The organism is Xanthobacter dioxanivorans, assembly GCF_016807805.1.
Lineage (GTDB): Bacteria > Pseudomonadota > Alphaproteobacteria > Rhizobiales > Xanthobacteraceae > Xanthobacter > Xanthobacter dioxanivorans.
This window is the reverse complement of the sequence record NZ_CP063362.1, coordinates 674,774-786,196: the sequence shown is the minus strand read 5'-3', so window position 1 is coordinate 786,196 and position 111,423 is coordinate 674,774. Positions and strand designations below refer to the sequence as shown.

At 69.6% G+C, this 111,423-nt stretch carries 102 protein-coding genes, 2 pseudogenes and 1 riboswitch (2 of these 105 only partly in view); of the genes and pseudogenes, 65 read left to right on the top strand and 39 right to left on the bottom strand.

What is annotated here, in order from left to right; translation table 11 throughout:
• From phnE (EZH22_RS03715) to phnC, 4 genes are all read right to left on the bottom strand, one after another.
• Positions 1 to 375 carry the beginning of a phosphonate ABC transporter, permease protein PhnE gene (gene phnE, locus EZH22_RS03715; protein WP_203194432.1) on the bottom strand. The gene continues 483 nt to the left of window position 1, outside the view, so only the first 375 of its 858 coding nucleotides appear in the window; its start codon is at positions 373 to 375; the stop codon falls past the left edge of the window.
• Positions 372 to 1,256, bottom strand: a complete 885-nt coding sequence (gene phnE / locus EZH22_RS03710) for a phosphonate ABC transporter, permease protein PhnE (RefSeq protein ID WP_203194431.1) — start codon at positions 1,254 to 1,256, stop codon at positions 372 to 374. The genes phnE (EZH22_RS03715) and phnE (EZH22_RS03710) overlap by 4 nt, the downstream gene beginning before the upstream one ends.
• 157 nt (positions 1,257 to 1,413) lie before the next feature.
• Positions 1,414 to 2,322 carry a phosphonate ABC transporter substrate-binding protein gene (gene phnD, locus EZH22_RS03705; RefSeq protein ID WP_203194430.1) on the bottom strand — a complete coding sequence of 303 codons (909 nt, stop codon included), beginning with the start codon at positions 2,320 to 2,322 and terminating at the stop codon, positions 1,414 to 1,416.
• Between the two features lie 85 nt (positions 2,323 to 2,407).
• The gene (gene phnC, locus EZH22_RS03700) at positions 2,408 to 3,220 is read right to left on the bottom strand and encodes a phosphonate ABC transporter ATP-binding protein (RefSeq protein ID WP_203194429.1); all 813 of its coding nucleotides are present in this window, start codon (positions 3,218 to 3,220) and stop codon (positions 2,408 to 2,410) included.
• A gap of 277 nt (positions 3,221 to 3,497) precedes the next feature.
• Between phnC and EZH22_RS03695 the strand changes: the two genes are divergently transcribed.
• Complete coding sequence (locus EZH22_RS03695) at positions 3,498 to 3,761, top strand: hypothetical protein (protein WP_203194428.1); 264 nt, start codon at positions 3,498 to 3,500, stop codon at positions 3,759 to 3,761.
• Positions 3,762 to 3,780: 19 nt separating this feature from the next.
• Here the strand turns inward: EZH22_RS03695 and EZH22_RS03690 are convergent, their stop codons facing one another.
• Both EZH22_RS03690 and EZH22_RS03685 read right to left on the bottom strand, forming a co-directional pair.
• Positions 3,781 to 5,046: an amidase gene (locus EZH22_RS03690; RefSeq protein ID WP_203194427.1), complete on the bottom strand. Its 1,266-nt coding sequence runs from the start codon at positions 5,044 to 5,046 to the stop codon at positions 3,781 to 3,783.
• 85 nt (positions 5,047 to 5,131) lie between these two features.
• Positions 5,132 to 6,205, bottom strand: a complete 1,074-nt coding sequence (locus tag EZH22_RS03685; RefSeq protein WP_203194426.1) for a polysaccharide deacetylase family protein — start codon at positions 6,203 to 6,205, stop codon at positions 5,132 to 5,134.
• Between the two features lie 223 nt (positions 6,206 to 6,428).
• On the opposite strand from EZH22_RS03685, the gene pdxY reads away from it, so the two are divergent.
• From pdxY to EZH22_RS03665, 4 genes are all read left to right on the top strand, one after another.
• On the top strand, positions 6,429 to 7,277 hold the full coding sequence (gene pdxY / locus EZH22_RS03680; RefSeq protein WP_203194425.1) for a pyridoxal kinase PdxY: 849 nt from the start codon (positions 6,429 to 6,431) through the stop codon (positions 7,275 to 7,277).
• A gap of 83 nt (positions 7,278 to 7,360) precedes the next feature.
• The gene (locus tag EZH22_RS03675) at positions 7,361 to 8,269 is read left to right on the top strand and encodes a PhzF family phenazine biosynthesis protein (protein ID WP_203194424.1); all 909 of its coding nucleotides are present in this window, start codon (positions 7,361 to 7,363) and stop codon (positions 8,267 to 8,269) included.
• Between the two features lie 162 nt (positions 8,270 to 8,431).
• Positions 8,432 to 9,532: an alkene reductase gene (locus EZH22_RS03670; RefSeq protein ID WP_203194423.1), complete on the top strand. Its 1,101-nt coding sequence runs from the start codon at positions 8,432 to 8,434 to the stop codon at positions 9,530 to 9,532.
• A complete protein-coding gene (locus EZH22_RS03665; RefSeq protein ID WP_203194422.1) occupies positions 9,529 to 10,293 on the top strand; it encodes an NUDIX hydrolase in 765 nt (254 codons plus the stop codon). Before EZH22_RS03670 ends, EZH22_RS03665 begins: the two co-directional genes overlap by 4 nt.
• A gap of 121 nt (positions 10,294 to 10,414) precedes the next feature.
• Here EZH22_RS03665 and EZH22_RS03660 read toward each other — a convergent pair whose 3' ends face one another.
• A complete protein-coding gene (locus tag EZH22_RS03660; RefSeq protein WP_231711286.1) occupies positions 10,415 to 11,710 on the bottom strand; it encodes an ATP-dependent DNA helicase in 1,296 nt (431 codons plus the stop codon).
• Entirely contained in the window at positions 11,707 to 12,708 is a 1,002-nt protein-coding gene (locus EZH22_RS03655; RefSeq protein ID WP_231711285.1) for an adenosine kinase, read from the bottom strand. The genes EZH22_RS03660 and EZH22_RS03655 overlap by 4 nt, the downstream gene beginning before the upstream one ends.
• Positions 12,709 to 13,096: 388 nt before the next feature.
• On the opposite strand from EZH22_RS03655, the gene glmM reads away from it, so the two are divergent.
• Together glmM and EZH22_RS03645 are read left to right on the top strand one after the other, a co-directional pair.
• Positions 13,097 to 14,440 (top strand): phosphoglucosamine mutase, encoded by a 1,344-nt coding sequence (glmM, locus tag EZH22_RS03650; protein WP_203194420.1) that lies wholly within the window; start codon positions 13,097 to 13,099, stop codon positions 14,438 to 14,440.
• A 203-nt stretch (positions 14,441 to 14,643) separates the two neighbouring features.
• On the top strand, positions 14,644 to 15,297 hold the full coding sequence (locus EZH22_RS03645; protein ID WP_203194419.1) for an outer membrane protein: 654 nt from the start codon (positions 14,644 to 14,646) through the stop codon (positions 15,295 to 15,297).
• A gap of 62 nt (positions 15,298 to 15,359) precedes the next feature.
• On the opposite strand, the gene EZH22_RS03640 is transcribed toward EZH22_RS03645, so the two are convergent.
• Entirely contained in the window at positions 15,360 to 15,761 is a 402-nt protein-coding gene (locus tag EZH22_RS03640; RefSeq protein WP_203194418.1) for a response regulator, read from the bottom strand.
• 139 nt (positions 15,762 to 15,900) lie between these two features.
• A complete protein-coding gene (locus EZH22_RS03635) occupies positions 15,901 to 16,353 on the bottom strand; it encodes a response regulator (protein WP_203194417.1) in 453 nt (150 codons plus the stop codon).
• Between the two features lie 124 nt (positions 16,354 to 16,477).
• Between EZH22_RS03635 and EZH22_RS03630 the strand changes: the two genes are divergently transcribed.
• Complete coding sequence (locus tag EZH22_RS03630) at positions 16,478 to 16,936, top strand: type II 3-dehydroquinate dehydratase (RefSeq protein WP_203194416.1); 459 nt, start codon at positions 16,478 to 16,480, stop codon at positions 16,934 to 16,936.
• Positions 16,933 to 17,892 carry a 2-hydroxyacid dehydrogenase gene (locus tag EZH22_RS03625; protein WP_203194415.1) on the top strand — a complete coding sequence of 320 codons (960 nt, stop codon included), beginning with the start codon at positions 16,933 to 16,935 and terminating at the stop codon, positions 17,890 to 17,892. The genes EZH22_RS03630 and EZH22_RS03625 overlap by 4 nt, the downstream gene beginning before the upstream one ends.
• Positions 17,893 to 17,929: 37 nt before the next feature.
• On the opposite strand, the gene EZH22_RS03620 is transcribed toward EZH22_RS03625, so the two are convergent.
• Together EZH22_RS03620 and EZH22_RS03615 are read right to left on the bottom strand one after the other, a co-directional pair.
• Entirely contained in the window at positions 17,930 to 18,367 is a 438-nt protein-coding gene (locus EZH22_RS03620; protein WP_203194414.1) for a YciI family protein, read from the bottom strand.
• Between the two features lie 122 nt (positions 18,368 to 18,489).
• Complete coding sequence (locus EZH22_RS03615; RefSeq protein WP_203194413.1) at positions 18,490 to 19,428, bottom strand: LysR family transcriptional regulator; 939 nt, start codon at positions 19,426 to 19,428, stop codon at positions 18,490 to 18,492.
• 233 nt (positions 19,429 to 19,661) lie between these two features.
• Here EZH22_RS03615 and EZH22_RS03610 point away from each other — a divergent pair, with 233 nt between their 5' ends.
• From EZH22_RS03610 to EZH22_RS03580, 7 genes are all read left to right on the top strand, one after another.
• Entirely contained in the window at positions 19,662 to 21,116 is a 1,455-nt protein-coding gene (locus EZH22_RS03610) for a 4-hydroxyphenylacetate 3-hydroxylase family protein (protein WP_203194412.1), read from the top strand.
• Positions 21,113 to 21,628: a flavin reductase family protein gene (locus tag EZH22_RS03605; protein ID WP_203194411.1), complete on the top strand. Its 516-nt coding sequence runs from the start codon at positions 21,113 to 21,115 to the stop codon at positions 21,626 to 21,628. Before EZH22_RS03610 ends, EZH22_RS03605 begins: the two co-directional genes overlap by 4 nt.
• Positions 21,629 to 21,638: 10 nt before the next feature.
• A complete protein-coding gene (locus EZH22_RS03600) occupies positions 21,639 to 22,058 on the top strand; it encodes a RidA family protein (RefSeq protein ID WP_203194410.1) in 420 nt (139 codons plus the stop codon).
• Positions 22,059 to 22,426: 368 nt separating this feature from the next.
• Positions 22,427 to 23,470, top strand: a complete 1,044-nt coding sequence (locus EZH22_RS03595) for an ABC transporter substrate-binding protein (protein WP_203194409.1) — start codon at positions 22,427 to 22,429, stop codon at positions 23,468 to 23,470.
• A gap of 301 nt (positions 23,471 to 23,771) precedes the next feature.
• Positions 23,772 to 24,623: an ABC transporter permease gene (locus tag EZH22_RS03590; RefSeq protein WP_203194408.1), complete on the top strand. Its 852-nt coding sequence runs from the start codon at positions 23,772 to 23,774 to the stop codon at positions 24,621 to 24,623.
• Entirely contained in the window at positions 24,623 to 25,456 is an 834-nt protein-coding gene (locus tag EZH22_RS03585; protein ID WP_203194407.1) for an ABC transporter permease, read from the top strand. Before EZH22_RS03590 ends, EZH22_RS03585 begins: the two co-directional genes overlap by 1 nt.
• The gene (locus EZH22_RS03580) at positions 25,446 to 26,594 is read left to right on the top strand and encodes an ABC transporter ATP-binding protein (RefSeq protein WP_231711284.1); all 1,149 of its coding nucleotides are present in this window, start codon (positions 25,446 to 25,448) and stop codon (positions 26,592 to 26,594) included. Before EZH22_RS03585 ends, EZH22_RS03580 begins: the two co-directional genes overlap by 11 nt.
• A 79-nt stretch (positions 26,595 to 26,673) precedes the next feature.
• Here the strand turns inward: EZH22_RS03580 and EZH22_RS03575 are convergent, their stop codons facing one another.
• Positions 26,674 to 27,327, bottom strand: coding sequence for a DUF1028 domain-containing protein (locus tag EZH22_RS03575; protein ID WP_203194406.1), 654 nt, complete (start codon positions 27,325 to 27,327; stop codon positions 26,674 to 26,676).
• Positions 27,328 to 27,365: 38 nt separating this feature from the next.
• Between EZH22_RS03575 and argE the strand changes: the two genes are divergently transcribed.
• The 8 genes from argE (at position 27,366) to leuB (ending at position 34,516) form a co-directional block, all read left to right on the top strand.
• A complete protein-coding gene (argE, locus tag EZH22_RS03570; RefSeq protein WP_203194405.1) occupies positions 27,366 to 28,544 on the top strand; it encodes an acetylornithine deacetylase in 1,179 nt (392 codons plus the stop codon).
• A 10-nt stretch (positions 28,545 to 28,554) separates the two neighbouring features.
• Positions 28,555 to 28,986: a GlcG/HbpS family heme-binding protein gene (locus EZH22_RS03565; RefSeq protein ID WP_203194404.1), complete on the top strand. Its 432-nt coding sequence runs from the start codon at positions 28,555 to 28,557 to the stop codon at positions 28,984 to 28,986.
• A 109-nt stretch (positions 28,987 to 29,095) separates the two neighbouring features.
• Positions 29,096 to 30,337 (top strand): bifunctional glutamate N-acetyltransferase/amino-acid acetyltransferase ArgJ, encoded by a 1,242-nt coding sequence (gene argJ / locus EZH22_RS03560; RefSeq protein ID WP_203194403.1) that lies wholly within the window; start codon positions 29,096 to 29,098, stop codon positions 30,335 to 30,337.
• Between the two features lie 80 nt (positions 30,338 to 30,417).
• Complete coding sequence (locus tag EZH22_RS03555) at positions 30,418 to 31,092, top strand: SIMPL domain-containing protein (protein WP_203194402.1); 675 nt, start codon at positions 30,418 to 30,420, stop codon at positions 31,090 to 31,092.
• Complete coding sequence (locus EZH22_RS03550) at positions 31,089 to 31,508, top strand: (deoxy)nucleoside triphosphate pyrophosphohydrolase (protein ID WP_203194401.1); 420 nt, start codon at positions 31,089 to 31,091, stop codon at positions 31,506 to 31,508. The genes EZH22_RS03555 and EZH22_RS03550 overlap by 4 nt, the downstream gene beginning before the upstream one ends.
• A gap of 10 nt (positions 31,509 to 31,518) precedes the next feature.
• A complete protein-coding gene (yddG, locus tag EZH22_RS03545; protein WP_203194400.1) occupies positions 31,519 to 32,373 on the top strand; it encodes an aromatic amino acid exporter YddG in 855 nt (284 codons plus the stop codon).
• Positions 32,374 to 32,403: 30 nt separating this feature from the next.
• Complete coding sequence (locus EZH22_RS03540) at positions 32,404 to 33,255, top strand: SDR family NAD(P)-dependent oxidoreductase (RefSeq protein ID WP_203194399.1); 852 nt, start codon at positions 32,404 to 32,406, stop codon at positions 33,253 to 33,255.
• Between the two features lie 148 nt (positions 33,256 to 33,403).
• Positions 33,404 to 34,516, top strand: a complete 1,113-nt coding sequence (gene leuB, locus EZH22_RS03535) for a 3-isopropylmalate dehydrogenase (protein ID WP_203194398.1) — start codon at positions 33,404 to 33,406, stop codon at positions 34,514 to 34,516.
• Between the two features lie 171 nt (positions 34,517 to 34,687).
• Here the strand turns inward: leuB and EZH22_RS03530 are convergent, their stop codons facing one another.
• Complete coding sequence (locus EZH22_RS03530) at positions 34,688 to 35,029, bottom strand: rhodanese-like domain-containing protein (RefSeq protein WP_203194397.1); 342 nt, start codon at positions 35,027 to 35,029, stop codon at positions 34,688 to 34,690.
• A 322-nt stretch (positions 35,030 to 35,351) separates the two neighbouring features.
• Between EZH22_RS03530 and EZH22_RS03525 the strand changes: the two genes are divergently transcribed.
• From EZH22_RS03525 to EZH22_RS32790, 3 genes are all read left to right on the top strand, one after another.
• On the top strand, positions 35,352 to 35,672 hold the full coding sequence (locus tag EZH22_RS03525; protein WP_203194396.1) for a glycine zipper domain-containing protein: 321 nt from the start codon (positions 35,352 to 35,354) through the stop codon (positions 35,670 to 35,672).
• 246 nt (positions 35,673 to 35,918) lie between these two features.
• Complete coding sequence (gene meaB / locus EZH22_RS03520; RefSeq protein ID WP_203194395.1) at positions 35,919 to 36,887, top strand: methylmalonyl Co-A mutase-associated GTPase MeaB; 969 nt, start codon at positions 35,919 to 35,921, stop codon at positions 36,885 to 36,887.
• Between the two features lie 248 nt (positions 36,888 to 37,135).
• Positions 37,136 to 38,215 (top strand): cell wall hydrolase, encoded by a 1,080-nt coding sequence (locus tag EZH22_RS32790; RefSeq protein ID WP_408647666.1) that lies wholly within the window; start codon positions 37,136 to 37,138, stop codon positions 38,213 to 38,215.
• 15 nt (positions 38,216 to 38,230) lie between these two features.
• Here the strand turns inward: EZH22_RS32790 and EZH22_RS03510 are convergent, their stop codons facing one another.
• Positions 38,231 to 38,848 (bottom strand): YqgE/AlgH family protein, encoded by a 618-nt coding sequence (locus EZH22_RS03510; RefSeq protein WP_203194393.1) that lies wholly within the window; start codon positions 38,846 to 38,848, stop codon positions 38,231 to 38,233.
• Between the two features lie 158 nt (positions 38,849 to 39,006).
• On the opposite strand from EZH22_RS03510, the gene EZH22_RS03505 reads away from it, so the two are divergent.
• Positions 39,007 to 39,849 carry a protein-disulfide reductase DsbD domain-containing protein gene (locus tag EZH22_RS03505; RefSeq protein WP_203194392.1) on the top strand — a complete coding sequence of 281 codons (843 nt, stop codon included), beginning with the start codon at positions 39,007 to 39,009 and terminating at the stop codon, positions 39,847 to 39,849.
• Positions 39,850 to 39,931: 82 nt separating this feature from the next.
• Positions 39,932 to 40,417 carry a peroxiredoxin gene (locus EZH22_RS03500; RefSeq protein WP_203194391.1) on the top strand — a complete coding sequence of 162 codons (486 nt, stop codon included), beginning with the start codon at positions 39,932 to 39,934 and terminating at the stop codon, positions 40,415 to 40,417.
• A gap of 256 nt (positions 40,418 to 40,673) precedes the next feature.
• Here the strand turns inward: EZH22_RS03500 and EZH22_RS03495 are convergent, their stop codons facing one another.
• A complete protein-coding gene (locus tag EZH22_RS03495; protein ID WP_203194390.1) occupies positions 40,674 to 40,880 on the bottom strand; it encodes a YdcH family protein in 207 nt (68 codons plus the stop codon).
• Positions 40,881 to 41,162: 282 nt separating this feature from the next.
• Between EZH22_RS03495 and EZH22_RS03490 the strand changes: the two genes are divergently transcribed.
• The 4 genes from EZH22_RS03490 to EZH22_RS03475 all read left to right on the top strand — a co-directional run bounded on the left by EZH22_RS03490 (position 41,163) and on the right by EZH22_RS03475 (position 45,299).
• Positions 41,163 to 41,342 carry a YdcH family protein gene (locus tag EZH22_RS03490; RefSeq protein ID WP_203194389.1) on the top strand — a complete coding sequence of 60 codons (180 nt, stop codon included), beginning with the start codon at positions 41,163 to 41,165 and terminating at the stop codon, positions 41,340 to 41,342.
• 205 nt (positions 41,343 to 41,547) lie between these two features.
• Positions 41,548 to 43,380: an ABC-F family ATP-binding cassette domain-containing protein gene (locus tag EZH22_RS03485; RefSeq protein ID WP_203194388.1), complete on the top strand. Its 1,833-nt coding sequence runs from the start codon at positions 41,548 to 41,550 to the stop codon at positions 43,378 to 43,380.
• A gap of 241 nt (positions 43,381 to 43,621) precedes the next feature.
• On the top strand, positions 43,622 to 44,647 hold the full coding sequence (locus tag EZH22_RS03480) for a sulfate ABC transporter substrate-binding protein (protein ID WP_203194387.1): 1,026 nt from the start codon (positions 43,622 to 43,624) through the stop codon (positions 44,645 to 44,647).
• Positions 44,648 to 44,945: 298 nt separating this feature from the next.
• Positions 44,946 to 45,299, top strand: a complete 354-nt coding sequence (locus EZH22_RS03475) for a (2Fe-2S) ferredoxin domain-containing protein (protein WP_203194386.1) — start codon at positions 44,946 to 44,948, stop codon at positions 45,297 to 45,299.
• 33 nt (positions 45,300 to 45,332) lie between these two features.
• Here the strand turns inward: EZH22_RS03475 and EZH22_RS03470 are convergent, their stop codons facing one another.
• From EZH22_RS03470 to EZH22_RS03460, 3 genes are read right to left on the bottom strand one after another with little or no spacing between them, the layout of a single operon-like run.
• A complete protein-coding gene (locus EZH22_RS03470) occupies positions 45,333 to 46,490 on the bottom strand; it encodes a sensor histidine kinase (RefSeq protein WP_203194385.1) in 1,158 nt (385 codons plus the stop codon).
• Positions 46,490 to 46,927 carry a response regulator gene (locus tag EZH22_RS03465; protein WP_203194384.1) on the bottom strand — a complete coding sequence of 146 codons (438 nt, stop codon included), beginning with the start codon at positions 46,925 to 46,927 and terminating at the stop codon, positions 46,490 to 46,492. The genes EZH22_RS03470 and EZH22_RS03465 overlap by 1 nt, the downstream gene beginning before the upstream one ends.
• Positions 46,920 to 48,434, bottom strand: a complete 1,515-nt coding sequence (locus EZH22_RS03460) for a sensor histidine kinase (RefSeq protein ID WP_203194383.1) — start codon at positions 48,432 to 48,434, stop codon at positions 46,920 to 46,922. Before EZH22_RS03460 ends, EZH22_RS03465 begins: the two co-directional genes overlap by 8 nt.
• Before the next feature lie 275 nt (positions 48,435 to 48,709).
• Between EZH22_RS03460 and EZH22_RS03455 the strand changes: the two genes are divergently transcribed.
• From EZH22_RS03455 to EZH22_RS03445, 3 genes are all read left to right on the top strand, one after another.
• Positions 48,710 to 50,110, top strand: coding sequence for a glutamine synthetase family protein (locus EZH22_RS03455; RefSeq protein WP_203194382.1), 1,401 nt, complete (start codon positions 48,710 to 48,712; stop codon positions 50,108 to 50,110).
• A gap of 100 nt (positions 50,111 to 50,210) precedes the next feature.
• Entirely contained in the window at positions 50,211 to 51,317 is a 1,107-nt protein-coding gene (locus EZH22_RS03450) for a polyamine ABC transporter substrate-binding protein (protein WP_203194381.1), read from the top strand.
• 91 nt (positions 51,318 to 51,408) lie between these two features.
• On the top strand, positions 51,409 to 51,993 hold the full coding sequence (locus tag EZH22_RS03445; RefSeq protein WP_203194380.1) for a PH domain-containing protein: 585 nt from the start codon (positions 51,409 to 51,411) through the stop codon (positions 51,991 to 51,993).
• Here EZH22_RS03445 and rnhA read toward each other — a convergent pair.
• The 3 genes from rnhA to ispH all read right to left on the bottom strand — a co-directional run bounded on the left by rnhA (position 51,965) and on the right by ispH (position 54,367).
• Positions 51,965 to 52,360, bottom strand: coding sequence for a ribonuclease HI (gene rnhA / locus EZH22_RS03440; protein ID WP_333473730.1), 396 nt, complete (start codon positions 52,358 to 52,360; stop codon positions 51,965 to 51,967). The two genes, EZH22_RS03445 and rnhA, sit on opposite strands and share 29 nt — an antisense overlap.
• Before the next feature lie 69 nt (positions 52,361 to 52,429).
• Positions 52,430 to 53,395 carry a homoserine kinase gene (locus tag EZH22_RS03435; protein WP_203194379.1) on the bottom strand — a complete coding sequence of 322 codons (966 nt, stop codon included), beginning with the start codon at positions 53,393 to 53,395 and terminating at the stop codon, positions 52,430 to 52,432.
• 3 nt (positions 53,396 to 53,398) lie between these two features.
• Positions 53,399 to 54,367, bottom strand: a complete 969-nt coding sequence (gene ispH / locus EZH22_RS03430) for a 4-hydroxy-3-methylbut-2-enyl diphosphate reductase (protein WP_203194378.1) — start codon at positions 54,365 to 54,367, stop codon at positions 53,399 to 53,401.
• 289 nt (positions 54,368 to 54,656) lie between these two features.
• On the opposite strand from ispH, the gene EZH22_RS03425 reads away from it, so the two are divergent.
• Positions 54,657 to 55,358 (top strand): DUF1013 domain-containing protein, encoded by a 702-nt coding sequence (locus EZH22_RS03425; RefSeq protein ID WP_203194377.1) that lies wholly within the window; start codon positions 54,657 to 54,659, stop codon positions 55,356 to 55,358.
• 113 nt (positions 55,359 to 55,471) lie between these two features.
• Here the strand turns inward: EZH22_RS03425 and EZH22_RS03420 are convergent, their stop codons facing one another.
• Positions 55,472 to 56,302 carry a universal stress protein gene (locus tag EZH22_RS03420; protein ID WP_203194376.1) on the bottom strand — a complete coding sequence of 277 codons (831 nt, stop codon included), beginning with the start codon at positions 56,300 to 56,302 and terminating at the stop codon, positions 55,472 to 55,474.
• 318 nt (positions 56,303 to 56,620) lie between these two features.
• On the opposite strand from EZH22_RS03420, the gene EZH22_RS03415 reads away from it, so the two are divergent.
• Together EZH22_RS03415 and EZH22_RS03410 are read left to right on the top strand one after the other, a co-directional pair.
• Positions 56,621 to 57,664 carry a glycosyltransferase family 2 protein gene (locus EZH22_RS03415; protein ID WP_203194375.1) on the top strand — a complete coding sequence of 348 codons (1,044 nt, stop codon included), beginning with the start codon at positions 56,621 to 56,623 and terminating at the stop codon, positions 57,662 to 57,664.
• Positions 57,661 to 58,509 (top strand): ChbG/HpnK family deacetylase, encoded by an 849-nt coding sequence (locus tag EZH22_RS03410; protein WP_203194374.1) that lies wholly within the window; start codon positions 57,661 to 57,663, stop codon positions 58,507 to 58,509. Before EZH22_RS03415 ends, EZH22_RS03410 begins: the two co-directional genes overlap by 4 nt.
• A 105-nt stretch (positions 58,510 to 58,614) precedes the next feature.
• Here the strand turns inward: EZH22_RS03410 and EZH22_RS03405 are convergent, their stop codons facing one another.
• The 7 genes from EZH22_RS03405 to uvrC form a co-directional block, all read right to left on the bottom strand.
• Positions 58,615 to 59,259 carry a CoA transferase subunit B gene (locus EZH22_RS03405; protein ID WP_203194373.1) on the bottom strand — a complete coding sequence of 215 codons (645 nt, stop codon included), beginning with the start codon at positions 59,257 to 59,259 and terminating at the stop codon, positions 58,615 to 58,617.
• Positions 59,259 to 59,972: a CoA transferase subunit A gene (locus tag EZH22_RS03400; protein WP_203194372.1), complete on the bottom strand. Its 714-nt coding sequence runs from the start codon at positions 59,970 to 59,972 to the stop codon at positions 59,259 to 59,261. Before EZH22_RS03400 ends, EZH22_RS03405 begins: the two co-directional genes overlap by 1 nt.
• Positions 59,973 to 60,074: 102 nt before the next feature.
• The gene (locus tag EZH22_RS03395; protein ID WP_203194371.1) at positions 60,075 to 60,842 is read right to left on the bottom strand and encodes an SDR family NAD(P)-dependent oxidoreductase; all 768 of its coding nucleotides are present in this window, start codon (positions 60,840 to 60,842) and stop codon (positions 60,075 to 60,077) included.
• A gap of 105 nt (positions 60,843 to 60,947) precedes the next feature.
• Positions 60,948 to 61,424 (bottom strand): molybdenum cofactor biosynthesis protein MoaE, encoded by a 477-nt coding sequence (locus EZH22_RS03390; protein ID WP_408647665.1) that lies wholly within the window; start codon positions 61,422 to 61,424, stop codon positions 60,948 to 60,950.
• A 5-nt stretch (positions 61,425 to 61,429) separates the two neighbouring features.
• The gene (gene moaD, locus EZH22_RS03385) at positions 61,430 to 61,681 is read right to left on the bottom strand and encodes a molybdopterin converting factor subunit 1 (RefSeq protein WP_203194370.1); all 252 of its coding nucleotides are present in this window, start codon (positions 61,679 to 61,681) and stop codon (positions 61,430 to 61,432) included.
• Positions 61,678 to 62,319, bottom strand: coding sequence for a CDP-diacylglycerol--glycerol-3-phosphate 3-phosphatidyltransferase (pgsA, locus tag EZH22_RS03380; protein WP_203194369.1), 642 nt, complete (start codon positions 62,317 to 62,319; stop codon positions 61,678 to 61,680). The genes moaD and pgsA overlap by 4 nt, the downstream gene beginning before the upstream one ends.
• A 102-nt stretch (positions 62,320 to 62,421) precedes the next feature.
• The gene (gene uvrC, locus EZH22_RS03375; protein WP_203194368.1) at positions 62,422 to 64,719 is read right to left on the bottom strand and encodes an excinuclease ABC subunit UvrC; all 2,298 of its coding nucleotides are present in this window, start codon (positions 64,717 to 64,719) and stop codon (positions 62,422 to 62,424) included.
• A 284-nt stretch (positions 64,720 to 65,003) separates the two neighbouring features.
• Here uvrC and EZH22_RS03370 point away from each other — a divergent pair, with 284 nt between their 5' ends.
• The 3 genes from EZH22_RS03370 (at position 65,004) to EZH22_RS03360 (ending at position 67,415) form a co-directional block, all read left to right on the top strand.
• On the top strand, positions 65,004 to 65,630 hold the full coding sequence (locus EZH22_RS03370) for an outer membrane protein (protein ID WP_203194367.1): 627 nt from the start codon (positions 65,004 to 65,006) through the stop codon (positions 65,628 to 65,630).
• 248 nt (positions 65,631 to 65,878) lie between these two features.
• Positions 65,879 to 66,577: an outer membrane protein gene (locus tag EZH22_RS03365; protein ID WP_203194366.1), complete on the top strand. Its 699-nt coding sequence runs from the start codon at positions 65,879 to 65,881 to the stop codon at positions 66,575 to 66,577.
• 190 nt (positions 66,578 to 66,767) lie between these two features.
• The gene (locus tag EZH22_RS03360; RefSeq protein ID WP_203194365.1) at positions 66,768 to 67,415 is read left to right on the top strand and encodes an outer membrane protein; all 648 of its coding nucleotides are present in this window, start codon (positions 66,768 to 66,770) and stop codon (positions 67,413 to 67,415) included.
• A 52-nt stretch (positions 67,416 to 67,467) separates the two neighbouring features.
• Here EZH22_RS03360 and panD read toward each other — a convergent pair whose 3' ends face one another.
• Positions 67,468 to 67,929 (bottom strand): aspartate 1-decarboxylase, encoded by a 462-nt coding sequence (panD, locus tag EZH22_RS03355; protein ID WP_203194364.1) that lies wholly within the window; start codon positions 67,927 to 67,929, stop codon positions 67,468 to 67,470.
• A gap of 292 nt (positions 67,930 to 68,221) precedes the next feature.
• Between panD and EZH22_RS03350 the strand changes: the two genes are divergently transcribed.
• The 18 genes and pseudogenes from EZH22_RS03350 to EZH22_RS32550 all read left to right on the top strand — a co-directional run bounded on the left by EZH22_RS03350 (position 68,222) and on the right by EZH22_RS32550 (position 91,614).
• A complete protein-coding gene (locus EZH22_RS03350) occupies positions 68,222 to 69,211 on the top strand; it encodes a Gfo/Idh/MocA family protein (RefSeq protein WP_203194363.1) in 990 nt (329 codons plus the stop codon).
• A 216-nt stretch (positions 69,212 to 69,427) separates the two neighbouring features.
• The gene (locus tag EZH22_RS03345) at positions 69,428 to 70,582 is read left to right on the top strand and encodes a DegT/DnrJ/EryC1/StrS family aminotransferase (protein ID WP_203194362.1); all 1,155 of its coding nucleotides are present in this window, start codon (positions 69,428 to 69,430) and stop codon (positions 70,580 to 70,582) included.
• Between the two features lie 85 nt (positions 70,583 to 70,667).
• The gene (murJ, locus tag EZH22_RS03340) at positions 70,668 to 72,218 is read left to right on the top strand and encodes a murein biosynthesis integral membrane protein MurJ (protein WP_203194361.1); all 1,551 of its coding nucleotides are present in this window, start codon (positions 70,668 to 70,670) and stop codon (positions 72,216 to 72,218) included.
• Positions 72,219 to 72,383: 165 nt separating this feature from the next.
• Positions 72,384 to 73,574 carry an efflux RND transporter periplasmic adaptor subunit gene (locus EZH22_RS03335; protein ID WP_203194360.1) on the top strand — a complete coding sequence of 397 codons (1,191 nt, stop codon included), beginning with the start codon at positions 72,384 to 72,386 and terminating at the stop codon, positions 73,572 to 73,574.
• 10 nt (positions 73,575 to 73,584) lie between these two features.
• Positions 73,585 to 76,764 carry an efflux RND transporter permease subunit gene (locus tag EZH22_RS03330; RefSeq protein WP_203194359.1) on the top strand — a complete coding sequence of 1,060 codons (3,180 nt, stop codon included), beginning with the start codon at positions 73,585 to 73,587 and terminating at the stop codon, positions 76,762 to 76,764.
• Positions 76,765 to 77,057: 293 nt separating this feature from the next.
• A complete protein-coding gene (locus EZH22_RS03325) occupies positions 77,058 to 77,657 on the top strand; it encodes a TetR/AcrR family transcriptional regulator (protein WP_231711283.1) in 600 nt (199 codons plus the stop codon).
• Positions 77,642 to 78,430, top strand: a pseudogene (locus EZH22_RS32785) (HlyD family secretion protein); the annotation flags it as partial. The gene EZH22_RS03325 and the pseudogene EZH22_RS32785, both read left to right, overlap by 16 nt.
• A gap of 178 nt (positions 78,431 to 78,608) precedes the next feature.
• Complete coding sequence (locus EZH22_RS03315; protein WP_408647663.1) at positions 78,609 to 79,613, top strand: ABC transporter ATP-binding protein; 1,005 nt, start codon at positions 78,609 to 78,611, stop codon at positions 79,611 to 79,613.
• The gene (locus EZH22_RS03310) at positions 79,610 to 80,746 is read left to right on the top strand and encodes an ABC transporter permease (protein ID WP_203196362.1); all 1,137 of its coding nucleotides are present in this window, start codon (positions 79,610 to 79,612) and stop codon (positions 80,744 to 80,746) included. The genes EZH22_RS03315 and EZH22_RS03310 overlap by 4 nt, the downstream gene beginning before the upstream one ends.
• 356 nt (positions 80,747 to 81,102) lie before the next feature.
• Complete coding sequence (gene ccoN / locus EZH22_RS03305) at positions 81,103 to 82,725, top strand: cytochrome-c oxidase, cbb3-type subunit I (RefSeq protein WP_203194357.1); 1,623 nt, start codon at positions 81,103 to 81,105, stop codon at positions 82,723 to 82,725.
• 11 nt (positions 82,726 to 82,736) lie between these two features.
• On the top strand, positions 82,737 to 83,486 hold the full coding sequence (gene ccoO / locus EZH22_RS03300; RefSeq protein ID WP_203194356.1) for a cytochrome-c oxidase, cbb3-type subunit II: 750 nt from the start codon (positions 82,737 to 82,739) through the stop codon (positions 83,484 to 83,486).
• A gap of 3 nt (positions 83,487 to 83,489) precedes the next feature.
• The gene (locus tag EZH22_RS03295; protein WP_203194355.1) at positions 83,490 to 83,651 is read left to right on the top strand and encodes a cbb3-type cytochrome c oxidase subunit 3; all 162 of its coding nucleotides are present in this window, start codon (positions 83,490 to 83,492) and stop codon (positions 83,649 to 83,651) included.
• 4 nt (positions 83,652 to 83,655) lie between these two features.
• Positions 83,656 to 84,540: a cytochrome-c oxidase, cbb3-type subunit III gene (gene ccoP / locus EZH22_RS03290; RefSeq protein WP_203194354.1), complete on the top strand. Its 885-nt coding sequence runs from the start codon at positions 83,656 to 83,658 to the stop codon at positions 84,538 to 84,540.
• Positions 84,541 to 84,938: 398 nt separating this feature from the next.
• Positions 84,939 to 86,408, top strand: coding sequence for a cytochrome c oxidase accessory protein CcoG (gene ccoG / locus EZH22_RS03285; protein ID WP_203194353.1), 1,470 nt, complete (start codon positions 84,939 to 84,941; stop codon positions 86,406 to 86,408).
• Between the two features lie 9 nt (positions 86,409 to 86,417).
• Positions 86,418 to 86,951 carry a FixH family protein gene (locus tag EZH22_RS03280; RefSeq protein ID WP_231711281.1) on the top strand — a complete coding sequence of 178 codons (534 nt, stop codon included), beginning with the start codon at positions 86,418 to 86,420 and terminating at the stop codon, positions 86,949 to 86,951.
• A 213-nt stretch (positions 86,952 to 87,164) separates the two neighbouring features.
• Entirely contained in the window at positions 87,165 to 89,408 is a 2,244-nt protein-coding gene (locus tag EZH22_RS03275) for a heavy metal translocating P-type ATPase (protein WP_203194352.1), read from the top strand.
• On the top strand, positions 89,405 to 89,587 hold the full coding sequence (gene ccoS / locus EZH22_RS03270) for a cbb3-type cytochrome oxidase assembly protein CcoS (RefSeq protein ID WP_203194351.1): 183 nt from the start codon (positions 89,405 to 89,407) through the stop codon (positions 89,585 to 89,587). Before EZH22_RS03275 ends, ccoS begins: the two co-directional genes overlap by 4 nt.
• A complete protein-coding gene (locus EZH22_RS32550) occupies positions 89,584 to 91,614 on the top strand; it encodes an SDR family oxidoreductase (protein ID WP_333473674.1) in 2,031 nt (676 codons plus the stop codon). The genes ccoS and EZH22_RS32550 overlap by 4 nt, the downstream gene beginning before the upstream one ends.
• 37 nt (positions 91,615 to 91,651) lie before the next feature.
• On the opposite strand, the gene EZH22_RS03260 is transcribed toward EZH22_RS32550, so the two are convergent.
• The 3 genes from EZH22_RS03260 to EZH22_RS03250 all read right to left on the bottom strand — a co-directional run bounded on the left by EZH22_RS03260 (position 91,652) and on the right by EZH22_RS03250 (position 94,895).
• Positions 91,652 to 93,145: a TrkH family potassium uptake protein gene (locus tag EZH22_RS03260; protein ID WP_203194350.1), complete on the bottom strand. Its 1,494-nt coding sequence runs from the start codon at positions 93,143 to 93,145 to the stop codon at positions 91,652 to 91,654.
• A 23-nt stretch (positions 93,146 to 93,168) separates the two neighbouring features.
• A complete protein-coding gene (gene apaG, locus EZH22_RS03255) occupies positions 93,169 to 93,561 on the bottom strand; it encodes a Co2+/Mg2+ efflux protein ApaG (RefSeq protein WP_203194349.1) in 393 nt (130 codons plus the stop codon).
• 113 nt (positions 93,562 to 93,674) lie between these two features.
• Entirely contained in the window at positions 93,675 to 94,895 is a 1,221-nt protein-coding gene (locus tag EZH22_RS03250) for an O-succinylhomoserine sulfhydrylase (RefSeq protein ID WP_203194348.1), read from the bottom strand.
• 77 nt (positions 94,896 to 94,972) lie between these two features.
• Positions 94,973 to 95,053: riboswitch (SAM riboswitch) on the bottom strand.
• Between the two features lie 70 nt (positions 95,054 to 95,123).
• Here EZH22_RS03250 and EZH22_RS03245 point away from each other — a divergent pair.
• Positions 95,124 to 96,250 (top strand): annotated as a pseudogene (locus EZH22_RS03245) (2'-deoxycytidine 5'-triphosphate deaminase).
• A gap of 46 nt (positions 96,251 to 96,296) precedes the next feature.
• Here EZH22_RS03245 and EZH22_RS03240 read toward each other — a convergent pair.
• On the bottom strand, positions 96,297 to 98,585 hold the full coding sequence (locus EZH22_RS03240; protein ID WP_203194347.1) for an FUSC family protein: 2,289 nt from the start codon (positions 98,583 to 98,585) through the stop codon (positions 96,297 to 96,299).
• Positions 98,586 to 98,729: 144 nt separating this feature from the next.
• Here EZH22_RS03240 and zapE point away from each other — a divergent pair, with 144 nt between their 5' ends.
• On the top strand, positions 98,730 to 99,917 hold the full coding sequence (gene zapE / locus EZH22_RS03235) for a cell division protein ZapE (protein ID WP_203194346.1): 1,188 nt from the start codon (positions 98,730 to 98,732) through the stop codon (positions 99,915 to 99,917).
• A 386-nt stretch (positions 99,918 to 100,303) separates the two neighbouring features.
• Here zapE and EZH22_RS03230 read toward each other — a convergent pair whose 3' ends face one another.
• Positions 100,304 to 101,725, bottom strand: a complete 1,422-nt coding sequence (locus EZH22_RS03230; RefSeq protein ID WP_203194345.1) for a glutamate synthase subunit beta — start codon at positions 101,723 to 101,725, stop codon at positions 100,304 to 100,306.
• A gap of 266 nt (positions 101,726 to 101,991) precedes the next feature.
• Positions 101,992 to 106,695, bottom strand: a complete 4,704-nt coding sequence (gene gltB / locus EZH22_RS03225; RefSeq protein ID WP_203194344.1) for a glutamate synthase large subunit — start codon at positions 106,693 to 106,695, stop codon at positions 101,992 to 101,994.
• A gap of 455 nt (positions 106,696 to 107,150) precedes the next feature.
• On the opposite strand from gltB, the gene EZH22_RS03220 reads away from it, so the two are divergent.
• Positions 107,151 to 108,035 (top strand): hypothetical protein, encoded by an 885-nt coding sequence (locus tag EZH22_RS03220; RefSeq protein ID WP_203194343.1) that lies wholly within the window; start codon positions 107,151 to 107,153, stop codon positions 108,033 to 108,035.
• A 60-nt stretch (positions 108,036 to 108,095) separates the two neighbouring features.
• Here the strand turns inward: EZH22_RS03220 and EZH22_RS03215 are convergent, their stop codons facing one another.
• Positions 108,096 to 108,677 (bottom strand): YqaA family protein, encoded by a 582-nt coding sequence (locus EZH22_RS03215; RefSeq protein WP_203194342.1) that lies wholly within the window; start codon positions 108,675 to 108,677, stop codon positions 108,096 to 108,098.
• Between the two features lie 410 nt (positions 108,678 to 109,087).
• Between EZH22_RS03215 and EZH22_RS32335 the strand changes: the two genes are divergently transcribed.
• The gene (locus tag EZH22_RS32335) at positions 109,088 to 109,216 is read left to right on the top strand and encodes a hypothetical protein (protein ID WP_269902905.1); all 129 of its coding nucleotides are present in this window, start codon (positions 109,088 to 109,090) and stop codon (positions 109,214 to 109,216) included.
• Between the two features lie 165 nt (positions 109,217 to 109,381).
• On the opposite strand, the gene EZH22_RS03210 is transcribed toward EZH22_RS32335, so the two are convergent.
• Positions 109,382 to 110,437 (bottom strand): 2-dehydropantoate 2-reductase, encoded by a 1,056-nt coding sequence (locus EZH22_RS03210; protein ID WP_203194341.1) that lies wholly within the window; start codon positions 110,435 to 110,437, stop codon positions 109,382 to 109,384.
• Between the two features lie 227 nt (positions 110,438 to 110,664).
• Here EZH22_RS03210 and EZH22_RS03205 point away from each other — a divergent pair, with 227 nt between their 5' ends.
• Positions 110,665 to 111,423 carry the 5' portion of an IclR family transcriptional regulator gene (locus tag EZH22_RS03205; protein WP_203194340.1) on the top strand. Its footprint extends 96 nt past the window's final position, so the window shows 759 of its 855 coding nt (coding positions 1–759); it begins with the start codon at positions 110,665 to 110,667; its stop codon lies off the right edge, out of view.

Genomic DNA, 111,423 nt, shown 5'->3' with positions numbered 1-111,423 from the left:
CGCGAAATGGGCGAACACGTTGGGGATCACGTTCTTCGCCGCGAGGAAGCCGAACGGGAACGCCACCAGCGCGCCGCCGAGGGTGCCGAGGAAGGCGATGGCCAGCGTCTCGCCCAGCGCGTGCATGTAGAGCGGCAGCTGGGTGCCCGGGTTCGGCGGCAGCATCAAGGTGACGAAATGAGCGAGCTGGCCGATCCCGGAGCCGATGCGCTCCAGGCTGAAGCCGAGGCGCCAGAAGCCGAAGCCGGCGATGGCCACGAGCACGCCGGCAAAAGCCAGGGCGCCTCGCCGCCGGGTGGGCGCAAGCACCTGCGGATAGGCGGCGCCGAGGCGGTCCCGCGCCTCGGCGGACAGGGTGATGCGCGCCCGGTTCATCGCCGCCCCTCCAGGCCGAGGAGCCGGTGGCGGACCTGCTCGGTGACGAGGTCGATAATCATCACCGTGGCGATGATCAAAAGCAGGATGGCCGAGACGTCGGAATAGTAGAACTTGCGGATCGCCTCCACCAGGTCCTGGCCGATGCCGCCGGCGCCGACGAAGCCCATGATGGAGGCCTCGCGCACGTTGATCTCGAAGCGCAGCAGGCCGTAGGACGCGAAGTTCGAGGCCACCTGCGGCACCACGGCGAAGCGCACCGTCTGCGGCCAGGAGGCGCCGGCGGCGGTGGCGCCCTCCACCGGCTTCATGTCGATGTTCTCCACCACCTCGGCGAACAGCTTGCCGAGCGAGCCCATGGTGTGGATGGCCAGCGCCAGCACCCCCGGCATGGCCCCGAGGCCGAAGGCGACGACGAACAGCAGGGCGAAGACCAGCTCCGGCACCGTGCGGCAGAATTCGAGGAAGCGGCGGGCGCTGAGGCGGATGAAGGGGTTCCTCACCAGGTTGGCGCTGGCGAGGAAGCAGAGGAGGAATGCGCCGATGCCGCCGAGCAGGGTGCCGAGATAGGCGATGAGGAGGGTGTCGAGCAGCAGCTTGAGCCAGCCGTCGAGGTTCCAGTACCATTCGGCAAGGTCGGCGCCGAGGCTGTCCCAGCGCAGGGTCGGGACGATGGCGGAAAAATAGTCGGTGAGGCGGCCGGAATGGGCGATGAGGACCGAGGGCCTCACCTCGCCCATCCACCCCGCCAGCACGATGCAGACCGCCACCACCGCCGCCGCGATGAGGCTGTGCCGGCGCCGCTCGCGCACCGCCGCCGCATACCGGGCGATCATGGGCGCGAGCTGCTCGTCGGGCAGGCGGGTGATGGCGTGGGACAAGGGGGCCTCGGGTGTCGGGTCTCCCCTCTCCCCTTGCGGGAGAGGGGTTGGGGGTGAGGGGGAAGGCTGCCTTCCCCTCGGCAAGCCGAGCAAATGGAGACAACCCCTCACCCCGGCCCTCTGCCGCAAGGGGAGAGGGAGACGTATGGCAGGAAGCTCAGGACTTCTTCTTGCGCAGCTCGTCCACGAACTTATTCAGCTCGATGATGCCGACGTAGGATTCGTTGTCCACCGGCTGCCAGAGCTGGCTCTTGCCTTCGTAGATCTTGTCGAATGCGGTCTTGTCGTTCTTCTCGATGGAGAAGAAGGCATCGCGGATCTTCGCCTTCAGGTCCGCCGGCAGGTCGGCGAGATAGGCGTAGGGCGAGTTCACGATCTGGTCGGACTTGAAGACGATGCGATAGTCGTCGTACTTCGCCATCCCCTTGCGCTCCATGCGCTTCAGGGCGGATTCCTGCGCGTCGTTCCACCAGTTGAAGGCGGCGTCGCAGGTGCCCTGCTGCACGGCGATGACCGCGTTCTCGTGCGATCCGGCATAGACCACCTTGCCGAAGTATTCGTCCGGCTTGATGCCCATCTTGTTCATGGAGAAGCGCGGCACGTTGTTGCCGGAGGTGGAGTTGGGGTCCACCAGGCACAGGTTCTTGCCCTTCAGGTCCTCGATGGACTTGTAGGGGCTGTCGGCCTTCACGTAGAGCACCGAGTGATAGCCCTTGGTGCCGTCGGCGTTCACCTCGATGGCGAAAGCCTCGATCTTGGCGCCGGTCATCAGGGCGCGGGCGAAGGAGGACGGCCCGTAGGAGGCGATGTGGATGTTGCCGGCGCGCTGGCCCTCGATCACCGCCGCGTAGTCGTTGGCGATGCGCAGGGTCACCTTGGTGCCGAGCTGCTTGGAGAGATAGTCCATGAGCGGGGCGAAGCGCTCGGTCACGCCCGAGGCGTTCTCCGCCGGGATGATGGCGAAGGTCAGCTCGGGATATTTCGCCTTCCAGTCCTGCGCGGCGGCGCCGCCGGCAGAGACGGCCAGCGCGGCGGCGGCCGCGATCAGGGTGCGACGGTTCAGCATGTCTTGGGCTCCTGTCGGACGGTTCTTCAAACGCAGACGAACGGGTTCGGCCGGCCGATCGCGGGCCGTGATGCCGCGCGGGCCTTCAGGCCAGCGCCGCGCCCTCGGGGATGGCCGAGCCGAAGGCGGGCTTTGCCGCCGCGGGCATGTCCATCACCTCGCCGGCCTCCAGGCCGTAGAGGTCGTGGGCCACCTGCTCGGTGAGGGCCTGCGGCGCGCCGTCGAACACCACGCGGCCCTGCGCCATGCCGACGAGGCGGTCGCAATAGGTCCGGGCGAGGTCGAGGGAGTGCAGGTTGCACAGCACGGTGATGCCGAAATGCTTGTTGATGCGCAAAAGCGCATCCATGACGATCTTGGTGTTGCGCGGGTCGAGGGAGGCGATGGGTTCGTCGGCGAGGATCAGCGCCGGCTCCTGGGCGAGCGCGCGGGCGATGGCCACGCGCTGCTGCTGGCCGCCGGAGAGGCTGTCGGCGCGCTGGGCGGCGAGCGGGGCGATGTCGAACTGGTCGAGGGCGGAGAGGGCGATGGCCCGGTCCTCCGGGCGCCAGCTCTTGGTCAGCGCGCGCCATGCCGGCACGGTGGCGAGGCGGCCCATGAGCACGTTGGTGAGCACGTCGAGCCGCCCCACCAGGTTGAACTGCTGGAAGATCATGGCCGCCTCGGCGCGCCATTCGCGCAGGGCCCGGCCCTTCAGCGCCGTCACGTCGCGGCCGTTGTAGAGGATGCGCCCGGCGGAGGGATCCTGCAGGCGATTGATCATGCGCAGGAGCGTGGACTTGCCGGCGCCGGATCGGCCGATGACGCCGATGAAGGCGCCCTCGCCGATCTCAAGATCGACATGGGACACCGCCTCCTTGTCGCCGAAGCGACGGGTGAGGCCCTCGATCACCAGCATCGGGTCGCTCCGTTGCGCGTCCCAAACCCCATAAGGGCGGCGCGCAACAGGCGTGTGACGATCGGGCAACCGCCGACGTCCGCTGCCGGGACGGCATGCCGCGCGTATTTGTCATGCGGGCGTCACGCGGTGGCGGGGCGATTGTGACGCCCCGCCTGAAACCGGCGTGGTGTCGACAGGCCTGCCTGAAACGGAGACGCCGGGGAGGAGAACCTCCCCGGCGTCGCGGATCGACCGGGCCACACTTTGTTGTGTTCTTCGGTCCGGCGGGCGGTGAATGCCGGATGCGTCAAACCATGCCGACCAGCACCGCGCCGATGAAGGCAAAAGCGGCACAGGTCTCGATCACGGTGAGCAGATGGCCGAATGTCACCTGTTTCCTCGCACTGTCGATCTCGCAATCAACCTTAGCAAACTCTCAGGATACCGGAAGATGGAAGTTGTGCTGCGCCGCAGAGCCAGTCTGTTGCAGTGCATGACTGGATTTGCTGTGATCACTCTCGGCTCAGGGCGTTACGGCAACGCTGCGACGCACGCCTAATCTTTTGAAATTATGTATTTCAGCGCGAGATGGCGGTTTCCACCAGATTTCCCACCGCCAGCGCCTGCCGGTCGCGGCCGAAACGGCCCACCACCTGCACGCCCACGGGCATGCCGTCGGCCGCGTTGAGGCCGGCGACGTTGATGGCGGGGCAGCCCAGCAGCGTCCACAGCCGGTTGAACATGGCCGATCCGGTGGTGGCAAAGCCCTCCGGTGCCGGGCCGGGGGCGGAGAAGGTGAGGAGGGCGTCCACCTCGCCGAACAGGTCGCCCAGCTTCTGGCGCGCCCGCTTCGCCGTGCGCCGGGCGAGGTCGTAGGTGTCCGGCGGGATGGCCCGGGCCGCGTCGAGATGCGCGGCGAACAGGGGCGAGAGGTGGGCGCGGTCGAAATCGAGCTCGTCGGCGAAGGCCAGCGCCGCCTCGAAATCCTGGATGGTGGGCTGGGCGGCATCCGCCGCCTCCAGCTCCTCCGGCAGGTCCAGGTCGAAGATGCGGGCGCCCATGGCCTCGGCGGCGCGGGCGGCCGTCTCCAGCGCCGCGTGGGCCTCGGGCGAGGCGGCGCCGGCGCGGGCGGTGCGCACGATGGCGAGGCGGGGGCGCTCGGCCAGCGTCGCGCCGATGTCGAGATCGCGCCCGCTGATGGCGGCGGCGGCGAAGGCCGCGTCGCGCACCCGGGCGGCGAACAGGCCGACGGTGTCCAGATGCCAGGAAAAGGTCTTCATGCCCAGCGTCGGCAGCAGGCGGAAGGTGGGCTTGTAGCCGGTCACCCCGCAGAAGGCGGCGGGGCGGATCACCGAGCCGGCGGTCTGGGTGCCCAGCGCCACGGGCAGCATCCCCGCCGCCACCGCCGCCGCCGATCCGGCCGAGGAGCCCCCCGGCGTGTGGGTGAGGCGGCGCGGATTGCGCGTGGCGCTGGGCTGCAGGAAGGCGAACTCGGTGGTCACCGTCTTGCCCGCGACGATGCCGCCGGCCCGGCGCACCATGCCCACGGCCGGGGCGTCGGTGCGCGGGCGGTGGCCGGCATAGATGGGGCTGCCATAGGCGGTGGGAAGGTCCCGCGTGTCCAGGATGTCCTTGATCCCCACCGGCAGGCCGGCGAGGGGGCGGGCGGCGAGCCCCTCCAGTCCGGTCGCCTCGAACGCCGCGTCGAGGTCGAGGGCGGCGAAGGCGTGCACCTCGCCTTCGCGGTCCGCGATGGCGGCGGCGACCTGCTCCATCACGGCGCGGGGCGTGGTGCGCCCGGCCTGGATGTCGGCGGCGAGGTCGCGGGCGAAAAGGAGACTCATTGCGGAACGCTCGGCAAGTTCGGGGCAGGGGGCGCCCACCATGCGCAAGCCGCGGCGCCGGCGCAACGGCGGCGCGCCGCTGCGCCTACTGCACCGGCAGGATGCGCTTGCCGGTGCGCGCCGCCTCGTCATAGACGCGGGTGTCGCCGGGCTTGAGCGAATAGCAGGTGGGCGCGATCACCGGCCGTCCCTCCGCCAGCAGCTGGCCCACGGTGGCGAATCGGTAGCCCTTCGCGCGCAAGGCGGGGACGAGGATCTTCAGCGCCTCCGCCGTATGCTTGCCGCGCCCGTTGGCGTGCATGAGCACGATGGAGCCGGGGCGGATGGAGCGCAGCATGTCGTCGGCCATGCCCCTGGCGCCGATGAAGGCCGGATCACCCGAATCCACGTCCCACTGGATGGCGAGGTGCCCCGTGTCGTTGACGTAGTTCAGGGATTCGGCGCTGCACGAGCCGTAGGGAAAGCGGAACATGGCGCCGGAGGGCGCGGGCTTCGGCACCATGCAGCCCTTGGCCTCCACATCGCGGCGGCGCAGCGCCAGGGCGACGTCGGCGTCGTCCACCTGCCGGCGCATGGCTTCCCCGGTGCGCACGGTGAGGTTGGCGTGGGACCAGGTGTGGTTGCCCATCTCGAACTGCGGGTCGGCGGTGAGCTGGTCACCCCGCTCGGGGTGGCTCATCATCCACTTGCCGCCGGCGAAGAAGGTGGCGGGGATGGCTTCCGCCCGCAGGAAGTCCACGATCGCCCCGTCATAGCCGGAGGTCTCGCCGGAGGCCTCGCACAGGTCGAAGGTGAGGGCCACCAGCTTCACGCCGGCCGGCAGGTCCACCCGCCGGATGGAGCCACGCAGCCCGGCCGGCACCGGCGCGGGCGCGGCGAGGGGGATGTCGGGCAGCTGGGCCGCCCCGCCCGTGCGCGGGCGCACGATCTCCTCGCCGGGCCGCGCCGCGAGGGCGGCCGGGGCATAGCAGGCCGGCCCCGCCGGCCCGGCCACGGCGGCGCCCGGCAAGAAGGTGCCTAGCAAGAAGGCGCCTGGCAGGAGGATGCAAGGCAGGAATGCGAGGAGAAGCACCCGCGCCATGCGGCCGGCCGCCCCGCGTGATGCGGGGCGCATGGAGGGCGCTGCGGCGAAGGCGGCGGGTGATGGGGATGCGGGCACGGGCGGGCTCGGACGATGGACGGGGCCGGCCCGGCATAGGCCGGCGCCCCCGCCTTGGCCAGAGCGCAGGGGCACCGGCTCGGGTCACTTGCTGTTTCTCGCCGAAACATCAGGGCGATGCATGGCCGGGATCAACAGATTCCATTTGAGCAGGGCGCGCCGGCGGAGTAACCGGCGCTTGGCCGCCACCGCACGGCGCCCCCGATCGCAGCGGACCCGTCCCATGAACCTCCTCTCCATCCAGTCCCACGTGGCCTACGGGCATGTGGGCAACGCCTCCGCCGTCTTCCCGCTGCAGCGGCTCGGGGTGGAGGTGTGGCCGATCCACACGGTGCAGTTCTCCAACCACACCGGCTACGGCGCCTGGCGCGGGCAGGTGTTCGAGGCCGGCGCCATCGGCGACCTGGTGGAGGGCATCGCCGAGCGCGGCGTGCTGTCGCGCTGCGACGGGGTGCTCTCCGGCTACATGGGCTCGGCCGACATCGGCGCCGCCATCCTCGACGCGGTGGAGCGGGTGAAGGGCGCGAACGCCAACGCCACCTATTGCTGCGATCCGGTGATCGGCGACGTGGGCCGCGGCATCTTCGTGCGGCCGGGCATCCCCGAATTCATGCGCGAGCGCGCGGTGCCGGCGGCGGACGTGATCACCCCCAACCAGTTCGAGCTGGAGCTGCTCTCCGGGCGCAGCGTCGCGACCCTCGAGGAGGCGGTCGCCGCTTGCGACCTCCTGCACCGGGCGGGACCGGCGGTGATCCTCGTCACCAGCCTGCATGTGCGCGAGACCCCGCCCGACAGCATCGACCTCCTCGCCTCGGGTCCCGACGGGCGCTTCCTGGTGCGCACGCCGCGGCTCGACGTGGCGCTGAACGGGGCGGGCGACGCCATCGCCGCCCTCTTCTTCTTCCACGTGCTGCGCACCGGATCGACGCGCGCGGCGATTTCCGCGGCGGCATCCTCCATTTACGGGGTGCTGGCGCGGACCGAAAAAGCACAGTCTCGGGAATTGCTGCTGGTGGAGGCCCAGGAGGAGTTCGTGACCCCGTCTCGGCTCTTTCCGGCCTCGGTGATCTGAGGCAAAATTGTGGCAGCTTCCATGTAAGGAGCCGTGCGCGGGGGCGCGGGGTCCTCTTTCGTCAAGCGTCGAGACCTGATTGCATGCCGCGCCGGTACGTCACCCTGGACGTGTTCACCTCCCGCCCCTTCGGGGGCAATCCGCTCGCCGTCGTGCTCGATGCCCAGGGCCTCGACGACGCGGCGATGCAGCAGATCACCCGCGAGTTCAACGTCTCCGAGACGGTGTTCGTGCTGCCGCCGAAGAATCCGGCCAACCGCGCGCGCATCCGCATCTTCACCGTGGCCCACGAGATGCCGTTCGCCGGCCATCCCACGGTGGGCGCGGCGGTGCTGCTGGCGCTGGAGGACAAGCTCGCCAAGGGCACCTTGAGGATCGAGGAGACCATCGGCACCATCACCTGCGAGGTGGCGACCCAGCCCGCGGACAAGGGCGCCGGCCCGCGCAAGGGGGCGGCGGTGTTCACCGCGCCGCGCAAGGGCGAGCTGGAGAGCGTGGACATCTCCCGCGCCGCCTGCGCCGAGGCGCTGAGCCTCGACGAGAGCGACATCGGCTTCGACGCCCACCGGCCGCTGGTGGCCAATGCCGGCGTGCCGTTTTTGTTCGTGCCGCTCGCCAACCTCACGGCTTTGGCTCGCGCCCGGCCGGACGAGGCCGCCTTCATCGCCTCCCTGGGCGGTTTCGGCGAGGCCCTCTACCTCTATACCCTGGACGAGGAGGGCGACGCCGACTTCCGCGCCCGCATGTTCTCCCCCGGCCTCGGCACCGAGGAGGACCCCGCCACCGGTGCCGCCGCCGCCGCCTTTCCCTGGGTGCTGCTCGACGCCGAGAACCGGGTGGACGGCCACCACAAGGTGCGCATCGACCAGGGCTTCGAGATGGGCCGGCCGAGCCGCATCGATCTCGGCTTCACGGTGAAGGGCGGGCAGGTGCAGGGCGCCACCATCGGCGGCGGGGCGGTGGTGGTCGCCGAGGGCGTGCTCCACATCTGAGCCGCGTCAATATGTGGAATTGAGAGAACTCAGCGTCGGCGCCGTGGTATCGGGACATTTTGGGCCCGCCGCGGACTTGGCGATGGCGGGATCGTGCCTATGTCCGCTGCATTGCACACTGCCGGGCGGGGTACCGCCGCGGCCTTCCCGAAGGGATCCCCCATGAGCGAGACCTCGCCGTCACTGTTCGACCCGTTCCGCCTCGGCGCCATGACGCTTCCCAACCGCGTCGTCATGGCACCCCTCACCCGCAACCGTGCCGGCGAGGGCTTCGTCCCCAGCCCGCTGGCCGCGAAATATTACGGCCTGCGCGCCGAGGCCGGCCTGCTCATCACCGAGGCCTCGCAGATTTCCCAGCAGGGCCAGGGCTACCAGGACACGCCCGGCATCTATACCGACGCCCAGGTGGAAGGCTGGAAAAAGGTCACCGACGCGGTCCACGCCAAGGGCGGGCACATCGTCATCCAGCTCTGGCACGTGGGCCGTGTCTCCCACGTCTCCCTGCAGCCGAACGGCGGTGCGCCGGTGGCGCCCTCGGCCATCGTGGCCAACACCAAGACCTACGTGAACAACGGCTTCGCCGAGACCTCGCAGCCGCGCGCGCTGGAGCTTTCCGAGATCCCCGGCATCGTCGCCGACTATCGCCGCGCCGCCGCCAACGCCATCAAGGCCGGCTTCGACGGGGTGGAGATCCACGGCGCCAACGGCTACCTCATCGACCAGTTCCTCAAGGACGGCTCCAACACCCGCACCGACCAATATGGCGGCTCCATCGAGAACCGCGCGCGCTTCCTGCTGGAGGTGGTGGACGCCATCACCGCCGAGATCGGAGCCGGCCGCACCGGCCTGCGCCTGTCGCCGGTTTCCCCGGCCAACGGCGTTTCCGACAGCAACCCGCAGGCGCTGTTCAACCATGTGGTGGAAGAGCTGGAGAAGCGGCACCTGCTCTATATCCACGTGGTGGAGGGCGCGACCGGCGGCCCGCGCGACGTGGCGCCGGACTTCTCCTTCGAGGAGCTGCGCAAGCGCTTCTCCGGCCCGTGGATGGTGAACAACGGCTACGACCTCGACCTCGCGCAGAGGGCGGTGGGCGAGGGCAAGGCGGACCTCGTCGCCTTCGGCAAGCCGTTCATCTCCAATCCGGACCTGGTTGAGCGCCTGCGCCGGGGCGCGCCGCTCAACGAGGTCGATCGCGACACGCTCTATGGCGGCGGCGCCAAGGGCTATGTGGACTATCCGACCCTGGCGGACGCCGCGGCGTGACGGATGGCGGCTGGGGTGTCGGCTGGGGCATCTCCTGGCCCGTGGATCGGCGCATCGCGCCGGTCCATCACCTGGATCTCGTTTTCGAGCCGGGCGGATGGCCGGAGATGGCGCCGCGGCGCGCCGAGATCGAAGCCCATTTCGCCCGGCGCGCCGCCGGCAATCCGCATCTGTGGAACGGCCCGGTCCTGCTCCTGCGCGACTACGCATTCCACGGCGGCAGCCTTTCCGGCCGCTTCCGGCAGACGGATTTCGCCGCCTTCACCTTCTGGCGGGACACTGGCTGGCGCGACCAGGGCCTCGTCAACGCCTTCGCCCTGGCCGCCATCGAGGGATCGGACGGCGGCTTCGTGCTGGGCGTGATGGGGCCGCACACGGCTTCCGCCGGGCGCACCTATTTCCCAGGCGGCACGCCGGACCCTTCCGACATCACGCCTGACGGCCGGGTGGACCTGCACGCTTCCATGCTGCGGGAGCTTCTGGAGGAGACCGGCCTCTCGCCCGCCGACATCGCTCGCGACGCCGGCTTCACCGGGATTTTCGAGGGGCCGCGGGTGGCGCTTCCGGGCCGGCTGGTCTTCGACGCGCCGGCCGATGCGCTGGCGGCGCGCATCCGCGCCTTCCTGGCGCGGGAGGAGCGGCCGGAACTCGCCGATGTGGCGGTGGTGCAGTCCGAGGCGGACATCACCGGGCAGATGGCGCCGTTCGCGGTGGACTACATGCGGGCGCGGTGGGCGGGGCGGGACGCCGCCGCCCCTTGAGGCCGCCTGGAGCACGCGGGCCATGGCCGAGGTGTAGGGGCGGAGGTGTCAGGGTCGAGGTCTCGGGCCTGGCGGCCGCCCCGCGTGGGGCGGTCTCCACGCGGAGAGTGACGAACACCCCTTACCCCTGCTCGAACCACTCCATATATCCCGCCACCCGCCGGTCCACCCGCACATCCCGCCCGGTGATCGCCCGCACCAGCGAGAGGCCCTCCAGCGAGCGCGCCCGCGACAGGGCCACGTAGGCCTGTCCCGGGGCGAAGGCGCCGTCGGCGAAGTCGATGCGGACGTCGTCGAGGGTCAGGCCCTGCGCCTTGTGCATGGTCAGCGCCCAGGCGGGGGCCAGAGGCAGCTGGGTGTAGGTGCCCACCACCTGCGCCTCGATGCGGCCGCCCGGCTCGTCCCAGCCGTAGCGGATGCGTTCCCAGGTGAAGGCGTCGATCTCCACCGTGGGGCCGGAATCCAGCCGCACCACGGCGGAATGGGCGCCGAGGCCCACCACCGTGCCCACCGAGCCGTTGACCCAGCGCCGCGCCGGATCGTTGCGCAAGGCCATGACGCGGGCGCCGCGCTTCAGCACCAGGTTCTCGGCCACCGGCAGGCGGTCGCCCTCCAGCCCGAACTCCCCCTTGAGCTGGCCGCCGAACGCGCGCCCCTCGTCCGGCAGGGCGGCGAGGCCCCGGGCGTTGTAGGCGTCGGCGCGGGAATTGGTGGGGGTGAGCAGCACCGGCTGCGCGCCCTCGCGGTGGGGTCGCACGCAGGCGGCGTTGAGCGCCTCCGCCGCCTCGCGCGCGCCGCGTCCGCGCCGCAGCGCGTCCAGCATGGCGATGAAGGCGCGGTCGGTCTGGCGGTGCACGTGGGTGAACGGCACGCCGGTCACCTCGCGCCCCTCCAGCGCCTTGGCGTTGAAGGCGAACGGTCCCTCGTAGCCCATGCGGCCGAGCATCTCCTGCTCGGCAAGGGGCACCACCGGGGGCAGCTGGAGGAAATCCCCCACCAGCACCATCTGCACCCCGCCGAACGGCTCGGAATTGTCGCGGGCGATGCGCAGCGAGATGTCGATGGCGTCCATGAGGTCGGCGCGGACCATGGAGATCTCGTCGATCACCACCCGGTCGAGCTTCTTGAGCAGCCGGCGCACCTGCACCCGCGGCTTCACCTCGTCGGGGTTCATCAGCCGCGGCGGGATGCCGAAGAAGGAATGGATGGTCTGCCCGCCCACCTGCAGCGCCGCGACGCCGGTGGGGGCGAGGAACACCTGTCGCCCCCGCGGCGTCTTGCGCAGCTCGTGCAGAAACGTGGTCTTGCCCGTGCCCGCCCCGCCCAGCACCATCAGCACGGGGGTGCGCGCATCGATGGCGGCGAGGGCCCGTGTGGAGGCCTCCGCCGCCGCGGTTTCGGGAAGACCCGCGCTCACGAGATGAGGCCGGCCTCACGGGCGAGGTCGATGAGCGGCCGCTGCGGCCGCGCCCCCATCTGGCCGATGATCTCGCCCGCCGCCAGCGCGCCGAGGCGCAGGGACGTGGCCGGGTCGAGCCCGCGCGTGTAGCCGGTGAGGAAGCCGGCGGCGAACAGGTCGCCGGCGCCGGTGGTATCCACCACCCGCTCCACCGCATGCGCCGGCACGCTCACCACGGCGCCGGGGGTCACGAAGGAGGCGCCCTTCTCGGAGCGCGTCACCACGGCCTCCTTGGCATCGCGGCGCAGGGCCACGAGGGCGGCGTCGAAGTCGGCGGTCTCATAAAGGGATTTCAGCTCGCCTTCGTTGCAGAACACGAGGTCCACCGTGCCCTCGCGGATGAGGTCGATGAACTCGCCGCGATAGCGGTCCACGCAGAAGGCGTCGGAGAGCGACAGGGCCACCTTGCGCCCGGCGCCGTGGGCGAGGACGGCGGCGGCCAGGAAGGCTTCCTTGGCCGGCGGCGGATCCCACAGATAGCCTTCCAGATAGGTCACGGCGGCGCTTTCCACCAAGGCGGCGTCGATGTCGGCGGGCACAAGGTTCTGCGCCGCGCCGAGATAGGTGTTCATGGTGCGCTCGCCGTCGGGCGTCACCAGGATCAGGCAGCGGGCGGTGGCGGGGCCGTCCTGCGCCGCCGGGGTGGCGTAGGCGACACCGGCGGCGCGGATGTCGTGGCCGAACACGGTGCCGAGGCCATCCGCCTTCACCTTGCCGATGAAACCGGCCTTGCCGCCGAGGGAGGCGACGCCGGCCGCCGTATTGGCGGCCGAGCCGCCGGAGGCCTCGGTGCCCGGGCCCATGGCGGTGTAGACCGCCTCGGCCCGCGCTTCGTCGATGAGGGCCATGCCGCCCTTGGCCATGCCGTTCGCGGCCAGGAAATCCTCCTCCGAGCGGGAGAGGACGTCGACGATGGCATTGCCGATGGCAAGGACGTCAAGGGAAGTGGACGGCACGGGCGAGCTCCTGCGAAACGGGTCGAAAACCGGTACCACCGCCGCGCACCGGCGCGCAATTCCCGCTGGAGCCGCACCAGGCGGGGTCGAGGCGGCCCGGAGGGGGAACCGGCCTGCCATGCCGGAGCGGGTTCCGGCATGGCAGGCCGGATGCCGGCCGCTTTAACCCTGCCGCCGGTAAATCGGTCCGTCGGGCTCCTTCCGGGCTCTTCCGCACTTGCAAGCGGCGTCGCGATTTGAGCTATTCCCTTGTGAGCATGCGCCTGCCGGCTAGGCGCCCGCCCCGTTGGCGTGTCGGCGCCGTCACGCGACGTGATCGCGCGCCCGCCGGCGGGGTGCTAAAGGCCACGGCGGAAGCGGTGTCTTCGACGAGCAGGATTTGAGGATCATGTCGCGCAGATATTTCGGAACGGACGGCGTGCGCGGGCGGGCCAATGCGACGCTCACCGCGGATCTCGCGCTTCGGGTCGGCATGGCGGCGGGGCTGGTGTTCCAGCGGGGCGAGTATCGCCACCGGGTGGTCATCGGCAAGGACACGCGCCTGTCCGGCTACATGATCGAGAACGCGCTGGTGGCCGGCTTCACCTCCGTGGGCATGGACGTGCTGCTGCTCGGCCCCATGCCGACGCCGGCGGTGGGCATGCTGACGCGCTCCATGCGCGCCGACCTCGGGGTGATGATCTCCGCCTCCCACAATCCGTTCGACGACAACGGCATCAAGCTGTTCGGGCCGGACGGCTTCAAGCTCTCCGACGAGGTCGAGCGGGAGATCGAGGACCTGATCGACGAGGACCTCGCCAAGCGCCTCGCCAAGCCGGCCGAGATCGGCCGCGCCCGGCGGCTGGAGGGCGTGCACGCCCGCTACATCGAATATGCCAAGCGCACCCTGCCGCGGAACCAGTCGTTCGAGGGCATCCGCGTGGTGGTGGACTGCGCCCACGGCGCCGGCTACCGCGTGGCGCCGGAGGCCCTGTGGGAGCTGGGGGCCGAGGTCATCGCCATCGGCGTCGAGCCGGACGGCATGAACATCAACCGCGACGTGGGCTCCACCTCGCCCGCCGCCTTATCCGCCAAGGTGCGGGAGGTGCGCGCCGACATCGGCATCGCGCTGGACGGCGACGCCGACCGGGTGATGATCGTGGACGAGAAGGGCCACACGGTGGACGGCGACCAGCTCATGGCCGTGGTGGCCGAGAGCTTCAAGGAGGACGGCCGCCTTGCCCGCGACGGGCTGGTGGCCACCGTCATGTCCAACCTGGGCCTGGAGCGGCATCTGTTGGGGGAGGGCATCACCATGGCCCGCACCGCCGTGGGCGACCGCTATGTGCTCGAGCGCATGCGGGCGGACGGCTACAATGTGGGCGGCGAGCAGTCCGGCCACATCATCCTGTCCGACTATTCCACCACCGGCGACGGCCTTGTGGCGGCGCTCCAGGTGCTGGCGGTGGTGGCACGGCGGGACCGGCCGGTGTCGGAGGTCTGCCACCGCTTCGATCCGCTGCCGCAGATCCTCAAGAACGTGCGCTACCGCGACGGCGCGCCGCTGGAGAACGAGGCGGTGAAGACCGCCATCGCCGACGCCGAGCGGCGGCTGGCGAACCACGGCCGCCTGCTCATCCGCCCCTCGGGGACCGAATCGGTGATCCGGGTGATGGGCGAGGGCGACGACCGCGACCTCGTGGAGGACGTGGTGGACGAGGTGGTCGGCGCGCTCCAGCGGGTCGCGGCCTGAGGCCGCGAGCGGCCAAGCCATTGCAGGGCCTGCGCTTAACCGGTCGTCAGGGTTAATCAGGCCTTAAATCTTCCCGTGCGAGGGTCCGCGTCATGGCGGATCTTGACGCGGGTTATGCGATGTTGCGTTCGATTTCAGGCAGGTGTTCGCGTCGGCTCCGGCAGCTGTTGCCGGCAGGGACCGCTGCGCTGCTATCGATCCAGATGCTGCTCGCGCCTTCCGGCACGGCGCGTGCGGCCGATCCCGACACCGACGAGATGCTGGCCAAGCTCGGCCGGCCGGGCGACTTCTCCCTCGCGCCCCCCGACGTGTCGGACGCGGCGCCCAGCGGATGGTATCTGCGCGCGGATGCGGGTTATGTGGCGGCCACCGGAGCTGCGGTTTCCTATGGTGGCCTGCCCACCGGGCTCAACCTGTCCGGCTCCGGCTGGTCCGCGGGCGCCGGCGTCGGCTACCGGGTCACCAGCTTCCTGCGGGCCGAGGGGAGCATCGACTATCTCGCCCTCGGCTCCGCCCAGCGCGGCCTGGTGCAATTGGGATCCAGCGCCACCGTGGCGCTGGCGAGCCTGTACTGGGATGTGGTGAACCTCTCCGGCTTCACCCCCTATCTCAGCGCCGGGGCCGGCTTCGCCATCGACAGGCTCGACGCGCCGGCGGCCCTGCGCCCGGCCGGCAACGACTGGCAGTTCGCCTGGTCGGTGGGCGCGGGCGTGTCCTATGCGCTCAACTCCGACGTGAGCCTCGACCTCGGCTATCGCTATGTGGATCTCGGCGCGCCGGCCTATGCGGGCGGGCTCGCCGTCGACGACGCCGCGGCCCACCAGGTCCGCTTCGGCGTGCGCTACATGCTGAAATGACCGCTTCTGCCGCGCGCCCCGGCGGGTGAGCGAGGCCGCGGCGGTTCGCGCCGGCGCCGGGGTCAGGTCCGGCGGGCGCGCTGGGCCATCAGCCACTTGATCCGGTCCATCACCTGCTGCGGCTGGTAGGGCTTGTCCACCGCCGGTCCGTCTTCGCACAGGTCGGTGGCATGGGCGGCGGCCATGGCCGGGCTGCCGGCGAGGACCACGTCGATGGCCGGGTAGGCCTCCCGCAGCCAGCGGGCGAGGCCGAAGCCGTCCCGCTCGCCCGTGGCGTCGGCGTCGGCGAGCACCACCTCGACGCGCTCCGCCTCCACCTCCAGGATGATCTGCGCTTCCCGCCCGTTCGTTGCCTCGAGCACCGTGTAGCCGCAGCCGCGCAGGTAGTCGGCGATCACGTGGCGCACGAGGATATCGGCGTCGACGATGAGGATGGCGGCGGGAGGGGCGGAGGTCTCGGACATGGTGTGCGGCTCCGGGCGAGAGGGCTGACGCGCTACGGCACAGGCGGGCCGGATCGCGGGGCGACCGGACCGGCAGAACGATCTCTTCTCGTGTTCAGCGGTGGAACCACTCCGGTGGAACCGCCAGGACGTGTGGACTCTAGGGCCCGCCGTCGGCCGCGAGCTGCGCCTGGATGAGCTGGAGAACCATCTCGATCCGGTACGGCTTGGCGAGGAACGGCGCCACCAGGCCCGCCACCGCGCCGTCCATGTGGCCCGAGGTGATGATCACGGGCAGGCGCGGATGCTCCGACCGCAGGCGACGGGCAAATTCGTAGCCGTCCAGGTCGCCCTCGGTCCGCACGTCGGTGAACACCACGTCCACCGCGAGGCCGGCGACGATGGCCTCGTAGGCTTCCGCCGCCGAGGCGGCCTCGATGACGGTGAGGCCGGCGGCGCGCAGTTCTTCCGCCGTCACCATCCGCACGAGCGCGTCGTCCTCCACCAGGAGAACGCAGCGCGCAGCGTCGTCGGTCCGCTGCACGAGGCCGAAAGGTGACATGATGCCGTCCAACCGCGAGTTGATCTTGCCGCCCCACAACGCCACGATCACGCCATGGTTCCCCGGTCCGCCGACGGGGATCGGAAAAGCCGATGCGCGTGATCCCAACTTTCGATTGGCGGGGCTCCCCCGGCGCGCCGACACTCGGCCGGCCCCCACACAGCGGACAACAACCGTGCCCCTCACGCTCTTCTTTCTGAACGGCCCCAACGCCAACCTCTATGGCCTCGACCCCTCCGGCACCTATGGGCGCGAGAGCTTTCCGGCCATCCGCGAGCGCTGCCTCGCGCATGCCGCCTCGCTCGGGGTGAGCCTCGACTTCCGCCAGTCGAATCACGAAGGCGAGATCGTGGACTGGATCCAGGAGGCGCGGGGGGCGGCGGATGCCGTCGTCATCAACGCGGCGGGGCTGACCTATACCTCCATCGCCATCCTCGACGCGCTCCTCGCCTTCGACGGGCCGATCATCGAGACCCACATGAGCAACATCTACAAGCGCGAGCCGTTCCGGCACCATTCCTACGTGTCCAAGGCGGCCACCGGGATCGTGGCGGGACTGGGCGCGCTCGGCTACGAACTCGCCATCAGCGCGGCGGCCCGGCTCGCCGCCGAGTGGGCGGAGGGCGGAAAGTGAGCGGGCAAGCCACCGGAGCACTGGTGTTCTACAGCGCCGTCGACATCGGCGAGGAATGGAAGGCCGCGCTTGAGGCCGCCCATCCCGGCCTCGACGTGCGCATCGCGCGGCCGGAGGACGGGGCGGTGGAGGGCGATCCGGACGAGGTGCGCTACGCCCTCGTCTGGAAGCCGCCGCACGGCTTCTTCGCCCGCTTCCCCAACCTCGCTCTGGTCATCAATCTCGGCGCCGGGGTGGATGCGCTGGTGGCGCGGGACGACCTGCCGGACGTGCGCATCACCCGCCTGTCGGACCCCCACATGGGGCGGATGATGGCCTCCTTCGTGCTGTTCTGCGTGCTGCGCCACGCCCGCGAGATTCCCACCTTCGAGCGGGCGCAGCGGCAGGGGCGCTGGCATTATGTGCATCCGCGCGTCGCCGACGAGATCAAGGTGGGCGTGCTCGGCCTCGGCGAGCTCGGCGCGGCGGCGGCGGTGGAACTGGCCCACCAGGGCTTCGACGTGCACGGCTGGTCGCGCACGGAAAAGACCCTAGAGGGCGTCACCTGCGTCCACGGCATGGAGGCGTTGCCGGGCTTCCTCTCCGGAACCGAGATCCTGGTGGTGATGCTGCCGCTCACCGGCGAGACGCGGGGCCTGCTGAACGCCGAGCGGCTGGCGCTGCTGCCCAGGGGCGCCAAGTTCATCAATGTGGCGCGCGGGGCGGTGGTGGACGAGGCGGCGCTGATCGCGGCGCTGCGCTCCGGGCAGATTTCCGAGGCCACCCTCGACGTGTTCGAGGTGGAGCCCCTGCCGCCCGAAAGCCCGCTCTGGGGCATGGACAACGTGCTGGTGACGCCGCACCTTGCCTCCATCGCCATCCCCAGGACCGCCGCCCCCCAGATCGCCGAGAACATCCGCCGGCTGGAGGCCGGCGAGCCGGTGCTCAACCGGGTGGATCCGCGGCGCGGCTATTGAAGGGCGGAGGCGGCGGGGGAAGCCGCCTTCGCCTGCCTCACCGTTCCGCCATCCGGGCGCGCGCCAGCCTGGCGCGCGCCCGCTCGTGCGGGGCGAGGGATTCCGGGGTGACCGCGTCGCCGAAGTCGGCCATCTCGTAGAGGGGGCGGATCTCGATCTCGCTCGGGCCGGGCATGGGGTTGGGGCAGCGCTTCACCCAGGCGACGGCTTCCTCCATGTCCTTGACCTCCCACAGCCAGTAGCCGGCGATCAGCTCCTTGGTCTCGGCGAAGGGGCCGTCCATGACGATGCGGCCCGGCCCGTCGAAGGCCACGCGCTTGCCCTGCGCCGACGGCTTGAGGCCGTCGCCGGCCAGAATGATGCCGGCATTGGCCAGCTCTTCGTTGAACCGGCCCATCGCCTCCATGAGGTCCGCCGAGGGCATCAGGCCCGCTTCGCTGTCGGCCGTGGCCTTCACGATCACCATCACGCGCATGGTCGGTCTCCTTCGATCTGCAGGGGCCGCTGCTGCCGCCATGCTCCCAAGGACGGCAGGCTCGTCCGGCCCCGACATTTTCGCGCCGGTTTTTTTTTCGCGGGCGGCGGCGGGGCCCGTTCCTATTCCCTGTCCGGCGCGATGGAACCGGGGGCGAACATGCCGCCGGGGGAGAAGGCATCGGACAGGAAGCGGGCGAATACCTCCACCGCCGGGCGCATGGGCTGGCGGCGCAGCGACAGGCGCATGACCCGCACCGGCGCCAGGCGTTCCTTCAGCGGGCGCACGGCGACCCGGCTGCCGTCATAGGCCATGGTGGTGCGCGGCGAGGCGTTGTGCAGGGTGTAGCCGCGCTTCTGGCCCACGAGGCCCCGGATCAGCTCGTAGGAACGCGAGCGGTAGGCGATGCGCGGAGTGATGCCGCAGGCGTCGAACAGGGAGAAGAAGTAGTCGCGCGTGTGTGGCAGGTCGTAGAGCAGGAAGGGCTCGTCGGCCACGTCCTTCAGCGAGACCTCGCTTTTCCGGGCGAGGGGATGGTCGGCGGCGACCACGAGCAGGGGCGGCAGGTCGATGAGGATCTCGCCCGAAAGCTCCTCCGGCACCGCGTAGCCATAGGAGACGGCAAGCTCCAGCCGGCCGGACAGGATGCCGTCGATGATCTCGCGCTGGTCGCCTTCCTCAAGCTTGATGGTGATGCCGGGCTGCGCCTGCGCGAACCGCGCCAGCAGCGCCGGCATGAAGCGCGGGGCGATGGTGAGGAAGCAGCCCAGCGAGATCTCCCCGCGCAGGCTGTCGCCGAGGCCTTCCGCCGTCTGGGCGAAGTCGCGGGCATGGGCGAGCAGGTGCCGCGCCTCGTTCACGTAGCGCTGCCCGGCCGAGGTCGGCGAGATGCCGCGCGCGTGGTGGCGGATGAACAGCGGCAGGCCGAGATCCGCCTCGGTCTGGGCGATGGCGGCCGAGATGGAGGGCTGGGACACGTTGAGCTGGCGCGCCGCCTCCGTCACGTTGCCGCAATCGGCCGCAGCCACCACGTAGCGCAGCGCGCGCAGCGAGACATTCATCGCGGCCCGGCCTCCGCTAGCGGCAACGCGCTGACCGCGCGGCATTTTTCCAAAGGCGGGGAGGGGGCGGTCTCGACCACGTGGCGGGGCTCCGGTGAGGGGGCAGTGTGGCGCATTGATATGGATCAGAAAAGCCGATCTTTTCGCCAGAGAGAAAATATTTTATCGATCCGAAGCGCGGCCCCACACTCTGCATCAATCCTAGGCATGGCCAATTCGGGAGCAGCCGCGCGATGATCAGGACCGGTGCCGCCTACAAGGAGGGCCTGCGCGACGGGCGCGAGATCTGGATCGACGGCGAGCGGGTGAAGGATGTCACCACCCACGCGGCCTTCAAGCCCATCGTCGACATCAAGGCGCGCATGTACGACCTCCACCATGCGGAGGCCACCGCCGCCGATCTGACCTATGTGGAAGAGAATGCGGTGCATTCCGTCTTCCACCAGCCGCCCACGGAGGAAGCCCACTGGCACGCCAAGCGCAAGGGCGTGGACATCCTGCTGAAGGACGTGGGCGGCGTGGTCACCCGCGTCGGCGACGAGACCATCGGCGAGATGTGGTCGCTGCAGGACGGGCGCGACATGCTCGCCGCCATCGATCCGCGCTTCGCCGCCAACATCGACAACCACATCCGCCGCGTGGTGGAGGAAGACCCCTTCCACGTCTCCGCCAACACCGACCCCAAGGGCGACCGCTCCCGCCACATCTCCGAGCGCGACCCGGACATGATGGTGCACGTCACCCGGGAGACGGACGCCGGCATCATCATCCGCGGCGCCAAGTACGAGACCGCCGCCGCCTATGCGGACCAGGCCTATCTCAAGCCCACCGTGGGTGCCTGGACCGACGAGACGGAGAGCGACTACGCGCTCGGCTGCATCGTGAAGATGGGCGCGCCCGGCGTGAAGCACATCTGCCGCTCGGGCTTCGCCGGCAAGACCAGCCCGGCCGACTATCCCCTCGCCAACCGCTATGACGAGGTGGACACGCTGGTGGTGTTCGACGACGTGCTCATCCCCTGGGAGGACGTCTTCTTCTACCGCTACACCAGGGCGGCCCAGTTCGTGCGCGGCACCCTGCACCGCTACTCGGCCTATCCTTATGTGCTGCGCCTGCTCTACGTGGCCGACATGATGATCGGCGCGGCCCTGTGGAACGCCAAGCAGACCGGCCTCGACAAGCTGCAGTCGGTGCAGGAGAAGCTGGCGGACCTCGCGGTCTACCGCGAGGGCATCAACGCCCACCTCACCGCCTCCATCGCGCTGGCCGAGAAGAGCCCGGCGGGGCTGCTGATGCCCAACCAGTCCATCCTCTATGCCGGGCGGGTGCTCGCCTGCTCGCAGCTTCCGGCCATGATGCACGCCACCCGCGAGCTGATCGGCGGCCAGATCTGCGTCACCCCCAACGTGGCGGCGTTCGAGGCCGAGGGCACATCGGACTGGCTGAAGAAGTTCTACACTCTCAACGACAACTGGGAATCGGAGGACCGGCGCAAGCTGCTCGCCTTCGCCCGCGACCTCGTCTCCTCCGACTACGCCGGCCACCGCCTCGCCTTCGTGCAGTTCGCCCAGGCGCCGCACTTCAACCATCTGGCGGCGGTCTACAAGAGCTTCGACTTCGAGGGGCCGCTGGACTTCGTGCGCAAGACCGCGGGCCTGTCCGACAAGGTCAAGGGGTCGCTGAAATGAGCGGGCCGCACGGTCCTGCCCCGCTTGATGCGGCGGCCTTCCGCAAGGCCATGCGGCGCATGGCGGCCGGCGTGGCGGTGATCACCACCGACGGGCCGGCCGGCCGGGCCGGGATCACTGTCTCCTCCCTCGCCTCTTTGTGCATGGAGCCGCCCTCGGTCATCCTGTGCATCCACGAGAAGAGCGCGGCCTTGGCGGTGATCGAGCGGAACGGCGTGTTCGTGGCCAATGTGCTCGCCCACCACCAGTCCCTCGTGGCGGATGCCTTCGCCGGCCAGGTGCCGCGGTTCCGCGACGACAAGTTCGCATCGGCCGAATGGCACGCGGCGGCCAGCGGCGCGCCCGTGCTCGCCGGCGCGCTCATGAGCTTCGACTGCCGGCTCGCCGCCCACCATGCCTATGGCACCCACCGCATCGTGGTGGGCGAGGTGCACGCCGTCCATGGTGTGGAATCCGACGCCGAGCCGCTCCTCTACGCCAACCGCGCCTACCGGCGCCTGTCCGCCGCATAAGGTGTCCATCGTGACCACACACATCCGCATCCGCGCCTTCAACACCAAGGACGCCTATCCCGAGCAGAAGCTCGACAACGACGTGTGCATGGCGGTCCGCGCCGGCAACACCGTCTACCTGCGCGGCCAGACCGCCATGGACCTTGACGGCAACATCGTCGGCGTGGGCGATGCCGCAGCCCAGGCGGAGAACGCCATGGCCTGCGCCAAGGTGCTGCTGGAGGAGGCCGGAGCCAGGCTCGAGGACGTGGTGAAGATCGTCATCTACATCACCGACCGGGCCTATCGCGAGCCGGTCTACCGGGTCGTCGGCCGGTGGCTGAAGGGGGTCTATCCGGTCTCCACCGGGCTGATCGTCCAGGGCCTCGCCAAGCCGGAATACCTGATGGAGATCGACATCATCGCCGAGATCCCCGCCGACCGGGCGTGAGCGCGGCGGGTGCCTGTGGTGCGCCGGGCCGATCTTTGCGGCACGCCGCATCATGTGCGTGACGCGTTCCGCACGCCGTCATCCCCCGGCGTGACCGGTGGACCCGCTCCGCGGCCGGGTCGCTGCTCCAGGCCAGTCGGGGCATGGCGGCAGTGAAGCCGCAGACTTCTCATCCTCGCGCCGCCATCGGCGCGGGGAGTGGTTGTGCTTAATAGAGTAATAAAAGATAATTTTATTCTAAAATACTTTAAAATCGCAACTTTTCTGTTTCATTGTCGAGCGTCTCTACGTATTCTTACGTAAGATCTCGTGCCGGATGTGGCCAGCATAATCAACCGCCGCAAAGGCGGATCCAGAGGAGAACAGGAATGAAAGGCAAACTGCTTGCGCTCGGAGTAGCGCTGGCCGCCCTCGCGGCGGGTTCCGCGAGTGTCCCTGCGAGCGCCGCGGAGAAGCTGGTGGTGAGCACGTGGGGCGGTAGCTTCCGCGACCTCATCGCCGAGACCATCGCCAAGAAGTTCACCGCCGACACCGGCGTGGAGGTGGAATACATCACCGGCGGCACCATCGACCGGCTGAACAAGGCCAAGCTCGCCAAGGGTTCGCCGGAGAGCGACATCACCTTCACCACGGCGCATGTGGGCTGGCTCTACGCCACGGACGGCCTGTTCGAGGAGCTCGACCTGTCGAAGGTCCCCAACTCCGCCAGGCTGGTGCCGCAGGCCAAGGTGAGCCCCTATCACATCGGCGCCTGGGCCTATGTCTACACCATCGGCTACCGGCCGGACCTGACGCCCAAGACCATCACCTTCTCCTCCTGGGCCGATCTGTGGAACCCGGAGCTGAAGGGCATGCTCGCGGCGCCTGACTTCGACCCGAGCCACATCATCGCGGTGTCGGCGCTGCTGGCGGGCGGCTCGCCGGCGGACTGGCAGAAGGGCGAGCAGAAGCTCCTGGCGCTGAAGCCGAACTTCAAGGCCTTCTACACCAACGATGCCAACTCGCAGCAGCTCATCGCCACCGGCGAGACGCCGGTGCAGATCATGCTGTCCATGAACGCCTACTACATGATCGGCCAGGGCGTCCCGATCAAGCTGGTGATCCCGAAGGAAGGCGGCGTGCTCGGCATCGACACCATGGCGATCATGAAGGGCTCCAAGAAGCAGGAACTGGCGCAGAAATTCATCAACACCGCGCTCGATCCCGAGGTGCAGGGCCAGATCGCCGAGCTGAAGAAGGGCTCGCCTACCGTGCTCGGCGCCAAGGTTTCCGCCGAGACCGCGAAGCTGCCCGGCGTCTTCACCACCGCCGAGCAGTGGGAGAAGGAGACCATCATCATCGACCACAAGCTCCGCGCGGAAAAGACTGCCGAGTGGCGCAAGTGGTTCTCGGAGAACATGATCGCCAAGTGAAGCGCCAAGTGAAGCGTGAGGTGAAGCGGATGCGCCGCGTGCCCCGGCCGACTGAAGCGAAGCGGAAGGAGAGCCGGGGCCCAGCGCGAAAGTCCGCCGAAGGCGCTTCACCCTGCAAAGGCGCGCAGCGCTTTTGCCTGCTGCGCAGGGGTTTTCACTGGGTCCCGGCTCGGCGCTTCGGCTCCGCCGTCGCTGGTCCGGGACGCGCCGGCCCTCCTGTTCCCCTTGTCTCCTGTTTTCTGTCTTCCAGTCTCTGGCTTTCCCGTTTCTTGCCACCCGATGAGCCGGCAGGTCGAGCTGAATGAACAAGCGCCCCTTCCTCGCCCTCTTCGTCGCCCCGGCGACGCTGGCGGCCCTCGCCTCGGCGGCGGCGCTGGCGGCGATCCTGCAATATGCCTTCCGCGCCTACGTGCCGGGCTCCCTCGACCCCGGCGGCTTCACCCTCGCCAATTTCGAGGCGCTGCTGCGCCCGCTCTATGCGCAGGTGTTCGCGCAGACCGTGTGGATCTGCCTGCTCACCGCCCTCATCACCCTCGTGGTGGCCTATCCGCTGGCGTTCGCGCTGGTGCGCACGCGCCATGCCTTCCTGAAGTCCTTTCTCTTGATCACCGCGGTGACGCCGCTGTTCCTCGGCGAGGTGGTGCGCACCTATTCGTGGATCATCGTCTTGGGGAACACCGGGTTCATCAATTCCATCCTCGTCGGCCTCGGCCTGGTGGAGCGGCCGGTGCAGATGATGTTCACCACCTTCGGCGTCGTGGTGGCCCTGGTGCACGTGACGCTGCCGGTGATGGTGATCATGCTCGCCGCCGCCCTCTCCCACATCGACCAGGACTATGAGAAGGCGGCCATCTCGCTGGGCGCCGGCCCGGTGAAGGCGTTCCTCACCGTCACGCTGCCCCTGTCCCTGCCGGGCGTGGTGGCGGGGGTCTCCACCGCGTTTGCCTGGACCTTCTCGGCCTTCGCCACGCCGCAGATGATCGGCGGCGGGCGGGTGAGCATGATCTCGACGCTGGTCTACCAGCTGGGATTTGCCTCCTTCAATTTCCCCTTCGCGGCGTCCCTGTCCATCACCGGGCTTGCCCTCACCTTCGCGGTGCTCGCCATGGCGAAGCAGGCCATCCGCCCGCTGGAAAAGATCGGAGCCCACTGATGCGACGCCGTCTCATCCCCGCGCGCATCGGCGAGCGCCTCCTGAAGGTCGCCGGCTGGAGCGTGGTGTCGCTCATCGTCGCCTTCATCATCCTGCCGGCGGTGGTGGTGGGCATCTCCGCGTTCAACGACCGCGCCATCCTGTCCTTCCCGCCGCAGGCCTGGTCGCTGCGCTGGTTCCAGCGCGCCTTCTCCTACCGGGACTTCTCCGAGGGCTTCCGCAACGGCCTCGTCATCACCGCGTTTGCCTCCACCATCGCCCTGTGCGTGGGCGCCGGCTTCGCCTTCGCCCTCGATCGCTACACGTTTCGCGGCAAGGCGGCGCTGGAGGCCATGCTGACCTCGCCGCTGGTGATCCCGCATTTCACCATCGGCCTCGGCTTCCTCATCCTCGCCGCGCAGATCCACGCCACGCGCACCTTCGCCCTCGTCATCGTCTGCCACGTGGTGCTGGTGCTGCCCTTCGTGATGCGCTCGGTCTATGTCTCCCTGCGCAACCTCGACGCGCGGCTGGAGCTCGCCGCCGCCAGCCTCGGGGCGCGGCCGGGCCGGGCGCTGGTGACGGTGACGCTGCCGCTGCTCTTGCCGGGCCTGTTCTCCGGCTGGCTGTTCGCGGCCATCCTGTCCTTCAACGAGTTCACCGCCTCGCTGTTCGTCACCGCCCAGGCGACGCAGACCCTGCCGGTGGCCATGTACAATTATGTCCGCGAATATGCCGACCCGACGCTCGCGGCGCTCTCCGTCATCTACATAGCGGTGACGGCGGGCCTGCTCATCCTCGCCAACTCCTTCCTCGGCCTCGGAAAGGTGCTGAACGTTGAGCATGCCCGCTGAACGCCGCGACCCGCCGGAGCCCGGCTCCGTGCCCGCCGTGCCCTCGCCCGCCGCCCGCAAGGTGGGCGTGCAGATCGACGGCGTCACCAAGCGCTTCGGCGATCAGACCGCGCTGCACGAGGCGTGGCTGAAGATCGCCGAGGGCGAGTTCATGACCCTGCTCGGCCCCTCCGGCTGCGGCAAGACCACCCTGCTCAACCTCATCGCCGGCTTCCTGGAGACCGACGGCGGCGAGATCTTCATCTCCGGCCGGCTGATGACCGAGACGCCGCCCTATGACCGCGAGATCGGCGTCGTCTTCCAGAACTACGCGCTGTTCCCGCACATGAGCGTGGCGAAGAACGTGGGCTACGGCCTCAGAATGCGCGGCGTGCCCCGGCGCGAGATCGAGGCGCGGGTGGCCGAGGCGCTGGCGCTGGTGAAGCTTTCGGCCTTCGGCGACAGGAAGCCCCGGCAGCTCTCCGGCGGCCAGCAGCAGCGGGTGGCGCTGGCCCGCGCCCTGGTGATCCGGCCCAAGGTGCTGCTGCTGGACGAGCCGTTCTCGGCGCTGGACAAGAATCTGCGCGGCGCCATGCAGGTGGAGCTGAAGGAGATCCAGAGGAAGCTCGGCGTCACCACCATCTTCGTCACCCACGACCAGAGCGAGGCGCTCTCCATGTCCGACCGCATCGCGGTGATGTCGGACGGGCGCATCCGCCAGGTGGGCACGCCCGACGAGATCTACCGCCGGCCGCTGGACCCCTTCGTCGCCTCCTTCGTGGGCGACGTGAACGTGCTGCCGGCGCGCCTGGAGCGCCGGCTGGGCGATGTGGCCACGGTCGCGGTGGCCGACGGGCGGATGCAGGTGGGGGCGCAGACGCTGGACGGCGTGGCGCCCGGCGCCGCGGTCGATCTCTTCGTGCGCCCGGATGCGGTGCGTGTCGCGGAGGGGGAGGGGCTCGTTGCCGGCACGGTGGCGACCCATGTCTATCAGGGCTCGCACGTGGACGTGCTGGTGGATGTTCCCGCCGCCCGCGGAGGCCGGATCACCGTCCGCGTCCCCGGCCACGACGCGCCCGGCCGCTGGCCGGCCGGCACCCGCGTCATTCTCGATTTCGCCGCGGAGGATGCGGTGGCCTTCGCGTCCGATGCGCGGTGAGCGTCCCTGCGCCGGCATCCGGCGCAGGGGCTCGCCGCGGGCGGCCCTGTCGCCTGTCCTTGGAACGGGGCGCCAGCCCTCAGAAGGCGGGCGCCACGGCAGGGGTGCGGGCGCGGCTCTCGAAGGCGGCCTGCTCGGGGGCGTAGCGGTCCCACAGGGCGCGCAAGGCGGCGATGGGCGCCTCGTGCCAGTCCACGCGCAGGTCCACCACCGGCCAGTCATAGAGGCGGGCCACGTGCAGGCCCGCCGCGTGCTCGTCCCCGGTCTCGCCGCCGGCGGCGAGACCGGCCTCCAGGCCGCGCAGCAGGCGTTCCGCCAGCGGCAGTCCGGCATCGGCGAGGAAGGCGTCGCGCATGGCCTCCGGCACCTTTGCGTGGGTGAGCAGGTTGCCCAGCGCGATGCATCCGGGCCCTTCCGCCACGGCGGCGATGGGAAGGGCCTGCTCCCCGGAGTGCCAGGCGACCTGCCCGTAGCGATCGATGACGCTGGCCTGCCGAAAAGCCGGGTCCGGCGTGCCGGCGAGCAGGGTGGCGAGCACCCCGCCGGCGCCGATGCCCTGCCGCAGCAGGGACAGCCCCGCCGGGCCGAGGGCGGGGTCGGTCACGTTCTGCGTGGTGACGAGGCCGAGCGGGCCAACCCAGGCGCAGCGGCTGGCCACGCAGATGCTGGACGAGGTGATGGCGATGCCGAAGGCGCCGGTTTGCGGGCAGCGGGCGGCGATGGAATAGGTCATTCCCAGCTCCTTTTTCTTTATTTCCTAGCGAGCGCAAAATGAACAAGCAAGCCTCGACGGAAGAAATACTTGGAAAACTTGTATCTATTCCATCGATTACGGATAGGGCGAATGAAGATGTGGTGGCCTATATCGCGCATGTCGCCGCGCCCTTCGCCCGCGTCCGCCGGCTGCCGAACGCCGCCGGCGACCGGACGGCGCTCCTGATCTCCGTCGGCCCGGACGAGCGCCCCGGCATCGTGCTGTCCGCCCACACGGACGTGGTGGCGGTGGCGGGCCAGCCCTGGACCAGCGATCCGTTCGCCCTCGACGTGCGCGAAGGGCGGCTTTACGGCCGCGGCACGTCCGACATGAAGGGCTTCGTCGCCTGCGTCCTCGCGGCGCTGCCGGCCTTCGCCGCGGCGCAGCCGCAGACGCCGGTGCACGTGGCCCTGTCCTATGACGAGGAGATCGGCTGCAAGGGCGCGGGCGACCTCGTGGCGGCGGTGGCCGCGCTGCCGGCGCGCCCGCTTGTGTGCATCGTCGGCGAGCCCACCGGCATGAAGGTGAAGCGCGCCCACAAGGGCAAGACCGGCTGGCGGGTGACGGCGCGCGGCCGCACCGGCCATTCCGCCCTGCCGCACCTTGCGGTGAACGCCGTCACCGCGCTCGCCCGCCTCGCCGCCGGCCTGGCTGACCTTGCGGACGACCTGAAGGCGGGCGCGCGGGACCACGCCTTCGACCCGCCTTATGCCACGCTGCACATCGGCTCCATCCATGGCGGCGGCGCGCTCAACGTGGTGCCGGACCGGGCGGTGATGGAATTCGAGCTGCGCTCCATCCCCGGCAGCGACACGCCGGCGGTGCTGCGCAGCATCGATGCGATGCTGGATGGGGCCCGCGCCGCGCTGAAGGCACAGGCACCGGAGGCGGACCTCATGGTCGAGGAACTGTCCGCCTATCCGGCCCTCGCCACCGCCGCCGATGCGCCCGAAGCCGCCATGGTGGCCCGCCTCACCGGCGACAATGCTCCGCCGGGCACCATCGCATTCGGCACCGAGGCAGGACTTTACGCGGAAGCAGGCATACCGACATTGGTGTGCGGCCCCGGCGACATCGCCCGCGCCCACAAGGCCGACGAATGGGTGGGGCGCGACGAGCTCGCCGCCTGCGACGCCATGCTGGCCCGCCTCGCCGACCTTGTCCGGCGCCCCGCCGCCGACTGGATCACCGCCTGAGAGGGAACCCATGACCGACGAAAAAACCGCCCTCACCCGTCCCGCCGCCAAGCTGACCCATGCCGGCGCGCTCATCGCCCTTCAGGCGGCGGTGCGCCGAGCCGAGGCCATGGGGGTGCCGCAGAACATCACCATCGTCGACGAGGGCGGCAACCTGCTCGCCTTCATCCGCATGGACGGGGCCAAGCTGCTGTCGCGCGAGACCTCGCTGTCCAAGGCCATCAGCGCCGCCTCCCACCGCCAACCCACCAGCCGCCTCGATCCGGCGCTGGAGGTGAAGCTCGCCATCGCCTCGGGCGGGCGGCTCACCAATCTGGAGGGCGGCTTCCCCATCATCCTCGACGGGATGTGCGTGGGCGGCATCGGCGTCGGCTCGGGCAAGGGCAGCGAGGACGTGGAGGTGGCGCAGGCGGCGCTGGCCGCGCTGGGCGCGCAGGTTTAGCCGGCGCGGGGCGGGTTGAGGGCATGTGAGCGCGAGAAAGCGGCCATCGCCCTTGCCTTGGCCATGAAGCTGCGGCACACCGGGCGCGCCATCACCTGGGGACCGTGCCATGTCGTCGACCATCTCCCCTCTCGCGCCCAAGATCGTGCCCGACATGCCGCCCGTGCCCGGCGTGGGCTTCACCACCGCCGCCGCCGGCATCCGCTACCAGGGGCGGACCGACGTCCTGGTCATGTCGTTCGTGCCGGGCACCACGGTGGCGGGTGTCACCACAAGGTCCCTGTGCCCCTCGGCGCCGGTGGAGTGGTGCCGCGAGGTCCTGAAGAAGGGCAAGGCGCGCGCGCTGGTGGTCAATTCCGGCAATGCCAACGCCTTCACCGGCAAGACCGGTCGGGAGTCGACCCGGCTCACCGCCCAGATCGCCGCGGCCGCGCTGCTCTGCAAGTCCTCCGAGGTGCTGCTCGCCTCCACCGGCGTCATCGGCGAGCCTTTGGATGCCACCAAGTTCGACGGCGTGCTGACGGAAGCCGCCGGCCGCCTCATCGACTGGGCCTGGATCGACGCCGCCCGCGCCATCATGACGACCGACACCTTCCCCAAGCTCGCCACCGCCCAGGTGCTGCTGGGGGACGTGCCGGTGACCATCAACGGCATCGCCAAGGGCGCCGGCATGATCGCCCCCGACATGGCCACCATGCTCTCCTTCGTCTTCACCGACGCGCCCATCGCCGCCGACGTGCTGCAGAAGCTGCTGTCCAAGGGGGTGAAGAACACCTTCAACGCCGTGACCATCGACGGCGACACCTCCACCTCAGACACGCTCCTGCTGTTCGCCACCGGCGTCGCCAAGAGCCGTGGCGCGCCGGTGATCAAGGATGCCGCCGACCCCCGCCTCACCGCCTTCCGACGGGCGCTGGAGGACTTGCTCGCGGACCTCGCCGAGCAGGTGGCCCGCGACGGCGAGGGCGCGCGCAAGCTGCTGCGCATCCAGGTCAACGGCGCGGTGTCGAAGAAGTCGGCGCGGCGCATCGCCATGTCCATCGCCAACTCGCCGCTGGTGAAGACCGCCGTGGCCGGCGAGGACGCCAATTGGGGCCGGGTGGTGATGGCCGTGGGCAAGGCCGGCGAGCCGGCCGACCGCGACCTCCTCTCCATCTCCTTCGGCGACATCCGCGTCGCCCACGACGGCGCCCGCGACCCGGACTATGACGAGGCCGCCGTCTCCGCCTACATGAAGAACGACGTGGTGGACCTCACCGTCGACCTCGGCCTCGGCCGCGGCTCCGACCGGGTGCTCACCTGCGACCTGACCAAGGAATACGTGACGATCAACGGGGATTATCGCTCGTGAGGCAATTGGCTCTCGGGCTGGCGCTCGCGCTGGCGGGGACTGGCGGGGCGTCGGCCCAGCAGGCCGGGTCCCCGCCGGTCGTGATCGAGGTGACCGGTTCCGCCATCGTCACGGTCGCGCCGGATCAGGCGACGGTTCCGGTCACGGTCGTCAGCACCGAAGAAACCTCCAGTGCTGCCAGCGCGCGCACCGAGCGCGAGGTGGCGCGCCTCGTGGCGTTCATGAAGACTTTGGGGGCGGTGGAGGAGGATATACGGGTGGAGCCCATCCGGGTATTGCCGAAGGGACCCCAGACCTACCCCCTCGTGAGGGACGAGAAGCCGGGTGACGCTACAGCCACGGGGCCGGCGCCGGTAAAAGGCTTCCAGGCGAGCAGCCAGATCCAGGTTCGCTTCACCGATCTCGCCAAGGCGGCGCAATTCGTATCCCAGGCCCGCGACAACGGAGCCAGTGGGGTCAATGTGGTCCGCTATAGCGTCGGAGACCCGGCGAACGGGGCGGGCAGGGCCCGGCAAGCCGCCTTCGATGCCGCGCGGCAAAAGGCCGAGCGCCTCGCCCTGATGGCCGGGCTGAAGCTCGGGCGTGTCATCCGAATCTCCATGCCGAGCCGTGATTTGCTCGCAGCTATGGCCGGGATGAACCGGTCCACGGACAGTCCTCAAACGGACGATGTCATCCGTATCGAGGCTAGTGTGCCGAAGGCGAAATCCGTCGAGGTGCGCGCTTCCCTCGACGTCGCCTGGGCCGCCGAATGAACGCCGCCCCCCTCAAGATCACCCTCGTCGCCGCCTGCGCCCTCGTGGACGGCGACAACCGCGTGCTGGTGGCGCAGCGGCCGGAGGGCAAGGCGCTGGCTGGCCTGTGGGAATTCCCCGGCGGCAAGGTGGAGGCGGGCGAGCGGCCGGAGGCGACGCTGATCCGCGAGCTCGACGAGGAGCTTGGCATCACCGTGAAGGAGGCTTGCCTCGCCCCCCTCACCTTCGCCAGTTACCCCTACGAGACCTTCCACCTGCTGATGCCCCTGTGGATCTGCCGGCGCTGGGAGGGGGGCATCCAGAAGAAAGAGCATCAGGCGCTGCAATGGCTGCGCCCGGCGCGCCTGCGCGACCTTCCCATGCCGCCGGCGGACGAGCCGCTCATTCCCGCCCTCATCGACCTCCTCGGCCCCTGATCCTGTCCCGATGACCCCCGCCGTCGCCACGCGCACCGGCCTTCTCGCCATCCTGCTGTGGGCGACGCTCGCCGTCCTCACCGCGGCGACGGGGCGGGTGCCGCCGTTCCTGCTCACCGCGCTCACCTTCGCCATCGGCGGGATGGTGGGCGTGGCCGCCGCCCTGGCGGGGCCGGGGCTCGGCGTGCTGGCGCAGCGCCCGCTGGCCTACCTGCACGGGGTGGGCGGGCTGTTCGGCTACCACTTCCTCTATTTCGCCGCGCTGAAATGGGCGCCGCCGGCTGAGGCCGGGCTCATCAACTATCTGTGGCCCCTGCTCATCGTGCTGCTCTCGGCCCTGCTGCCCGGCGGCGGGCTGAAGCGCGTCCACGTCATCGGCGCCCTGCTGGGCTTCGCCGGCACGGTGGTGCTGCTGCTCGGCAAGGGGGGCTTTGGCGGCATCGAGGCGCGTTATGCGCCGGGGTATCTGGCCGCCTTCGCCTGCGCCTTCATCTGGTCGTCCTATTCGGTGGCCTCGCGCTTCTTCGCCCATGTGCCCACCCAGGCGGTGGCCGGCTTCTGCCTCGTCACCGCGCTGCTGGCCGGCCTGTGCCATCTGGCCTGGGAACAGACCATCTGGCCCGCCGGCGTCGGGGAATGGGCGGCGGTGGCCGCCCTCGGCCTCGGGCCGGTGGGGCTGGCCTTCTATGCATGGGACGTGGGGATGAAGCGCGGCGACGTGCGCCTGCTGGGCGTCGCCTCCTATGCCGCTCCGGTGCTATCCACCTTGCTTCTGGTGGCGACGGGCTTCGCCGCCCCGTCCTGGTCGCTCGCCGCCGCCTGCGCCCTCATCGTCGGGGGAGCCTTCGTCGCCACCCGGCGGTAAGGCTCCCCGTCCCGTTCAAGGAGAAGAGCCATGAGCCATCCCGCTTTGGCCGCCGGTTCCGTCGCCGTCATCACCGGCGGCGCCTCCGGCATCGGCCTGGCCGCCGCGACCCGCTTTGCCGGACGCGGCATGAAGGTTGTGATCGCCGATTTGCCCGGCGCCAAGCTCGACGCCGCCGCGGCCCACCTCGCCACCCTCGCCACGAACGGGGCGGCGGATGTCCTCGCCGTGCCCGCCGACGTGAGCCGGCCGGAGCAGGTCGAGGCGCTGGAGCAGGCGGTTTCCGCCCGCTTCGGCGGCACGGATGTGCTCATGAACAATGCCGGGGTGCAGCCCGGTAGCGCCCTGTTCGGCCCGCTGGAGACCTGGGAGAAGGTCATCGGCGTGAACCTGTGGGGCATCATCCACGGCTCGCGCGTGTTCGGTCCGAGGATGATCGCCCGCGGCACGCCCGGCCTCATCGTCAATACCGGCTCCAAGCAGGGCATCACCACCCCGCCGGGCGATCCCGCCTACAACGTCTCCAAGGCCGGGGTGAAGGCGTTCACCGAGGCGCTCCAGCACGAGCTGCGCAACACCGAGGGCTGTCGCGTCAGCGCGCATCTGTTCATTCCCGGCTTCGTGTTCACGCCCCTGGCGGCGGGCGGGCGGAGCGAGAAGCCGGCGGGCGCGTGGACGGCGGAGGAGACCGTCGACTTCATGCTGGGCCGCGTCGAGGCCGGCGACTTCTACATCCTCTGCCCGGACAACGACGTGCCCCGGGCGCTGGACGAGAAGCGCATCGCCTGGGCCGCCGGCGACCTCATCGAGAACCGCCCGCCATTGTCGCGCTGGCACCAGGACTATGCGGAAGCCTTCGCCGCCTTCGTGAAAGGGGCCTGAAGGCGCTCCCCGCGCCATCCATCGGCGATCGACCCTTGCCATCGTTCCGGCGAGGCCGTAGCACTCCGCGCCGGAACTGCCGCCTTAAGGGCGGCTCAAGACGGCGCGATGCCGCGGACATTTCAGAACGACCCCAAGGATCCGACCCATGGCCACGCACAAGCTGCTCCTTCTCGCCGGCGACGGCATCGGCCCCGAAGTCATGGCCGAGGTGAAACGGGTGGCCGCATGGCTCGACCAGGCGGGCCTCGCCTCCTTCGCCATCGAGGAGGACCTCGTCGGCGGCTGCGCTTATGACGCGCATGGCGCCGCCATCTCCGAGGCCGCCATGGTCCGCGCCAAGGCGGCGGACGCGGTGCTGCTCGGCGCCGTGGGCGGCCCGAAGTGGGCGAGCGTGCCGTATGAAGGCCGCCCCGAGGCCGGCCTGTTGCGCCTGCGCAAGGACCTGCAGCTGTTCGCCAATTTGCGGCCGGCCATCTGCTATCCGGCCCTGGCGGATGCCTCCTCGCTCAAGCGCGAGGTGGTGGAGGGGCTCGACATCCTCATCGTGCGCGAGCTGACCGGCGGCGTCTATTTCGGCGAGCCGAAGACTATCACCGATCTCGGCAACGGCCAGAAGCGCGCCATCGACACGCAGGTGTACGACACCTACGAGATCGAGCGCATCGCCGCGGTCGCCTTCGAGCTGGCGCGCACCCGCCGCAACAAGGTGACCTCCTCCGAGAAGCACAACGTGATGAAGTCCGGCGTGCTGTGGAAGGAAGTGGTCACCGCTTTGCACGAGCGCGCCTACAAGGACGTGGAGCTGGAGCACAACCTGGCCGATTCGCTGGCCATGCAGCTGGTGCGCTGGCCCAAGCAGTATGACGTGATCGTCACCGACAATCTGTTCGGCGACATCCTCTCCGACATCGCCGCCATGCTCACCGGCTCGCTCGGCATGCTGCCCTCGGCCTCGCTGGGCGCGGTGGACCCGGCCACCGGCAAGCGCGCCGCGCTCTACGAGCCGGTGCACGGCTCGGCCCCCGACATCGCCGGCAAGGGCATCGCCAACCCCATCGCCATGATCGGCTCGCTGGCCATGGCGCTGCGCTATTCCTTCAACCAGGGCGACGTGGCCGACCGTATCGACCAGGCCATCGCGGGCGTGCTCGCCTCGGGCAAGCGCACCGGCGACATCGCCGCGCCGGGCACCGAGACGGTGGGGACGCAGGACATGGGCAAGGCCATCGTGGCGGAGCTCGACGCCGCGACGGCGTGAGGCAAGAGGCTGCGAGGAAACGGGCCGCGAGGAAACGGGCTTCGAGGAAAGAGAACGGGCCGTCCGGGGCATCCGGGCGGCCCGTTCGCATTCGCGGCAGGCGCTTGCGCGCCCGGCTTCCGTCGGCGCAGCCGTCCGCCGCGCCGGGTGAAGGACCCTCGCAGGGCCGGCTCAGCCCCGCTCCACCTCGAAGCCGGCCTCGCGCCAGCCGATGATGCCGCCCTTCATATGCTCCTCGTAGGGTAGCCCCGCCTTCTGGGCGACGGCGGCGGCCTGCTGCGAGCGCTGGCCGGAGCGGCAGGAGAAGACCAGCCGCTTGCCCTGCGGGTCTGGCAGCGCCGCCGGATCGAAGCGGCTCAAGGGCAGGGTCTGGGCGCCGGGGATGCGCTCTGCCTGGATTTCATTGGGCTCGCGCACGTCCACGAGGAGGATGGTGCCGTCGGCGAGGCCCTGATGGACCTCGGCCGGGGAAAGATGCGTGATGGTCCCGCCGAAGGGGTTACGTTCGCTCATGAATGGGTTCCTGCCAGGAAGGCGCCGATCGGGCGGTGGAGCCTGCACCGAACGCCTTCGCGGATGCAAGAGCCGTTCCGGCACAGCAAGAGCCGTTCCGGCCCGGGGCTGCGCCGCTATCGCGCGCCCGCCGCCGTGCGCCATGGCCGCGCCGCAGCGCCGGGGCGCCCTTTACGAGGTCCTCCGGGGGATGCAGAACCAGCCGGCGAAACTGCATGACGCCCGAACGACCCGCTCATCTGGTGTTCATGTTGGCTTTGCTAGATCAACATCCATCGCAGCACGCCACCGGCCATCGTCGGTGGGTGCGGAAAGGGACACCATGACCATCCGTTCCGGCCTTGCCGCTCTCGCTTTCGCCGGCGTTGCCCTTGCCGGCACGCTGGTCCCGGCGCAGGCGCAGAACAATACCGCGGCCGGTGCGCTCATCGGCGGCACGGCGGGCGCGCTCATCGGCGGCGCCGCCACCGGCTCGGCCGGCGGTGTCGCGGCCGGCGCCATCATCGGTGGCACCACCGGCGCCATCATCGGCTCGCAGAACGACCGTCGCCGCGCTTACTATTTCTGGGGCAACAACGGTCGCTGCTTCCTGCGCCAGTCGAACGGCGCCGTGGTGCGGGTCAATCGCGGCAACTGCATGTGATCCCACCGGAAAAGAGCTGTTGATCGGTTCCGTTCCCCCGCACGGTTCCGATCAGTGGAAAGGCGTCGGCGCAAGCCGGCGCCTTTTTCCGTTGCGCGGCAGGCGCGGGGCTTCGCGCCTCCCCCGCCGTCCCGCCGCCGGGAGGGCCGGCGCTGGCCGGATGACGCGGTCTCCATCTTGGAGTTGGACGACGGTTCATCGCGCAAATTGATTCAATTTGCGCGGATCGCGCTCTAGATTGCCATCATGCCCGCCGAAATCCCCGCCGCCGCCCCGCCCGTCGCCCCAGCCGTGCCCGACCTTGCCACCGTGCAAGCCGGGGGAAAACGCGCCGTGGCGCGGGCCCTTGCCCTGGTGGAAACCGCCCGCGGCCGGCCGGAGCTGGTCGCCTTGCTCGATGCGGCGGCGGCGGCGGGCAAGGCCCAGGTGCTGGGCCTCACCGGTCCTCCCGGCGTCGGCAAGTCCACCCTCACCAACGCGCTGGTACGACGCGCCCGCGCCGCTGGCCGCACCGTCGCGGTGCTCGCCGTGGACCCCTCCTCCCGCCGCACCGGCGGGGCGCTCCTCGGCGACCGGGCGCGGATGAAGACCGATCCGGACGACCGCGGCGTGTTCATCCGCTCCATGGCGGCGCGCGACCGGCTGGGCGGCCTCTCGGATGATGCCATCGCCGCCGTGGTGCTGCTGCGCGCCGTCTACGACCTGGTGATCGTCGAGACGGTGGGGGTCGGGCAGTCCGAAGCCGACATCTCCCTTGTCGCCGACACCGTCGTGCTCTGCATCCAGCCGGCCTCCGGCGACAGCCTGCAATTCATGAAGGCGGGGGTGATGGAGCTGCCCGACATCATCGTCGTCACCAAGGCCGACATGAAGGAGGTCGCCCGCCGCGCCGCCTCCGAGGTGGCGGGGGCCCTGTCGCTGTCGGGTGGTGCGGGCGAGGGCTGGCGGGTGCCTGTGATTCGCCTCTCCGCCGCCACCGGGGAGGGGCTCGAGGCGTTCGACGCGGCCCACGACGCCCACCTCGCCTTCCTCGGCACCGACGGCCGGCGCGCCGCCTTGCGGGCGGCGCAGGCGGAGAAATGGGTGGAGGAGGCGATTCGTGTGCGCTTCGGCACCCACGGGCTTGCCCGCGCCCGCCGCATGGCCATTGCCGCAGCGAGCCCGTTCGCCCGCGAGGCGGAGCTCGCTCGGCGATTAACCTTCGAGCAAGGCTGATTGGACAATGCTCTTGCGTGTCGCAGCCGGGCAACGCCCGGAAGCCGCCGGTCCGGAGCGCAGCACGCCGGACGCAGGGCGGTTTCCGGCTACCCGGTCCGGGGACGGATGGCGCGGGCGGGTGGGTTTCACCTGACCGAATCCGCCTCCGAGGCGCCCCATTGGGGACATGAAGGCGCGTCAAGGGCAGGGCCATGGAATTTCGCCGGGATCGAGGGCGTGGGATCGGGCGTCTGGCGTCGCCCTTCTTGCTTGCCGCCGCTTTCGTCGCCGTGCCGCCGGCCGGTGCGGGGGCTGACAATGCGCCCGCGCGGCCGCCGGTCTCGGCCGGGCTCGGCATGCTCGTCGGCCCGGCCCGGGCACTGAAGGTCGCGAGCCTCGACCTGCCCCAGCCCATCGGCACGCAGCTACCCGAGGAAAGCCGGGCGGTCCTTTCGCCGCAGGCGGGCGGCGATGGCGCCGTCATCATTGCGCCGGCGCCGCAGGCGGCGGTGGGCGCCCCCGATCTCGGCCCGTTGCACCCGGCTTCGGGGCGGGCCTATCTCGAACTGGCCCTCGACCTGCTGCTGGAGCTGCCCTTCATCGAGGACCATGCGGCGACGGTGGCAGAAGGCGCCATCTTCGGTCCCGATCTCGGCGCCGTGCCCGAGGACCTGCCGGAGGAGACCGCCGCTGACGCGGGCGCCGGCGGCGGCGACGGCGCCTTCTTCCTTGATCCCGCCATTCTGTTTTCCCTGGACATGCGGCTGTTCCGGCCCGAGGGCTTCCAGCCGACGGGCACTGGCGGACCCGCCGGCACCCTCGCCCTCGCCACGCTTCCCTCCGGCCCGGGTGCCGCCGCCGAGCCGGCGGAAGAGCCGGAGCGCGAAGGGGTGTGGCCCTCGCCGGCCCAGCGCCTCAGCCTCGCCAGCGACCAGCTTGCGCGGGCCCAGAAATGCCTGGCCGAGGCCATCTATTTCGAGAGCCGCGGCGAGACCAAGCGCGGCCAGATCGCGGTGGCGCAGGTCATTGTGAACCGGGTGTTCTCCGGCTACTACCCGCAGGACGTCTGCGGCACGGTGTATCAGAACGCGCACCGGCACCTGGCGTGCCAGTTCACCTTCGCCTGCGACGATGTGCGCGACGTGGTGCGCGAGCCGGACATGTGGGTTCAGGCGAAGGAGATCGCCGCCGACATGCTGGACGGCAAGCTCTGGCTGACCAGTGTCGGCCGCGCCACCCATTATCACGCCTATTGGGTGCATCCGAGCTGGGTGCGCGAGATGCGCAAGCTCGACCGCATCGGCGTTCACACCTTCTATCGTCCGCGCCGCTGGGGCGAGGGCTGAGCGGGGACCCGCGGATCAGGCGTGGCCGGCGTCGCTGGAGAGCATGCCGGGATCAATGCCCAGCTTGCGCAGAGCGTGGTCGTATTTCGTTTCCACGCTGCCACCGAAGATGAGGTCGGTATCGGCCGGGCAATTGAGCCAGCCATTGGCCTGGATCTCGGTCTCCAGCTGCCCCGGCGCCCAGCCCGCATAGCCCAGCGCCAGCACGGCACTGCTCGGTCCGCGCCCGCCGGCGATGGCCTTGAGGATGTCGAGCGTGGCGGTGAGGCAGATGCCGTCGTCGATGGGCAGGGTGGAATTCTCGACGAAATAGTCCGCCGAGTGCAGCACGAAGCCGCGCCCCGTCTCCACCGGCCCGCCGCGCAGCACCTTGACCGTGCCGGCGCTCTTGGGCAGCAGGATGCGTTCGGCGGCGGGGATCACGTCGAGCTGGACCAGGAGGTCGGTGAAGTCGATATGGCTCGCCGGCTGGTTCACCACGATGCCCATCGCCCCTTCGGCGGAGTGGGCGCACATGTAGATGAGGGTCCGGGCGAACTGCTCGTCGCGCATGGTCGGCATGGCGATCAGCATCTGCCCGTCGAGGAAGCTCGACCCGCCGCCTGGGACGTTGGGGTTCTGGCTCGCAATCATGCCAAAAGCGTACCGCGCATCCGTCCGTTTGGGAATGCATTTCGCGGTGCAGCGACGCCTCGGCGGAAGCCGGGCGGGGGCGAGCGGGCGGGGGGCTCACACGCTTGTGCACGCCGCAGGCTTTGCGCTCGGCGCCGGGAGGGGCTACCGGCTGGGGCATGATCAACCCGCTCAACCCGCCAAATCTGCGTGCCGGCGCACTCGTCCTCCTCGCCCTTCTCCCCGCCGCCGCTTTGGCCGGGCCGTCCAGCACGGCCAGCATGCCGGGCGCGGAGGTGCAGCTTCTGGCGGGCGCCGTGGCGGGCGGCGTGCTGGAGGCAGGCATCGAGATCCGCCTCGCGCCCGGCTGGAAGACCTACTGGCGTTATCCCGGCGACAGCGGCGTGCCGCCCACCCTCGCCTGGACGGGATCGCAGAACGTGGCGGGCGTGGAGATGGCGTGGCCGTCGCCCAAGCGCTTCTCCGACGGGGCGGGGGGCTTTTCCATCGGCTACAAGGGCAGCGTGCTGTTTCCGCTGACCGTGCGCCTCGCCGAGCCGGGCCGGCCGGCGCGACTGGTGGTCTCGTTTGATTTCGCGGTGTGCGAAAAGCTGTGCATGCCGGCCAAGGCCGACCTTGCCCTCGACATCGCGCCGGAGGGCGGCGCCGATGGCGCGCGCATCCTCGCCGGCCGCGCCAGCGTGCCGGAGCCGCGGGCCTTCGGCGCCGCGGACAGCCCGTCCGTGCAGAAGGTGGAGATCGACACGGCGGCGACGCCACCGCGCCTCGTCGTCGAGGTGCGGGCGCAGAACCCGAAGGCGGACCTCTTCGCCGAGGGGCCGGACGACCGCTGGGCCCTGCCCCTGCCGCAGAAAACCGCCTTGCCGGACGGCGGCGCCCGCTTCCTCATCCCGCTGGACGGGGTGCCGAGCGGCGTCTCCCCCGCCGGCGCGCGCCTTCTGCTCACGCTCGTGGACGGGCCCAAGGCGGTGGCCACCGAGGTCACCATCCCGGCTCCGTGAGGAGGCCGGCGCGCTTTCCTCCCCGGTAAAAGCCCGTATTGTCGGCGCGGGGGCGCGACAGCCCCAGACTGCGGAGAAAACGATGCCCATCTCGGTCGGCGACAAACTGCCCAACGCCACCTTTCGCGTTCCCACCGAAGACGGACCGGTGCCGAAAACCACGGACGAGATCTTCGCGGGCAGGAAGGTGGTGCTTTTCGCTGTGCCGGGCGCCTTCACGCCCACCTGCCACAAGAACCACCTGCCGGGCTACGTGCACGAGGCCGACGCCATCAAGGCCAAGGGCGTCGACGCCATCGCCGTGGTGTCGGTGAACGATCCCTTCGTCATGGGCGCGTGGGAGAAGGCCTCCGGCGCCGACGGCAAGATCCTGTTCCTCTCTGATCCGGACGCCGCCTTCTCGACCGCCCTCGACCTGACCTTCGACGGCTCGGCCGCCGGCCTCGGCGTGCGCTCCAAGCGCTATTCCATGGTGGTGGAGGACGGTGTCGTGACGGCGCTCAACGTGGAGGACGTGCCTTCCAAGGCCGACGTCTCCGGCGCCGCCGCGCTGCTCGCGCAGCTCTGAGGGCAGCGGCGCCCGGCCAGCCGGCGCGGTCGGCGCAGGACGGCCGGGCCGTCCTGCGCGAAGACCCCCGCCAGGTCGCTCTTGCAAGGCCGCTCAGGCGCGCGCTTGCCAACCGGGGCTTGCCTGCCGGGTGGAGATGGGCGTCCGTCTCCGCCCGCTGCGTCCCCCGCAGGTGCGGGTCGAGGGCCGGATCCAGGGCCTGGACCCGGAGCCCGCGGGCCCCGGCCGCATCCCGGCGGTGCCGGGATGCGCGCCCTCAGGCGATGATGTCGGGAAAGAGCTGGTCCTCCACCTGGCTGATGCGGTCCTTGAGCTGCAGCTTGCGCTTCTTCAGCCGCTGCACCTGCAGCACGTCCGAGCCGGAGACCGCCGTCAGTGCATCGATGGCGGCGTCGAGGTCCCGGTGCTCCTGCTTCAAACGTTCCAGAAGGACCCTGAGATCCCGTTCCTCGTCGCTCGTCATGCCCACATCCGTCACTGGCCGGACGGCACCCCCGAGCCCGCCGCACGTGGCCACGCCGGAAAGCGCGGACCCGTCTGCGGGCAGGGGACCGCATCCCGCTTCCCGTACCCCTGAGGCACGAGGGCAGGGGGCCGCCCGCCATTCCCCCGATCGCTGATGACTATGGCACGGGCTTGCCGCGCTGCAAGATGGGAGCTTGCCGGAGACCTCAGAAAGGCGGTCGACTCTTCGTTGGCTCCATGACAGACTGAATGTCGTGTTGCAGACAGGGAGTGGCTCAGAATGTCCATCCAGTCGCACCTTCAGGAGCTGAAGCGGCGCCACGCGGCCATCGAGCAGGAGCTCAGCCGCGAACTTGCACACCCCGCAGCCGACCCCGTCCGTGTCGCTGAACTGAAGCGCAAGAAACTCGTCCTCAAGGACCAGATCACGAAGCTTCACGGACCCACCACCGTACATTGATGTCGTACGCGCGTTCCCGGCCGGGTGGCGAGGCCATCTGACCGTCGAACCCGTGTCGCCCGCGAACCTGCCGTATCCGGGCGTCCGTGCTTGGTGCCGGCAGGGCTTCGCCGGGAAGGATGTCAGCGAGGCGAAACGCGTGTGGCGGGGGTCGTCCGTGGCGAGTCCCTTTGCGTTCCGGCGCGGGGGGCTTTAATCGGGCGGCATGGCTCCTCCCCTCGTTCTCCTCCAGGATATCCACCTGCGCTTCGGCGCGACCCCGTTGCTCGACGGGGCGGAACTCTCCGTTTCCGCCGGCGAGCGGGTTTGCCTTGTCGGGCGCAATGGCTCCGGCAAGTCCACGCTGCTGAAGGTGGCCGCGGGGTTGATGCAGCCGGATTCCGGCACGCGCTTCTTTCAGCCCGGGACCACCGTGCGCTACCTGCCGCAGGAGCCCGACTTCTCCGGCCATGCCACCACCTTGTCCTATGTGGAGGCGGGGCTGGGGCCGGGGGATGAAACCTATCGCGCCCAGTACCTCCTGGAGGAGCTGGGCCTGACCGGGCACGAGGACCCGGCGCACCTCTCCGGGGGCGAGGCGCGCCGGGCCGCGCTGGCGCGCGTGATCGCGCCGGAGCCGGACGTGCTGCTGCTCGACGAGCCCACCAATCACCTCGACCTGCCGGTGATCGAGTGGCTGGAGAGCGAGCTGAAGGGGCTGCGCTCGGCCATCGTGCTCATCAGCCACGACCGCCGCTTCCTGGAGACGCTGTCGCGCGTCACCGTCTGGCTCGACCGCGGGACGACGCGGCGGCTGGAGCAGGGCTTCTCCGCCTTCGAGGCCTGGCGCGACGAGGTGCTGGAGCAGGAGGAGACCGAGCGTCACAAGCTCGACCGCAAGATCGTCGCCGAGCTGGACTGGCTGCGCTACGGCGTCACCGCCCGCCGCAAGCGCAACGTGCGCCGCCTCGGCCTGCTGCATTCCATGCGCCAGGACCGGCGCGAGGAGCGACGCGCCCAGGGCAACGTGAAGCTCACGGTGAGCGAGGCAGAGACCTCCGGCAAGCTCGTCATCGAGGCGAAGAACATCTCCAAGCGTTACGGCGAGCGGACGGTGGTGCGCGATTTCTCCGCCCGCATCCTGCGCGGCGACCGCATCGGCGTCATCGGTCCCAACGGCGCCGGCAAGACCACGCTCATCAAGCTGCTCACCGGCGAGATCGCGCCCGACAGCGGCACGGTGAAGCTCGGCACCAACCTGGAAATCGCCAGCCTCGACCAGAAGCGGGCGGCGCTGGATCCGACCACCACGCTCAAGGATGCCCTCACCGGCGGCGGATCCGACCAGGTGATGGTGGGGGGCCAGCCCAAGCACGTGATCGGCTATCTCAAGGACTTCCTGTTCACTCCTGACCAGGCCAACGCCCCGCTCGCCGTGCTCTCCGGCGGCGAACGGGGGCGGCTCATGCTGGCGCGGGCGCTGGCCTTGCCCTCCAACATGCTGGTGCTGGACGAGCCCACCAACGATCTCGACCTCGAAACCCTCGATCTGCTGCAGGAGATGGTGACCGATTATCCCGGCACGGTGATCCTGGTGAGCCATGACCGCGATTTCCTCGACCGCACCGTGTCGAGCGTGATCGTGGCCGAGGGCGACGGGGTGTTCCGCGAATATGCCGGCGGCTACTCGGACATGCTGAGCCAGCGTGGGCGCGGCGTGGAGGCCCGGGACCGGAGCGCGCCGGCGGCCAGGGGAAAAGCCACGCCGGCGACGCCCGGCGGAGCGCCGGCCAGGGGCGCGGCCGACCCGCAGAAGGACCGGCGCAAGCTCTCCTTCCATGATCAGCACGCCTTGAAGACCCTGCCGAAGACCATGGATGGCCTGCGGGCGAAGGTGGAGAAACTCGCCGCCCAGCTCGCCGATCCGCAGCTCTACGCCCGTGATCCGGCCGGCTTCCAGAAGACCTCCGCCGCCCTCACCGAGGCGCAGGGCGCCCTCGACGCTGCCGAGGAGGAATGGCTGCGCCTCGAAATCCTGCGCGAGGAACTGGAGGGCTGACGCTCCCATGCCGGGATCAGCCATCCTTTCCGTTTGCCGGTGCGCAGGACTGCCGTCGGCGTGGTCGAGCCGATGAAGGCCGGCGGCTGACGGCGCGCGGCGCGGCAGGCGCCGGCCGGCCCATTTCCCTTACGCCAGGTTTTTCCGTGCAGCGGTTCCCACATCCTATTTCACATGATAAGCATGATGCATGTGAAATATGCATTTCACCACTTGTGTAATGTATAAATGGAGACGCCGCATGATCACCCGCCGTGCTGTCCTCGCACCGGCCCTGGCCCTGGCGCTCGCCGGAGCCGCCGCGCCGTTCTCGGGGGCTTTCGCCCAGCAGGGTCCGAACACGCTGCTGAATGTCTCCTACGACATCTCCCGTGAGCTGTTCACGGCGGTGAACGCCGAGTTCATCCCCTTCTGGAAGCAGAAGACCGGGCAGGAGCTCGCCGTGAACCAGAGCCACGCCGGCTCCTCGCGCCAGGCGCGGGCGATCCTGGAAGGGCTCGAGGCGGACGTGGTGACGTTCAACCAGGTGCTGGACGTGGACGTTCTGGCCAAGGCCGGCTTCGTCGCCAAGGACTGGCAGAAGAAGTTCCCCAACGCCGCCTCGCCCTATTATTCCTTCCCCGCCTTCCTGGTGCGCGCCGGAAATCCGAAGAACATCAAGGATTGGTCGGATCTCGTCCGCAGCGATGTGAAGGTGATTTTCCCCAACCCCAAGACCTCGGGGAACGCCCGCTACACCTATCTTGCCGCCTATGCCTTCGCCCTCGAGCAGAACAAGGGCGACAGCGCCAAGGCGGACGCCTTCGTCAAGGCGCTGCTCGCCAACGTGCCGGTGTTCGACACCGGAGGACGTGCCGCCACCACCACCTTCGTGGAGCGCGAGACCGGCGACGTGCTGGTGACCTTCGAGGCGGAGACGCGCACCATCGAGGGCCTCTATCCCGACCGCAAGCTGCAGACCGTCGTGCCCTCGGTGAGCCTCCTCGCCGAGTTCCCGGTGGCGGTGGTGGACAAGGTGGTGGACAAGCGCGGCTCGCGCGCCTCGGCCACGGCCTATCTCGAGTTCCTGTATTCCCCGGCCGGCCAGACCATTGCCGCCAAGGCTTTCCACCGGGTGGTGGATCCCAAGGTGGCGGAACAGTTCAAGGCCCAGTTCCCGCCGGTGCGCCTGGTGAAGGTGGAGGACGTGTTCGGCGGCTGGGAGAAGCTGCAGGCCGAGCATTTCGCCTCCGGCGCCAAGCTCGACACCCTGTTCGGGGCGCGCTGACCGGCCCGTGAATGGCCGGCGCGGCCCGGCCGTGGGTCCCCGGCTCGCCCGGGGCATCCGCCGTGCCGCCGGTCCCGGCTCGGGACGGTCGCGGCGCGGGCGTCCTCGCCGGCGGCAAGACGCGCGGCGTCCGGAATGTCGCGTTCCCGCCCTGGGTGTCGGCGAGCCGCCCCACGGTGGTGGTCTTCGCGTTCGGCGAGACTGTCATCTATCTGAAAAAACGAGCTTATCCGGACTTTTGCGCTGCGGCACGAATTTTGAATGGTTCCAGGCGACCTCCACCGAGCCCCGAGCCGTCATGTCTGAAGCCGCCGAAATCGAAGTTCTCGACATCCCGCAGGTCTATACGCACCACGTGTTCTGCTGCTTCACCCAGCGGCCGCCGCAGCATCCGCGCGGCTCCTGCGGGGCCAACGGCGCCCAGCCTCTGTGGGACCGGCTCGCCAAGAAGCTGGAGGCGTCCGGCCGCCGCGACATCGCCATGACCTCGTCCGGCTGCCTCAGCTTCTGCCAGGCCGGGCCGATCATGGTCGTCTATCCGCAGGGCATCTGGTACACGCCCAAGACTCCCGAGGATATCGACGAGATCGTCGCCTCCCATCTCATCGGCGGCAAGCCGGTGGAACGGCTGATCATCGTTCCGCGCATCTGAGCGGCGGGCGGCCCGCGGCCGCTCGGCGCCGCCTCAGGGCTTGCGGCGGTCGGCCAGCGGGAAGACGAGCCGCACGCAGGCCCCTTGCGCGCGGGGCTCGAACACCGGCTCCGTCCCCAGCTTCGATGCCATGGCCCGCACGATGCGGGTGCCGAGGCCGGTGGACAGGGCGAAACCCGTCGATTGCGCCGGCTGGGGCGCATCGAAGCCCATGCCGTCATCCTCCACCGAGAACGCCACCTGCTCCCCGAGCCGGGCGAGGCGGACCCGCACCGGCCCCTGCCCGCCGGGATAGGCGTATTTCATGGCGTTGATCACCAGCTCGGTGGCGATGATGCCCACCGCCACGGCGCGGTCGGGGTCGATGTGAACCGGGTCCGCCTCGAACGAGAGGGCGACGCCGCGCTCCCCGCCATGACCGGCGGGGACGCCGCGCGCGGAGACCTGGAGATCATCGAGCAGCGTGCCGAGATACTGATCGAGGGCCACGGTGGCGATCTGGTCGGAGGTGTAGAGCCGGCGGTGCACCTGGGCGACCGCGGACACGCGGTTGCGGGCCGCATCGAGCGCCTCCTTGACCACCGGCTCCTCGGCGGCGCCCGCCTGCACGTTGAGCAGCGACACGATGATCTGGAGGGAGTTGCCGACCCGGTGGTTCATCTCGCGCAGCAGCAGGGCGCGCTCGGCGGCCAGCGCCTCGAACCGGTCGCGGGCGGCGCGGATCTCCGCCACCGCTGCCTCGTGCGCCTGACGCATGCGCACCTGCTCCACCGCCGCGACGAAGGCGGCGCGCAGCAGCTCGATGAAGTCGGCCTGGATCTCCTTCACCACATAGTCGGACGCCCCGGCCTTGAGCGCCGCCACGGCCACGCGCCCTTCCTGGGTGCCGGTGACATAGACGACGGGCGGCGAACACGCGAGGGCGCGGATGGCCCGCAGCGTGTCGAGCCCGTCGCGCCCCGGCATGTAGTGGTCGAGCGCCACCACGTCGAAGTGCTCGGCCATGATCCGTGCCAGCCCCTCCTCTCCCGAGGCGGCGAGCTCCACTTCGAAGCCGAGCCGCCCCAGCTGGCGCTGGACCAGGCGGCCGAGGGCGGGATCGTCGTCCACATAGAGCACCTTCAGCGCGGCGCCCGGATCGCCCGCGGGCTCTCCGACGCTTGCGGGAAGGACGGGCGCCGTGCCGTTCATCAGTCGGTTTCCGGAACCTGGATGACGGAGAAGAACAGGCCCAGCTGGCGGATGGCGTTGGCGAAGTTCTCGTAATTCACCGGCTTGGTCACGTACACGTTGGCGCCGAGATCGTAGCAGCGCTGGATCTCCACCTTGTCGTCGGTGGTGGTCAGCACCACCACGGGCGAGCGCTTCAGATGCTCGTTCTGCTTGATCCGGGCGAGGATCTCGACGCCGGTCATGTCGGGCAGGTTCAGGTCCAGCAGCACGAGCAGGGCGCGGCCCACATGGTCGCGGCCGCTGCCGTCCTCGCCGAACAGGTAGGCGACGGCGCTGGTGCCGTCGACGAAGGGCAGGATCTCGTTGCGCACCCCGGCACGCCGGATGTTCTTCTCGATGAGGCGCGCATGGCCCTCGTCGTCCTCGACCATCACGATGGTGACGTGCTCAGTCATCCTGTTTTCCATTGTCCCTGGGCAGGCGGCGCGGCAGCATGACCCGGAAGGTGCTGCCCTCGCCGAAGGTTGATTCGAGCGAGATCAGGCCGCCCATCCGCCGCACCAGCGCCCGCACATGCGCAAGGCCGATGCCTTCTCCGGGGCGGTCCTGCCGGCCCGAGCGGCGGAACAGCTCGAACACGCGGCCCCTGTCCTTCGCCTCGATGCCGCGGCCGTTGTCCTTCACCATGAAGGTGACGAAGCCGGGTGTTTCCACCGCGCTCACCTCGATCCGGCCGGGCACGCCGTTGCGCAGGTACTTCACCGCATTGTCGAGCAGGTTGGTGAAGATCTGCTCCAGGGCGAGGCGGTCGCTCTCCAGCGTCGGCAGGGCGCCGAAGCGGATCTCGGCGTCGCGCTCATGGAGCTGGTGGGCCATGGAGCCGGCGATGGTGGCGATCAGCTCGCCCACGTCCACACGGCTCGGCGCGAATTCCTTCCGCCCTTCCCGTGACAAGGCGAGGATGGCGTGGATCAGGCGGTCCATGCGGGTGATGGAGGTCTTGATGAAGCCCAGCGCCTCCTCGAAGTCGCTCTGGAGGTCTCCGTCCTCGGCCGGGTCCTCGCCCGCCGCGGAGCGCAACCGCGCGAGGCGCTCGAACAGCTCGGTGCGCATGGTTTCGATCTCGCTGGTGAACCCCATGATGTTCACCAGCGGCGAGCGCAGGTCGTGGCTGACGATGTAGGCGAAGCTCTGGATCTCGTCGTTCGCTTCCTTGAGGTCGGCGGTGCGTTCGGCGACGCGCTGCTCGAGGGTCGCATTGTTGGCCTCGAGATCGGCCCCCGCCGCCTTGAGCGCGGTGATGGCGCGCCGGTTGAGGAGCAAAGCGAGCCCGCCCGTGAGGAGGACGAAGGTGAAGCCGGCGACGCTCACCGCCGTGAGCCAGACCGCGCTTCCGTGCGACGCCGCGGTCCGTCCTTCGAGGAGGCGGGTCTCCTCGGCCTTCATCTCCATCAGCAGGCTGCCGAGGCGGGTCATCGATCCTTCGCTGCGGTCGGCCCGCAGCCCGGCCATGGCGCCCGGCGCATCGCCGGAGCGATACTGCGCGATGGCCCGGTCGAAGACCCCGAGGCGCTCGTCGAGGAGCGGCCGGGCCTCCGCCACGCGCGCCTGCTGGTTGGGATTGTCCGTGGTCAGCGCCGCGATGGTGTCGAGGTTGGGCCGGGCCTGCGCCTTCGATTCCTCGTAGAAGCGCAGGAACCCCTCGCCGCCGGTGATCAGGAAGCCGCGCTCCGCGCTCTCCGCCCGGCGGATCATGATCTGCAGCTGGGAGATGGCATTCACCACCCGCAGGGTGTGGGAGACACTGGCGGCGTCATCCTGAGCGCGGTCGACCAGGGTGATGGAGGTGGCGTTCAAGGCGATCAGCACGGCGAAGCCCGCCGCCAGCAGAGCCGTGGGGCCGGGCAGGCGCAGCTTGCGCCCGGTGTCGTCGTGCCGCTCCTTGGGCACGGCGAGGCTCATCGCGCCCCTCCGAACCCCGCGTGTCGGAGCTGTCCCGACCCTTGTCCCGGTCCTTGTCCCGTCCCGGGCGGCACCAGGATGCCGATGCGGGCAGGAAGCGTGCGGCTCGATGCCGTCATCTGCGTGTCTGCCTCCTTCGGGGCGTTCATTCATGCGGGAGCCGGTGCACCTGGGTGCGCCGGCTCCGCTTGACATGATAATCACCGTTCCGCTTGAAGGTTCCCAAGCTTCGCGCTTGGATGACCGCATCCGCCGCTTTCCATGAACGGAGCATCATGCCGTCCAGTGCTACCGGCCGCCATGCCGAGGATGCCGCGCTTCCGCCGGCCGAAGACGAGGTGGCCGCCTATCTTGCCGCCTTCGGCACGCCCGACGTGGTCGAGGTGCTCCTGCCGGACACGTCGGCCGTGCTCAGGGGGAAATGGATCCCCGGCGCCGCCTTGCGCAAGATCTGGAAGGACGGGGTGGCCATTCCCCTCTCCATCTTCGGCCTCGACATCTGGGGCCGGGAGGTGGATGCCACGGAAATCCATCTGGAGACCGGCGACAAGGACGGCCTGTGCTGGCCCGTGCCGGGCACCCTGAAGCCGGTGCCCTGGGCGCCGCGGCCCACGGCGCAGGTGCTCATCACCATGCACGAGCCGGACGGCTCCGCCCGCGGCGCCCCGTGGAAGCTCGATCCGCGCCAGCAGCTCGCCGCCATCGTCGACCGCTTCGCCGCGCGGGGGCTCGTGCCCTGTGTCGCCTTCGAGCTGGAATTCTACCTGCTGAAGCCCGCCGGGGCGCCTGGCGCGCCGCCCGAGCCGGTGTTCCCGGCGACAGGGGAGGCCCGGCAGAACATGTATGCCATGTCCGACCTCGACGCCTTCGCCCCGCTGCTGCACGACATGCGCGCCGCCTGCATCGCCCAGGGGCTGCCGGCCGACACCGTGATCTCCGAGGCGGCGCCCGGCCAGTTCGAGATCAACCTCTACCATCGCACCGACGCCCTGGCGGCCGCTGACGACGCGATCCTGCTGCGGCGCGTGATCGACGGCGTCGCCCGGCGGCATGGGCTGCGGGCCACTTTCATGGCCAAGCCCCTGGTCGATTTCGCCGGCAGCGGCATGCATGTGCATGTGAGCCTGATGGAGACCTCCGGCGGCAACCTGTTCGCGCGGCCGGAGGGGGCGGGCGACCGGGCGCTGCGCCATGCGGCGGGCGGACTGCTCGCCACCATGGCGGATTCAACGCTGATCTTCGTGCCCAGCTACAACGGCTACCGGCGGCTCGTGCCCGGCAGCTACGCGCCGATCTCGATCTCCTGGGGCTACGACAACCGCTCGGTGGCGGTGCGGGTGCCCAACGGGCCGCCGGCCGCGCGACGGCTCGAGCATCGCATCGCCGGGGCCGAGGCCCATCCCCATCTGGTTCTCGCCGCCATCCTCGCCGGCATGCTGGAGGGGATCGAGGCGCAGATCGAGCCGCCTCCGCCGCTCTCCGGCAACGCCTACGAGCACGAGGCGCCGCGCCTGTCGCCCTCCATGGAGGAGGCGGTGACGCGCTTCGGCGCCTCCCCGTTCATCGCCCGGGCCTTCGGCGAGGATTATCGGCGCATCTACGCGGTGATGAAGCGGGAGGAGATGGCGGCCTTCACCCGCGCCATCCTCCCATTGGAGTACGACGTCTACCTGTGAGATCGCCGGTTTCCTGTTGAGCGGCGTTGCGCGACGCAATAGCCTTCCGGTCATGGGGGCGGGCAGCAGAACCGGCCCTCGCGCAAGAGGAGAACGGCGGATGCGTCGTCATTTCGTAGCGGCACTTCTGTGTGCCACGTTCGGTTTCTCCGGGGCGGCCCTCGCCCAGGACAAGGTCCTGAACGTCTTCAACTGGTCCGATTATATCGACCCCACGGTGCTTGAGGACTTCACCAAGGAGACGGGCATCAAGGTCCGCTACGATGTCTTCGACAGCAACGAGGTGTTGGAGACGAAGCTGCTGGCGGGCAAGACCGGCTACGACGTGGTGGTGCCGTCGGGCTCCTTCCTGCAGCGCCAGATCAAGGCCGGCATCTTCATTCCCCTCGACAAGTCCAAGATCCCCAACCTGCAATATGCCTGGCCGGAGGTCACCAAGCGCCTCGCCGTGTATGATCCCGGCAACGAGCACGCGGTGAACTACATGTGGGGCACCACCGGCATCGGCTTCAACGCCGACAAGGTGAAGGCGCGCCTCGGCGACATCCCCATGAACACGTGGGACATCGTGTTCAAGCCGGAGATCCTGTCCAAGCTGAAGGATTGCGGCGTTTATTTCCTGGATGGCCCGGAGGAGGTCATCCCCTCCGCCATGAAGTATCTGGGGATTGATCCCAACTCCAAGAATCCGGACGACATCGCCAAGGCCGGCGAACTGCTGATGAAGGTCCGGCCCTTCATCAAGAAGTTCGATTCCTCGGGCTACATCAACGCGCTGGCTCGCGGCGACATCTGTCTGGCCGTGGGCTGGTCGGGCGACGTGTTCCAGGCCAAGACCCGCGCCGCCGAGGCCGCGAAGAAGACCAAGAAGCCGCCGGTGAACATCGAGTACGTCATTCCGAAGGAAGGCGCGCTCATGTGGTTCGACAATTTCGCCATCCCCAAGGATGCGAAGAACATCGACAATGCGCTCACCTTCATCAACTACATGATGAAGCCAGAGGTGGCGGCGAAGAACTCAAACTTCATCTCCTACGCCAACGGAAACCTCGAGTCGCAGAAATTCATCGACAAGGAGATCCTGAACAATCCGGCCATCTACCCGGACAAGGAGACGTTCGATCGCCTGTTCATCGTGACCACCAACGAACCGCCGGTGCAGCGGGTGATCACCAAGGTGTGGAACACGTTCAAGCGCGGGAAGTGATGGGGTCCTGATCTCGGTTGGCTGCGGGGCCGGATAGCCGGCCCCGCAGCAGGGTGTTGTTCCGCTATCCGCGGCGGGATGAGGGGGAACAATGCGGATCGATATGGAGCGGCGCCTCGCCGGGAGGCTCCTTCGCGGCGAGCGAGTGCTCTGGGCGGGCCGGCCGAAGCAGGGACTGCTGTTCGCGCCGATAGACTTCGCCCCGGTCCTCGTTTCCCTCGTGGCCGCTGCCGTCCTCGGTTTCGCACTCTACACCTGGCTGGTCGCCGGTGGTCCTGCTCCCGTCGGCCGACGGGGCGGGCCAGTTGTCTTCGCTGTTGGCTGGGCGGCGTTGTACGGCGGACGCCATGTCCTCGATGCCCACATCCGCCGCCACACGACCTATGCGGTCACGGATCGTCGCATCATCATCCTGCAGGACGCTTTTCTGGGCGGGGTGACCATACTCGTGCGCGCCAGGCTCAATGTCATCGATCTGCAGCAATGGCCCAGCGGCCAAACCATTTCGTTCGCGCGGGAGGATGTCGATTTGCGGCAAAATCCTGGAGCGCTCGTGCCATCGCTCGATCCGGTGCCCCGCTTCCTCTGCATCGCCGATGCCGATCAGGTGTTCGGCCTGATCCATCGGACGCAGCCAGAACCCATTCCTATCCTCCCAGCCGCCCCTTCAGCTTGAACGGCGCCATGCCTTCGCGCGCCAGCTCGTCGGCGCGCTCGTTCTCGGGGTGGCCGGCATGGCCTTTCACCCAGTGCCAGCGGATCTGGTGGCGCTTCAGCGCGGCGTCCAGGCGCTCCCACAGGTCCTGGTTCTTCACCGGCTTCCTGTCGGCGGTGCGCCAGCCGTTTCGCTTCCAGCCGTGCATCCACTTGGTGACGCCATCCTTCAGGTAGGCGCTGTCGGTGTGCAGGTCCACCGCGCAGGGCTCCTTCAGGGCCTCCAGCGCCGAGATGGCGCCCATCAGCTCCATGCGGTTGTTGGTGGTCAGCGCCTCGCCGCCGCTGAGCGCCCGTTCGTGCGCCCCGAAGCGCAGCAGCGCCCCCAGCCGCCGGGGCCGGGATTGCCCGAGCAGGCCCCGTCCGTGAAGACCGCCACGTCCTTCATGCCGGCACCCTCATGCGACCAGGCCATAGTCCTGCGCGCTGTCGACGGCGCGGTGGAAGCGCAGCTTGCGCAGATATTCGAGCGGATCCTTGGGCCGCACCAGCGCGCCCTCCGGCACGTTCAGCCAGTCCACGAGGCGGGTGAGCAAAAAGCGCAGGGCGGCGCCGCGGGCAAGGCGGGGCAGCGCCGCCTTTTCGGCCGGGGACAGGGGCCGGAGCGCCTCATAGCCGGCAAGGAGCGCGCGCCCCTTGGTGACGTTGTAGGCGCCGTCCGCCTCGAAGCACCAGGCGTTGAGGCACACCGCCACGTCATAGGCGAGGAAATCGGTGCAGGCGAAATAGAAGTCGATGATCCCCGACAGCCGGTCGTCGAGGAAGAAGGCGTTGTCGGGGAACAGGTCGGCATGGATCACGCCGGACGGCAGGTCCGCCGGCCAGCTCGCCTCAAGGCGGCCGAGCTCCTCGGCGATGGTGGCGGCAAGGCCCGGCGCCACGTCGTCGGCCTGGCTTCCCGCCGCCTCGAACAGGGGCCGCCAGCCGGCGACGGAGAGGGCGTTGGCCCGGCGCATGGGGAAATCCGCCCCGGCGAGGTGCAGCTGTGCAAGGCCGTGGCCGAGCTCGGCGCAATGCTGCGCCGTGGGCCGGCGCACCGAGACGCCGGGCAGGAAGGTGACCATGGCCGCCGGCCGGTCGGCGATCTGCGCCAGCATTGCCCCGGAGCGGGCCGCCACCGGCTGCGGGCAGGAGAGCCCGCGCGCGGCCAGGTGCTGCATGAGGCCGATGAAGAACGGCAGGTCGCCGGTCTTCACCCGCTTCTCGTAGAGGGTGAGGATGTAGCTGCCGGTGGTCGTCTGGACCAGGAAGTTGGAGTTCTCGACCCCCTCGGCGATGCCGTGGAAGGAGGTCAGGGTGCCGATGTCGTAGCCGGACAGGAAGGTTCCGAGCTCCGCCGGCGAGACGTCCGTATAGACCGCCACCGCCTACTCCGCCGCATCCGGCCGCAACGCGCGCGGCAGGGGGAAGAACACGTCCTCCTCGATCGAGGTCACCGTCTCCACGGTGACGTCATAGCGCGCGGCGAAGGCGTCGATGATCTCCTCCACCAGCACCTCGGGGGCGGACGCGCCGGCGGTCACGCCCAGGCTGGAGAGGCCGGAGAACAGCGCCCAGTCGATATCGGCGGCGCGCTGCACCAGGGCGGAGCGGCGGCACCCGGCGCGCTCGGCCGCCTCGCGCAGGCGCTGGGAGTTGGAGGAGTTGGGCGCGCCCACCACCACCATGGCGTCCACCTTCGGCGCGACGATCTTCACCGCCTCCTGGCGGTTGGTGGTGGCGTAGCAGATGTCTTCCTTGTGCGGCTCGCTGAGCCTGGGGAAGCGCGCGCGCAGGATGGCGACGATCTCCGCCGTGTCGTCCAGCGACAGGGTCGTCTGCGTCACGTAAGCGAGGTTTTCCGGATCAGCCGGCGCCACCGTGCGGGCGTCCTCCGCCGTCTCGACGAGGGTGAAGGCGCCCTGCGGCAGCTGGCCGATGGTGCCCACCACCTCCGGATGGCCCTTGTGGCCGATCAGCAGGATGTGCCGGGCGCGCTTGAAGTGCACCTGCGCCTCGCGGTGCACCTTGGTGACCAGGGGGCAGGTGGCGTCGATGGCGAAGAGGTTGCGCCCGGAGGCTTCCTCCGGCACCGACTTCGGCACGCCGTGGGCGGAGAAGATGACCGGCGCGCGCGTATCCGGCACCTCGTCCAGCTCCTCGACGAAGATGGCGCCCTTCCGCTTCAGGTCTTCCACCACATACTTGTTGTGCACGATCTCGTGCCGCACATAGACCGGCGCGCCGTAGATCCGCAGGGCCTGCTCCACGGCGTCGATGGCCCGCACCACGCCGGCGCAGAAGCCGCGCGGCGCGCACAGGAGAATCTGCAGCGGCGGCTTGTCTGCGGCGTCCATGGGCGGTGGATCCAGATCGGGCATCCGGCGAATTGGCGGTTTCGGGCGGCGCGTGTCAAGCCGGCTGCCGGGGCTCTCCGCCGTTTTACCGCCCGCATCATTTGCAACTTTACCCCGGCGCGCTTATGTTGAACGCATCCCGGACATCGCGATGCGTTCCGCGGTCCGCCCCAGGGGAGGGGCGACCATGCGAACCCGCACGTTTCCGGACGCCAGATGCGGGCGCCCCGCGCGTTCCATGCCGGCGTGTCCAAGATCAGAAAAGACTCACAAGACCCAAGAGGCCGCCATGTCGAACGTACCGCTGATGCCCAAGGCCACCGCCGTCTGGCTGGTGGACAATACGGCCCTGTCCTTCGAGCAGATCGGTGACTTCTGCAAGCTGCACCCCCTCGAGGTGAAGGGCATCGCCGACGGCGAAGTGGCGCAGGGGATCAAGGGGCTCGACCCCATCTCCACCGGCCAGTTGTCCCGCGACGAGATCTCCTTCGCCGAGAAGGATCCCAACCGCCGGCTGAAGCTGCTGGAATCCAAGGTGCGCCTGCCGGAGCAGAAGAAGCGCCGCGGCCCGCGCTACACCCCGGTCTCGCGCCGGCACGACCGGCCGAACGCCATCCTCTGGCTGCTGCGCAACCATGCCGAGCTGAAGGACGCGCAGATCATCCGCCTGGTGGGCACCACCAAGGCCACCATCCAGTCCATCCGCGAGCGCACGCACTGGAATTCGGCGCAGCTCTCGCCCATGGACCCGGTGACGCTGGGCCTGTGCAGCCAGATCGACCTCGATCTGGAGGTGCAGCGCGCCGCCAAGGACCGGCCGGCCACCGCCGCGCACGAGGATCGTGGCGCGACGCTGCTGCCCGCCGACGTCACCACCGGGCACGAGCACGACGAGGACGCGCCCAAGGGCCGCGAATCCCTCGATCTTGAGACCGTCTTCGCCAAGCTCGGCGGATCGAAGAAGAACGAGGAAGAAGATTACGAGGACTGAACGCGGGCGTCGCGCCATCGCGGCGCGTCACTCCTGCGTATCCTCGCCACAGCAAAAAGCCCCGGCCGTCGGCCGGGGCTTTTTTATGCCGGCCGCTGCCGGCGCGGGCGTCCTCAGTGGGCCATCAGCACCGGCACCGTCATGGTGGCGAGGATCTCGCGGGTCACGCCGCCCATCACCAGCTCGCGCAGGCGGGAGTGGCCGTAGCCGCCCATCACCACGAAATCGGCGCCCTGGTCGGAGACCTCGTTGAGGATGGCCGCGGCGATGGGCTCGCCCGAGCTCACCGGAAGGCGGCGCACCTTGGCGGCCACGCCATGGCGGGCGAGGTGGCGCGCCACCTCCTGGCCGGCGGTATCTTCGTCTTCCTCGTGGCGGGTGACGCGGAAGATCTCCACGTCCTTGGTGCGATGCAGCAGGGGCAGGGCCTCGGCCAGCGCCCGGGCCGCCGCGCGGCTGCCGTCCCACGCCACCACCGCCCGGTCGGGGGTGAAGGGCTTGGTCTGCACGTAGGGCACGATCAGCACGGCGCGGCCGGATTCGATCAGCACCGTCTCGGCGATCACCTCCTCCGGGCCCGGCCGGTCCGGATCGGGCTGGCCGACGACGGTGATGTCGAACAGCCGCGACATGTCGGCGAAGGTGCTGGCGGCGACGCCCAGCGATGCGGTGAGGGTGCGCACGTCGTGGGTCACGCCCGCGGCGGTGGCGGCGGCGGTGAAGCCCTGGGCGGCCTTGTCCGCCGCGGCCTGGTTCTCCAGCACCTGGGCGTCGATGAAGTCGGTGGGCAGCGCGCCCATGTAAAAGGGCGGCACGTCGATTTCGTAGGCGACCGTCAGCCCGGTGAGGTGGGCGCCGAAGCTCGCGGCGAGACTGGCTGCGAAGTCGCGCGCCACGTCCTTGTCGGTGCCCTGGGCGAGATTGACCAAAATGTCGCGAATCATGTGGGAAGGCCCCCGTTCGGCCGTGTGGACGACGCGACCTTACCCTAAACTCGCCCAAAGTCTCGGGTCTTGATATGCCGCAATGAAGCCTCCGAATGCGCGGGGAACCCGGGTGCGCGGAGGCCCGAAAATGACGACGCGGCCGCCCTGGGGGTAAGGCGGCCGCGCCAATGGCACGATCAATGGGGGGGTGATCGCGCACCCCAGTCAACGCCGGGAAAGGATCGGGGTTCCGCGCCCGCCGGAAAATTTTCGCCCCCGCTGGCGCGAGGGCGGCTACAGCACATCGACACGGCGCACGGGCTCGACAGACGGACCATGACACCAGATCTCAGCATCGTCGTTCCACTCTACAACGAAGCCGGCGGGCTCGCCGGCTTCCACGCCCGGCTCAGTGCCATCGCCGCGTCGGAGGCCCGCACGCGCGGCCTGCGGCTGGAGATCGTCTATGTGGACGACGGCAGCCGCGACAACAGCGCCGCGCTCGCCGCCGGCCTGCCGGTGCTCGGCATCGACGTCCAGGTGGTGGCGCTCTCGCGCAATTTCGGCAAGGAGGCCGCCCTCATGGCCGGCCTCGACCACGCCCGGGGCGACGCCGTGCTGTTCATGGACGGGGACGGGCAGCACCCGCCCGAGATGATCCCCACCTTCCTGCGCCTGTGGAAGGACGAGGGGTGGGACGTGGCCTACGCGGTGAAGGAGGATCGCTCCGACGAGCCAGCCTCGCGCCGCACCTTCGTCCGCATCTTCTACCGCATGTTGAACTTCGGGGCGTCCACGCGCATCCCGGAGGATGCGGCGGACTTCCGCATCCTCTCCCCGCGCGCCGCCGCGGCGTTGCGGCGGATGCCGGAGCGCAACCGCTTCTTCAAGGGCCTGACGAGCTGGATCGGCTTCCGCCAGATCGCGGTGCCGTACCGCCCGGCGCCACGGGCCCACGGCTCCAGCTCCTGGAGCTTCCTGCGGCTGCTTGGCCTGTCCATGGAGGCGCTCACCTCCTTCTCGCCGGCGCCGCTGCGCCTCGCCGCCCTGTTCGGCGCGGCGCTGGCCGGGCTGGCGCTGCTCTATGGCGGATGGATCGTGGTGGAGCGCCTGTTCTGGGGCATTCCCCTGCCGGGCTATCCCTCCATCGTCGTCGGCCTGATGGTGATCGGCGGCACGCAGCTGCTGGTAATGGGCGTGATGGGCGAGTACATCGCCCGCATCCTCTCCGAGATCAAGGCGCGGCCGGTCTATTACGTGGCCGACCACGTGCTCAACCGCGCCGCCGCCGAGGCCGGCGGGCACGCCATGGCGGGGCAGGTGGCGGGCGGGCAGGTGCCGCCCCATCCGGTCGCCCTCGCCTCGAGGGCCGAGCCGTGAAGCACGTGGCGCTCTGCGCCGACGACTACGCCATCGCCCCCGGGGTGTCGCTGGCCATCCGCCAGCTGGTGGCCGGCCGCTGCATCAACGCCACCTCGGTCATGACCGTGTTCGACGGCCTCGCCGAGGAGGCCGCGGCGCTGAAGGCGGCGGCCGAGGGCACGGGGGCGAGCCTCGGCCTGCATGTGACGCTCACCGGAACCTTCGCGCCGCTCACCTCAGGCATGGCGGGGCCGGCGGGCACCTTTCCAGCCCTCTCCCCCCTGCTCCTCGCGGCGATGACGCGCCGGCTCGATCCGAAGGCGGTGGCGGCGGAGGTGGAGGCGCAGTTCCTCGCCTTTGCCGCGGCCTTCGGCCATCCGCCCCACCATGTGGACGGCCACCAGCACGTGCACGTGCTGCCGGTGGTCCGCGCCGCCGTGCTCAAGGCCACGGCGCGCCATGCACCGCAGGCCTGGCTCAGGGACGTGACCCCGGCCAGGGGGGCGCTGCACGGCTTCGATCTCAAGGGCCGGGTCATCGGCACCTTCGCCACGGGATTCGCGCGCGCCGCGGCGCAGCTGGGGCTGAGCACCAATCGCGGCTTCGGCGGCGCCTATGACTTCTCCGCCGACCACGACTTCGCGACGCTCCTCGCCCATTTCCTCAAGGGCGTGCCGGATGGCGGGCTGGTGATGGTCCATCCGGGCCGGGTGGATGATCCCCTGACGGCGCGCGATCCGCTCACCCACCAGCGCGAGGTGGAATACGAGGTGCTGCATGGCCCGCTGCTGCGCGAGATCCTCGACGCCGCCGACGTGAGCCTGACCCTTCCGCCGGCGCTGCGTCCCCGGCCGGCCGCCTGAAACCGAAAGGGCCCCCCCGCGATGCGGAGGAGCCCTGCGGCCGGATCCAGGAAAATTGCCCGCGCGTGATTGCCCGGCCGGGGCCTCGAGGCCCCGGGGCCGGCCTCAGGTGAGGCCGATTTCGAACTTGGCGGCGGTCTTGGCCTTGATCTCGTCGAGGGTCACGCCCGGCGCGAGCTCCTTCAGCACCAGCGTGCCGCCGCGCTTGGTGAACTCGAACACGGCGAGGTCGGTGATGACGAAGTCGGTCACGTGGGTGCCGGTGAGCGGCAGGGTGCACCGCTCCACCAGCTTGGGCGCGCCGGACTTCTCCACGTGCTCCATGAGCACGATGACTTCCTTGGCGCCGGCGACGAGATCCATGGCGCCGCCCATGCCCTTCACCATCTTGCCGGGCACCATCCAGTTGGCGATGTCGCCCACTTCGGACACCTGCATGGAGCCAAGGATGGAAAGGTCCATGTGGCCGCCGCGGATCATGGCGAACGAGTCGGCGCTGGAGAAATAGGAGGTGTCCGGCACCTCGGTCACGGTCTGCTTGCCGGCGTTGATGAGGTCGGGATCCTCCTCGCCCTCATAGGGGAACGGGCCGATGCCGAGCATGCCGTTCTCGCTCTGGAAGGAGACGGTCATGCCCGGCGGCAGGGCATTGGCCACCAGGGTGGGGATGCCGATACCGAGGTTCACGTAGAAGCCGTCGCGGATCTGCTGGGCGGCGCGGGCCGCCATCTGCTCACGGGTCCAGGCCATCACTTCACCTCTTCGCGCTTGCGGGTGGTCACCTTCTCGATCCGCTTCTCGGCGCCCACTTCGACCACGATGCGGTCCACATAGATGCCGGGGGTGTGGATGTTCTCGGGATCGAGCTCGCCGATCTCCACCAGCTCCTCCACCTCGACGATGGTGAGTTTGCCGGCGGTGGCCATCATCGGGTTGAAGTTGCGCGCCGTCTTGCGGTAAACGAGGTTGCCTTCCTTGTCGGCCTTCCACGCCTTGATGATGGACAGGTCGGCGACGAGGCCGGTCTCCAGCACATAGTGCTGGCCGTTGAACTCGCGGGTCGGCTTGCCCTCGGCGATGATCGTGCCGTAGCCGGTCTTGGTGTAGAAGCCGGCGATACCGGCGCCGCCGGCGCGGATGCGCTCGGCCAGGGTCCCCTGCGGGTTGAACTCCAGCTCCAGGTCGCCGGCGAGGTAGAGCTGCTCGAACAGCTTGTTCTCGCCCACGTAGGACGAGATCATCTTCTTGATCTGGCCGTTGGCGAGCAGGATGCCGAGGCCGAAATCGTCCACGCCGCAATTGTTGGACACGACGGTGAGGTGCTTCGGCCCGAGCTCGCGGATGGCCGCGATGAGATTCTCGGGGATGCCGCACAGGCCGAACCCGCCGGCCATGACCAGCATGCCGTCGCTGATCACCCCGTCCAGTGCACTTTTTGCGTCCGGGTACACCTTGTGTCGCATCAGTTCCTCCTCGGCGCTCGCGCCGCGATGAGCTTATGGGGTCGGCCGGCCCAACGGAAGCGGGGCCGGAGGGAAAGCAGTGCCTCGCGCGTCAGGTGCGTGTCAGAGCGAGGAGACGAGGTGGCCGCCATCGACCACCAGCGTCGTCCCGGTCACATAGGCCGAGGCATCGGAACACAGGAACAGCAGCGGCCCCTCGAGGTCGGCGAGGGCGCCGAGCCGGCGATAGGGGATGCGCTTGACGAGGGCCTTGCCGGCCTCGCTCGCGAAGAAGTCGCGGTTGAGGTCGGTCTCCACATAGCCGGGGCACAGGGCATTGGCGCGGATGGCGTAGCGCGCCCATTCCAGGGCCATGGACTTGGTCAGCTGCACCAGGGCGGCCTTGGAGGCCGAATAGGCTGCCACCTGCCCGGCGACCCGCAGCCCGAGGATGGAGGCGACGTTGACGATGCTGCCGCCCCGTTTGCTCTCGGCCATGGCGCGGGCCGCGGCCTGGCCCACGAGGAAGCCGCCCTTGAGGTTGGTGTCGAGGATCGAGTCCCACTCGGCGGCGGTCTCGCTCAGCAGCGGCGTGGTGGCGGTGACGCCGGCATTGTTGACGAGAATGTCGAGGCTCCCGAACGCATCCGTCACCTCGGCGACGGCGCGTGCGGCGGATGCCGGGTCGGTCACGTCGAGCGCCACCGGCAGGGCATCGCCGCCGGCGTCGCGGATGCGCGCGCACAGGGCGGCGCAGGCATCCACGCGCCGGGCCGCGACGGCCACGCGCGCGCCGGCCGCGGCGAGCCGTTCGGCGAAATAGGCACCCAGGCCTCCGGACGCGCCTGTGACCAGCGCGGATCGGCCCTCGAGGCTGACGCGAAATTCCATGGATCGTTTCTCTCACCAGCAGGGGCCGTTGGCCGGCTCTTATATTGAGTCAGGGTTTAATAGACATGGCTCGGGGACCGGCGCAAGGGGCGCCGGCGCAGGCTTTTACCGGCTTTCCCCGGTCGCGGTCCAGCGGTCCGCCGCCACGTCGTCGCTGGCCTTTGCCGCCACCCAGGCGCCGCCGTCGGCGCGCTCCTCCTTCTTCCAGAAGGGGGCGTTGGTCTTCAGCCAGTCCATGAGGAATTCCGCGGCGTGGAACGCCGCCGAGCGGTGCGCCGAGGAGGTGACCACGAGCACGATGGGCTCGCCCGGCGTGATCCGTCCATGCCGGTGCACCACGGTGGCGCCGAGGAGCGGCCAGCGCCGGCGGGCCTCCTCCAGATGCCGCGTGATCTCCTCTTCCGCCATGCCGGGATAATGCTCCAGCGTCAGCGCGGCGAGGGCCGCGCCGTCGGCGCCCGCATCGGCGCGGCACAGGCCGGTGAAGGTGACCACGGCGCCGACGTCGGTGCGGCCGAGGGTGAGGCTGGCGCTCTCCGCCGCGGCGTCGAAGGGGGGCTCCTGGATGCGCACGGTGAACACGCCGCTCAGCCTCCGGTCATGGGGGGGAAGAAGGCGATCTCCCGCGCGCCGCCCAGGGGGGTGTCCGGCTTCACGTGGCGCCGGTCGAGGGCGGCGCGCACGACGGCCGGGTTCTCGAAGGCATGAGCGTGGGCCTCGTCGCGGCCCGCGAGCCAGCGGGCGAGGTCGGCGACGGTCGAGACTTCCGGCGGCGGCGCCACGTCTTCCTCGGCGAGCCCGACCCGCTCGCGCAGCCAGGCGAAATAGAGCACCCTCACGGCTCGTCCTCCACCAGGTGCCGGGCGCCGGCGCTGAAATAATCGTAGCCCGTATAGAGCGTGAGCACGGCGGAGATCCACAGCAGGATGAGGCCGATGAGGTTCACCCCCGGCAGCACCGCCTCGCCCGCCTGTCCGGTGATGAGCACGCCCACGGCGACGAGCTGCATGGTCGTCTTCCATTTGGCCAGGCGCGACACCGGTACCGAGACGCGCAGCTCGGCGAGGAACTCGCGCAGGCCGGAGACCAGGATCTCGCGGCACAGGATGACGATGGCGGCCCACAGGGACCAGCCGCGGATGGTGCCGTCGGAGGCGAGCATCAAAAGGCAGGTGGACACCAGCAGCTTGTCGGCGATGGGGTCCAGCATCCGCCCGATGGCCGATTGCTGCGACCAGACGCGGGCGAGGTAGCCATCGAAGAAGTCGGTGATGGCGGCGGCCACGTAGAGGGCGAGCGCCACCCAGCGCAGCCACAGCCCGCCGGCCAGGATATCCGACCAGAACAGGCAGGCGGCCACCAGCGGCACGGCCACGCAGCGGGCGTAGGTGAGCAGGTTCGGCAAGGAGAGCGCATGGCTGCGCCGGCCCTGGCCGGGGGCCGAAGAAGGGGAAGAACGGGTCGCTGCCTCGGCCATCACCATCACGTCGCCGGTGGGGGAGCCGCCTCATGCGCTCCGTCTGGGATCCTATTTAGGCCGTGGGAGCGGCGGGCGGAAGCCTCCGCAGCTCCGACGGCCTCACGATGTGGGCCGTTCATGGAAGTAATCATACACCGCCTTGGCGGTGCCGGCATTGATGCCGGCCACCTGCTCGAGGTCCGCCAGCGAGGCCCGCTCGATGGCCTTCAGCGTGCCGAAATGGCGCAGCAGAGCCCGCTTGCGGGTGGGTCCGACCCCCACGATCGCCTGCAGCCCGGCTTCCGTGATGTCCTTCTTGCGCCGCGCCCGGTGGGAACCGATGGCGAAGCGGTGGGCCTCGTCGCGCAGGCGCTGGATGAAATAGAGCACCGGATCGCGCGGTTCCATGCGGAAGGGCGCGCGGCCGGGCAGGAAGAACTGCTCGCGCCCGGCCTCGCGATCGAGGCCCTTGGCGATGCCCACCAGCGGCACGTCGGTGATGCAAAGCTCGTCCAGCACCTGCCGCGCCACGTTCAGCTGGCCGAGGCCGCCGTCGATGAGGACGAGGTCGGGCCAGGGGGAGGCCTCGGCGGCGTCGGGGAGGGCCTCGGGTTCGTCCGGGGGATCGGCTTGGCTGCTGTCCCGATCCGCACGGGAGGCGGGGGCGGGGATCTCGTCGCCCGAGAGGAGGCCCTCGGGGAGGCCTTCACCCCTCACCCCGCCCCTCTCCCGCAAGGGGAGAGGGAGAAGCTGTGGCGCCGGCGGTGGGACTTCCTCTCCCCTTGCGGGAGAGGGCTGGGGTGAGGGGGAATCAACCTCTGGCGGGAGCGCCGCCTGCTCCGATGCTGCCTCGGCATCCACGCCGTCCGGCCCGGCCGCCCCCTCCCGCGGCGCTTCCTTGAGCAGCCGGGAGAAGCGGCGGCGAAGCACCTCGCGCATCATGCCGAAATCGTCGCCGGGCACGAGGTCCGCCGACTTGATGTTGAACTTGCGGTACTGGGATTTGCGGAACCCCTCCGGCCCCGCCACGATCATGCCGCCCACCGCATTGGTGCCCATGATGTGGGAATTGTCGTAGACCTCGATCCGCCGGGGCGGCCGGGCCAGCCCGAAGGCGGTCGCGACCCCCTCCAGAAGCCTGGCCTGGGTGGCGGTCTCGGCCAAGGTGCGGGCGAGCGCCTCGCGGGCGTTCTGGAGCGCGTGCTCGACGAGGTCGCGCTTCTCGCCGCGCTGGGGCACGGCGATCTCGATGCGGTGGCCGGTCTTCTCCGACAGCGCCTCGGCCAGCAGCGCCTGATCCTCCACCTTGTGGGAGAGCAGGACGAGGCGCGGGCAGGGCTTGTCCTCGTAGAACTGCGCGAGGAAGGCGCCCAGCACCTCGGCCTCGCTCAGGGAGCGGTCGGCGCGTGGATAATAGGCGCGGTTGCCCCAGTTCTGGCCAGTGCGGAAGAAGAACACCTCGATGCAGGTGGCGCCGCCCTGCTGGTGGCAGGCGAACACGTCCGCCTCCTCGACCCCGCGCGGATTGATGCCCTGCGAGCCCTGCACCGCCGAGAGCGCGGCGAGGCGGTCGCGCAGGCGGGCGGCGCGCTCGAACTCCAGGTCCTGCGAGGCCGCGTCCATCTCCCGCGCCAGCTCCTCCTTGATGGCGCGCGAGCGGCCGGAGAGGAAGGCGCGGGCCTCGCGCACCAGCTCGGCATAATCCTCCTGGCTCACCTCGCCGGTGCAGGGGCCGGCGCAGCGCTTGATCTGGAACAGCAGGCAGGGCCGGGAGCGGTTCTCGTAATAGCTGTCGGAGCAGGAGCGCAGCAGGAAGGCGCGCTCCAGCGCGTTGATGGTGCGGTCCACCGCCCACACGCTGGCGAACGGGCCGTAATAGTCGCCGGGCCGGTTGCGGGCGCCGCGGTGCTTGGCGATCTGCGGCGCGGCATGGTCGGCGGTGATGAGGATGTAGGGGAAGGACTTGTCGTCGCGCAGCAGCACGTTGAAGCGCGGCTTCAGCTGCTTGACCAGGTTGGCCTCCAGCAGCAACGCTTCCGGCTCGCTGCGGGTGGAGACGAATTCCATGGACGCGGTGGCGGCGATCATCCGGGCGATGCGGTTGGTGTGGCCCACCGGGCGGGTATAGCTGAGCACCCGCTTCCGGATGCTCTTCGCCTTGCCCACATAGAGGACCGTGCCGTCCGCCGCGATCATGCGGTAGACGCCGGGACCGGCGGGTGCGTGCTTCGCCGCGCGCACGATGGCCGCGCGGCCGGAAGCGAGGCTCTCCTCGCCGGGGAGCGGCGCGTCCTGCGTGTCGAGGAGGACCAGGCCCTCCTCGTCCATGTCCTCCGCGTCCTCCGCTTCCGGCGGGAGAGCGGGGTCGGCCTTGGCGAGGGCGATTTCGGGCGGGTCGATGGGGCGTCTGCCGGTCATGGCCCCTATGTAATGCGCCCGGGCGGCGGAGGGAATCGCCGAGGCGGCCGCCATTGCGTTTACCCCTGCTCAACCATGGCCGCATGCGGCCGCCACGCGACGCCGGGCGGCGATCGGGCAATGAAGATATTCGCCTTGTTTTTCAATGAGATGTCCGATTAACCCGGTGTTAGGCATCCCGGCGGGCGAGGCTCGGCCGGACAGAAATGGGCAAGGTTCCCCTGCGAGGGTCGCGGCAAGCCCGGGCGCGGCAGGCGCCGGCGACATTTCTGGAGGACCTGTCCATGCGTTTGCGTCTGCTCGCTTCCACCGCTGTCCTGGCCGGGCTCGCGGCCGGGCTCGGGCTCGCCGCCCCAGCGGCCGCGGCCGACCTGTCGGGCCGCTACGCCCCCGTCGCCTATGCGCAGCCGGCGCCGGTGTTCACCTGGACCGGCTTCTATCTGGGCGCCAATGTCGGCTATGGCTGGGGCTCGTCGGGCTTCGACAGCCCCGCCGGCGCCGTGGGCGGCCTGCAGGCGGGCTATAACTTCCAGTTCGCCAGCCCCTTCGTGCTGGGCGTCGAGACCGACTTCAACCTCTCCGGCATCTCCGGCGGCACCTTCGGCCTCGACTATTTCGGCACGGTGCGGGCCCGCGCCGGCTATGCCTTCGACCGCGTGCTGGTTTACGGCACCGGCGGCTTTGCCTACGGCCAGGGCAGCCTCGATTTCTTCGGCCTGTCCTCCAGCGCCACCCAGACGGGCTGGACTCTCGGCGCCGGCGCGGAGTTCGCCCTCGATCGGAACTGGAGCGCGAGGGCTGAATATCTTTACGTAGATCTTGGCAGCGCAACCTTTCCGACCCTCACCGGGCCCGTTACTACCGGCCTTGATGCCAATATTCTGCGGGCAGGCGTCAATTTTCGCTTCTGAGCGAAAGCCTGACGCTAGGGCATGATTTGTGGCGGAACATGGGAACAATCTCACCTCTGCCACTTTTTACCCAAGGCCGCGTCACATCTGTAAAGGAACATTAGAAAGTTGCCACATCTCTGCCCGGTTTGATTTTGGGGGTGTGGCCCGTTCGCTACAGACGCTCGCGGCCCTCGGCTGTATGAAAGAACCACCTTCGGCGAGGGTCCTCCGGGACGACGCCGACCGAACCAAAGAAGGTAATGATCATGTTGAAGCGTGCACTTCTCGGGGCCACAGCCCTGGTTCTTCTGGCCGGCTCCGCGTCGGCGGCCGACCTGTCGACCCGCTATCCCGTGAAGGCGGCGCCGATTCCTGTGCCGATGTTCTCCTGGACCGGCTTCTATATCGGCGGCAACGTGGGCTGGGGCTGGGCGAGCAACACCTACGACTACACGGCGTTTGGTTCGCCCTTCACCTATTCCTATGACCTCGGCGGCTCCAACGGCTTCTTCGGCGGCGGCCAGGTCGGCTACAACTATCAGTTCGCCAACAACGTGGTGCTCGGCGCCGAGGCGGATCTGGAGTGGGCGGACATCGGATCGAGCGCGGTCCTCGTCGGTGGCCCGGCGGGCGGCATTCTCGCCTCCCAGAACGTCGACTATTTCGGCACCATCCGCGCCCGCCTCGGCTACGCGATGGACCGCTTCCTGCCGTACATCACCGGCGGCGCCGCCTGGGCCAAGATGAACTATTCCGACCCGTTCGGCATCAGCTACGACACCACCAAGTGGGGCTGGACCGTGGGTGCGGGCGTGGAATACGCCATCACCAACAACTGGACCGTCAAGGCTGAGTATCTCTATCTCAACTTCGACAATACCAGCAACACCCTCGTCAACGGCGACCAGCTGTCGGTGGGCACCAATCTCAGCACCGCGAAGCTGGGCGTGAACTACAAGTTCTGATCCGACGCCTCGCGTCGAAGGGGGTTCCCGGCCTGGCCGGGAACCCCTTTTTCTTTTTCGGCCTGCCGCGCCACACGCCTTCGTGAGCGCTGCCCCGCCTCCGCCATCGCTTTGCCGCGGCCACGCCATGAGCCCGCCAGGGCCGGCGCCGACACTTGCTACACCTGTCGGCATGCGAGGGAGCGCGGCCATGAAGCGGTTTCTCGTCGGTGCAGCAGCTTGTGCGGCCCTGGTGGCCGGTTCCATCTCGGGTCCCGCCGCCGCCGCCGATCTCGCCCGCGCACCCGTCGCCAAGGCGCCCGTGGCCATCCCGGTCCCGGTCTTTTCGTGGACGGGGTTCTATATCGGCGGCAATGCCGGGTACGACTGGGGTTCGGGCCAGGACGCGCTGGCCGTCGCGGGCGTCGATCCCAAGGGCTGGCTCGCCGGCGGCCAAGTCGGCTACAACTACCAGTTCAGCAACAACATCGTCGCCGGCGTGGAGGCGGACGTCCAGGGCGGGGACATCAGCGGCGGCACGCCCGCGGTGTCCAGCACGCTCGACGTGTTCGGCACCGTGCGCGCCCGGCTCGGCTATGCGTTCGGGCGGGTGCTCCCCTACGTCACCGGCGGCTTGGCCTGGGGCAACAATTCCATTGATTTCGCCGGGCTCGGCCAGTCCCAGACCCTGACCGGCTGGACCGCCGGCGCGGGCATCGAATATGCCCTGACCGACCACTGGACCGCCAAGACCGAGTACCTCTACACCGACTTCGGCTCCAAGTTCTACGACAGCCTCGGCGCCAATGCCGGCGCCACCTCGCAGACGGCGCGGGTCGGCTTCAACTACAAGTTCTGACGCCCGACCACGCCAGGCCGGTTCGAGCGGGCGGGCGCTGGCCGCGCGCCGCCTATCCGGCGTGGCCGGGCGCAGCCCGCAGCGGCACCGGCTGGGCCGTGCCAGCCTCGTCGCGCACGGCGAAGTGATAGCGCCCGCTCGTGTCCCGCGTCACTTCGTAGGTGAGGCGGGAGGCGATGCGGTTTTCCGCATCGAAGGTGAGCACCCGCGGGCGCAGCGTCACGATCTCGCCTTCGGTCACGTAGACCGAATTGCAGATGATCACCTGGTCGCCTGGCTGGCAGGTGCGCGCCGCGGCGCCGTTGAGGATGCAGCAGCGTGAGCCGCGCTCGCCGAGAATCACGTAAGTGGAGATGCGGGCGCCGGAATTGCGGTTCCAGATCTCGACGAATTCGAGCGGCAGGATCCCGGCCTCCTCGCAATGGTCGGGGTCGAGGGTGATGGAGCCGTGATAATTCAGCTCGGCCCCGGTCACGGTGATGCCGTGCAGCTTGCCGGCGACGATCTTGCGCATGGGCCGAGCCCTACTCCCGGTTTGGAAAAAGCGCGCTGTGATAGGCCCTCGCGCCGGTCAGGGAAAGCCCCGCCGCGGCCGGCCCGGGCCTGTGCCGGTAACAAGGGGATGCAATTCTTGAACGCTGCCGATGCGTGCAATTGACGCCGCTCCTCGCCTTTTTAACTATGTTCATGCTACGAGCCCGCTTCGGTAACCACAGATGAGGGCTGAAATGGCTCATCCGGCAGCGCCCGCCACGGAGCGCGCCCAGGCAGGTCAGGTGGCAGGCCAAGTGACTGATGCAGGCCAAATGACGGGTCAAGCGACGAGGCGGATGCAGGCCGGGCCGGTGCGCATCGGCGTCACCGGCATCGGCATCATGGGCTCCAACCACGCCCGCGTTCTCTCCGGGCTGCCCGACGCCGAACTGGTGGCCGTCGCGGACCCCGACCAGGAGCAGGCCCAGCGGGTCGCCAGCTTTCTCGGCTGCAAGGCGGTGGGCGACCACCACGCGCTCCTCGACCTCGGCCTCGACGCGGTGGTGGTGGCGGCACCCACCCACCTGCACCACCCCATCGCCCTCGACGTGATCGCCGCCGGCTGCTCGGTGCTGGTGGAGAAGCCGGTGGCCTCCACCACAGAGGAAGGGCGTGAGATCATCGCCGCCGCCCGGGAAAAGGGCGTGACCTTGATGGTCGGCCACGTGGAGCGCTTCAATCCGGCGGTCCGCGCCGTGAAGGATGCGATCCGCGGCGAGAACCTCCTGTCCATCGCCATCACCCGCGTCGGCCCCTTCCCGCCACGCATGTCCAATGTGGGCGTGGTCATCGACCTCGCCGTGCACGACATCGACCTCATCCGCTGGTTCACCGAATCGGACATCGTGGAAGTGCAGCCGCAGACCTCGGCGGCGCTGGCCGAGCGCGAGGACATCGCGCTGCTCCAGTTCCGCACCGCCTCCGGCGTGCTCGCCCACATCAACACCAACTGGCTCACCCCCTTCAAGGCGCGCACGGTGCACGTGGCGACCTCGAAGAAGTACGTCATCGGCGACCTGCTCACCCGCCAGGTGACCGAGCATTTCGACTACCGGCCGGACGGGTCCTATTCCACCCGTCACCTGCCGGTGGCCTATGCCGAGCCGCTGCGGGCGGAGCTCGAAAACTTCCTCTCCGCCGTGCGCGCCGGCCGCCCGCCGGAAGTCACCGGCGAGGAGGGGGTGGCGAGCCTCGAGATCGCCATGTCGTGCCTGCCCGGGGCCAGCGCCGCGCAAACCGCCAGGCGCCGCGCCGTCGGCTGACCGGGACGGGCGGCGTCGTCCGCGCCCCGTGGCCGCACGATCAGTCCGCACGATCTGCCCGCCCGCCCGATCCGCCCGCTCATGCCACCGGCCCTGGTCCGCGACCGATGCCGGTGGGGTGTGCTCAAGCGCCGCGCGGGCTTGACCCAGGGCCAATGAGGCATGCTCATCGGCCCTGGGGATTTTGCTCCTTCGGAAATCTGCCAGGGATAAGAGATGACCTCTCCCGCGACGGCCCAGACGGCCCCCATCGCCTTCATCGACCTTGCCGCCCAGCGCGCGCGCATCGGCAGCCGCATCGACGAGGCGGTGCTGCGCGTGCTCGCCTCCTGCCGCTTCATCAACGGGCCGGAGGTGACCGCCTTCGAGGAGAAGCTCGCCGCCTTTGCCGGGGCGAAATATGCCGTCTCCTGCTCCAGCGGCACGGACGCGCTGGCGCTGCTGCTCATGGCGTGGGGCGTGAAGCCCGGCGAGGCGGTGTTCTGTCCCGCCTTCACCTTCTGCGCCACCGCCGAGGTGGTGCCCTATCTGGGCGCGACGCCGGTGTTCGTGGACGTGAAGGAAGACACCTTCAACATGGACCCGGAAAGCCTGGAGCTCGCCATCCAGGTGGCCATCGCGCAGGGGCTGGAGCCGCGCGTGGTGATCCCGGTGGACCTGTTCGGCCAGCCGGCCGACTACGACGCGATCCTGCCCATCGCCGAGAAATACGGGCTCAAGGTGCTGTGCGACACGGCGCAGGGCTTCGGCGGCACCTGGAACAACAAGCGCACCGGTTCCATCGGCGATGCCACCGCCACCTCCTTCTTCCCGGCCAAGCCGCTGGGCGCCTATGGCGACGGCGGCGCCATCCTCACCGACGACGCGGAGCTGGTGGCGGTGCTCAAGAGCCTGCGCGAGCACGGCCAGGGCGTGGACAAGTACCAGAACGTGCGCATCGGCATGACCGCCCGCCTGGATACGGTGCAGGCGGCGGTGCTGCTGGAGAAGCTCGCCATCTTCGAGGAGGAGATCGCCGCCCGCGAGCGCATCGCCCTGCGCTACAACGCGCTCCTGCGCGACGTGGCGACGGTGCCGGTGGTGGATCCGCGCGCCTCCTCGGTCTGGGCGCAATACACCATCCGCCTCGCCCCCGGCGTGCGCGACGGTCTCGCCGACAAGCTGAAGGCGGAGGGCATTCCCACGGCGGTCTACTACCGCCTGCCCATGCACCTGCAGCCTGCCTATCGGCACTATCCCGCCGCCGGCGCCATTCTGCCGGTGTGCGAGGCGCTGGCGGAGGAGGTCATCTCCCTGCCCATCCACGCCTATCTCGACGAGGCGACGCAGGACCGCATCGTCGACGCGGTGAAGCGGGCCCTGGCGGCCTGATCGGGGGCGGCGGCCAGGCCGCATTGCGCGGGCACCTGCCTGTGCTCTAGGGTCCGGCCGCGTCTCGAGGGGCCGGCCTGATTTCATGTTCCGCAACATCCTCTCCGTCGGCGGGCTGACGCTCGTCTCCCGCCTCGCCGGCTTCATCCGGGACGTGGTGATGGCGGCCGTGCTGGGGGCGGGGCCGGTGGCGGATGCCTTCCTCGTCGCCTTCCGGTTGCCGAATCACTTCCGCGCCATCTTCGCCGAGGGCGCCTTCAACGCCGCCTTCGTGCCCACCTATGCCCGGCTGCGGGAACAGGGAGGTGTCGCGGACGCGCGGGCGTTCGCCGACGAGATCCTCACCGCCATGATGCTGGTGCACGCGGTGCTGCTCGCCCTGGCGCTGGGCTTCACGCCGCAGTTCGTCGGGCTGCTCGCGCCCGGGCTGGCGGACGATCCGGAACGCTTCGGCCTCGCGGTGACGCTCACGCGCATCACCTTCCCCTATCTGGCGCTCATCTCGGTGGCGACGCTGGTGTCCGGCGCGCTCAACGCTTCCGACCGCTTCGCCATGGCGGCGGCGGCGCCGATCCTGATGAATGTCTGCATGGTGGGCACGCTGCTGGGCGCCGCGCTGTTTCCCACCGCCGGCCATGCGGCCGCGTGGGGGGTGCTGATCTCCGGCGTCGCGCAGCTCTTCGCCGTCGGGCTCGACGCGGAGCGCCACGGCATCGGCCTGCGATTCGGCCGGCCGAAGCTGGATCCCGGCACGCGGCAGTTCCTGAAAGCCCTCGGCCCGGCGGTGATCGGATCGGCCGGGGTGCAGATCGCGCTGTTCGCCGACACCATCATCGCCACCTTCCTGCCGGCCGGGGCGCTGTCCGCGCTTTATTACGCGGACCGGATCAACCAGCTGCCCATCGGCGTGGTCGGCATCGCCGTCGGCACGGTGCTGCTGCCGGAGATGGCGCGCCGGCTGGCGGCGAAGGACGATGCCGGAGCCGCCGAGGCGCAGGCGCGCTCCATCGAGCTCGCCGCGCTCCTCGCCATCCCCTTCGTCGCCGCCGCCCTCACGGTGCCGGACCTCACCATGCGGGCGCTGTTCGCCCGCGGCGCCTTCACCAATGCCGACGCGGCGGCGGCGGCGGCGACGCTGCAGGCCTACGGGGTGGGGCTGCTCGCCTTCGTGGTGGTGCGGGCCTTCATCGCGCCGTTCCATGCGCGCGGCGATACCCGCACGCCCATGATCGCCTCGCTCAGCGCGGTGGCGCTCAATGTGGCGCTCAAGTTCGCCCTCATGGGCAGCCTCGCCCAGGTGGGCCTTGCCCTCGCCACCGCCGTGGGCGGCTGGATCAATGTGGGACTGCTCATCGTCTTCGCCGTCCGGCGCGGCTTTCCCGTCGGGGACGCGCCGCTCGGCGGACATCTCCGGCGCCTGGGCATGGTTCTCGTTCTGGTCGCCGCGGTCCTGTACGCCACCTCGTCCGGGTTGCAGCTGCTGCTGCCGCAGGGCTTTCCCGCTCGCGAGGAAGTGATGCTCGCCGGCGTCGTGGCGGTGGGCGGGGCGGTGTACGCGGCGGCGGTGGTGCTGCTTCTCGGCCGGTCGTTCCTGGCCGGTGTCATGGGACGGGCGAAACCCGTCCAAACCGGTTGACCCGGGCCGGCGGATGTGAACTTTTTCCGCCCGGGCGTTTTGCATTGCACACAGCTGTGCTAGACGAACGGCCGATTTTCCGGTTTCGGCCATCGGTTGCGGGAGGTGCCGAACCTTCGCACATGTTCATCGACGGACGCTCGCGCCCGTCCAGGAGCCGGACCGATGCCCCACGTCGCGTGCCCAAAAGTATTCAGCTACCTTGCGATGGCGCTCGCTTTGGCGCTGCCGCTGGCCACGGCCGGCGAGGCTGCCGCCCAGGGCGCCGCTCCGCCGCCTCCCGTTGTGACGGTGGCCAATCCGACCCCCAAGACCGTCACCGACCGCGAGGAATACGTGGGCCGCTTCGTCGCCGTCGACGAGGTGAACGTGCGCGCCCGCGTCTCGGGCTATCTCGACAAGATCGGCTTCACCGACGGGCAGATCGTGAAGGAGGGCGACCTGCTCTTCACCATCGACCAGCGCCCGTTCAAGATCGCGGTCGACCAGGCGCAGGCCAATCTCGCCCAGGCGCGCGCCAACCTCGATTTCGCCAAGGCGGACCTGGAGCGCGCGCGCACGCTGCTGGAGGACCGCACCTCCAACGCCATCTCCAAGCAGACCTTCGACCAGCGCACCCAGGCCGAGCGGACGGCCGCGGCCATCGTGCAGTCGCAGGAGGCGCAGGTGCGCTCCGCCCAGCTCGACCTCGCCTTCACCGAGGTGCGGGCGCCGGTCACCGGCCAGATCGGCGACCGCCGGGTGTCGGTGGGCAACTACGTCACTGGCGGCACGGCCGGCTCGCCGACGCTTCTGGCCGTCATCGTCTCCACCGACCCCATCCGTTTCGAGTTCACCATCGACGAGGCCTCGCTGCTGCGCATCGCGCGCCGCAAGGGCAGCGCCGAGATCAAGGGTGACCCGGTGTCGCTGAAGCTGCTGGACGACAAGGACTTCGTCCACCAGGGCAGGCTCGACTTTCTGAACAACGTGATCGACCGCGAGACCGGCACCATCCGCGGGCGCGCCGTGTTCGACAACAAGAACGGCTTGTTCCGCCCCGGCATGTTCGCCCGCATCCGCCTGCAGTCCTCCGATCCCTACCAGGCGCTTGCCGTGCCGGACGTGGCCATCGGCACGGAGCAGGTGAACAAGTTCGTCTACGTGGTGGGCCCCGAAAACAAGGTGGCGCAGAAGGTCGTCACCCTCGGCCCGCTGGTGGACGATTTGCGGGTCATCCGCAGCGGCCTCTCCGCCGACGACAAGGTGGTCGTGAACGGCCTCATGCGCGTGCGGCCGGGGGTCACCGTCAACCCGCAGATGGCGGAGGCCAAGCCCGCCACAGCCGCCGCCGCCCCGCCCGCCCCGGCGAAGTGAGGCGGCCGTCATGCGCTTCTCCCACTTCTTCATCGATCGCCCCATCTTCGCCTCGGTGGTCTCGGCGGTGGTCGTCATCCTCGGCGCGGTGTCCTACCTGCGCCTGCCGGTGGCCCAGTATCCGGAGATCGCCCCGCCGGTGATCACGGTGACGGGGCAGTATCCCGGCGCCTCGGCGGAAATCGTCGCCGAGACGGTGGTGGCGCCCATCGAGCAGCAGATCAACGGCGTGGAGCACATGATCTACATGTCGTCGAACTCGACGGCGGATGGTCGCTTCTCCATCTCGGTGACGTTCGACATCGGAACCGACCTCGATATCGCCCAGGTGCAGGTGCAGAACCGCGTGGCCATCGCCCAGCCGCGCCTGCCGTCCGAGGTGCAGCAGGTGGGCGTGATCACCGCCAAGTCCTCGCCGGACCTGCTGCTGGTGGTGAGCCTCTACTCGCCCGACGGCTCGCGTGACCCGCTCTTCATCTCGAACTTCGCCAATATCGAGATCAAGGACGTGCTCTCGCGCATCGACGGCGTGGGCTCCATCACGGTGTTCGGCTCGCGCGAATACGCGATGCAGATCTGGCTCGATCCGGACCGGCTGTCGCAGCTCAACCTCACCACCACGGACGTGGTGGCGGCGCTCAAGGCGCAGAATGTGCAGGTGGCCTCAGGCGTGCTCAACCAGCCGCCGGTGCCGAACCAGCGCGCCTTCCAGATCGCCGTGCGCACGCTGGGCCGCCTGTCGGACCCCGCCGCGTTCGCCGACATCGTCATCAAGCAGACCGACCAGGCTCTGGTGCGGCTGAAGGACGTGGGACGGGTGGAGATCTCCGCCCAGGACTACGCCTCCACCTCGTTCCTCGACAAGGACATCTCCATCAACCTGGGCATCTTCCAGCGCCCGGGCTCGAACGCGCTCGCCACCGGCAATGCGGTGGTCGCGGAGATGGCGCGCATCGGCAAGACCTTCCCCGAGGGCCTGAAATACTCGATCTTCTACAACCCCACCGAATTCATCCAGCAGTCGGTGGATGCGGTGGTGCACACCATCGGCGAGGCCATCGTGCTGGTGGTGCTGGTGGTGATCCTGTTCCTGCAGACCTGGCGGGCGGCGATCATCCCCATCCTCGCCATCCCGATCTCGCTGGTCGGGACCTTCTTCGTGATGACCCTGTTCGGCTTCTCGCTGAACAACCTCTCCTTGTTCGGCCTGGTGCTCGCCATCGGCATCGTGGTGGACGACGCCATCGTCGTGGTCGAGAACGTGGAGCGCAACATCGAGGCGGGGCTCTCCCCGCGCGATGCCGCCTACAAGACCATGGACGAGGTGGGCGGTGCGCTGATCGCGATCTCGCTGGTGCTGTCCGCGGTGTTCGTGCCCACCGCCTTCATCACCGGCATCTCCGGCGAGTTCTACCGGCAGTTCGCGCTGACCATCGCCGGCTCGACGCTGATCTCGCTCCTTGTCTCGCTCACCCTGTCGCCGGCCATGTGCGCGCTGCTGCTGAAGCCGCACCGCTCGGCGCATGAGAAGCCCGCGTGGTACGCGCGGCCGGTGGTGGGCTTCTTCCGCCTGTTCAACCGCGGCTTCGAGGGCCTCGGCAACGGCTATGCCTGGATGACGTCCCGGCTGGTGCGGGTGGTGGCGCTGATGCTCATCATCTATGCCGGCATCGTCGCCTTTGGCGGCTGGCTGTTCGTGACCACGCCGCAGGGCTTCATCCCGCAGCAGGACCGCGGCTACCTCATCGTCGTCGCCCAATTGCCTCCCGGCGCCTCCATGCAGCGCACCGAGGCGGTGATGAAGCGCGCCGGCGAGCTGGTGCTGGGCACGCCGGGCGTGGGCCACATCGTCAACATCGCCGGCTTCTCCGGCGCCACCTTCACCAACGCGCCGAACGCGGGCGCCATGTTCGTGATCCTCGATCCGTTCGCCCAGCGCGCCGGCCATCCCGAGCAGACGGCGGCCGCCATCCAGGGCGCGCTGTTCGGCAAGGTGGCCTCGATCCAGGAAGCGCAGATGATCGTGGTGCAGCCGCCGCCGGTGCAGGGCATCGGCAACGCGGGCGGCTTCCGCATGATGATCGAGGACCGCGCCGGCAACGGTCTGCTCGCTTTGCGCAACGCCACCTACGCCATGATGGGCGCCGCCGCCCAGACGCCGGGGCTGATGCAGGTCTACTCCCTGTTCGAGACCTCGACGCCGCAGCTGTTCCTCGACATCGACCGGCAGAAGGCGCAGTTGCTCAAGGTCAACGTGGCCGACGTGTTCTCGGCCCTGCAGACCTATATCGGCTCGTCCTACGTCAACGACTTCAACCTGTTCGGCCGCACCTTCCGGGTGCAGGCGCAGGCGGATGCGCCGTTCCGCCTGGAGCCGAAGGACGTGCTGTCCATAAGGGTGCGGGCGGCCAACGGGGAGACGGTGCCGCTCGGCTCCTTCACCACCGTGCGCGACATTTCCGGTCCCTACCGGGTGCCGCGCTACAACCTCTACCCCACCGCCGAGCTCGACGGCTCGCCGGCGCCCGGCTACTCGCAGGGGCAGGCGATCCAGATCATGCAGGAGCTGGCGGCGAAGGTGCTGCCGCAGGGCTTCTCCTATGAGTGGACGGCGCTCGCCTACCAGCAGCAGCGGGCCGGCAACACGGCGATCTTCGCCTTCGCCCTGGGCGTCGTGTTCGTGTTCCTGGTGCTGGCGGCCCAGTATGAGAGCCTCACCTTGCCGCTGGCGGTGATCCTCATCGTGCCCATGTGCCTGGTGGCGGCGCTCATCGGCGTGATCCTGAGGGGGCAGGACAACAACATCCTCACCCAGGTGGGCTTCATCGTGCTCATCGGCCTCGCGGCCAAGAACGCCATCCTGATCGTCGAGTTCGCCAAGCAGCTGGAGGACCAGGGCCACGGCCGGCGCGAGGCCTCGGTGGAGGCGGCGCGGCTGCGCCTGCGGCCCATCATCATGACCTCGCTCGCCTTCATCCTCGGCGTGGTGCCGCTGGTGTGGGCGACGGGGGCCGGCTCGGAGCTGCGGCAGGCTCTGGGCACGGCGGTGTTCTCGGGCATGATCGGCGTCACGCTGTTCGGCCTGGTGTTCACGCCGGTCTTCTACGTGTTCGCCCGCTGGCTGGCCGGCCTGGGCGCCGGGCGCCGCGCGGCGACGCCGGCTCCCGACCATCCGGCGCCGGCCGAATAGGCCGCCGGATCCGCCAGCCCATCCTGAAGGAAACGCCCTGCCTCTCACCGGAGGCAGGGCGTCTTCGTTTGATCGTCGCGTCCCCGGCGCCTGCGTTGGCGGCTCGCGCCGGATGTGGTAGTGACTGACGCGTCAGTCATTCATTGCCGGCGAACGACACCACCGCCATGCTGCCGACGACGAGAGCGCCTACGGGACCTGCCGCCGGTTCGGAAGCCGGGCCGCGCGAGCCCGCGCCGTTGCCGCCGGCGGAGAGGCCCGCCCCGGCGCCGCGCCGCAAGCGGGCCGCGCCCATGGACAAGGCGGCACGGCGGCGGGCCATCCTCGAAGCCGCCCTGGCCGTGTTCGCGCGCGACGGCTTCGCCGGTGCGCGGCTCGACGAGGTGGCGCGCCGGGCCGGCGTGGCCAAGGGCACGCTCTACCTCTATTTCACCGACAAGGCGGCGCTCTTTCGTGGCCTCGTGGAAGAGACCGTCGTCCCGGTCCTCGCCGATGCCGACCAGGTGGTCGCGCTGTTCCCGGGGACGACGCGGGAGCTTCTCGACCTGCTCATCGAGCTGCTGGCGGCGCGCATCCTCGACACGCCGGCCCAGGCGGTGGTGCGGCTGATGATCGCCGAGGGGCCGCGCTTCCCGGAGCTCGCCGCCTTCTACCATCGCGAGGTGGTGTCCCGGGGCCTCGCTCTGGTGCGCCTGATCATCCAGCGCGGCCTCGACCGCGGCGAGATCTCCTCCGACCTCGCCGTGCGCTTCCCCCAGCTGGTGATATCGCCGGCGATCCTCGCCGTGGTCTGGAACAGCATGTTCGGCGCCATCGATCCGCTCGATGCGCGTTCCTTTCTCGCCGCCCATCGCGACCTGCTGTTGCGCGGCCTCGGATGGAGAGACAGTTGAGAGGCGCCGCACTCTTCCTCGCGCTGGCTGTCCCCGCGCTGGTCCTCGCCGGCTGCGACGCAGGCGGCCCGCAGGCCTTCTCCGGATATGTGGAGGGCGAACTCGTCTTCATCGGTCCCACCGAGCCGGGGCGGATCACCCGGCTGCTGGTGGAGGAGGGCGATCAGGTGAAGGTCGGGCAGGTCGTCGCCCGCGTGGAGGACGATCTCCAGATCGCCGACCGCGATGCGGCGGCGGCGCAGCTGAAGGAGGCGCAGGCCCGCCTCGCCGATGCCCGCTCCCCGCTGCAGCGACCCGAGGAGATTGCCGTGCTGCAGGCCTCGGAGCAGCGTGCCGCCGCCGCCCTCGATTTGTCCCGCATCGACCTCGACCGGCAGAAGACGCTGGTGCCCAAGGGCGCGTCCTCCCAGGCCAACCTCGACGCCGCGCAGCACCAGTACGACCAGAACCAGGCGGCGCTGGACGAGGCGCGCAAGCGCATCTCCGCCGCCGGCATCGCCTCCCGCACCCAGGCCATCGAGGCGGCGGAGCAGGCGGTGCTGGCCGCCAGCGCCAACCTCGCGGGCGCCCAGGTCCGGCTGGACCGCCGCACCGTCAAGGCCTCCGTGGAGGGCCCGGTGCAGACGGTCTACTTCCGGCCGGGCGAGCTGGTGCCGGAGGGCCGGCCGGTGGTGTCCCTGCTGCCGCCGGGCCTGGTGAAGGTGCGCTTCTTCGTGCCCGAGGCCGCCTTGCCGAAGGTCGCCCTCGGGGCCCCGGTCTCCGTCACCTGCGACGGCTGCCCGCCGACGACGGCGAAGGTCTCCTTCATCGCCGCCCAGGCGGAATACACGCCCCGGTCATCTACAGCCGGGAAGAGCGCTCCAAGCTCGTCTACATGGTGGAGGCCCGGCCCGACGACCCGGCCAAGGCGCGGCCTGGCCAGCCGGTCAATGTCAGCCTGGGCGCCAGGCCGTGAGCGCGGATGCGCCGGGCCCGGTGCCGCGGCCGGAGGTGAGGTCGGACCCGAAGCCGGATGTGGCCATCGAGGTGGAGGGCCTGTCCAAGAGCTTCGGCGGCAATCGCGTGGTGGACAACCTGTCCATGCGGGTGATGCGCGGGCAGATCTACGGTTTCCTCGGGCCGAACGGCTCGGGCAAGACCACCACCATCCGCATGCTGTGCGGCCTGCTGACGCCGGATTCCGGCCGCGGCACCTGCCTCGGCATGGATATCCTGACCGAATCCCGGCGCATCCGCGAGCATGTGGGCTACATGACGCAGCGCTTCTCCCTCTATCAGGACCTGTCGGTGCGGGAGAACCTGGAGTTCGTCGCCCGCGTCTACGGTGTGCCGCAGCCGGAAAAGGCGGCGGCCGACGCCTTGAAGCGCCTCGGCCTCGAAGGGCGGGGCAAGCAGCTGGCGGGGGCGCTGTCCGGCGGCTGGAAGCAGCGCCTGGCGCTCGGCGCCTGCATCCTGCCGGGTCCCGATCTGCTGCTGCTCGACGAACCCACCGCCGGCGTCGACCCGCAGGCGCGGCGCGAGTTCTGGGCGCAGATCCACGACCTCGCCGCCGAGGGCCTGACCGTGCTGGTCTCCACCCACTACATGGACGAGGCCGAGCGCTGCCACGAGATCGCGTACATCGCCTACGGCAAGCTGCTCGCCCAGGGCACGGTGCAGAGCGTGATCGCGGCGGCGGGGCTCACCACGGTCACCGTGGAGGTGGCTGGCGAGGTCGGCCACGAGGCGGGCCTGCTCGTTGCCCGGCTCGGCCGCGACCTCGCCGAGCGGCCGGGGGTGGACATGGTGGCGCCCTTCGGCACCGCGCTCCACGTGTCGGGCCGCGACGCCACGGCGCTGGAGGCGGCCATCGCGCCCTTCCGGAGCGACGCCCGCCTCGTCTTCCGCGCCGATGCGCCGACGCTGGAGGACGTGTTCATCGACCTCATGCGCCGCTCCAGGGACGAGCTGCGATGAGCGCGCGCACGGCTGCCTTCGGCTTCCTGCGGCGCGTCGGCGCCATGATCGTCAAGGAGTTCATCCAGCTCCGGCGGGACCGGGTGACCTTCGCCACCATGATCATGATCCCGCTGCTGCAGCTGATCCTGTTCGGCTACGCCATCAACACCACGCCGCGGCAGCTGCCCACGGCGGTCTTCTCCCACGAGAACACGGACGTCAGCCGCGCCATCCTCGCCGCCTTGCGCAACACCGCCTTCTTCGCCTTCGTCAAGGAGGCGGGCAGCGCGGAGGAGGCCGAGCACATGATCCGCGCCGGCGAGGTGCTGTTCTTCGTGGAGATCCCGGCCGGCTTCGAGCGCGCGCTGCGCCGCGGCGACCGCCCGCAGCTGCTGGTGGCGGCGGACGCCACCGACCCGGTGGGATCGGCCAATGCCCTCGCCGCGCTCGGCGGCGTGGTGACCTCCGCCCTCGCCCGCGAGCGCTTCGTCGACGATGCCGGCACCAGCGCGTTCGAGATCGTGCAGCACCGGCGCTACAATCCCGCCGGCACCAGCCAGCTCAACATCGTGCCGGGCCTGCTCGGCACCATCCTCACCATGACCATGCTCATCTACACCGCGCTGTCGGTGACGCGGGAGCTGGAGCGCGGCACCATGGAGAGCCTGTTGTCCATGCCCATCCACCCGGTGGAGATCATGCTGGGCAAGATCACGCCCTACGTGCTGGTGGGCATCCTGCAGGCGGTGCTGATCCTCGGCGCCGGCATGGGGCTGTTCGGCGTGCCGCTGGAAGGCTCGGCGCTGCTGCTGGCGGTGGCGACGCTGCTTTTCATCACCGTCAACCTTTCCATCGGCTACACCTTCTCCACCCTGGCGCAGAACCAGCTCCAGGCGGTGCAGATGTCGTTCATGTTCTTCCTGCCCTCCATCCTGCTGTCGGGCTTCATGTTCCCCTTTTCCGGCATGCCGCAGTGGGCGCAGTGGATCGGCGAGGGGCTGCCCCTCACCCACTACCTGCGCATGGTCCGCGGCATCCTGCTGAAGGGATCCGGCTTTTCCGACCTGCGCGTAGATGGCGCGGCGCTGCTGGTGTTGATGCTCGTCGCCATGGGCATCGCCGTGGCGAGATTTCGTCAAACCCTTGACTGAATGCCGCGCGGCATGATGTCGCCAAGATCAGCGCTGCGATGTGAGGCCGCAGACCGTGGCTAAAATGCAGCCGACCGCGTTCAATGACCACGTGTCTTAAGTTGTCCGACTTTCCGGAAAGGACGAAAGTTGGCCCGCCTGCCGATAAAATCGCCGGCTAAGCCTTTGGCGTTGCGACCGGCCGTCGCAGCGCGCATCGACCGCGTCACTTCACGCAGCTTTGACCTGTATCAAGGAGAAAACGGGCTTGCGGCGCATGGTGCGCCACGGCTCCGAAGGTGCAGTGTTAATGCCTCGGCGCGAGGGGTTCTGAAATGTCAACAATCCAAGATCCGGTCCGGATGCCGGCGAAGTCCATGCGGTTCGGGGAAGCCGGGCTGCTGGTGGTCTTTGCCGCCTTCGCCTTCTTCGCGATCGTCGTCGCCGCCAAGGCCTACACGCCTGAATATGCGTTCCACGCGTATCTGTTCGCCGCGGCCAGCATCGCGTCGGTGTTCGCCATCGGCAACCGCTACATGAACCGGGCCGCCGGTCCGGTGCCCCAGTTCATCGATGGCAAGCCCAACTACAATTTTGACGTGGTGAAGGTGGGCACCATCCTGGCGGTGGTGTGGGGGATCGCCGGCTTCCTGGTGGGGGTGATCGCGGCTCTGCAGCTCGCCTTCCCGGTGGTCAACCTCGACCTGCCCTGGATCTCCTTCGGCCGCCTGCGCCCGCTGCACACTTCGGCGGTGATCTTCGCCTTCGGCGGCAACGTCCTCATCGCCACCTCGTTCTACGTGGTGCAGCGCACCTCGCGCGCGCGCCTCGCCGGCGACCTCGCGCCGTGGTTCGTCGTGCTGGGCTACAATTTCTTCATCGTCATCGCCGGCACGGGCTACCTGCTCGGCATCACCCAGGGCAAGGAATACGCCGAGCCGGAATGGTATTCGGACCTGTTCCTCACCGTGGTCTGGGTGACGTATCTCCTGGTGTTCCTCTTCACCGTGCTGAAGCGCACTGAGCCGCACATCTATGTGGCGAACTGGTTCTACTTCGCCTTCATCATCACCATCGCGGTGCTGCATCTCGGCAACAACGCCTCGGTGCCGGTGTCGGTGTTCTCCTCGAAGTCCTACATCATCTGGTCCGGCGTGCAGGACGCCATGTTCCAGTGGTGGTACGGCCACAACGCGGTGGGCTTCTTCCTCACCGCCGGCTTCCTCGCCCTGATGTACTACTTCATCCCCAAGCGCGCCGAGCGGCCGATCTATTCCTACCGGCTGTCCATCGTGCATTTCTGGGCGCTGATCTTCATCTACATCTGGGCCGGCCCGCATCACCTGCACTACACCTCGCTGCCGGACTGGGCTCAGACCCTGGGCATGACCTTCTCGATCATCCTGTGGATGCCTTCGTGGGGCGGCATGATCAACGGCCTGATGACCCTGTCGGGCGCCTGGGACAAGCTGCGCACGGATCCCGTCATCCGCATGATGGTGGTGGCGGTGGCCTTCTACGGCATGTCGACCTTCGAGGGTCCGATGATGTCGGTGAAGGCGGTCAACTCGCTCAGCCACTACACCGAGTGGACCATCGGCCACGTGCATTCCGGCGCGCTCGGCTGGGTGGCCTACATCTCCTTCGGCGCCATCTACTGCCTGGTGCCCTGGCTCTGGAACAAGCGCGAAATGTACTCGCTCAAGGCCGTCTCCTGGCACTTCTGGATCTCGACCCTCGGCATCGTGCTCTACATCTCCTCCATGTGGGTGGCGGGCATCCTCCAGGGCCTGATGTGGCGGGCCTACACCCAGCTGGGCTTCCTCGAATACTCGTTCATCGAGAGCGTCGAGGCGATGCACCCGCTCTATGTCATCCGCGCCCTGGGCGGCATCCTGTTCCTGGCCGGCGCGCTGATCATGGCCTGGAACATCTGGAAGACCATCACCATGACTGAAGCGGCGACCGAGCAGAAGCTCGCCCTTCAGCCGGCTGAATGAGGGAGGTCCCCATGGCATCGCAAGGCACCTCCATCTGGGCCAAGCACCAGATCTTCGAGAAGCACTCCTACTGGCTGATGCTCGGCATCCTCGTGGCGATCTCCGTCGGCGGCCTGGTGGAGATCGCGCCCCTCTTCTACCTGAAGAGCACCATCGAGAAGGTGGAGGGGATGCGCCCCTACACCCCGCTGGAATTGGCCGGGCGCAACATCTACGTGCGGGAGGGCTGCTACAACTGCCACTCGCAGCAGATCCGCCCGCTGCGCGACGAGGTGGAGCGCTACGGCCACTATTCGCTGGCGGCCGAGAGCATGTACGACCACCCCTTCCAGTGGGGCTCCAAGCGCACCGGCCCGGACCTCGCCCGGGTGGGCGGCAAGTATTCGGACCTGTGGCAGGCCGAGCATCTCAACAACCCGCGCGCCGTGGTGCCGGCCTCCATCATGCCGAGCTACCCCTGGCTGGCGAAGACCAGGCTGGACGGCAAGCACATCGCCGCCGACATGAAGGACCTGAAGCTGCTCGGCGTGCCCTACACCGACGAGATGATCGCCAAGGGGCAGGATGACCTGAAGACCCAGGCCACCACCGATGCCGCCGATGCCGACGCCCTCGCCAAGCGCTACCCGAAGGCGCAGGTGCGCGACTATGACGGCAATCCCGGCGAGGTGACCGAGGCGGATGCCCTCATCGCCTACCTGCAGATGCTGGGCACGCTCGTGGACTTCAAGCTCTACGACAACCAGGCGAATGTGAGGTGAGTGATGCACGAGACCTATCTCTGGCTTGCCTCCTTCGCCCAGACCGGTGGCCTGCTGCTCTTCGTCCTCGGCTTCGCGCTGGTGATCGCCTACGCCTTCTGGCCCTCGAAAACGAGGAAGAAGGACTTCGACGACGCCGCCAATATTCCGCTCAAAGAGGATTGATCCCGTGAGCACGACACATGAAACCCACCACGGCAAGGTGGATGCCGCCACCGGCGTCTCGACCACCGGTCACGAATGGGACGGCATCTCCGAGCTGAACAACCCGCTGCCGCGCTGGTGGCTGTGGGTGTGGTACGCCTGCATCGTCTGGGCCGTCGGCTACTGGATCCTCTATCCGGCCTGGCCGCTGATCAACTCCGCGACGCCGGGGCTGCTCGGCTGGAACTCGCGCGCGGCGGTCCAGACGCAGCTCGCCGATCTCCAGGCGCTGCGCGCCGAAAGCGCGGCCAAGCTCACCAATGCCTCCCTCGAGCAGATCGAGCAGACGCCGGCGCTGCTCACCCTCGCCCGGGCCCAGGGCCGCGTGGCCTTCGCCGACAATTGCGCGCCGTGCCACGGTGCGGGCGGCGGCGGCGCCACCGGCTTTCCCAACCTCAATGACGACGACTGGCTGTGGGGCGGCTCGCTGGCGCAGATCCAGCAGACCATCAACTACGGCATCCGCTCGAAGGATTCCGAGACGCGGACCGGGTCCATGCCCGCCTTCGGCCGCGACGGCATCCTGCAGAAGGCGGAAATCTCGGCGGTCGCCGATTATGTCCGCACCCTCTCCGGCATGGCCAAGCCCGGCGCCGACTTCGACAAGGGCAAGGAGGTGTTCGCCGCCAACTGCGCTGCCTGCCACGGCGACGACGGCAAGGGCAACCAGGAACTGGGCGCCCCCAACCTCACCGACGGCATCTGGCTCTACGGCTCGGACAAGGCCACCATCGAGGCTGGTATCGTCAACGGCCGCGGCAACGAGATGCCCGCCTGGCACACACGCCTTGATCCGACCACCATCAAGGCGCTTACCGTATACGTGTATTCGCTCGGCGGCGGCCGCTGACCGGCCGAAGACCTCGCCACCCGGCCCGCACCGCGGGCCGGGTGGCTCAATTCCGGGAGCCGGACCGGCTCGGGCGCCGATCGCGATCGGCGCCCCGGCCAGATGAGACGCACGCGGGCGCCGTGTGTTCGGGACGAGGGGGGCGTCGGCGCGGCATGGGCGTTGCTGCTACAGCGTTGCGGCAACGCCGTCGCGCGACGCGGGGAGCCAAAAGGTCGCGCGACCAATCGACTGCGCGACCTTTCGCCAGCAGGGCCGCACAAACATTCTAAGGTATGAATGTTGGGCGCCGGCAACAGGGAGAGCCCTGCAGACCATAGCCGGCCCCAACGCGAGGGCCTGCCCTCACCCCGTATCGCCGGCCTTGCGAAGACCGGCCAACCTTCGGCAAGCGAGCCATGACTGCCCTGTCCACGAACCCCGAGCCGAAGGCCGCCGTTGCTGCGGTCGCCGTGGCGTCGGATGACGATATCCCGCTCTACGAGGCCCGTCGCCAGATCTATCCGCAGAGCGTCCACGGGCGTTACCGCACCATCAAGTGGATCGTGCTCGCGGTCACCCTCGGCATCTATTATTTCCTGCCCTTCGTGCGCTGGGATCGCGGCCCGGATGCTCCGAACCAGGCCGTCCTGATCGACTTCCCCGCCCGGCGCTTCTACTTTTTCTTCCTCGAGATCTGGCCGCAGGAATTCTATTACGTGGCGGGCCTGCTCATCCTGGCCGCGCTGTTTCTGTTCCTCATGAACGCCGTGGCCGGGCGCGTGTGGTGCGGCTACATGTGCCCGCAGACGGTCTGGACCGACCTGTTCATGGCGGTCGAGCGGCTCATCGAGGGCGACCGCCGCGAGCGCATCCGCGCCGATGCCGCGCCGTGGACGCTGGACAAGTTCGCCCACAAGACCCTCAAGCACTCCGTCTGGCTGCTCATCGCGTGGTGGACCGGCGGCGCCTGGGTGCTCTACTTCGCCGATGCGCCGACCCTGGTGAAGGAGCTCGCCACCTTCCAGGCGCCGGCGATCGCCTACATGTCCATCGCCGCGCTGACCTTCACCACCTACGCCCTCGCCGGCCACATGCGCGAGCAGGTGTGCACCTACATGTGCCCCTGGCCGCGCATCCAGGCCGCGCTGACCGACGAGTACGCGCTCAACGTCACCTATTGCTACGACCGCGGCGAGCCGCGCAACTCGGTGAAGAAGGCGGCGGTGCTGCGCGAGCACGGGCAGCCGGCCGGCGACTGCATCGACTGCGGCCAGTGCGTCGCCGTCTGCCCCACCGGCGTCGACATCCGCCAGGGCATGCAGCTGCCGTGCATCCAGTGCGGCCTGTGCATCGACGCCTGCAACACTGTGATGGACAAGATCGGCCGCCCGCGCGAGCTGATCACCTATGAGAGCGAGGCCAACCTCGAGGCGCGCCTCGCCGGCAAGCCGTTCGTGCAGCGGATCATCCGGCCGCGCACCATTCTCTACGCGGTGCTCATCTGCCTTGCCGCCGGCCTCATGCTCACCGCGCTCATCGGCCGCTCGACGGAAGGCGTCGCCGCCATCCACGACCGCAATCCGCTGTTCGTGCGCCTCTCGGACGGCGGCGTCCGCAACGCCTACACGGTGCGCCTCATCAACAAGGCGCTGCAGGAGCGCACCTTCGCCCTGTCCGTCGACGGCGTCCCCGGAGCCACCCTCGAGGTGGTCGGCGACAGCGCCGATGCGCTTACCGTGGGGCCGGACCAGACCCGCGAGATCCGCGTCCTGGTGGCCACCCGTGACAAGCTCGAGCCATCCGCCTCGCTGCCCATCACCTTCCGCATCCGCGACAAGGCATCGGAACTGTCGGCGGCAGTCAACGACCACTTCATCGGCCCCTGAGACGGGCAGATGGACAACGAACGGAGGGACGACCACATGGGACGGGCGACCACGGCTCCCCGGGCACCGCGCGAACTGACCGGCCGCGCGGTTCTCCTCATGCTTCTCGCCTTCTTCGGCGTGGTCATCGTGGTCAACGTGATCATGGCCCGCTATGCGGTCACGACATTCGCCGGCGTCGAGACCGAAAGTTCCTACAAAGCGGGCCTCGCCTTCGCCGGCGAGCACCAGGCGGCCGAGCGGCAGGCGGCGCGGCACTGGAACGTGTCGGTGCAGCTCCAGTCGCCGGGCGGGCAGGCCCGCGAGGTGGTGGTGCGGGTGCTCGATGCCGCCGGCAAGCCGCTCTCCGAGCTCCTGCCGGACGGCGAGCTGTCGCACCCGACCGATTCGCGCCGCGACGTGGCCCTCGACCTCCAGCCCCTCGGGGACGGGCGCTACCGTGCCCGTGCGGTGGCGGGGCCGGGCCAGTGGGACTTGGTGATTGATTTTGCGCAAGGCGGGGAACGGATGTTCCGGTCCAAGAATCGGGTGCAGCTTCCGTAAGCCGCTTTGAACGGTCGTCCGGTCTTGAACCGGTCTCCCGAGGTGGCGACGAGACTGCCGGTTGGCGACCGTCCAGTGTCGACCGAACCTTCAGTACGATCAGGCCGGTCGGCTCGTCGCGTCGGCTGGCCTGTCGTACTCTTCCTCTTTACGGGTCCGAAACTTCTCGCTGTACTGGCTGGCGGGGCCCGGCAAGCCCCCGGGGATGGAGCCATGGCTGAGGCGATCGACTATTCCATCTTCGTCGCACGTTCGGAGGACGGGCTCGCCCAGATGAGCCTCGCCATCGACGGGATCGACTGCGCCGCCTGCATCGCCGAGATCGAGGACGGGGTGAAGGCGCTGCCCGGCGTGGTGCGCGCGCGCCTCAACTATTCCACTCACCGGCTCACGGTCGCCTGGCGCGAGGAGACCTCTCCCGACCGGGTGGTCAGCCAGCTGGAGGCGCTGGGCTATCGCGCCCATCCCTTCGCCGGCCGCGCCGAGGAGAGCGAGGCGCGCCACGCCCGCTGGCTGCTGCGGTGCCTGGGCGTCGCGGGCTTTGCGGCCATGAACATCATGCTGCTGTCGGTCTCGGTGTGGTCGGGCAACGTCACCGACATCACGCCCGAGACGCGCGACTTTTTCCACTGGGTCTCCGCCCTCATCGCCCTGCCGGCCGCCGCCTATGCCGGCCAGCCCTTCTTCCAGAGCGCGTTCCGCGCGGTGCGCTCGGGCAAGCTCAACATGGACGTGCCCATCACCATCGGCGTCACGCTGGCGCTGGGCATGAGCGTGATCGAGACGGCGCTGAGCCAGGAGCACGCTTATTTCGACAGCGCGATCATGCTGCTGTTCTTCCTGCTGGCCGGGCGCTACCTCGACCACGAGGCGCGCCGGCGCACCCGCGCCACCGCCGGCAACATCGCCGCCCTGCGCGGCGAGATGGCCCACCGCCTCGGCGCCGACGGCGTGCCGGTGCTGGTGCCGGTGCAGGCGCTGAAGCCCGGCGACACCATTCTCGTGCCGCCCGGCGAGCGGGTGGCGGCGGACGGCACGGTGGCCTCCGGCCGCTCCAGCATCGACGAGAGCCTGATCACCGGCGAGACCCTGCCCCGGGCGCTGAAGCCGGGCGACGCCGTCTATGCCGGCAGCCTCAACGGGGAGGGTGCGCTGCATCTCACGGTCACGGCGGGCGGCGAGAACACGCTGGTGGACGACGTGCAGCGCCTGCTCGACGGGGCGCTGGCCGAGAAGGGCGCCTATGTGCGTCTCGCCGACCGGGTGGCGCGGCTCTACGCCCCCATGGTGCACCTGACCGCGCTCGTGGCCTGCATCGGCTGGCTCCTGGCCGGGGCCGGGCTGCATCATTCGGTGATGATCGCGGTGGCGGTGCTCATCATCACCTGCCCCTGCGCCCTGGCGCTGGCGGTGCCGGCGGTGCAGGTGACGGCCACCGGCCGCCTGTTCCGCGCCGGCCTGCTGATCAATGCCGGCGACATGCTGGAGCGGCTGGCGGCGGTGGATACGGTGGTGTTCGACAAGACCGGCACGCTCACCCTGCCGGAGCCGGCCCTGGCGCTACCCGCCGGCGCCGATGCGGCACTCGTGGGCCTCGCCGGGCGGCTCGCTCTGTCCAGCCGCCACCCGCTGGCCCGGGTGGTGGCCCGGCGGGCGGACGGGCCGGCCATCGAGGGGGTGACGGAAGTGAGCGGCCAGGGGGTCGAGGCGGTGGTCGACGGCCGCAGCGTGCGCCTCGGCAGCCTCGCCTTTTGCGCTGCCGCCACGCCGGCCGGCCTGCCCGACGGCGCCTCGCTCATCGCCTTCCGCAGCGGCGAGCGCACGCTGGTGATGGGGGTGGAGCAGGCGCTGCGCCCCGATGCCCACGAGGTGGTCTCGGCCCTGAAGGCGCGCGGCCTCAATGTACGCATCCTTTCCGGCGACCGGCCGGCGGCGGTGGCGCCGGTGGCGGAGGCCCTCGGCATCGCCCATGCGGAAGCGGGGCTGAAGCCCGCCGACAAGATCGCCGCCCTCGATGCCCTCAAGGCGGCCGGCCGGCGGGTGCTGATGGTGGGCGACGGGCTCAACGACGCCCCGGCGCTGGCGGTCGCCTCGGTCTCCCTCTCGCCGGCCACCGGCGCGGCGGTGACCCAGGCCCATGCCGACGCGGTGTTCCTCGGCCGGCGCCTCGCCCCGGTGCTCGCCGCCGTGGACGGCGCCCGCGTCGCATCGCGGCTGATGCGGCAGAACCTCTCCCTCGCCGTGCTCTACAACGTGATCGCCGTGCCGCTGGCCATCGCCGGCATCGTGACGCCGCTGATCGCCGCGCTGGCCATGTCCGGCTCTTCCATACTTGTGACCGTCAACGCCTTGCGCGCGGCCCGGCCGGGGCGCAAGGATGAGGCTGCCGACGCCGAAGCCGGGACCGCGCGGACCAAAGGCGCGGCGAAGACGGGCATGGAGGAGGCGGCCGCATGAACGTGCTCGTCTATCTGCTTCCCCTCGCGCTGCTGCTCGGCCTCGGCGGGCTGTTCGCTTTCCTGTGGAGCCTCAGGAGCGGGCAGTATGACGACCTCGACGGGGCGGCGGTGCGCGTCCTGTCCGACGACGACCTGCCCAAGGACGGTCCCTCCAAGAGCGACCTGAAGACGTCATGAGACGCACCGCGCCCGCTCCCGAACCCCGTGCGGGCATGCTGGTCTGCGTCTGCGACCCGCAGCTCGACGCGCCGGCCAACGACAACGGGCCGCGTCCGGTCTCCACCTTCGGCCTCGCCCTGGGGTTCGCCTTCGCCGTGCTGGCGCAGACCGTGGCCTCCGCCGCCTTGCCGCTGGCCGGGGCGATGCTGGCGCCGCGGCCGAGCCTTGTCACCTGGCCGTTCGCCGCCATGCTGCTGGGAGCGGCGCTCGCCTCCTTCCCCGCCTCGTTCCTGCGCGACGCCTTCGGGCGGCGCACCGGCTTCGCCCTCGGCGCGTCGCTGGGCATCGCGGGGGGCGCGCTCCTGGTGGCGGCGCTGCTGCAGCGGCAGTTCGCCTGGGCCTGCCTCGGCGCGCTGTGGCTCGGCATGGCCCAGGGCTTTTCCTTCTTCTACCGGCACGAGGCCGCGGCCGCGAGCGGCCGTCCCGCCGCCGCCACCGCCGGCGTTCTGGCCGGCGGCGTGCTCGCGGCCTTCGCCGGACCGACGCTCGCGGGCTTCGCGGAACAGCTCGCGGCGCCCTTCTTCCTCGTCGGCGCGGCGGCGCTGGCGGCGCTGGCCCACACCTGCTCCCTCGGGGTGGCGGTGCTGCTGGCGGCCGACCCCACCACCGTGTTCCGGCCGAAGGCGAAGGCGCCGCTCTCGGCCATCCTGTGGCCGACCCTGGTGGGCGGCGCGGCCTGGTTCGGCATGAACGCCGTCATGTCGGGGGCGCCGTTGGCGCTGGTCGGCTGCGGCATCGGCGGGGCGGCGGTGTTCGGCTTCATCGCCTTGCACGTGGCCGCCATGTATGCGCCGGCGATCCCCCTGGCCCTGGTGGGCGATCGCGTGCCGCCGGTGGCGATCGCGGTGGCGGGCGCCCTTATTGTCGCCATCGGCGTGCCGCTGCAGCGCCTGGGAACCCCGAGGCCATCACCGCGGCCCTCATCTGCGTGGGGGCGGGCTGGTCCATCGCCACGGTGGGCGCCACCGGCTGGATCTATCGCGCCGGGCAGCCGAGCCGCCTCGCCCTCGCTTTGCATGACGGCGGCCTGTTCCTCGGCGCCATCTGCGGCGCGCTCATGGGCTACCTGCTGGCCTGATCCCGCCGGCCCGACGGGCGTGGCCCTCGGGCGCATCCGTCTCCAATCAAAAAGCGAGAGGGCGATTCACCGGCCACGGGAAGCAGAACCTGTTTCCAACGGGTCGGATCGCACTCTAGGAAGGCGGGGACATCCACGCCGGAGCCCGCCCGTGACCCATCCCTTCTCCCTCGACGGCCAGACCGCCCTCGTCACCGGCTCGGTGGCGGGCCTCGGCTTCGAGATCGCCGCCGCCCTCGCCCGTGCCGGCGCCCATGTGCTGGTGAACGGGCGCGACGCTGGGCGGCTCGGCGCCGCCGTCACCGCCATCATCCGCAAGGGCGGCAAGGCCGAACCCTTCGCCCTGGACGTGTTCGACCCGCAGGCGGTCACCGCCGCGCTGAAGGCGGCGTCGCCGATCCACATCCTGGTGAACAATGCCGGCGCGCGCGACCGGCGCGGCTTCCTCGACATGGAGGATGCCGATTTCCGCCGCCTGGTGGAGGTGGACCTGCTCGCCCCGGCGCATCTCACGCGCGAGGTGGCGCGGGGCATGGTGGCGCGCGGGGCCGGCGGCCGCGTCATCAACATCACCTCCATCGCCGGGCCGCTGTCGCGGGCGGGCGACGCCGCCTACACCACGGCGAAGGGCGGGCTGGAGGCGCTGACGCGGGCGCTGGCCGCCGATCTCGGGCCGTACGGCATCACCGTGAACGCGATCGCCCCCGGCTATTTCCTCACCGCGCCCAACGAGGCGCAGGCGCGCGACCAGGCGGTGGGGGAATGGCTGTCGCGGCGCACCTCCCTCGGCCGGTGGGGACGGCCGGAAGAGGTGGCCGGGGCGGCGGTGTTCCTGGCCTCGCCGGCGGCCTCCTACGTCACCGGCCACGTGCTGGCGGTGGACGGCGGCTACATGGCGCATTTCTGATGCCGGCGGCCGGCGAGCTTCGCGGGCCGGGCCGGCCTCATCGCACCCAGAAGCGCGGCAGGAACAGCACCAGCACGGTGAGGATCTCGAGCCGGCCCAGCATCATGGCGGCGGTGAGCAGCCACAGGGCCGGATCGGGCAGGCCGCCGTAGTTGGAGGCCGGCCCCACCACCGGCCCGAGGCCCGGCCCCACATTGGCGAGGCAGGCGATGGCGGCGGAGAACGCCGTCCGCAGGTCGAGGCCCATCATGTTGAGCCCGACGCCGACGAGGAAGAAGGCGAGCAGATAGAGGAACACGAAGGACAGGACCGAGCTCACCACGTCGTCCGTCACCGGCGCGCCGCCATAGCGCAGGGGGAACACGCCGGTGCGGAAAGAGATGCGCTTGAGGTGCTGGCGGATGGCCTTGGCGGTGATGGCGAGACGCAGCGCCTTCAGCCCGCCGGAGGTGGAGCCGGTGCAGCCGCCGATGAACATGAGCACGAAGAAGAGGGCGTCGGAGGTGGCGCCCCAGTTGGTGTAGTCCACCGCCATGAAGCCGGTGGTGGAGATGAGGGAGGCCACGGTGAACAGCGCCCAGCGCAGGGCGGTCTCGCCGGAGGCGATGCCCTGCGTGCTCTGCTGCACGAAGGAGAGCAGGGTGAACACCGCGACGATGGCGAGGAACAGGCGCACCTCGGGATTGGTGAACAGCCGCCGCAGATCCCCCGACATGGCGCGCACATAGAGCGGGAAGGGCAGGGCCGCCAGCAGCATGAAGCCGATGGCCACATAGTCCACCGCCGGATTGGCGAAGACGGTGATGGACTGGTCCGAATTGGCGAATCCGCCGCTCGACAGGGTGGACATGGCGATGGTCGCCGCGTCGAACGGGCCGAGCCCGGCGGCGAGGTAGGCCATGGCGCACACCGCGGTGAGCGCGAGATAGACCACGAGCAGCCGCTTGGCGATGGCGCCGGCTCGCGGCAGAAACTTCTCCGACCTGTCGGAGGATTCCGTGCGGAACAGCTGCATGCCGCCGATGGACAGCACCGGCAGCACCGCGATGGCGATGGCGATGATGCCGATGCCGCCGAACCAGTGCAGCAGCGCCCGCCACAAAAGGATGCCGGGCGACATGCTGTCGAGCCCCGACATGACGCTGGCGCCGGTGGTGGTGAGGCCCGACATGCTCTCGAACATGGCGGCGGTGAAGGAGAGCTGCGAGGGCCCCCACACCAGCGGCAGGGCCGCGAACACCGACAGCACCAGCCAGACCGAGCTGGTCAGGAGAAACGCCTGCCGCAGGTCGAGCTTGCGGGCCGCCGCGCCGCGGCCGGTCATCCACAGCAGCACGCCGACGAAGATGGTGATGGCCGACGCGCCGACGAAGGCGCCCTGGCCGCCGGAGCGGCTGGCGAAATCCACCACCGCCGGGGCGAGCATGGCGACGCCGAGAATCGACAGGAGAATCCCGAGCGTCGCCGCCACCGGGCGCAGGCTGAGCACCGAAACGGCCTCGGCCTCCACCGTCGGTATGCGCGCGTGCATGGATCCCCCCCTTTGCGGCCGCGTCAGTTGAGCACGCGCCGCACGTCCGGCACGTCGAGCGAGAAGGCCGGGATCTCGATGGAGAAGACCTCCCCGTTCCCGGCGAGCATTTCATAGTGTCCGCGCATGATCCCCGTGGGAGTGTTGAGCGGCACGCCGCTGGTATATTCGAAACGCCCGCCCGGGGGCAGGGTCGGTTCCTCGCCGACGACGCCGGCGCCGTGCACTTCCTCGGTGCGGCCGTTGGCGTCGGTGATGATCCAGTGGCGCCCCTTCAGCTGCACGCTCTCAAGGCCCAAATTGGCCACCTCGATGGTATAAGCCCAAAAATATCGGCCCTGGTCGGGCTCCGACCGCTCGGCCACGTAACGCGGCGTCGCGGTCACCTGAATATTCCGTGTGATGGCGCGGTACATACCCGCTCGAGCTCCCCTCACGGCGGGAGAAAATGCCCCCGCCGTGGCACAGTGAACCCGCGTTGTCGCCCGCGCGCAACAGGCCCCGCCGTCGCGCGTGCGGAAGCGAGGCCTCACAAGGCTTCGGCGCCCGCTGCGAGGTCAGCGATGAGATCGTCGGGGTGCTCCAGGCCCACGGAAAGGCGAAGCAGCCCGTCGGAAATGCCCATCTCGGCGCGCGCCTCCGGGGTGAAGCGCTGGTGTGTCGTGGTGGCGGGATGGGTCAGGAGGCTTTTCGCATCGCCGAGATTGTTGGAGATGCGGATGAGGCGCAGGGCATTGGCGAAGCGGAAGGCGCCCTCCTTCCCGCCGGCGACGACGAAGGTCACCAGCGTGCCGCCGCCCTTCATCTGCCGCCGGGCGAGCTCGGCCTGGGGATGGTCGGCGCGGCCGGGATAGATCACGCGCTCCACCCCCGGAAGGTCAGCGAGGGCATCGGCCACCTTCACCGCGCTCGCCTGCATGCGCTCGACGCGCAGGGCCAGGGTCTCCAGGCCCTTGAGCATGATCCAGGCGTTGAACGGGGAGATGGAAGGCCCGGTCTGGCGCAGGAACGTCTGCAGGTGGTCGGTGACGAACTGCTGCGAGGAGAGGATGACCCCGCCCAGGCACCGGCCCTGCCCGTCCACGTGCTTGGTGGTGGAATAGACCACGATGTCGGCGCCCAGCTCGAAGGGATGCTGGAGCAGGGGGGTGGCGAACACGTTGTCCACCACCAGCCGCGCCCCCGCCGCATGGGCGATCTTCGCCACGGCGGCGATGTCGATCAGCTCCAGGGTCGGGTTGGTGGGGCTTTCGAGGAAGACCACCTTGGTGTTGGGCCGGACCCCCGCCCGCCAGGCGTCGAGATCCTTGCCGTCCACCAGCGTGGTCTCGACGCCGAAGCGGGGCAGGAAGTCCTCCAGGATCCAGCGGCAGGAGCCGAACAGGGCGCGGGCCGCCAGCACATGGTCGCCGGCGGAGAGCTGGCACAGCAGCGCGGCGTTCACCGCGGCCATGCCGGACGCGGTCGCCCGCGCGGCCTGCGCCCCTTCCAGCAGCGCCATGCGCTCCTCGAACATGGCGGTGGTGGGGTTGGAATAGCGCGAGTAGACGAAGCCCGGATCCTCGCCCTTGAAGCGTGCCTCGCACGATTCGGCGTCGTCATAGACGAAGCCCTGGGTGAGGTAGAGCGCCTCCGACGTCTCGCCGAAGGGGGAGCGCGTCGTGCCACCGTGGACTAGGCGCGTCTCCGGGTGGAGTGTAAGGGGATCTTTCGGGACGAAGCGGGAGGCGGGCTTGGGAGCCACGGACATGACGGTCTCCGGGGAGGCCGAGGGGATCAGGCGCGGATTTCGCCCGTCGCCGCCGGCATCCGGCGCGAGGCTCCCCCGTCTCATCGTCCCCGGCCTTTTAGCAAGGTTGTTTAACGTGGCTGCAAGCGGGCCGGCTCAAATTCACCACCGCGTCAGTTAACTGCGGGCCTCCCCTTGGCGTCAAGGGCTTCGTCCGGTAAATCGAACGAAAAGGACGGGAAAGCGGATATGACGATGCGTGCGACCGAGCATCTCAAGCCCGGCATCCTGCCCGCCGAAGCCATCACGGCATTGAAGGCGGCGGGGATCGTCTCCTGCCGCAAGCCGCTGGACGACGACCAGATCCAGCCCGCCAGCCTCGATCTCAGGCTGGGGCGCACCGCCTGGCGCATCCGCGCGAGCTTCCTGCCGGGGCGGGCGTCTCGGTGAAGGAGCGCCTTGCGGAGCTGGCGCTGCACGATTTCGACCTCGCCAAGGGCGCGGTGCTGGAGACGGGATGCGTCTATCTGGTCGAATTGTCCGAGCGGCTCAAGCTGCCGTTCGACCTCGCGGCGGCGGCCAACCCGAAGAGCTCCACCGGGCGTCTCGACGTGTTCGTTCGCGTCATCACCGACGGGGCGCGGGCGTTCGACACCATCCCGGCGGGCTATAACGGCCCGCTCTATCTGGAAATCTCCCCGCGCACCTTCCCCATCCTCGTTCGCGCCGGCTCGCGCCTGTCCCAGGTGCGGTTCCGCCGGGGCGTGGCGCGGCTGTCCGACCTCGAGCTCCTCGGCCTGCAGGCCGGCGAATGCCTCGTGGACGCGGCGCATCCGGACGTGGCGGCGGGCGGCATCGCCCTCGGAGTCGACCTCGCCGGCGACGCGCTGGGCGGGCTCCAGGGCTTCCGGGCCAAGAAGCATACGGGCGTCATCGACGTGGACGTGGCCGGCGTGCTCGACGTGGAGGATTTCTGGGAGCCCATCCGCGTGCGCGAGGGACGGCCGGCGGGCCTCGTGCTCGATCCGGATGCCTTCTACATCCTCGCCTCGCGCGAGGCCGTGCACGTGCCGCCGGACTATGCGGCGGAGATGGTGCCGTTCGATCCGCTGGTGGGCGAATTCCGGGTCCATTATGCCGGCTTCTTCGATCCCGGCTTCGGCAATCCCGCCGCCGGCGGGCGGGGCGCCCGGGCGGTGCTGGAGGTGCGCTCCCGCGAGGTGCCGTTCATCCTAGAGCACGGCCAGACCGTGGGCCGCCTCGTCTACGAGCGCATGGCGGGGCGTCCCGTCACCCTCTACGGCGCCGACATGCGCTCCCACTACCAGGGCCAGGGGCTGAAGCTCTCCAAGCATTTCAAGCCGGTGGTGCTCTGAGGCCGAGGGGCTCCGCGGCCCCCGCTCAAGCCCGCGCGGCCCGCTTTCACGCCGCCCCGGAGGAGGGGGTGGGCGCGCGGCCGGCGGCGATCACGTCCTCCTTGCGCCAGGGCGCGTCGTCGCGCAGGGCGGCGCGCAGCTCCCGCAGCGGGCGCAGGACCGCGTCCGAATAAGCGAGATAGTCCGCCACCAGCGGCAGCAGCTCTTTCACCGCGGGATCGTCCGCCAGCTCCAGCACGGTGGAGACCGCCGCGTCCACCGCCGGCTTGGCGGCGTCCGCGCTGCCGCCGGGCGCTTCGCCCAGCACCACCTCGAAGCCGGTGAGGATGCGCGAGCGCGCCGCCTCCACCAGGGCCACCACCTCCTCGCGCGCGCCGGCCTCCGCCGTGGGCAGGCGCAGCGCCACGTCCTCCAGCAAGGCGAGATAGGTAATGAGCACGTCCAGCGTGGACACGATGTTGGCCGCATCCCCGGCGGAGTGGCCGAACACCTGCTCGGCGCCGAGATTGGGCAGGCGGGTGCCCATGGCCCGCACGTCCTGCACCAGGGCGGAAACGCTCGCGCTCGGGCCCTGGTGCGGCCACCAGGAGGCGAACGCGGCGCGGCAGCGCCGCAACAGCGCCAGCACCTCCGGCCGCAGCTGGTCGGTGAGGTAGACCGGCAGGACCAGGTAGGAGATGCCGAGGGCGATGACGGCGCCGATGGCGGTCTCGTAGATGCGCGCGATCATGCCCTCCGTGCCGAGGTCGGAGATGAGGTGCAGGCCCAGGACCACCGACAGGCCCACCGCCGCCGACGCCACGTCGTAGCGGTCCTTCTGGGTCACCAGCGCGATCATCTGCGCGCCCATGCAGAAGGCGGCCAACAGCCAGGTGTGGCCGCCGAGGGCGAGGAAGAGCCCCATTCCGATGGCCACTCCGATGATGGTGCCCACCGTGCGGTAGCGCACCCGCAGGTAGGTCTCGCCCACGCTGTTGCCGATGACGAACATGACGGTCATGGTCGCCCAGTAGGCGTGGTCGAGCTGCACCACCAGGTCGAGGGCGGTGGTGATGGCGGTGGCGATGGCGCCCTGGCAGGCCACCCGCAGCGGCGCCGAGAGCTGGCGCCCACCGTCCGGGCCGGGCACGAGGAGCGGCGTCGGCCGGGGGCGGGGCAGGTCGCCCGCGTCCACCGTATCGTGCGGCGGTGGGAACGGCGCCATCTCGGCGGCGGCGATGCCGGTCACCACCAGGGACAGCCGGTCGAAGGCGGTGAGCGCCCGCATCAGGGCGAAGCGGGCATCGGGCGGCAGCTCCGGCGAGAAGGCGACGCGGCGCAGCTGGGTGACGGCGCGCTCGAACCGCTCCTCCGCGTGCACGTCGGAGATGTGCACCGCCTCCAGGCGGCGGGCGATATGGTCCGCCGCGGCGGCGAAGGGGTGGCGCCAGTCCGGCGTGTCGGGCGCCTTTTCCGGCACGCACTCGGAGAGGAGCTGCACCGCCACCCGCAGCCGGTAGAAGCGCACCCGCAGCCGCTCGAAGTCCGGCTGGGAGCCGGGATCCTCGGCGATGGCGGCGGCCAGCGCGCTCCAGACGCGGCCGCGCAGGTTCTCCAGCGCCTCGTTTGCCGCCTCGGGGAAATGCCGGCCGCCGCGCACGGCTTCCGACAGCTCGCGCAGATAGGTGGCGATGGCGCCCTGCATGTCGAGCGTCGTCTCCACGAAGGCGCGCACCGCCGACGGCCGCCACGGCGACAGCCGCACCGCCGCCGCCACCAGCGCGCCCTGGCAGAAGGCGGCGAGCAGCAGCGCGCCCTCGATCCGGGTGGGACGGATGATGGTGCCGACCGTCGCCACCACGATGAGGGCGAGGCCCGCCCGCTGGCCGTCCATGCCGTAGCGGCGCAGGGCGAGGGCGCAGAAGGAGAGGGGGATCAGCAGCAGCTTCTGCACCACGTCGTTCAGGTGCCCCGTGCCGGGGCCGACGAGGGCGATGACCAGAAGGAACGTCGCCCCGAGGCCGAACAGGCGGGCCATGGTGCGCGCCTCGGCGGCCACGCTCGCCGCCGGGTTGAAGCTGATCATCACCAGCGCGGCGCAGCCGGCCATCAGGGGAAAGGTCACGTCCATGCCCAGCCGGAAGGCCGAGGACGTGGCATAGCCCGCCACGATCACGATGATGAAGGAGACGCCGAGATGGAAGGCCCGCGTCAGGTCCACCCCGCCGGGGTCGTGATCGGCGAGCCAGGCCTTGACCCGCCCGAGCAGCGGGTCCGCCGGTGGATGCGGCGCGGCGGGCGCCGGCGTGTGGTTCGGATGCGGTGGCGGCTCGGGGCGGGGCGGCGTCTCGGGCATGGGGGGAGGAATTCACGCTTCGCCGGTCGTGTCCAGTGGGCTGCCGGCCCGTGCATTCAACTTTGCCCGCATCTGCTCTATAGGCACCACGGCCCCCCGGCGCGGGGCCGGCCGGGTTTCGGCCGGGAGAACGGGAACGGACGAATGACGGCGGAGACCCAGGCTCGGGTGCGGGAGCTTTATGCGGCCAAGCTCGCCGCCGGCGACATCTCGGAGGATCCGGCGCAGGTCGCCGTGGTGGACGAGTTCGCCCGGCTGGAGCTGGAGCTGCGCCAGCGGGCGCTGGCGCGCAAGTCGTCGGCGCTGGGCTGGCTGTTCCAGCGCCGCGCGCCGGTTCCGCCGAAGGGCATGTACGTCTACGGCAAGGTCGGCCGGGGCAAGACCATGCTCATGGACCTGTTCTTCGACGCCCTGCCGGCCCGCGGCAAGAGGCGCGCCCATTTCCACGAATTCATGGGTGACGTGCACGAGCGCATCTTCCGCGAGCGGCAGGCGCAGAAGGAGGGCGCGCGCAAGACCGCCGACCCCATCGCCCCCATCGCCGCGGCCCTGGCGGAGGAGGCCAGCATCCTGTGCTTCGACGAGTTCCACGTGACCGACATCGCCGACGCCATGATCCTCGGCCGCCTGTTCGAGAAGTTGTTCGCCGACGGCGTGGTGGTGGTGGCCACCTCCAACGTCGCGCCCCGGGACCTCTATGCCGGCGGCCTCAACCGCGCGCTCTTCCTGCCGTTCATCGGCATGATCGAGGAGCACATGCGGGTGATGAGCCTCGATTCGCGCACCGACTACCGCATGGAGAAGCTGGAGGGGGTGAGCACCTGGCACACCCCCCTCGGCCCGGAGGCGGACGCGGCGGTGGATGTGGCGTGGCGGCGGCTCGCAGGGCCGAAGGGTGGCACGCCCAGCGAGATCCTGCTCAAGGGGCGCCGCCTGACGATCCCGGCCATGGCCAACGGCGCGGCGCGCTTCACCTTCGCCAACCTGTGCGAGGCGCCGCTCGGGCCGAACCCGGATTATCTGAGCCTGGCGCGCATGTTCCACACGGTGGTGCTGGAGCATATCCCCATCCTGGGGCCGGACCAGCGCAACGAGGCCAAGCGCTTCATCTCGCTGATCGACACGCTCTACGACGCCAACGTGAAGCTGGTGGCCTCGGCGGCGGCGGAGCCGGACCAGCTCTATCTCGGCACCGAGGGGGCGGAGGCGTTCGAGTTCGCCCGCACCGTCTCGCGCATCCACGAGATGCGTTCCAGCGAGTATCTGGCCAAGCCCCACGGCCGGCCGGATTCGGCGGCGTCGGGCGATACGACGGGGCTGGTGGAGACGTAGGGGCATCCCTCCTGCGGAGGACGGCCCGAGCATCCTTCGCGTTCGCCCCCTGTCCCGCAGGAAGGATGGCGCGAAAAGGCGGCGTCCTCGTGTGCCGGCCGGCTGGAACGGAGCGAAGCGCAGTGGAAGGAGAGCCGGGACCCAGCGCGAGACTGCGCCGAAGGCGGCTTCAGCTGCGGCGTTCCAAAACATCGCCTGCTGCGCAGGACTATCCCCTGGGCCCCGGATCAGCGCTCCACCTTCGGTGTCGCTTGTCCGGGGAGCGGCTCACGACGGATTTTGCAACCGACGGATTTGCAACACGCACCAATGGGGGAGGGGGCGTCGTCGCGGAAACGAAGAAGCCCCCGGCCTCGCGGCGGGGGCTTCGAGGGACCGCCGCCTGCTCACCGCGGCAGGGTGGTCGCCCCCATGAGCGCCTTGTCGATGGCGTGGGCGGCCTGGCGGCCCTCGCGGATGGCCCAGACCACCAGCGACTGGCCGCGCCGCATGTCGCCGGCGGCATAGAGCTTCGGCACGGAGGTGGCGTAGGTCTCCTCGTCGGCCTGGACATTGCCCCGCTTGTCGATGGCGGCGCCGGACTGCTCCAGCATCCCCTGGAACAGCGGATGGGCGAAGCCGATGGCGAGGAAGACGAGGTCGGCGCGCAGCACGAACTCGGTGCCGGGAATGGGCTGGCGCTTGCCGTCCACCCGGGCGCACTTCACCCCGGTGACGCGGCCGTTGCGGCCCTCGATGCCCAGCGTCGCGCAGGCGAACTCGCGCTCGGCGCCCTCCGCCTGGGAGGAGGAGGTACGGAACTTGGTGGGCCAGTAGGGCCACACCGCCAGCTTGTCCTCCTTCATCGGGGGGACCGGGCGGATATCGAGCTGGGTGACGGAGAGGGCGCCCTGGCGGAAGGCCGTGCCGACGCAGTCGGAGGCGGTGTCGCCGCCGCCCACCACCACCACGTGCTTGCCGCCGGCGACCACCGGGATCTCGTTCACCGGCTCGTCGCCCTCGCGGCGGTTGGACTGCACGAGGTAGGGCATGGCGAAGTGCACGCCCTCCATCTCCTGGCCCGGCAGCTGCGGGTCGCGCGGGGCCTCGGAGCCGCCGGCGAGGAGCACGGAATCGTGGGTGTCGAGCAGCTCCTGCAGGGGCCGGACGATGCCGATGTTCTCGTTGTAGTGGAACGTCACACCTTCCGCCTCCATCTGCTTCACGCGGCGGTCGATGTGGTGCTTTTCCATCTTGAAGTCGGGGATCCCGTAGCGCAGCAGGCCGCCGGCCTTGGGCTCGCGCTCATAGACGTGCACGTCGTGCCCGGCGCGGGCGAGCTGCTGGGCGGCGGCGAGGCCCGCCGGGCCGGAGCCGACGATGGCCACCTTCCGGCCGGTCTTCACGGCGGCGGGCTCGGGCTTGATCCAGCCCTTCTTCCACGCCTTGTCGGCGATGGCCTGCTCCACCGTCTTGATGGTGACGGGCATGTCCTCGAGGTTCAGCGTGCAGGCTTCCTCGCACGGGGCGGGGCAGACGCGGCCGGTGAATTCGGGGAAGTTGTTGGTGGAATGGAGGTTGCGCGCGGCCTCCTCCCACTCGTCGCGATAGACGAGGTCGTTCCAGTCCGGGATCTGGTTGTGCACCGGGCAGCCGTTGGGCCCGTGGCAGAACGGGATGCCGCAATCCATGCAGCGCGCCGCCTGGTTCGTTACCTCGGTGTCGGGCAACGGCAGGGTGAATTCGCGGAAATGGCGAATGCGGTCGGAAGCGGGCTGATACTTCTGCTCCCGCCGGTCAATCTCCAGAAAACCCGTGACCTTGCCCATAAAGAACCTCGTAGGCGAACCTCGTTGAGGGACCCGCGTCGCCAACCGCGCCACAGGCTCCATTACAAGAATTGTTCCAGTTTGAGGACTCGGAATTCGCGCGGCTTGAACCGCCGCCGCCCGAGCCCGATGAGCGGTCCGAACTCCCTCCCCCGCTTGCGGGGGAGGGCGGGGGAGGGGGAGGGGGCTGGCCCCTGCCGCTTGAGGGCGTTCCGGGGGAGCGCGCCCGCTGCCGGTGGCGGCGTCCCCCGGGGGCTCTGTCGGCCCTATTCCGCCGCCGCGAGGCCGCGGAGTTTCTCCATGTCGCGCAGGGCCCGCCGGTATTCCACCGGCATCACCTTCACGAACTTGGAGCGGTACTCGGCCCAGTTGTCGAGGATGGACTGCGCCCGCGCCGAGCCGGTGTGGTGCAGGTGCTTGGCGATGAGCTGGTGCAGGCGCTCCTCGTCGTGGCGGGACATGTCGCCCTGCACGTCGATGCGGCCCTTGAACTCCAGGTCGCCCCCGTGGTGGTGCAGGCGTTCGAGGAGGTCCTCCTCCTCCTCCACCGGCTCGAGGTCCACCATGGAGAGGTTGCAGCGCTTGGCAAAGCTCTTGTCCTCGTCCAGCACGTAGGCGACGCCGCCGGACATGCCGGCCGCGAAATTGCGCCCGGTGGGGCCGATCACCACCACGATGCCGCCGGTCATGTACTCGCAGCCGTGGTCGCCGGTGCCCTCGACGACGGCGATTGCCCCCGAATTGCGCACCGCGAAGCGCTCGCCGGCGATGCCGCGGAAGTAGCATTCGCCCTCGATGGCGCCGTACATCACCGTGTTGCCGACGATGATGGAGTGCTCCGGCACGATGGCGGCATTCTCCGGCGGCCGCACGATGATGCGCCCGCCCGACAGGCCCTTGCCCACATAGTCGTTGGCCTCGCCCACGAGGTCGAAGGTGATGCCGGCGGCGAGGAAGGCGCCGAAGGCCTGGCCCGCGGTGCCCCGGAGGGTCACGTGGATGGTGTCGTCCTCAAGGCCCTGGTGGCCGTAGAGCTTGGCGACGGCGCCCGACAGCATGGCGCCGGCGGAGCGGTCCACCGAGCGGATCGGCGTCTCGATCACCACTTTCTCCCCGCGTTCCAGCGCGGGCGCCGCCTGGGCGACGAGGGTGCGGTCGAGCACCTTCTCGATGGGATGGTGCTGGCGCTCGGTGTGGCGGATGCCCACCTCGGGCGGCATATCCGCCTGGGCGAAGATGCGCGAGAAGTCGAGCCCCTTGGCCTTCCAGTGGTCGATGGCCGGCTTCTGGTCGAGCACGTCGGCGCGGCCGATCATCTCGTTCAGCGTGCGGAAGCCGAGGGCGGCCATGATCTCCCGCACCTCCTCCGCCACGAAGAAGAAATAGTTGATCACGTGCTCCGGCGTGCCCTTGAAGCGCTTGCGCAGCACCGGGTCCTGCGTCGCCACGCCCACCGGGCAGGTGTTGAGGTGGCACTTGCGCATCATGATGCAGCCCGCCGCGATGAGCGGCGCGGTGGAGAAGGCGAACTCGTCGGCCCCGAGCAGGGCGCCGATGATCACGTCCCGGCCGGTGCGCAGCCCGCCGTCCACCTGCAGCGCGACGCGCGAGCGCAGGCGGTTGGCCACCAGCGTCTGCTGGGTCTCGGCGAGGCCCATCTCCCACGGCGAGCCGGCATGCTTGATGGAGGTGAGCGGGCTTGCCCCCGTGCCGCCCTCGAAGCCGGAGATGGTGATGTGGTCGGCGCGCGCCTTGGCGACGCCCGCCGCCACCGTGCCCACGCCCACCTCGGACACCAGCTTCACCGACACGTCCGCGTCGGGATTGACGTTCTTGAGGTCGTAGATGAGCTGCGCCAGGTCCTCGATGGAATAGATGTCGTGGTGCGGCGGCGGCGAGATGAGGCCGACGCCGGGGGTGGAGTGGCGCACCTTGGCGATCACCGCGTCCACCTTGTGGCCCGGCAATTGTCCGCCCTCGCCGGGCTTGGCGCCCTGGGCCACCTTGATCTGCATCACGTCGGAATTGACGAGATATTCCGCCGTCACGCCGAAGCGGCCGGAGGCCACCTGCTTGATGGCGGAGCGCATGCTGTCGCCGTTGGGCAGGGGCTTGAAGCGCTCGGATTCCTCGCCGCCCTCGCCGGTGTTCGACTTGCCGCCGATGCGGTTCATGGCGATGGCCAGCGTGGTGTGCGCCTCGCGCGAGATCGAGCCGAACGACATGGCGCCGGTGACGAAGCGCTTCACGATGTCGGCGGCGCTCTCCACCTCGGCGAGGTCCACCGGCGCCTGGCCGAGCTCCTGCGCGCCCTTGATGCGGAACAGGGAGCGCACCGTGAGCAGGCGCTTGTCCTCGTCGTTGATCAGCGACGCGAAGGCCCGGTACTTGTCCCGGGCGTTGCCGCGCACGGCGTGCTGGAGCACCGCCACCGTTTCCGGCGACCAGGCGTGGTCCTCGCCGCGCATGCGGTAGGCGTACTCGCCGCCCACGTCGAGCGCCATGCGGAACACCGGGGCGTCCGAGAAGGCCAGGGTGTGGCGGCTCACCGTCTCCTCGGCGATCTGCGCGAGGCCGATGCCCTCGATGGTGGTGGCGGTGCCGAAGAAGTACTTGTTCACCAACTCCGAGGAGAGGCCGACCGCATCGAAGATCTGCGCGCCGCAATAGGACTGGTAGGTGGAGATGCCCATCTTGGACATCACCTTGAGCAGCCCCTTGTCCACCGACTTGATGAAGCGCTTGACGATTTCCTTGTCGTCCACCTCCTCGGGGATCTCGTCCTTCATGGCGAGCAGCGTCTCGAAGGCGAGATAGGGGTTGATGGCCTCCGCGCCGTAGCCGGCGAGGCAGGCGAAATGGTGCACCTCGCGCGCCTCGCCCGTCTCCACCACGAGGCCCACCGAGGTGCGCAGCCCCTTGCGGATGAGGTGGTGATGCACCGCCGCCGTGGCCAGCAGCGAGGGGATCGGGATGCGGTCCGCCCCGGTCATGCGGTCGGACAGGATGATGATGTTGTAGCCGCCGTGCACGGCCGCCTCGGCGCGCTCGCACAGGCGCTCGACGGCATCCTCCATGCCCGCGGCGCCCTTGTCGGACGGGTAGGTGATGTCGAGGGTGCGGGTGTCGAACCGCTCCTCCATGAAGCCGATGGAGCGGATCTTCTCCAGGTCCTCGTTGGTGAGGATGGGCTGGCGCACCTCCAGCCGCTTGCGGCGGGCGTTGCCTTCCAGGTCGAAGATGTTCGGCCGCGGCCCGATGAAGGAGACGAGGCTCATCACCAGCTCCTCGCGGATCGGGTCGATGGGCGGGTTCGTCACCTGGGCGAAGTTCTGCTGGAAATAGGTGAACAGCGACTTCGACTTGTTGGAGAGCACCGAGATGGGCGTGTCGGTGCCCATGGAGCCCATCGCCTCCTGGCCGGTGATGGCCATGGGCGCCATCAAAAGCTTGAGGTCCTCCTGGGTGTAGCCGAAGGCCTGCTGGCGATCGAGCAGCGACACGTCGGTGCGCACCTCGCGCGCCTCCACCGGGCGCAGGTCCTCCAGCACCAGCTGGGTGTGCTTCAGCCACTCCTTGTAGGGATTGGCGCGGGCGAGCTCGGTCTTGATCTCCTCGTCGGGGACGAGGCGGCCCTGCTCCAGGTCCACCAGCAGCATCTTGCCGGGCTGCAGGCGCCACTTGGTGACGATCTTCTCCTCCGGCAGGGTCAGGACGCCCATTTCGGAGGCGAGGACGATGGTGTCGTCGCTGGTCACCATGTAGCGGGCGGGGCGCAGGCCGTTGCGGTCCAGCGTCGCGACGATCTGGCGGCCGTCGGTGGCGACGATGGCGGCGGGGCCGTCCCACGGCTCCATGAGGGCGGCGTGGTATTCGTAGAAGGCGCGCCGCTCCTCGTCCATGAGCGGATTGCCCGCCCAGGCCTCCGGCACCAGCATCATGGCCGCGTGGGGCAGGGAATAGCCGCCCTGGGTGAGGAATTCGAGCGCGTTGTCGAAGCAGGCGGTGTCCGACTGGCCTTCGTAGGAGATGGGCCAGAGCTTGGAGATGTCGGCGCCGAACAGCTCCGAATCCACCGAGGCCTGCCGCGCCGCCATCCAGTTGACGTTGCCGCGCAGGGTGTTGATCTCGCCGTTGTGCGCCACCATCCGGTAGGGGTGGGCCAGCGGCCAGGCCGGGAAGGTGTTGGTGGAGAAGCGCTGGTGCACCAGGGCGAGCGCGCTCTCGAAGTCCGGGTCGTGCAGGTCCGGATAATAGGCGCCGAGCTGGTCGGCGAGGAACATGCCCTTGTAGACCAGCGTGCGGCAGGACAGGGACACCGGGTAATAGCCGGCGGTGCGCGGGTCCATGGCGCCGTAGACGGTGTTGGAGATCACCTTGCGCAGCACGAACAGGCGGCGCTCGAAGCCGTCCTCGTCGCCGGTGAACTCGCCGCGGCCGATGAACACCTGCGCATGCTTGGGCTCGGTGGGCAGCACGCTCCAGCCGAGGGAGGAATTGTCGGTGGGCACGTCGCGCCAGCCGAGCACGGCGAGCCCTTCCTCAGCCACCACCCGCTCGTAGGCGGCCCGGACGATGGCCTCGCCCTCCGGGTCGCGCGGCAGGAAGATGTGGCCGACGGCGTACTGGCCCGGCTCGGGCAGCGCGAAGCCGAGGCGCGCCGCTTCCTTCACGAAGAACTTGTGCGGGATCTGCACCAGCATGCCGGCGCCGTCGCCGGCGCGCGGGTCGGCGCCCACCGCGCCGCGATGCTCCAGGTTGAGCAGGATGTTGATGCCGTCCTGGATGATGCGGTGGGACTTGCGCCCCTTGATGTCGGCGATGAAGCCGACGCCGCAGGAATCCTTCTCCTGGGCCGGGTCGAACAGGCCGAACGGCTGCGGACGGCCGAAGATCGCCGGGTCTTTCACGGCGGCGGCCGGCTGAGCCACGCTTCCGATCAAGCCATCCTTGCGATCCGTCGCTGCCATGTTCGCATTCCTTTTCTGACCGCCGGCCGGGCCCTGTGCCCGCCGGCCACCCCCGTGTCCGCCGGAGCACCGCTCTAGCTGAGCAGGAGCCGACGTTGCAACTTTTGCACCACACGCCACCGCTTCGCGCCGGGAAGTCCGGACGCGGTTCGTTTCGAGCCAGCCATGTGGGAGATAGGGAAGCATTGTTTCCCTATCTCGCCGAAGATGCCAGAAAAGCGGCAATCTCACAAGCGCCCCGATGGCGTGGATGCGGTCAGGGTGATGAAAAGTTGCGCCCCGGCCCGGTGGAATGAAAGAACGGTACGGCGCGGCGGCCTGCCACGCAACGCCGTTTCGGCCGGCGCCCCCGCTCCCGCCACGCGGCGGGCCGCTCATGGTCCCATGGCTGCCGTATTGGCCCGGTTTAGTGCGCGGGATTCGCCTTGACGCACCGAAAGCATGAGACGCGCGCCATGTCGCCCCTTCCCGCCCGGCCTTTCCGCCTCGCTTCGCCTGCCCTTTTTCTGGGCGTTGCCCTTCTGCCCGCCGCCCTTCTGCCCATCGGCGCGTCCGTGCCGGCGGCGGCGCAGGTGATGATCTACGAGGGTCCCTACGGGGCGCCGCCCGCTTATGGCTACGAGGTGCCGGCCCGGGTGCCGCGCTATCCCATCCTGCCGCCGCGGGAGGTCATGAACATCGTGCGCGGCATGGGCTACTGGCAGGTGTCGTTGCCGCGCCTCGCCGGGGGCACCTACGTGCTCACCGCCGTGGACGAGGAGGGCCCGGCGGTGCTGCGCGTGAATGCCGCCACCGGCCGGGTGGTGAGCGCCCGCACCCTCAATGGCGCCCAGACCATCGCCGTGCCCGGGGCGCCGCGCCGTTCTGCCGCCCCGCCGGCTCCGCCGCGCAATGCCGCGCCACCGGTGGCGCGCCTGGCGCCGAGCCCGCAGCCGTCCGCCGCGCCCCTGCCGCCGCCGCGTCCGCCGGAGGCCTCCATGGCGGCCCTGACGCCCGCGCCCGCCGCACCCGCGGCGCCGGGCGCCGTTGCGCCTGCGGCTCCCGCCGCCGTCGCTCCCGGCGCGACCCCGCCGGCGCAGCAGTCGACAGGGCAGGTGCCCCCGGCTTCAGCCGTTCCGCCGCCGGCTCCGATTCAAGCGCCCGCCCAACCTCCTGCGGCCCCGTCCGGCGCCTCCGCCGAAGCGCCTTCGCCCGGCGCCGCCGGCAAGGCCCCGGATGCGCCGGCGGGGGTCTCGCAGGCCGGCCAGGGACCGCGCAAGGCGGGGGTCGGCACCGCCGCGTCGGGCAGCGCCTCGGCGGGCACGGCCTCGGTGCTGTCGAAGCCCAAGGGGGCCAACTGATTGTGCCCGCGCATTGAAGGCGGGTGAAGGCTGGCGGGGTGGCTCAGCCACCTCGCCGGATCAGATGAAGTAGACCGCGGCCACGAGGCCGAGCACCACCACCGCGAGAAGGCCGAGGGTGACGAGGCCCAGCCGCTTCTCGATGAATTCCCGCGCCGACGGCCCGAAATAGTGCAGCAGCGCCGCCAGGATGAAGAAGCGCGCGCCGCGGGTGATGATGGACAGCACCACGAACCAGAACAGGTTGTACTGGGCGAAGCCCGAGGTGATGGTCACCAGCTTGTAGGGGATCGGCGTGAGCCCCTTCAGCAGGATCACCCAGTGGCCGTAATGGGCATAGGCCTCGCGGAACTGGTCGACCTTGCTGCCGTAGCCGTAGAGGTCGATGAGGAACTTGCCCACGCTCTCATAGAGCAGCGCGCCGATGGCGTAGCCGACGAGGCCGCCCAGCACCGAGGCGACGGTGGCGATGAAGGCGTACTGCCAGGCCTTGTCCGGCCGGGCCAGGGTCATCGGCACCTGCAGCACATCCGGCGGCACAGGGAACACCGAGCTCTCCGCGAACGACACGAGGGCCAGCGCCCACGGCGCCGAAGGCTTCGCCGAATAGGCGATGATCCAGTCATAGAGCTTGCGGAGCATGGGCGCCTTTTATGCGTTGCCGAAAGACGCCTCCGCTTAGAGCCTCGGGGCAGGGGAGTAAAGCGCCGCGCGCCGCCGCTCCGTAAACCCCTGCTTTACCCTGACCGTCATGAAAGGGCCGGCTGTGACGCCCCGGACACAGACAGTGCGGGCGGTGCGGTGTAAGACCTCTCGCATTGCAGCCGAATCGTCCCGAAGTCACCTTCCGGGCCGGACTTTCGGACGCAGTGCCGATGGAAGTCGTCGTCGGCGGGCGTTCTGGGAAACCGGAAGCCCGTTTAGCCATTATGAACCGATGCTGACATATGCATTCAGCTCCGGTGCGGCACGCGGGGGTAGACCCGCGGGCGTTCCGGGCGGTGCGATGAGCCGGTTCGGCCGGGTGCCGAGACGCCAGGTGAGGGAAGAGGATGTACAAGCGAATCGCCGTGTTTGCCGCTCTCGTGCTGGGCTATGTGCTGACCGGAATGGCGCTGAACGCGAGCCAGCCGGAGGGGAGCGCCTCCCCGTTCGCGTCGGTGGCTGAGCAGGACAACTGATCGCCGGCCGCCGCGCGCGTTGCCGCCGTCCGGACGTGCGGGCAGCGGATGCGGGCGGCGCAGGACCAGCTTAAATCACACCGAAATGGCCGGGCTCTCGCCCGGCCATTTCGTTTTCCCGGCGCCCCCCGGCCCTGACGCCGACAGGCCGCCGGCGGCCCGCGCTCACTGCGCGGCGCGCTTCTTCTGCGGCTCCAGGGTCTTCGCCTCCAGGTCGGCGGCGGTGAGCGGAGGGACGCTGAGGATGTCGCCGAGGCCCGCCATGCCGGCACGCTGGCGCACCAGGGCGAGGACCACGTCCAGGGTCGGCGTGGGCAAATCGAGCATGCGGCCCATCTCCTGCACCACGCTCACCAGCGGGTCGATCTCCATGGGCCGGTCGCGCTCCAGGTCCTGGAGCATGGAGGTCTTGTGCGCGCCCACGGCGCCGGCGCCGTTGATGCGGCGCTCCACGTCCACCCGGAAATTGATGCCGAGCTTTTCCGCCACGGCCTTCGCCTCCAGCATCATGTTGCGCGCCACGGCGCGGGTGCCGGGGTCGGCGGCGATGATGTCGAGGGTGGCGTGGGTGAGGGCGCTGATGGGGTTGAAGCACAGATTCCCCCACAGCTTCAGCCACAGCTCGTCGCGGATGTTGGTCATCACCGGCGCGCGCAGGCCGCCCTTCTCCATGAGCTGGCTGAGGGCGGTGACGCGCGGCGTGATCTCGCCGGAGGGCTCGCCGATGGGGAACTTGTCGCCGTAGATGTGCTGGATCACGCCCGGCGCCACCACCTCGGTGGCGGGATAGACGATGCAGCCCAGCGCCCGCTCGGGTCCGAACGCCGCCCATTGGCGGCCCTTGGGGTCGATGGTCTCCAGCGTGCGGTTCTCCAGCGCACCGCCATGCTTGTAGAAATACCAGTAGGGCACGCCGTTCACGGCGGTGACGAGGGCGGTGTTGTCGCCCAGCAGCGGGCGCATGCGCTCGACCACGCCCGGCACCGAATGGCCCTTGAGGGCGATGAAGACATAATCCTGCGGGCCAAGCTCGCGCGGGTCGTCGGTGGCGCGCACCCGGGCCACCCGCTCCTCTCCGTCGATGAGCAGTTTCACGCCGTTGGTCTGCATGGCTTCCAGATGGCCGCCGCGGGCGACCAGGCTCACCTCGGCCCCGGCCTGGGCGAGGGCCACCCCGAGATATCCACCGATGGCGCCCGCTCCGTAGATGCAAACCTTCATGGCCGATCCTCCTGCGTTTTCAATTACGTATTATGTATGCCAGATTGCGAGGCGCGTCTGGCCGTTGGCGATGCTGGCTGAAGGATATATATGGAAATTAATTCCATAAAGCGGAAAATTTGTCACAGGCTGGACGGCGCCGGCTCTTCCCTTAAGTTGGGACTGTGGGCCGGGTGGCCCGCAAACCGAAGATGACCGGCCTCCGCGGCCGGTCCGGGGAGTGGCGGATGGTCGAGAGCGAGGTGGCGCCGCGGCGCCGGGGGCGGCCGGCCTCCGGGACCGCCTCGGAAGGGGGCAGCGAGGTCCAGTCCCTCGACCGGGCCATCGCCCTGTTGCGGGTGGTGGCGGACGCGGACGGCATGGCGCTGGCCGAGATCTCCCGCCGCGCCGAGCTGCCGGTGTCCACGGTGCACCGCCTGCTGACCACCCTGGAGAAGCGCCAGCTGGTCAATCACGACCAGTCCACTGGGCTCTGGACCGTGGGACTCGGCCTGTTCCGCATCGGCGCGGCGTACCTGCGCATCCGCAAGCTGCCCGACATCGGCCGGCCGGTGATTCGCCGCCTGCTGCACGAGACCGACGAGACCGTGAACCTCGCCATGTTCGACGCCATGGAGCTGGTGGTGGTGGCGCAGGCGGAGGCGCATGCGCCGGTGCGGGCCTTCTTCCGCCTCGGCGCCCGCCTGCCGCTCCACGCCACGGCGGCGGGCAAGGCGGTGCTGGCGGCGGCGAGCCCGTCCTTCCGCGGCGCCTGCCTGATGCAGATCCGCTACGAGCCGTTCACCACCGCCACCCACCGGGAAGAGCGCGTGCTCATGGACGACGTGGCGGCGATTGCCGACCGCGGTTACGCCGTGGACAGGGAGGAGCACGCTCCGGGAATGCGCGCGGTGGCGGCGGCGATCCTCAACGAATGGCGCGAGCCGGTGGGCGCGGTGTCGGTCTCCGCCCCGGCCGTGCGCATGAGCGACGACCGCATCCAGCGC

What these genes read in the sequence shown, in the direction of transcription:
- phnD (WP_203194430.1), bottom strand. Translation starts at nt 2,322, where the DNA reads ATGCTGAACCGTCGCACCCTGATCGCGGCCGCCGCCGCGCTGGCCGTC.
- phnC (WP_203194429.1), bottom strand. Translation starts at nt 3,220, where the DNA reads ATGCTGGTGATCGAGGGCCTCACCCGTCGCTTCGGCGACAAGGAGGCG.
- EZH22_RS03695 (WP_203194428.1), top strand. Translation starts at nt 3,498, where the DNA reads ATGCCGGATGCGTCAAACCATGCCGACCAGCACCGCGCCGATGAAGGC.
- EZH22_RS03690 (WP_203194427.1), bottom strand. Translation starts at nt 5,046, where the DNA reads ATGAGTCTCCTTTTCGCCCGCGACCTCGCCGCCGACATCCAGGCCGGG.
- pdxY (WP_203194425.1), top strand. Translation starts at nt 6,429, where the DNA reads ATGAACCTCCTCTCCATCCAGTCCCACGTGGCCTACGGGCATGTGGGC.
- EZH22_RS03675 (WP_203194424.1), top strand. Translation starts at nt 7,361, where the DNA reads ATGCCGCGCCGGTACGTCACCCTGGACGTGTTCACCTCCCGCCCCTTC.
- EZH22_RS03670 (WP_203194423.1), top strand. Translation starts at nt 8,432, where the DNA reads ATGAGCGAGACCTCGCCGTCACTGTTCGACCCGTTCCGCCTCGGCGCC.
- glmM (WP_203194420.1), top strand. Translation starts at nt 13,097, where the DNA reads ATGTCGCGCAGATATTTCGGAACGGACGGCGTGCGCGGGCGGGCCAAT.
- EZH22_RS03645 (WP_203194419.1), top strand. Translation starts at nt 14,644, where the DNA reads ATGCTGCTCGCGCCTTCCGGCACGGCGCGTGCGGCCGATCCCGACACC.
- EZH22_RS03640 (WP_203194418.1), bottom strand. Translation starts at nt 15,761, where the DNA reads ATGTCCGAGACCTCCGCCCCTCCCGCCGCCATCCTCATCGTCGACGCC.
- EZH22_RS03620 (WP_203194414.1), bottom strand. Translation starts at nt 18,367, where the DNA reads ATGCGCGTGATGGTGATCGTGAAGGCCACGGCCGACAGCGAAGCGGGC.
- EZH22_RS03615 (WP_203194413.1), bottom strand. Translation starts at nt 19,428, where the DNA reads ATGAATGTCTCGCTGCGCGCGCTGCGCTACGTGGTGGCTGCGGCCGAT.
- EZH22_RS03610 (WP_203194412.1), top strand. Translation starts at nt 19,662, where the DNA reads ATGATCAGGACCGGTGCCGCCTACAAGGAGGGCCTGCGCGACGGGCGC.
- EZH22_RS03605 (WP_203194411.1), top strand. Translation starts at nt 21,113, where the DNA reads ATGAGCGGGCCGCACGGTCCTGCCCCGCTTGATGCGGCGGCCTTCCGC.
- EZH22_RS03595 (WP_203194409.1), top strand. Translation starts at nt 22,427, where the DNA reads ATGAAAGGCAAACTGCTTGCGCTCGGAGTAGCGCTGGCCGCCCTCGCG.
- EZH22_RS03590 (WP_203194408.1), top strand. Translation starts at nt 23,772, where the DNA reads ATGAACAAGCGCCCCTTCCTCGCCCTCTTCGTCGCCCCGGCGACGCTG.
- EZH22_RS03585 (WP_203194407.1), top strand. Translation starts at nt 24,623, where the DNA reads ATGCGACGCCGTCTCATCCCCGCGCGCATCGGCGAGCGCCTCCTGAAG.
- EZH22_RS03580 (WP_231711284.1), top strand. Translation starts at nt 25,446, where the DNA reads ATGCCCGCTGAACGCCGCGACCCGCCGGAGCCCGGCTCCGTGCCCGCC.
- EZH22_RS03575 (WP_203194406.1), bottom strand. Translation starts at nt 27,327, where the DNA reads ATGACCTATTCCATCGCCGCCCGCTGCCCGCAAACCGGCGCCTTCGGC.
- argE (WP_203194405.1), top strand. Translation starts at nt 27,366, where the DNA reads ATGAACAAGCAAGCCTCGACGGAAGAAATACTTGGAAAACTTGTATCT.
- EZH22_RS03565 (WP_203194404.1), top strand. Translation starts at nt 28,555, where the DNA reads ATGACCGACGAAAAAACCGCCCTCACCCGTCCCGCCGCCAAGCTGACC.
- argJ (WP_203194403.1), top strand. Translation starts at nt 29,096, where the DNA reads ATGTCGTCGACCATCTCCCCTCTCGCGCCCAAGATCGTGCCCGACATG.
- EZH22_RS03550 (WP_203194401.1), top strand. Translation starts at nt 31,089, where the DNA reads ATGAACGCCGCCCCCCTCAAGATCACCCTCGTCGCCGCCTGCGCCCTC.
- yddG (WP_203194400.1), top strand. Translation starts at nt 31,519, where the DNA reads ATGACCCCCGCCGTCGCCACGCGCACCGGCCTTCTCGCCATCCTGCTG.
- EZH22_RS03540 (WP_203194399.1), top strand. Translation starts at nt 32,404, where the DNA reads ATGAGCCATCCCGCTTTGGCCGCCGGTTCCGTCGCCGTCATCACCGGC.
- leuB (WP_203194398.1), top strand. Translation starts at nt 33,404, where the DNA reads ATGGCCACGCACAAGCTGCTCCTTCTCGCCGGCGACGGCATCGGCCCC.
- EZH22_RS03530 (WP_203194397.1), bottom strand. Translation starts at nt 35,029, where the DNA reads ATGAGCGAACGTAACCCCTTCGGCGGGACCATCACGCATCTTTCCCCG.
- EZH22_RS03525 (WP_203194396.1), top strand. Translation starts at nt 35,352, where the DNA reads ATGACCATCCGTTCCGGCCTTGCCGCTCTCGCTTTCGCCGGCGTTGCC.
- meaB (WP_203194395.1), top strand. Translation starts at nt 35,919, where the DNA reads ATGCCCGCCGAAATCCCCGCCGCCGCCCCGCCCGTCGCCCCAGCCGTG.
- EZH22_RS03510 (WP_203194393.1), bottom strand. Translation starts at nt 38,848, where the DNA reads ATGATTGCGAGCCAGAACCCCAACGTCCCAGGCGGCGGGTCGAGCTTC.
- EZH22_RS03505 (WP_203194392.1), top strand. Translation starts at nt 39,007, where the DNA reads ATGATCAACCCGCTCAACCCGCCAAATCTGCGTGCCGGCGCACTCGTC.
- EZH22_RS03500 (WP_203194391.1), top strand. Translation starts at nt 39,932, where the DNA reads ATGCCCATCTCGGTCGGCGACAAACTGCCCAACGCCACCTTTCGCGTT.
- EZH22_RS03495 (WP_203194390.1), bottom strand. Translation starts at nt 40,880, where the DNA reads ATGACGAGCGACGAGGAACGGGATCTCAGGGTCCTTCTGGAACGTTTG.
- EZH22_RS03490 (WP_203194389.1), top strand. Translation starts at nt 41,163, where the DNA reads ATGTCCATCCAGTCGCACCTTCAGGAGCTGAAGCGGCGCCACGCGGCC.
- EZH22_RS03485 (WP_203194388.1), top strand. Translation starts at nt 41,548, where the DNA reads ATGGCTCCTCCCCTCGTTCTCCTCCAGGATATCCACCTGCGCTTCGGC.
- EZH22_RS03480 (WP_203194387.1), top strand. Translation starts at nt 43,622, where the DNA reads ATGATCACCCGCCGTGCTGTCCTCGCACCGGCCCTGGCCCTGGCGCTC.
- EZH22_RS03475 (WP_203194386.1), top strand. Translation starts at nt 44,946, where the DNA reads ATGTCTGAAGCCGCCGAAATCGAAGTTCTCGACATCCCGCAGGTCTAT.
- EZH22_RS03470 (WP_203194385.1), bottom strand. Translation starts at nt 46,490, where the DNA reads ATGAACGGCACGGCGCCCGTCCTTCCCGCAAGCGTCGGAGAGCCCGCG.
- EZH22_RS03465 (WP_203194384.1), bottom strand. Translation starts at nt 46,927, where the DNA reads ATGACTGAGCACGTCACCATCGTGATGGTCGAGGACGACGAGGGCCAT.
- EZH22_RS03460 (WP_203194383.1), bottom strand. Translation starts at nt 48,434, where the DNA reads ATGAGCCTCGCCGTGCCCAAGGAGCGGCACGACGACACCGGGCGCAAG.
- EZH22_RS03455 (WP_203194382.1), top strand. Translation starts at nt 48,710, where the DNA reads ATGCCGTCCAGTGCTACCGGCCGCCATGCCGAGGATGCCGCGCTTCCG.
- EZH22_RS03450 (WP_203194381.1), top strand. Translation starts at nt 50,211, where the DNA reads ATGCGTCGTCATTTCGTAGCGGCACTTCTGTGTGCCACGTTCGGTTTC.
- EZH22_RS03445 (WP_203194380.1), top strand. Translation starts at nt 51,409, where the DNA reads ATGCGGATCGATATGGAGCGGCGCCTCGCCGGGAGGCTCCTTCGCGGC.
- ispH (WP_203194378.1), bottom strand. Translation starts at nt 54,367, where the DNA reads ATGGACGCCGCAGACAAGCCGCCGCTGCAGATTCTCCTGTGCGCGCCG.
- EZH22_RS03425 (WP_203194377.1), top strand. Translation starts at nt 54,657, where the DNA reads ATGTCGAACGTACCGCTGATGCCCAAGGCCACCGCCGTCTGGCTGGTG.
- EZH22_RS03420 (WP_203194376.1), bottom strand. Translation starts at nt 56,302, where the DNA reads ATGATTCGCGACATTTTGGTCAATCTCGCCCAGGGCACCGACAAGGAC.
- EZH22_RS03415 (WP_203194375.1), top strand. Translation starts at nt 56,621, where the DNA reads ATGACACCAGATCTCAGCATCGTCGTTCCACTCTACAACGAAGCCGGC.
- EZH22_RS03405 (WP_203194373.1), bottom strand. Translation starts at nt 59,259, where the DNA reads ATGGCCTGGACCCGTGAGCAGATGGCGGCCCGCGCCGCCCAGCAGATC.
- EZH22_RS03400 (WP_203194372.1), bottom strand. Translation starts at nt 59,972, where the DNA reads ATGCGACACAAGGTGTACCCGGACGCAAAAAGTGCACTGGACGGGGTG.
- EZH22_RS03395 (WP_203194371.1), bottom strand. Translation starts at nt 60,842, where the DNA reads ATGGAATTTCGCGTCAGCCTCGAGGGCCGATCCGCGCTGGTCACAGGC.
- pgsA (WP_203194369.1), bottom strand. Translation starts at nt 62,319, where the DNA reads ATGGCCGAGGCAGCGACCCGTTCTTCCCCTTCTTCGGCCCCCGGCCAG.
- uvrC (WP_203194368.1), bottom strand. Translation starts at nt 64,719, where the DNA reads ATGACCGGCAGACGCCCCATCGACCCGCCCGAAATCGCCCTCGCCAAG.
- EZH22_RS03370 (WP_203194367.1), top strand. Translation starts at nt 65,004, where the DNA reads ATGCGTTTGCGTCTGCTCGCTTCCACCGCTGTCCTGGCCGGGCTCGCG.
- EZH22_RS03365 (WP_203194366.1), top strand. Translation starts at nt 65,879, where the DNA reads ATGTTGAAGCGTGCACTTCTCGGGGCCACAGCCCTGGTTCTTCTGGCC.
- EZH22_RS03360 (WP_203194365.1), top strand. Translation starts at nt 66,768, where the DNA reads ATGAAGCGGTTTCTCGTCGGTGCAGCAGCTTGTGCGGCCCTGGTGGCC.
- panD (WP_203194364.1), bottom strand. Translation starts at nt 67,929, where the DNA reads ATGCGCAAGATCGTCGCCGGCAAGCTGCACGGCATCACCGTGACCGGG.
- EZH22_RS03350 (WP_203194363.1), top strand. Translation starts at nt 68,222, where the DNA reads ATGACGGGTCAAGCGACGAGGCGGATGCAGGCCGGGCCGGTGCGCATC.
- EZH22_RS03345 (WP_203194362.1), top strand. Translation starts at nt 69,428, where the DNA reads ATGACCTCTCCCGCGACGGCCCAGACGGCCCCCATCGCCTTCATCGAC.
- murJ (WP_203194361.1), top strand. Translation starts at nt 70,668, where the DNA reads ATGTTCCGCAACATCCTCTCCGTCGGCGGGCTGACGCTCGTCTCCCGC.
- EZH22_RS03335 (WP_203194360.1), top strand. Translation starts at nt 72,384, where the DNA reads ATGCCCCACGTCGCGTGCCCAAAAGTATTCAGCTACCTTGCGATGGCG.
- EZH22_RS03330 (WP_203194359.1), top strand. Translation starts at nt 73,585, where the DNA reads ATGCGCTTCTCCCACTTCTTCATCGATCGCCCCATCTTCGCCTCGGTG.
- EZH22_RS03325 (WP_231711283.1), top strand. Translation starts at nt 77,058, where the DNA reads ATGGACAAGGCGGCACGGCGGCGGGCCATCCTCGAAGCCGCCCTGGCC.
- EZH22_RS03310 (WP_203196362.1), top strand. Translation starts at nt 79,610, where the DNA reads ATGAGCGCGCGCACGGCTGCCTTCGGCTTCCTGCGGCGCGTCGGCGCC.
- ccoN (WP_203194357.1), top strand. Translation starts at nt 81,103, where the DNA reads ATGCGGTTCGGGGAAGCCGGGCTGCTGGTGGTCTTTGCCGCCTTCGCC.
- ccoO (WP_203194356.1), top strand. Translation starts at nt 82,737, where the DNA reads ATGGCATCGCAAGGCACCTCCATCTGGGCCAAGCACCAGATCTTCGAG.
- EZH22_RS03295 (WP_203194355.1), top strand. Translation starts at nt 83,490, where the DNA reads ATGCACGAGACCTATCTCTGGCTTGCCTCCTTCGCCCAGACCGGTGGC.
- ccoG (WP_203194353.1), top strand. Translation starts at nt 84,939, where the DNA reads ATGACTGCCCTGTCCACGAACCCCGAGCCGAAGGCCGCCGTTGCTGCG.
- EZH22_RS03280 (WP_231711281.1), top strand. Translation starts at nt 86,418, where the DNA reads ATGGACAACGAACGGAGGGACGACCACATGGGACGGGCGACCACGGCT.
- EZH22_RS03275 (WP_203194352.1), top strand. Translation starts at nt 87,165, where the DNA reads ATGGCTGAGGCGATCGACTATTCCATCTTCGTCGCACGTTCGGAGGAC.
- ccoS (WP_203194351.1), top strand. Translation starts at nt 89,405, where the DNA reads ATGAACGTGCTCGTCTATCTGCTTCCCCTCGCGCTGCTGCTCGGCCTC.
- EZH22_RS32550 (WP_333473674.1), top strand. Translation starts at nt 89,584, where the DNA reads ATGAGACGCACCGCGCCCGCTCCCGAACCCCGTGCGGGCATGCTGGTC.
- EZH22_RS03260 (WP_203194350.1), bottom strand. Translation starts at nt 93,145, where the DNA reads ATGCACGCGCGCATACCGACGGTGGAGGCCGAGGCCGTTTCGGTGCTC.
- apaG (WP_203194349.1), bottom strand. Translation starts at nt 93,561, where the DNA reads ATGTACCGCGCCATCACACGGAATATTCAGGTGACCGCGACGCCGCGT.
- EZH22_RS03250 (WP_203194348.1), bottom strand. Translation starts at nt 94,895, where the DNA reads ATGTCCGTGGCTCCCAAGCCCGCCTCCCGCTTCGTCCCGAAAGATCCC.
- EZH22_RS03240 (WP_203194347.1), bottom strand. Translation starts at nt 98,585, where the DNA reads ATGCCCGAGACGCCGCCCCGCCCCGAGCCGCCACCGCATCCGAACCAC.
- zapE (WP_203194346.1), top strand. Translation starts at nt 98,730, where the DNA reads ATGACGGCGGAGACCCAGGCTCGGGTGCGGGAGCTTTATGCGGCCAAG.
- EZH22_RS03230 (WP_203194345.1), bottom strand. Translation starts at nt 101,725, where the DNA reads ATGGGCAAGGTCACGGGTTTTCTGGAGATTGACCGGCGGGAGCAGAAG.
- gltB (WP_203194344.1), bottom strand. Translation starts at nt 106,695, where the DNA reads ATGGCAGCGACGGATCGCAAGGATGGCTTGATCGGAAGCGTGGCTCAG.
- EZH22_RS03220 (WP_203194343.1), top strand. Translation starts at nt 107,151, where the DNA reads ATGTCGCCCCTTCCCGCCCGGCCTTTCCGCCTCGCTTCGCCTGCCCTT.
- EZH22_RS03215 (WP_203194342.1), bottom strand. Translation starts at nt 108,677, where the DNA reads ATGCTCCGCAAGCTCTATGACTGGATCATCGCCTATTCGGCGAAGCCT.
- EZH22_RS32335 (WP_269902905.1), top strand. Translation starts at nt 109,088, where the DNA reads ATGTACAAGCGAATCGCCGTGTTTGCCGCTCTCGTGCTGGGCTATGTG.
- EZH22_RS03210 (WP_203194341.1), bottom strand. Translation starts at nt 110,437, where the DNA reads ATGAAGGTTTGCATCTACGGAGCGGGCGCCATCGGTGGATATCTCGGG.